Below are 115,343 nucleotides of genomic sequence, written 5' to 3'. Positions count from 1 at the left end.
GTTCGCACCGACAGGTTACCGGCGGTCCCCTGGTTGATGCCACTCGAGTTCATCCGGCAGCAGATGTCCACCATCTCCCGGCGCAGCGACAGATTGTCGACCTTCATCATCGATATGTCCTTTCAAAATCACGATTGAAGCCAGTGTTGTGCCCGGTACCGGCGCGCGCCCGCCATTGCGACGCATAGACGGCAACCGTTGGCCAGAGGTGTTGAATGTCGCCAGGATCGGCAAGCGAGAGCGGCGAGGATTCCCGGCGCCTTCCCTCGCTTGCCAGCAACGCAGCGCCGGAGGCGACGCCATAGGCGTCGAGATTGAAGCGGACCCGCCGGCTCGGCATCAGCGCCGCGACGAGGCGGGCATAAAGCGGATCGCGCAGAAAGCTGCCGTCGAGTACGACCAGCTGCCCGGGCCCCAGCGCCTCGATGCATTCGGCCGTCAGCAATGCGCAATAGAGGAGCGCCAGCGCCTTCCTTTCGATCGGCGTTTCCGGTGGCGGCCCGCTGATGCGCCCGCGCCCGGCACTCTCGGGAAAGAGGCCATCGTCGTTACCGAAAGAGGGGAGCGCCATGGTGCGCTTGGCGATCAGGCTGAGCACGACGTCGTCAGGCACTGGCGCCTCGGGCAGCTCACGCCCGGCGACATGCGAAAACTCTCGGCCGCCCATGGTGAGAACACCGCCGAGCGGCCGACCGAAAACGTCGCTGTTGAGCGTCATGCCACGATGCTCGTCGAGCCGGTCGAGCGCCGTGCGACCACTGAAGCCAACGATCCAGGTCCCGGTGGAAACAACGATGAAATCGCTGAGGCCAGCCGCTTGGTAGCGATAGTGGTTGAGGCTGCTGTCGTGGCCACCCGACAACACGCTGAGGCCATCCGGCACACCGAAGCGGCGGACAAGCTCCGGTCGCACCTTGCCAAGGACCTGCCAGGCATCGGCGAAATCCGGCATCAGCCGCCGCCAGCCGCGCGCGGCGACAATTGGGGCGAAGCAACGGTTCGCGACATTCCAGAGATGGGACTGTGCCCCGAGCAGGCTCGCTTCGGATACGGCAACGCCGGACAGGCGCCACGCCCAGTATTGCGGCAGGCCGAGATACCAGCGCGCGCCATTAACCGCTTCCGGCGCGTGCTCCTGCATCCAGTAGAGTTGACGTGCCTGGTGGGTGGCGCTGTGCATCATTGCGCTGCCCCGGTCGAAGAAGGAGCCTGCGAGCGGCGCGTAGCCGAGCCGGATCTGCTCCGGCAACGGCTGCTCGTAGTCGATCATCGGCAACGCCACTCCGGAGGCGAGATCCGGATCATCGCCGACGAGCACGCCGCCGGAACCATGTCCGGCGGCGACGAAAGTCTGCAGCGGGTGGCGCCGGCCAAGCTCGGCAAGACTGGAGAAGACCCATTCGCCGAGCGCGTCGAGATCGTGGTGGCGCCAGGGTGGCCCCGGCAGCACCGGATTGGCAATACTGAGCGTTTCCAGGACGACACCGTCCGCCGTCACCGCATTCAGCTTGACATTGGTCTTGCCGACATCGAGCACGGCGACCGTGCCGGCTTTCCCGTCCGCTGCGACTGCCATGAGGCGACCCTCCCGTCGTGATCCAAGAGGCGCTGTACGCGCGCCCGCCTAGATCAATCCGTATTGCTTCGCCTTGTTCCTGAGGAACGGCAGACCGTTGCCCATGACCTCCTCCTCGTCCTTGGCGACCGGCCTCCAGACGGCAAGGCCATAGGCGACTTCCGGCGGCATGTTGATGAAGCTCTCCATCGCGAGCCCCCCCTTGAAGCCAATCGCCGCGAGCGTCGCAAAGATTTCGTCCCAGGCGCAGTTGCCGTAGCCGGGCGTGCCGCGGTCGCTTTCGGACAGGTGGATGTACTTGATGAAGTCGCGGGCATCGAGGATGCCGGTGCCGATGCCCTTTTCCTCGATGTTCATGTGGTAGGTGTCGAGATGGACGAAGACGTTGTCGGCTCCGACCCGCTTGATCATGTCGACCGCCTGCCAGCCGGTGTTGATCAGGTGGTTCTCGTAGCGGTTGACGGCTTCGACCCCAAGTTCGATGCCACGGGTCTTTGCATGCTTGGCGGCCGCCTGTAGCACGCGAGCAATGTTGTCATACTCGGCCTCGGTCGGCGGCACGCCGGTGCGTTCGCCGATGCCGCCATAGATGACGCCGGAAAGCGCTTCGCCGCCGAGATCGGCCGTCTTGTCGATCGCCACCTTCAGGTGCTCGATCGCCGCATCCGGCCGAACGGACGCCCAGGCGCGCTCCGGCAGGCCCAGCGAGCAGACGGCGCGCAGCTTGTTCTTCTCAAGCAGCGCCTTGGTATGGTCGGTGTCGACCGCCGGCGGGTTGAGCATCGGGATCTCGATGAAATCGACGCCGTACTTCACCGCCGCTGCAACGGCGCGCTCGGCGCCTGGGCGATCCCAATTCATGGTCCACATGCTCGTATGGACGCCAAAACCCTGCATGGTCATGTTTCCTTTCTGACAAATGAAATCTTGAACTTGGTGGCGATGAACCGCAGCACCATGACGCCGGCAAGCAGCAGCCCCCAGACGGCGGTCGCCAGATGCTGGTTGGCGCCGACGAGGTTGAGGCCGGAGGAAAGCAGTTGGAGTACGACCAGCGCGACGAAGACGGGAATGACCCGGCCGAAGCCGCCGAACGGGTTGACGCCGCCGAGGAAACAGGCGAGCACCGTGATCAGCAGGTAGCTTTCGCCGTGGCCGATGCGCACCGAGTTGAATCGGGCCAGCATGATGATGCCGGCAATGGCGCACATCGCACCCGACAGCGCATAGACGAGCACGATCACCTTGCGGGTGTTGATGCCGGAATAGCGCGTCGCCTCGAGGTTGGAACCGATCATGTAGGTGTTGAAGCCGAGCTTGGTGCGCGATAGCAGCACGTGCCAGGCGAGCACGCAGACGATGAAGACGACGAGCGGGATCGGCACGCCGAGAAGCGAGCCGTGACCGAGGGGACCGAGGAAGGCCGGGAAACCCGAGACATCGCCGCCGCGCGTCAGGAATTCGCCGAGGCCGCGCAGGAAGATCATCATCGACAGTGAGACGAGGATCGGGTGGGCGCGGGTAAAGGCGATCACCAGCCCCATGATCACGCCGCTCGACGCCCCGACGAGAATGGCGAGAACCGAGCCGAGGAGGAAAGCGCCAGGCCCGGCATCGACACCGCCATTGGCCTGCAGCACCCAGGCAAGCGTCAAACCGGCGATGTTGGCCGTGAACGTGATCGCGAGATTGAGGCCGCCCGTCAGGATCGGCAGCAGCATGGCAAGCGTCAGCAGCCCGAGTTCCGGCAGCTGGAAGGCGACCGAGCCGAAGGTGGCGGCACTCAGGAACTGTGGCGCGGCAATGCCGAAGACCAGCACCACGGCGAGGAAAGCCAGTCCTGGCCCGGCCATCTCCGGCCCGAGCACAGTCTTTGCGCGTTCGATCATCGCGTTCATCGTCCGGACCCTTTCTGGCTGGTGAAGGGCAGCAATTTTTCGATGCCGGTGTTGGAGAGCGTGATCGCGATGAGGATGATGGCGCCGATGATCATCTTGAAGGCAAAGGGCGAAACCCCCATCAGGTTGAGGCCGTTCTGGGTGATGGAGATCAAGAGCACCCCGAGCACGCAACCGAACACCGATCCCTTGCCGCCGCCAAGCCGCGCGCCGCCAAGCACGACGGCCGCGAGCACGTCGAGTTCGCGGCCATAGAGCGCATTCGGCACCACTTCCTGCGCATAGTGCGCCTGAATGAGCCCGCCGATCCCGGCCATCAGGCCGAGCCAACCGAAGGCGATGAACTGCATGGCGCCGATGTTGATGCCGAAACGGCGGGCCCCTTCCGGGTTGTCGCCGAAGGCATAGAGCTGGCGACCCGTGGTCGTGCGGGTGATCAGCACCCACGTGGCGATGACGCAGATCACCATCACCAGCACCGGCAGCGTGATCTCAATCCAGGTTCCATCGGCCATCTCGTGCTCGAACAGGATGACGCGGTCGGTCAGCCAGTCCGGCAGGTCGTAGATCGACACGCCCTTGGTGAAGAACATCAGCAGGCCGAAGTAGATGTTGAAGGTTGAGATCGTCGCGACGATCGAGATCACCCGGAAGCGGTGGATCAGGAAGGCGTTGACGGCACCGAGCAGGATGCCGATCGACCCGGCGATCAATAGCCCCGAGATCCACCCACCTCCGCCGATCCAGCCGAGGACGATGGCCGTGCCATATTGAACAACGGACGCGGCGACGGCGAAGGAAATGTCGATCCCGCCGGCGATCAGCACCACCAGCAAACCGACGGCAAAGATGATGTTGACCGAGCTGATGTTGAGCAGGTCGAAAGCGTTGCTGATCGAGAAGAAATTGGCCGTCGAGACAGAAAGGACGGCACTGATCACGACGATGACGGCGAGCAGCGACACTTCGGTCGCGTGGGTGCGCACGAAGCTACGCATAGACGGCTCCTTCGATCTCTGAGAGCGAGGCCGAGCGCGGATCGTAGCTGCCGACGATGCGGCCCTGCGCCATGTGCAGCACGCGGTCGGCGTTGAAATAGACCTCGGGCACCTCGTCGGAGATCAGGATGATCGAAAGCCCGCTTTCGGCCAGTCGAGCGACGATGTCGAAGATGCCGGCGCGCGCGCCGACATCGACGCCGACAGTCGGGGCGTCGAGGATCAAAAGCTTCGGATCGGTCGCCAGCCACTTGGCGATCGCCACACGCTGCTGGTTGCCGCCCGAAAGCGTCGAGATCGCATCGTGCTGCAGGCCGATCTTGACGCCGAGATCGGCAATCCAGCGGGAAACGAGGTTGCGTTTGCGGTCTTCCGACAAGAGGCCACCAGCGAGGATCTTGTCGAGCGAACCAATGACCAGATTGTCTGCGATCGATTGCGGCTGGATGAGACCGAGCGACAGCCGGTCCTCCGAGAGATAGGCGACACCTGCCTCGATCGCGTCGCGATTGGAGGAGAAGCGAACGTCCCTGCCTTCAAGCGCAATGGTGCCGGATGCAGGCTTCAGCATGCCGAACAGCGTCAGCGCCAGTTCGGTGCGCCCCGCACCGAGCAGCCCGGTGATCCCGAGCGTCTCGCCTCGGCGGACAGTCAGCGAAATCTCCTCGAACTGGCCGGGGCGAGACAAGCCCTTCACATCGAGCACGACGGGCTGCCCGTCACGGGACTTGGCGCGCACCTGCTGGTCGAAGGTCTTGCCCGTCATCAGTTCGGTGATGCGCGATTGTGTCATGCCGGCGGCGGGATAGACGCCGACCAGCGCGCCGTCCCGCAAGACCGTGATGCGGCTTGAAATCTCCAGCACCTCCGCAAGCCGGTGGCTGACGAAGACGACGGCGACGCCGGAAGCAGAGAGGCCGCGGACGATATCGAGCAGATGGTCGGTTTCCGACTGCGTCAGCGATGCGGTCGGCTCATCCATGAAGACGAGCCGTGCCTCGCCGACGAGCGCCCGTGCGATCGCCACGATCTGCCGCTGGGCAATGGCATATTCTTTCAGCGGCAGGTCGACATCGAGCGTCACACCGAGGCGGGCGAGCGCATCCTCCGCGATCTTGCGCATGCGGCTGTAATCGACGAGCTTCGGCCAGCGGCCGAGCACTGTCTGAAAGGCAATGTTTTCGGCAACGCTCATCTCTGGGAAAAGCGCCAGGTCCTGCCAGATCACCTGGATGCCGCGGTCCTGCGCCGTCACCGGCGACATGTGCGAATAGGTTTCGCCATCAAATTCGATCGAGGCGCCGTCGGCGGGGCGGTAAACGCCGGTGATGATCTTGATCAACGTGCTCTTGCCGCAGCCGTTTTCGCCAGCAAGGCAATGGACCTCGCCCGGGCGAACGTCGAAGCTCACATTCTTGAGCGCCCTGACGCCACCGAAAGTCATGTTGATGTCGCGCAGGGACAGAAGCGGCTTTTCGCCTCCTCCCGCGGTCGCAAGCTGATGCATGAATCTGCGCCTTAGATCGTCAAGTCTGAGAGGGATGCGGCCGGAAGACCGCAAACAGTTTTCCTCATCCCGCTCCAATGTTGAGGGGACTTGCCAGGCCGGCCGGAGCCGGCCCAGCAGCCGGGAGAACCCGATTGCATGCGCCCTTCGACCGATACCGATCCCGGGCACAATGCATGCAGAAGATCAAACTCTGTTCGTCACCCGCGCGCCGGATCCGGCGCACGGGCCTTGCCATTAGAGCCCCATGGCCGCGAGGTCGGCGACCGTATCCTTGTTGATTGGCACCAACTGGTCGACGATGATGTTGCGGTTCTCGAAGTCGGGCTTGACCTTGCCGAGACCTTCGATCTCGTCGCCGTCCTTGACCTCCTCGCCCTTCATCAGCTTGTCCGCAAGCGTCACGAAGACTTCACCGGCCTGTTTCGGATTCCACATGAAGCCGCCGGAAATCGCGTCGGATTTCACCAGCTTCTGGCCCTGTCCCGGAGAGAAGGGACCAAGCACGAAGATCTCGCCGACCTTGCGGCGCTCTTCGACGGCGCGGCCGGCACCGATCGGGCCCTGACTGCCGAAGGCAAGGAAGCCTTTCAGGTTCGGATGGGCGGAGATCAGGTCGAGCGCTGTCGAGCGGCTCTTGTCGACGTCTTCGGCCACGCCGTAGCGATCGCCGACCAGCGTCATGTCCGGATAGTTCTTCTTGATGTATTCGATCGCCGCATCGGCCCAGGCGTTGTGCAGTGGCACCGTGAGCGAGCCGACGAAGACGGCATATTCGCCCTTTCCGCCCATCTTCTCGGCAAGCAGCTTGCCGTGCGCCTCACCGAAGCCGGTCGAGGATGCGAGCTCGAAGTCCCAGTCGGCGCCCTTCTGGCTCGGCGATTCATGGGTGATGACGATGATGCCCTTTTCCTTGGCCTTGGTGAGCACCGGCTCGAGCACCTTGGCGTCGTTCGGAACGACGCCGATCACCTTCACCCCTTGCGCGATGAGGTCTTCGATCGCACGCACCTGCAGCGCCGGGTCGGCGCTGGTCGGGCCGACCATGAAGGCGTCGATGCCGAGCTTCTGGCCGCGCTCCTTGATGCCCGCTTCCATGGCGTTGAACCACGGAATGCCGCCGATCTTGACGACGACGCCGACCTTGCCGGCATCCTGTGCAAAGACGGCTGCGGAACTGGCAAGCGCCAGCGATGTCGCCAGGGCGGCGACGAGAATTTTCCTGATCATGTCTCTCCTCCACTCGTTCCCGCCAAGGGAACGCGCCCGGTCGCTAAGCAAGCGCCGGCCTCCAGTTTCCAACCATCACTGGCGAAGCTGTGCTCGCCTCCCTGATCGCCGCCTCCTCAGACGACACCGTCGAATTTGCACAATCGATATTTCTTGTTTGCACAATCGATGGTGCAAGAACTATTGTGCAGACTTAATCTTTCGTCAAGGGGAAATCGGCACTAAAACGATCAGGGGAGACAGCGATGGCCAACAGCGGCAAAAAGAAAGCAACGATCTACGACCTGTCGGTGTTGTCGGGCAGTTCGCCCTCAACCGTAAGTGCCGTCTTGAACGGCACCTGGCAGAAGCGCCGGATCAAGGAAAGCACGGCGGAACTGATCCGCAGTCTCGCCGAGACGCATCAGTACACCGCCAACCGCCAGGCGCGGGGCTTGCGCAGTTCGCGCTCCGGCCTGATCGGCCTGCTCTTGCCGATCCACGACAACCGCTACTTCTCGTCGATGGCCCAGACCTTCGAGGCGCATGTCCGAAGCAAGGGCCAGTGCCCGATCGTCGTCAGTGCCAGCCGCGATCCGGAAGAGGAGCGCAAGACCGCCGAAACGCTGATCTCTTACTCGATCGACGAGCTTTTCATCTGCGGTGCCACCGATCCGGATGGCGTGCACGAGGTCTGCGAGGCCGCCGGTCTCAAGCACATCAACATCGACCTGCCCGGCACCAAGGTGCCATCGGTCATCAGCGACAACTACGAGGGCGGCCGGATGCTGACGGAAGCGATCGTCCGCCATTTCCAGCCTACGACACCCCTTGCACCGGACGAACTCTATCTCTTCGGCGGCCGTAACGATCACGCCAGCCGCGAACGTATCCGCGGCTTTCGCGCCGTGAAGCGCGAACTTCTCGGGCAAGATCCGGATGAGTGCATCCAACCGACCGGCTATGCGCCGAACAACGCCCGGCTCGCCTTCGAAGCGTTCTACGAGAAGCACGGCAGGCTGCCGCGCGGCCTTTTCGTCAACTCGTCGATCAACTTCGAGGGCCTGCTGCGCTTCATGGCCGGCCACCCGCATGAGAATTTCGCCGACCTCGTCGTCGGCTGCTACGACTACGACCCGTTTGCGTCCTTCCTGCCCTTCCCGGTCATCATGATCCGCCAGGACGTCGAGGGCATGATCACCAAGGCCTTCGAGGTCATCGAGGAAGCCCGACCCCAGCCGCGAATCCACCTCATCCAGCCCGAACTGGTGCAACCGCGAACGGCGCTGACCGGCCCGCTCGACGCGCTCAAGGACATCGAATAGACCTCCTGACCAGCGTTTCCTCGGTCAACTGCGCCTACGAACAAAAAAATCAACTGTACAGTTCACAAATTTCCACGTATTCATTGGTAATGGATACGGTGGACAGAAAAATCGTCGAAATTCTCGCCGAGGACGCGAGGCGGTCGCTGACTGACATCGGCGCTGCGGTTGAGCTTTCGCCCTCCGCCGTCAACGAACGCATCCGTCGGCTCGTCGCCAATGGCGTGATCCGAAATTTCACCGTCGAGGTCGATCACTGCGCACTCGGCCTCGACGTGCTCGCCTTTGTCTGGGTCGGCCTGGCACCGGACGCAGACGAGGCAGCCTTCCGGACCTTCATGGCAGGCCACCCGGCGGTCGCCGAATGCCACCATGTCACGGGCGCCTGGTCCTATTGCGTCAAGGTCCGGATGCCCTCGCTCGGCGACCTCGAACCGTTCCTTGCCGAGTTGAAGCAACGGCGGTTCCTGGCGCGAAGCGAAACGGTCATCGCGCTGTCGAGTGTCCGGGAAAGCCTGGCGACGATCGCGCCGCGCGCCTGACAGACACGCAAACTGCTGCAACATTTTTGATTTGCCGGGCATGCACCGTCCTTGAAGCGGACGGGTGGAACCATGCCGCGGCTGGAGCCCTATGCCTATGTCTACGTTACTGTTTGGAAAAAGCCTGCTCGTCGGCCTCGCGGTCGCGGCCCCGCTCGGGCCCATCGGAGCACTCTGCATCAACCGTACGCTTGCGCGCGGCTTCTGGGCGGGCGTCGCCGGCGGGCTGGGTACAGCTGCCGCCGACGCCACCTATGCAGCGCTCGCGGCGATCGGATTTGCTGCCTTTGCCGCGGTGCTTTCAATGATCACAATCCCGCTTGGCATCGCCGGCGGACTGTTCATGATCTGGCTCGGCTGGAGCGGATTGCGACCGAAACCAGTGACGGCGGCCGCCGACGTCGGCAGCCGCGATCTCGTTCGCACGACCGTCGCCACGTTTCTCCTGACGATGACCAGCCCGGCGACGATCCTCTCCTTTGCCGCGATCTTCGCCGGCCTCGGCCTTGCCGAAGCGGGCGACGCGTCAAGCGCAGCCATCGTTGTCATGGGTGTATTTCTGGGTTCGCTCGGCTGGTGGTTTTTCTTGAGCGGCGGCGTGGCTATTGCCCGGACCCGTCTTCCGGACAGCTTCGTCGTCTGGGTGTCGCGGCTGTCGGGCCTGGTCCTGATTGCGTTCGGGATAATCGCCATCGGTGCTGCGGCCAAAGCACTGCTCTAAAACTGTTGGCGCAGCCTATCGGGCTGCGCCACCCACTCACTGGGGAACTGCGCTTTCCGTCATCAGGTCCCGGGCTTTGTCGCTTCCACGTGCCACCACTTGGGTCGCGCCGAGCGGTAGCTGTGTGCGGTGGGAATGAGATCGACCGAACTCGTCTTGTCGAAAACACCGAGCAGCAACGCGACCACCGGCGCATCGTCGATCGCTCCAAGGCTGCTGCCGCAGACGGAGCAGAAGGCACGGCTGGAGTAATCCGAGGACCGATAGACAGACGGCGCGCCTCCCGGCCCCGTCCAGGTGATGGCTTCCTTCGGGAATTCCACCCAGGCGACGGTCAGCGCGCCTGAATGGCGCTGGCACATCTTGCACGAACATGTATGCGGCTTGCCCGCCTCAGCCCTTGCCTCGAAGCGGACAGAGCCGCAAAGGCATCCGCCGGTGAAAAGCGGCCTCTTCTTGCCCGTGGCCACGCGCGCCATGTTCCGGTCTCCAGCAGTTGTCTCGATTCGGATCTACACCACCCTATGTTGCGCACCGGATCATTGGAAGCGAGCCCGACCTGCGCGTGACAATTCGCCCGGCTCAGTAGAACCAGGCGCCGATGTCTCGAAACGCCCGCTTGCTTTGTTCGCGCCTGTTGCCGTCGCGGACGGCCTTGCCATCGACCAACGGGAGGCTGAAGCCGAACGGATCTGATGGAAGGCCGCCACGGTCGCGCCAGTAAGCATCGAGATCGGCCATCATCATCTTTCGCCGCTTGAGGCGGCGGCGGTTGATAACATGTCTTTCGTTCGAAACGGCTTGGAGAAAGGAAGCCAGCCCCTCGGAGACCAGGCCGTGGAGGACGAGCAGCGCTGCGTCCTTCGGGCGCAGCCCGCCAAGATCGCGCGTCGCCGTGATCAGCGCGCGTTTTGCTCGCTCGCCCTTCGGCCCTTGCATACCGCCGATCGCAAGGCTGTAGCTCCCCTCGTCACCGCGCACGAATATGAAGCCGACAGTGCAAAGCGCATAGCCGTCGCTTTGGCGGCGAAGGCGGATCGCAAAGGCGCCCTCGTGACGGGCGCCGCAATGGTCGGCCAGTTGCAGCTGGATGCGATAGTTCTCGCTGCGGCCGGAAACCGTCCCCATCTCCAGGGTGCCGCCACGCCACAGGCCCATCAATGAGCGCCGCGACAGAACCTCGCTCGCGACGTCGAAATGATCGAGCAGCAGACCCAGCCGCTTGGCAGAAGAGGCGCCATGCAGGAAGAAGGTCGGGATCGACTTGCGCACGAGATCGTCATGCGGCAGCCCCAGGCGGTATCGTTCGCCGAATTCGCCGAGAAAGGTGACCCAGCGGGCCGTGAGAACGGGATGGCAGGCAAATCGCATCGAAAAGACAACGGCGCGTTTCAGGCTGACCCTCAGGCCAAGCTTCAAAACCTGCGACAGGACGTTCGCTCTTGGCCGCGAGAGATCGCCGGAGAGCAGTCCGGAGGCCGACTGTCGTTGCGAGGGGCCTGGCCTGCCGCCTTCGCCGGGCGACCGCAGATCCGTACCGTATTCCTGCCGGAATTCCAGGGGCGAGAATTCCAGGGACTTGAGTTCCATGGACTTGAGTTCCAGGGAGAGGGGGTCCAGGGGCATGGGTGCAATCCTTGAAGGCGAACGCTGACCGGGGAATCCGGCAAGCCCGGATGTGCCCGGGCACTGTCAAGGAATTGCGGAGAAGCAATCGGTAAATGAGCGTCAGGATCGCCAGGGCCGAATGGACACCGGAGCGGGTCTTGTCCGCCCTCGTCTTCAGACAGGATACAGCGCCGCGCGCTCAACGCCTCCCGCCTTCGCGGAGTCCGCACAAAGACGAAAGATGCTTTGATAGCATTACGTTGCGGCGGCCATCGCGCCTTCACTGCAAGAGCGCTGAGCGCTCAGGTGGCACTCTCGCGCGGCAGGACGATGGTGATCACTGCGCCGCCGCCGGCGCGCGCGGCGAATTCCAGCCGGCCGCCATGCGCCTTGGCGATCGCCTGGACGACGGAGAGGCCGAGCCCGGTTCCGCCCGTTGCGCGCGACCGCGAGGCATCGCCGCGCCAGAACAGATCGATCGAATGGGTCGAGACATCCTCCGGAAGCCCCGGGCCGCGATCGAGCAGCCGGATGAAGCCCTCATCAGCGCCTCGCCGTCCGGTCTCGCAGCGCAGCACTCCGCCGCTCGCCGCGTAGCGGGTGGCGTTCTCGACCAGAGCCAAAAGCGCCTGGCGCAAGCGCTGCGAATCGCCGGAGACACGGACCGGTTCGAGCGCCAGCTCCACCGACATGCCCGCCGTTTCGAGCAGCGTGCGCGACGCCCCCAGGACCTGGGTCGCTTCCACGGCAAGATCGACGCTCTGGCGCTGCGTGACCAGCTTCTGGCCCGCGGCAAGCGACAGGGTTCGCAGGTCCTCGACCAGCGCGGACAAGCCTTCGACTTGCAGCAACAATTGCCGGACCCGCTCCTGTTCCAGGGGAAAGACTCCGTCGGCCATGCCCTGCAGGTTGCCCTGAAGGATCGTCAGCGGCGTTCGCAGTTCATGCGCCACGGCCATCGTATTGAACCGCAGACGGCTCTCCATGTTTTCGAGTTCGGCCGCCAATTCGTCGAAGGTTTTCACCAGCGTTGCCACCTCCCTGGCTCCCTTGCGGATCGACCCGACTCGCACCGCGAAATCGCCGGCCCGCAGATTCTGGGTCGCCTGGGCCAGCGCTTCGAGCGGACGGCTGATCTTACGCGACAGCCAGTAGCCGACGAGGCCGCAGAAGGTCACGGCCGTTGCGCCGAAGCCGAGGATGATCTTGTCCACCTCCCAGTTCGCCCACTCCTCGAGTTCGGGCATGCTCGCCAGCAGTTTCTGCAGCGATTCCTGGCTCGGCAGCTTGCCGGAATTGAAGTCGGTGTAGGCCTGGGCCGCCTCCGGCGGCATTCGCTCCAGCAATCTCGCTTCCAGTCGAGGCTCCATGTAGTCGACGCCGGCGTAGATGATGAACACGCTGATGATGAGCAGCACGACAGTCACCAGAGCGGTGAGAATACCGAGTGGAAGGCGGGAAAGGCTGATCCTCATCTCGGCTCCACGAAACGGTAACCGACGCCGCGCACCGCGCTGAAGAAGCCGCTGGCACCGAGATCCTCGAGCTTGCGCCGGAGATTTGCGACGTGGGTATCGACCGTGCGGGCAAGCGCATCGCTGTCCGGCAGGCAGGCATCAAGAATGTCGGCGCGGTCGAAGGCGTGCGTCGGGCGACGGATCATGTGGGCAAGGATACGAAATTCGCTGAGCGTCAGCGGCACCGACTGACGGCGGCCGGCCTTTTCGACAAATGCGACATGGGCGTCGAGGTCGACCTCGACATTCTCGAAGCGAAGCACGGTCGCTCCGGCGCCATTTCTGGTGCGGCGCAGCACCGCGTTGACGCGTGCCACCACTTCCTGCGGATTGAACGGCTTGACCACGTAGTCATCGGCTCCAAGCCTGAGGCCGGTCAACCGGTCGAGATCCTCGGCCAGTGCCGTCACCATGATGACCGGCGTATTGCCCTCCCGGCGAAGGCGCGCCAGCACTTCAAAGCCATCGAGTTTCGGCATGCGAACGTCGAGCAGCACAAGATCCGGAGACAGCACCGCGTGGTGGGTCAGCGCCGTTTCGCCATCGGCGGCGCGCACGGTCCTGAAGCCGTCACGCACGAGATAGGCATCAAGGATCTGCGCAATCTCCGGCTCGTCCTCCGCCAAAAGGATGAGGCCCTTGTCGACCATAACGAACTCCTGACCCGATGGTGTGATGGGCAGCTTATGGGACGAAAAGGTGAGGCTTGCAATTCATCCGGCCAACGCCATCGTCGCCTTGGGCGCCCTCCGGATGGAGCCCTCGGCAAATCTCCGCTGTTTCTTGACAATCGGCGCTGGCGGCCATGTCGCACGCCAGATGGAACGTTACCCTGCCACCGGCGCACCATGCCGATGCGTGAGGCTGCCCATCAAGCCCTCCCCATTCCTCCATTCAGCCTTGACAGGGCAAAGCAAGTGTCCGGCCCGCACATTTCGACAACCTGCGAGCAACCGGCATGTCCAGCCTCATCCATTCCCCCGCACCGTCTCCGGGCAGCGTCCGCTGGTGGCGGGCCAGCCCGCGTCTCTGGCCCCGACAAGCCCAGGCGGTTACAGCCCATCAGCCGATCGCCGTTGCCGGTGCCCTGACCATTTTCTCGGCTTTCCTCTTTATGGCCTTTCCCGGCATCGATCTCGCCGTTTCACGCTGGGCCACCTCCGCGAGCGGCGACTTCCCGCTCTCCAGAGAACCCATGCTGGTTGCGCTGCGCGACTTCAACCGTGTGCTGCCGTATTTCATCCTGCCTTGTGTCCTGGCGCTGTTCATAGTGCAGGTGACCAAGCCGAAACCATGGCTCTTGCGACCACACAAAGCGCTGTTTTTCCTTATCTTTTATGCCGTTGGTCCCGGGCTGCTGATCCAGGCGCTGAAACGGCTGGTGGGCCGCGCACGCCCCTATGACATCACCGATTTCGGCGGCAGCCTGCCGTTTACACCCGCCTGGCAGGTTTCCAGCGCCTGCACGCGCAGCTGTTCCTTCGCGTCGGGTGAATCGGCAACGGCGATCGCTCTGGTGGCGCTCGCGCTCTTGCTGCCCGTCCGCTGGCGCCGCTTGGCGATCATCGCGCTCCTTTTGCCGATCCTTGCCTTCTCGCTCAATCGGATCGTGTTTTGGCGCGCATTTCCTCTCCGATGTCGTGCTCGCCTGGCTCTTGATGTTGTGGTTGATGGCGTGGCTCTGGGCGGTTTTCTGCGACAATGGCGAACGCATCGATGCCGCCGTGCTGCGGTTCGCGCAGCGGCGCCACTCTGTTTCAGCCCGGAAATGCCAACTCGACGGTCGTTCCCTTTCCCGGTTGCGAGATGATGCGGGCGTCGCCACCGCTCTGTCGGACGAAGCCGTAGACGACCGCCAGGCCAAGACCGGCGCCGCCTTCCTCGTCACGCGTGGTGAAATAGGGCTCGAACGCCTTGTCCACCGCTTCCGCAGACATGCCGATGCCGTCGTCGGTCACCGAGACGACAACACCGCCCTCGTTGCCGATGGCGCAGACCAGAATTGTCCCGCCGAACGGCAACGCGGCAGCGGCGTTTAGGCAAAGATTGAGGATCGCCTGCTCGAACAGGGCGGCGTCGAGATGCACGCTCGGCAGGTCGTCGGCGATCTCGAAGACCAGACGGCACTTCTCGCCAACCGCGATCTCCAGCACATCCGCCATGCCGCGCAGCACGCCGCCGATCTCAAGCGCGCCCGGCTGGATCGGGTGCTGGCTGCCGACGGACAGCATGCTCGAGGCGAGCGAGCGCCCGCGGTCGGCCGCCTTGCGAATGCGGGCGATGTGCCGCTTCTGCCGATCGTTGAAACCGGTCTCGCGCTCCAAGAGCCCGAGACTGCCGGTGATGATGCCGATCATGTTGCCGACCTCGTGGCTCACCTGATGCGTCATGCGCATGATGCCGTCGAGGCGCTGCGCCTTGGCGGCCTCGGCTTCCTGTCGGTCGATATCGGTCACGTCCCGGGTCAGTAGCACGATACCGCGATCCGGCTGCCGCGACAGCGAGACCTCCGTGACGCGGCCCGCCCCGGAGCGATGACGCAGAACAAGCCGGTCGTCGAGCGCGCCGGTATCGCCATCGGCAGGCAGCAGCGCCGGATCAATCTCCGGTATCGGGCTGACGAATTTGCGCAGCGGCAGCTTCCTTGCCGATCCCGGCCACCCGACGAGTTCGATGACGCGTCGGTTCATCGTGATCGGTCGGCCGCCGGGATCAAACAGGGCGATGCCCTCGTTCATGTTGCGGAATGTCGAGCGGATGGTGCGCGCAGCCGCCTCCGCCGTGCGCCTCAGTCTCGAGACGCGCTCGACACTCTCCCGAAATGCCCGGAAAGCCTCAAGCAGCCGGACGAGTTCCGTTTCGTTCCCGTTATAGGTCGGCGCGTCAACCTCCCGCCGCCCTTCAGCAAGAGCGTTCATCCCGTTGGAGAGCGACACGATACCGCGTGAAACGCGCATGACCGAGCGAATGGAAAAGACCGCCATGACGAGTACCAGCAGCGCGGCAACGGCGACGATGACCAGCAGACGGCTCAAGGCGTCGGACGTCGAAGCGAGATCGTCATTCAGGCCACGGGCAACGGCCTCGCTCTGCGTTTCCGTCGCATGCGAAAGATCACGCGAGACGGTATGCAACTGCGCAACGGCCGTACGGATGGCAAACATTTCCAGCAGATAATGTGTCTGGGCCTCGAAAACACGTTCGTAGGGCGCAAGTCCGGCGGTCGATACCCGTACGTCAGGGGCTGCATGCTCCAGCCGTGGCGTCGTCTCAGCGACGTAGCGCCGACGCAGTTCGCCGAGCTGGAACAGGCTGTCGGAATTGGATGCCGACTGCACGATGGCATTGAGGCTGCGGCGGAACTCGGCGTCGGCTATGCTGCTGCCGGTCGCGATCTCGCCGAGTGCGGCTGCGGCCGCGGCCTTGTGTTGCTGGGCAGCCTCAGCGTCGCCCGCAAGCGACATCGTCTGCGTTCGGATCGCCTCCAGCAGTTCGACGATATGGGCGTTGGCAAAACCCTTGACCGCGGCCTTTCCGGTTTCCGGCTGCATCGCGCGCAGCAATGCATCGACCTGCGCGACCACGGAACGGCTCTCGCTCGAAACCCGGTAGGGTGACGTCGCATTCATCAGGAACGGCGCACTGGAGACGAGATCGGAAACCTGGCGTGAGACGAGCGAGGCCTTGGCAAGGCTGGAAAACGCCTGCAGGCCGTATGCCGCCATTTCATCGCGCGCCCGCTGCAGACCGAACACGGCAACCGTTGCCAGGCTGAAGACGAGAACGCAGATGAAAACGATCGCGAAGGGCAATCGAAAGGCGATCGAGGAGAGGAACGGGCGATTGATCACGGCTTGAGCTCGCCGTCATCGGTGTCGAGCACGTAGCCCTTGCCGCGCCGGGTCTTGATGTGGCGCGGCAGGTCGGGATTGCGTTCGATCTTGCGCCGGAGCCTCAGCACCAGGACGTCGACGTTGCGGTCGATGTAGCGGTCGCTCTCGGCCCCGAGGCGGTCGAGAATATGCGCGCGACCGACCGGCATGTTCGGCGTTTCCGCAAGAATTTCGAGGAGGGCGAACTCCGCGCTGGTCAGGGACTTCGTCGGGTCAGCCAAGCATACGGCGCGGCGGCTCCTGAGATCAATCGACCAGTCGCCAAGCTTTAGCGATGCGGGCTCCGGCTCACGCTCGGCCTCCCGCTCCGGTTTCAACGACGGGTAGGTCCGACGCAGCACGGCCTTGATCCGGGCCGTCAGCTCGATCGGCTCGAACGGCTTGACGACATAGTCGTCCGCTGCGGTTTCCAGTCCGAGCACGCGGTCGGCGGCACTACCCGCCGCCGTCACCATGACTATACCGATATTGGTCCTTGCCCGAAGCCGCTGCGCAAACGTGCGGCCAGACGTGCCCGGCAGGTTATGGTCGACAAGCACCAGATGCACCGGCTCGCGCGCGAGCACGCCGGCCGCCGCCTCCGCCGATGACGCCGTCAACGGCATCCACCCTTCCGCTTCCACCAGGTCGGAGACGAGCTCCGCCATGTCCGGATCGTCCTCGACGATCAGAATTTTAATCCTCTCACTCAGCATGCACGTCCTCCCGCAGCCATCATAGGCGGGGCTGTCACAATGTTCAAAGCGGCTCGCGTTATGTGCGCTGTCATATTTGTAATCTTTGTAACTTTGATCGGACGGCAGCGCTCGGGAATGTAAAAACGGTAACCATTCTACGGATTGCGACGATCCGCGAATGTGACATTCTGAATGCGGAGATTGGGGCGGAAGCGCTCCAAAGGGGAGGACATCGTGAGAGGCATCACCACGATCAGTGCGGGCGTGGCCCTGTGGCTATGCACCGCCACGCCAGGCATGACAGCGCCGGCGCTGACCGTCTTGTGCGGCGTCGATGAAGCGTGGTGCGCGGCGATGAAGGCGGCGTTCGAGGCCAAATCCGGGCTCGAAATTGCGATCACCCGCAAGAGCAATGGCGACATCCTGACCCAGATACGTGCCGAAAAGAGTACGCCGACCGTCGACGTCTGGTGGGGTGGCACCGGCGACACCCACCTGCAGGCAGGCTCCGAAGACCTGCTCGAACTCTATAGGCCGGCGCATGAGCGCGACATGCTGCCTTGGGCACAGAACTTCTTTGCGATTTCCGGGGGGCGTTCCGCGGGCATCTATGCCGGCGCGCTTGGCTTTGCCTACAACACCGAACTGCTCGCCAAACTGAAGCTGCCGGCACCAACCTGCTGGAAGGATCTCGCTGACAGCGCCTATCGCGGCCGCATCCGCAGCGGCAACCCGAATTCGTCCGGGACCGCCTTCACCGCGCTTGCGACCCTGGTCCAGCTCTTCGGCGAGGACGAGGCCTTCCGCTTCATGGCGGGGCTCAACCGCAACATCGACGAGTATACGACGGCGGGCTCGGCACCCGTCAAAGCGGCGGCACGCGGCGAAACGCTGATCGGCATCTCCTTCATGCATGACGCCGTCACGCAGAAACAGGCAGGCTTCCCGCTCGTCATCGTCGCGCCCTGTGAGGGCACTGGCTACGAAATCGGCGCCGTCAGCATCGTCAAGGGCGCGCGCCACCTGAAGGCAGCCAAGAGCTTCGTCGATTTCGCCTTGAGCCCGGAAGGCCAGGGAACGGGTGCCGCATCCGGCCAGAACCAGGTGCCGTCCAACGCGCGGTCCAACCTGCCGCTCGGCGCGCCCGATATCTCGATGATCAAGATGGTGGATTTTGACTTCGCCACCTTCGGCTCGCCAGAAGAACGAAGTCGCCTGCTTGAAAGGTTCGATGCGGAGATCACCGCAACGAACTGATCGCCTGACGTAAATTAGAGCAGGCTTGGGACGGATACGCGTACGCTCCCCGGCCAGCTCCAACAAAACCGAAAACTCAAATTCGTGAACGTGCAGCCCGGTGGGCGGCCCGAATGGCCGCGCCGTGTCCCGTTCGCGCCGATTTCAACAGGCAACAGGAGGATGCCCAAATGAAAACGAAGACCCTTTCCCTCATGCTTTTTGCCGGAACAGCGCTTTCGGCCCTACCCGCCGAGGCTGCCGGCAGCCTCAATCTCATCTGCTCGGCAGACGTGGTGATCTGCGAGCAGATGACTGGCGACTTCCAGAAGGAGACCGGCATCAAGGTCAACATGGTGCGCCTGTCCTCGGGCGAAACCTATGCCAAGATCCGCGCCGAGGCACGCAACCCGAAGACGGACCTCTGGTGGGCCGGCACCGGCGATCCGCATCTGCAGGCCGCCTCGGACGGCCTGACGCTCGAATACAAGTCGCCGATGCTCGATCAGTTGCAGGATTGGGCGAAGAAGCAGGCCGAAGGCTCGGGCTACCGCACGGTCGGCGTCTATGCCGGTGCGCTCGGCTGGGGCTACAACACCGAGATCTTCTCGAAGAAGGGCCTGAAGGAGCCGAAGTGCTGGGCCGACCTGCTCGACGCCTCGCTGAAGGGCGAGATCCAGATGGCCAACCCGAACTCGTCGGGCACCGCCTACACAGCACTCGCTTCGCTGGTGCAGATCATGGGCGAAGATCAGGCGTTCGATTATCTGAAAAAGCTCAACGGCAACATCGCGCAATACACCAAGTCGGGCTCTGCACCCGTAAAGGCGGCCGCCCGCGGCGAGACGGGTCTCGGCGTCGTCTTCATGCATGACGCGGTGGCGCAGACGGCGGAAGGCTTCCCGGTCAAGGCGATCGCGCCATGCGAAGGCACCGGCTACGAGATCGGCTCGATGTCGATCATCCGCGGCGCCAAGAACCTGGACAATGCCAAGGCCTGGTACGACTGGGCGCTGAAGCCGGAAGTGCAGTCGCGCATGAAGGACGCCAAGTCCTTCCAGCTGCCGTCCAACAAGTCGGCCGAAGTACCGAAGGAAGCGCCGCGGTTCGAGGACATCAAGCTGATTGACTACGATTTCGCCACCTTCGGCGACGCCGAGAAGCGCAAGTCGCTGCTTGAGCGCTGGGACCGCGAGGTTGGTGCGAGCGCCAACTGATAAGCATCGGAACGATGCCGGTCGGACCTAAGTTCGGCCGGCAAGACCCGGCGCTGACGCACGGTCCCCGTCTCCTGCCCTAGCCTGAGCGGCGCGGCGTTCCCTCACCTTTCATCTCAAATCACGCGAGGACCATCATGGAACATCGCAACCGCAGGCTCGACCTGACGCTCGGGCTCGGGCTGGCCGCTTTCTTGGCTGTCCCCTGGTATCGCATCGAAGGCGGCTTTTTCGGCCTTGGCTGGCTCGCCGGCTTCCCCTCCGACCCCGCCGTCGCCCCAGGCTTAGCGCAGATCTTTGCGCATGGCCGCCCCTGGCTTGGCCTGGCGCTACTGCTGCTCGCCGTCTCGGCGGCAGCACGTTTTATACGCGACCCGGATCGCCGCGGGATGGTGCTCGCCGTCGCCGGCGCTGCCGGCGTCCTGTTCCTTGCACTCCAAGGGCTTGCGATCGGTTTTTCAGGCTGGACCTGGGCGGTCAGCGAGACCCTGTTCGGTCCGCTTTCCGATGGTCAGCCATCAATGGGCGCCGGCGCGGTGCTCACCGCCCTCACCTTCGTGCTCCTGTTCGCCTTCGGGCTTGCCGAGCGCGGCGTGCTCAAGGGCGATGCCTTCATCGTCGCGGCGATTTCTCTGCTCGTCTGCCTCGTCATCGTCTTCGTCTTTTATCCGGTTGGCAGCATGTTTGCGGCCTCCGTCCAGGACTTCGACGGCTCGTTCAAGCCTGACGGCTTCATCCGCAACATCCAGGACGGCTCGATCTGGAGCTTGAGCTGCGTTGTCGGTGAAGGCCGATGCGGTGTCGCCTGGCGCACCCTGTGGCTGGCGCTGATGACGGCATCGGGCTCGACACTTCTCGGCCTTGCCTTCGCGCTTGTGGCCACCCGCACGCGCTTTCCCTTCAAGAAGGGCATGCGCCTTTTGACCGTGCTGCCGATCATCACGCCACCCTTCGTCATCGGCCTGGCGCTAACGCTGCTCTTCGGCCGCGCCGGCGTCATTACCGAGTTCCTTTCTAACGCCTTCGGGATTGAACCCGGCCGCTGGCTCTACGGCCTCACCGGCATCTGGATCGCTCAGGTTCTTTCCTTCACACCGATCTCTTTCCTCGTGCTGATCGGTGTCGTCGAGGGCGTCAGTCCGTCGATGGAAGAGGCGTCGCAGACGCTCAGAGCCAACCGCTGGCGCACCTTCTGGACCGTTTCGCTGCCGCTGATGAAGCCCGGTCTCGCCAACGCCTTCTTGATCGGCTTCATCGAAAGCATGGCCGATTTCGGCAATCCGCTGGTGCTCGGCGGCAGTCATGGCGTGCTTTCGACCGAGATCTTCTTTGCCGTCGTCGGCGCACAAAACGATCCGTCTCGGGCAGCGGTGCTCGCGATCATCCTGCTCTGCTTCACGCTCTCGGCCTTCCTTGCCCAGCGTTACTGGCTCGCCGGCAAGAACTACTCGACCGTCACTGGCAAGGGCGACTCTGGCGCCCACAGCGCGCTGCCACGCTCGGTGTCGATCGGCGTTCACGCCGTGGTTATCCCCTGGATGATCTTCACCGTCGTCGTCTACGGCATGATCCTCTTCGGCGGCTTCGTGAAGACCTGGGGCCTCGACCACTCGTTAACGCTCGACCACTACGCCAAGGCTTTCTCCATCTCGTTTGCCGATGGTGCGATCGCCTGGACCGGCGTTGCCTGGAACTCGTTCTGGACGACCATGGAGATCTCGCTGCTCGCTGCCCCGCTGACTGCCCTTGTCGGCCTGCTGACGGCCTATCTCATCGTGCGCCAGCGCTTTGCCGGCCGCGACGTCTTCGAGTTCGCGCTGATGTTGAGCTTTGCCATTCCCGGCACCGTCATCGGCATCAGCTACATCATCGCCTTCAACCTGCCGCCGCTTGAAATGACCGGTACGGCACTGATTCTGATTGCCTGCTTCGTCTTCCGCAACATGCCGGTCGGCGTGCGCGGCGGCATTGCCGCGATGAGCCAGCTCGACAAGAGCCTCGACGAGGCGTCCTTGACGCTTCGGGCAACCAGCTTCCGCACCTTGCGCAAGGTCATCCTGCCCTTGCTGCGGCCAGCGATCGTCGCCGCGCTCGTCTATTCCTTCGTCCGGGCGATCACCTCGATCAGCGCCGTCGTCTTCCTCGTCAGCGCCGAATACAACATGGCGACCGCCTATATCGTCGGCCTCGTCGAAAATGGCGAATTCGGCGTGGCGATCGCCTACTCCTCCGCCCTCATCCTGGTGATGATCACCGTCATCACCGGCCTGCAACTGCTCGTCGGCGAACGCCGCCTGAGGCGGGAGAACCGTGTCCTCGGTGCTGCTCCCTCCCGACCGACCGCCAACGCCCTTTCCCAGGAGAAAACCGCATGAGCACTCAAACCCACACCCCTCGAACGGGCTCTGTCGTTTTTCAGAACGTGCGCAAGCAGTTCGGCGCCTTCACCGCCATCCACGACCTGTCGCTGACCATCGAGCCGGGCACGCTCGTGACCCTGCTTGGTCCCTCCGGCTGCGGCAAGACGACGACGCTGCGCATGCTTGCCGGGCTCGAGCATCCGTCCGCCGGCAGGATCCTGATCGGCGGCAAGGACGTGACCATGCTGCCGGCCAACGAGCGCGACGTGTCAATGGTCTTCCAGTCCTATGCGCTGTTCCCGCACATGTCGGCACTCGACAACGTCGCCTATGGCCTGGAATCCTCCGGCATCAAGAAGAAGGAAGCACGCGAGCGCGCCGAAGATGGCTTGCAGCTTGTCGGCCTCGGCGGTCTCGGGCAACGTCTGCCCGCCGAACTATCGGGCGGCCAGCAGCAGCGTGTCGCCGTCGCCCGGGCGCTGGTTCTCGAACCGCAGGTCCTGCTGCTCGACGAGCCATTGTCCAACCTCGACGCAAGGCTGCGTCGCAAGGTCCGCACGGAAATCCGCGAGCTTCAGCAACGGCTCGGTTTTACCGCCGTCTACGTCACCCACGATCAGGACGAGGCGCTGGCCGTTTCCGACCGCATCATCGTCATGAAGGACGGCGTCATCGCCCAGGAAGGCGCACCGCGCGACCTCTATGAAACCCCTGCGTCAAGTTTCATTGCCGATTTCATGGGTGAAGCCAATGTGCTGCCTTGTGAGGTCACCGCGGCAGCTGCCGGTCTCGCGACGATCCGTGTCGGTGGCCTAGAACATCGCCTGCCGTCGCGCAGCACGCGGCCCGGCCCGGCAAAGCTCGCGGTGCGTCCCAACGCGGTGACGCTGACACCAGCCAGGGGCGCAGCACTTGCCGGCACGATCAGCAGCGCAGCCTATCTCGGCGGTCACGTCGAGTACGAAGTCGAGACTGCGACCGGCCTCCTCTTTGTTGTCGATCAGGCGGTCGAGGAAATGCTATCTCCGGCAACCGAAGTCGCCATCGGTTTCCGCAGCCGCGGCCTCGCTTTGATTGACGCCTGAATTTTCAATCTGGTTATAAAAGGACTATTGCATGACTATCGAGATTGCCGGCCTTGAGGCCCGGTTCGCGCTTGCCAAATCCATGGCCGAGGAGGCCGGCAAGGTCGCCTACGACTACTTCCTGAAGCGGGACACGCTGGTCATCGAAACCAAGCGCGACGCCCACGACGTCGTCTCGATTGCCGACCGCAATGTCGAGACGCTGATCCGCGAGAAGATCACGGCAGCCTTTCCTGATGACGGCGTGCTCGGCGAAGAGCATGGGCTCGCCAACGGCACCTCCGGCTTTACCTGGGTGCTCGACCCGATCGACGGCACCACGCCCTTCGTCAACGGCATGCCGAACTGGTGCGTCTCGATTGCCGTCGTTCACGCAGAAAAGCCGGTGATCGGCGTGATCCACGCGCCCTGCCACGGAGAAATCTACGCGGCCGCAACAGGCCTGGGCGCGACGCTGAACGGCAAGACGCTCCGTCTCGACGGCACGCGGACGATCCGCAACGCCGTCACCGGCCTTGGCGCCAACGATCAGGTGAAGCCCGGGGAAATGGGCGCAATCGTCGAGCGGCTGCTTGCGGCCGGCGGCAACTTCATGCGCAACGGCTCCGGCGCACTGATGATCGCCTATGTCGCGGCCGGCCGGCTCGTCGGCTACTATGAGCCCTATATGCATGCCTGGGATTGCCTCGGCGGCTATTGCCTGGTGACAGAAGCCGGCGGCTGGACACTGCCCTTCCCGACACGCGGCGAGGCGCTGACCCATTGGGCGCCGGTGCTGGCGGCGGCACCGGGCGCAATCGAAGACCTGCTCAAGGTCGCCAGGATCGAGAAGGCGGCCTGACCGCCTCTGGTTACGCTCAGCTCTGGCTGGTCGGCTTGTCGGGTTTGAAGCCCAACAGGCCGCCGAGTTCCATCGGGAACGGGAAGATGACGGTCGAGTTCTTCTCGCCTGCAATCACGTTCAGCGTGCTGAGGTAACGCAACTGCATCGCCTGGGGCTGCCGGGACAAAATCTCGGCGGCCTCGAGCAATTTGGCGGCCGCCTGCTGCTCGCCCTCCGCGTTGATCACCTTGGCGCGCCGCTCGCGCTCGGCTTCCGCCTGGCGGGCGATGGCGCGAACCATGCTCTCGTTGATGTCGACATGCTTGATCTCGACGGTCGCCACCTTGATGCCCCAGGCATCCGTCTGGCTGTCGAGGATCTTCTGGATATCCTCGTTCAAGCGGTCACGCTCCGCCAGCATCTCGTCGAGATCGTGTTTGCCGAGTACGGAGCGAAGCGTGGTCTGCGCCAGCTGGCTGGTCGCCATCATGAAATCCTCGACCTGGATGGTCGATTTCTCCGCATCGATGACACGGAAATAGATGACGGCGCTGACCCGTACCGAAACGTTGTCGTGGGAGATCACGTCCTGGCTCGGCACGTCCAACACCCGGGTTCTGAGGTCGACCCGCACCATCTGCTGCACATAGGGCACAAGCAGGATCAGCCCCGGCCCTTTGACGCCCGTGAACCGGCCAAGCGTAAAGACCACGCCACGCTCGTATTCGCGCAGGATCCGGATCGCATAGGCGATCACGAGAACGATGAGCACGAGCAATGCGGCGAAGGGAGCAAGGCTCCCGAACATGTCCATGGATCAATCCTCCGTTTCGACGGACGTTCTCGCCAAATCGAGGGCGCCCGGGCCTTCCTTCACGCTCCGCACCACGTCGAGTGTCAGTCCATTCCGCCCTATGACCTTCACGTCGTCGCCGGCAGATAGCGGCTCGCGACTGACGGCCTGCCAGCGCTCGCCATGGGCGATGACATAGCCTGCAGCCCCCACCCAGCTGTCGACCTTGCCGCCAATGCCGATCATCTGCTCGCTGCCCGTCACCACGGCATGCCGGCGTGAGCTGAAGGCAAGGCGCGCCACGAGCAGGCTGAAAGCGAGGCTGGCAAGGGCGAGGCCTGCCAGCACGGCCCAGGAGACCTGCAAACCAGGCGTTTCGGTATCGAAGAGGATCGCCGCGCCGAGCACGATCGCTATGCTGCCGCCGGCGCCAAGAACACCGAAAGACGGCGAATGCGCTTCGGCGACTATCAGGCCGATCCCAAGCAAGATCAGACCGATGCCGGCGAAACTCACCGGCAACAGTGCAAGCGCGTAGAGGCCAAGCAGAAGACTGATGCCGCCGATCGTGCCCGGCGCGACGGATCCCGGCGACAGGAACTCGAAGATCAAGCCGTAAATGCCGATCATCATCAGAATGACCGCGATGTTGGGATCGGTAATCACCGACAGCAGCCTTGTGCGCCAGTCGGGCACGAAATCCTCGACGCCGAGTCCGGTGGTGTCGAGCGCAACCGTGGCTTGCCCGATCCGGATCGAGCGGCCCTGCGCCTGCTTCAAGAGATCATCGATATTCGCGGCGGTGAAATCGACGACCTTTTCGCGCACCGCCGCGTCCGCCGAAAGGCTTGCGGCCTCGCGCACGGCCCGTTCGGCCCAATCCGCGTTGCGACCACGCAATTCCGCAAGGCCGCGGATATAGGCAACGGCATCGTTGACAAGCTTTGCCTCGGCGGCACTTTTTGGTTGAGCCTGTTTGCCGTCGGATTGTTCGCCGTCCTTGCCTTCTCCGAACATGTCGCCACCAATGGCGATCGGCGTCGCCGCGCCGAGATTGGTGCCCGGCGCCATGGCGGCGATGTGGCTGGCATAGAGGATATAGGTGCCGGCACTCGCCGCGCGCGCACCGCTCGGCGCGACGAAGCTCGCCACCGGAACCGGGGATGCCAGGATCGCGCGGATAATGTCGCGCATCGAGGTGTCGAGTCCACCGGGCGTATCCATTTTCAGAACGACCAACGGAAGCTGCCGCTTGCTCGCCATTTCCAGCCCACGCTGCACATATTCCGCCGTCGCCGGCCCGATGGCGCCGTCGACATGCAAAACCAATGCGACCCGGTCGTTTTCGGCCTGCGGTGAAGCTGGAAACGCAAAGAGTGAGATCAAAACAAGCAGCGGCGTGAGGTAACGCAACATCCGTCGTCAAAACCCGCATGCGCAACACCCTGAAAGAGGTGTTCGCATCAACATGATAGCACAACACAAGGTTAGGACGAAGCACCGCGCACCCACTGCCATCTGGTGTAATGACAGAGTGTGAAATCGGGGGTATCTGCTAGTGCGCGCTTCGGCAGTCACGCTTTCCCGCCGACGAGAGGCAGCGCCTCGAGCGCCGTGGCCACATATCGACAAGAACAGGATCTTCGGGTTTGGAGACGACCCTCTACCAGCCGATCAAGCACTTCCTCGAAGCCCGCGGCTACAACGTCAAGGGCGAGATCGGCGGCTGCGATATCGTCGCGCTCAGCGACGACGAACCGCCATTGGTCGTCATCTGCGAGCTCAAGCTCAGCTTCAATCTCGAACTGATCCTGCAGGCCGTCGACCGCGCCACGGCCGGCGACGAAGTGTGGATCGCCGCCCGCGTCTCGGCCAAGGGCAAGGGCCGCGAAAGCGATCGCCGGTTCCGCGACCTGTGCCGCCGGCTCGGATTTGGCATGCTGTCGGTCGCCGGCAACGGCACGGTCGACGTCATCCTTGCCGCTTCCGCCGTCATGCCACGCAAGAATACCAGGAAGCGGTCGCGCCTGATCAGCGAACATCGCCGCCGCAAGGGCGATCCGACGGCCGGCGGCGCCACGCGCGCACCGATCATGACCGCCTACCGGCAGCAGGCGCTCGCCTGTGCTGCCGCCCTGCAGACCGGCCTGCAACGTCCCAGGGACATTCGCGCACTGGCACCGGACGCAGCCAAGATCCTGCAGGGCAATGTCTATGGCTGGTTCGAAAGGGTCGACCGGGGCGTCTATGCGCTGACGGCCCAAGGGCTCGAGGCGCTTCATCGGTGGCCACCCGCCGAGGCCGGCGCACGGCAGAACGCCGAGGCGACCGAAACATGACGCCTTCAGGACAACTCCCGTGAACCCCGCCATTCGCCTCCTCTGTCTGTGCCTTGCCTGGCTGATGGTCGGCATCGGTGTTGTCGGCGCCTTCCTGCCGATCCTGCCGACGACACCGTTCCTGCTCCTGGCTGCCGGGCTTTTTGCCCGGGCGTCGCCGCGGCTTGAGCACTGGTTGCTCAATCACCCTCTCTTTGGCACCTCTCTCCGGCTTTGGCGTGAAAAGGGCGCAATTTCGACCCGTGCCAAGACCGGCGCAGTGAGCTTGATGGCCGCAAGCTTCGGCCTGTTCTGTTTCTTTGGAAATCCGGGCCTGCCGCTCGGCGCGATCGTCGCGACCGCGATGGCGCTGCCCGCCCTTTTCATCCTGACGCGGCCGGCCGAATAGACACTGCGGCCATTGGCCGGCAGAAGGGCTGTGACCACAATGAGGGTAAACTGAACTTTCTCCCTCAAGGTTTATTTCTTCGTTTTTCAGTATAATTGAATATTACTTAAGTCCGCCCCGCCGGACGGTCCATTTCAACACTTAGTATTTTTGTAAAATAAAATACGCGGCGAACATCACAAGAACAGAATTGTACAAAAAAGCAATCACCCCGCCGAAACAAGTGTACGGGGCGCGGAGCCGCCCGCAGCGCGCGAGACGTTACCTTTAGTGAGCCACCCTCCAAACTATTGTTGGAACGTTTCATCTCGTGAGGCCAATCGCGCAAAACGCAGGGGCCATGCCCCTTTCGGACGATTGCCGATTGACAAGACGAACCATATGGCTCCATCTATTTCATTACAAAGGCAGTTATTCCTTAATAAAGGAACATGCGGAGGAGCATATGCCTGACATGCTGGTGAGCTTGTATGCGCCGATCCTCGGTGAACTCAAGCGCAGAACCGAAACCGACACTGTGACAATCCGTCCCGCTCTGCCGCCGGAGATGGGTCTGGTCGTCGACTGGGTGCGGGAGAATTTCAGCGAGAACTGGGCTAGCGAAGTGACGGTTGCCTTCTCGCGTCGACCGGTCGCCTGTCTGATTGCCGTCGACGACGGCAAGCTCCTGGGCTTCGCCTGCTATGACACGACCGCACCAGGCTTCTTCGGCCCGACGGGTGTCGACAGCGCTTGCCGCGGAAGAGGGATTGGCGTCGCATTGCTCTCCGGCTGCCTCGACACCATGAAGACCCTTGGCCACGCCTATGCCTTCATCGGCGACGCCGGCCCGGTCGATTTCTACGCCACGACCGTTGGCGCCGTGCCGATCCTCGCCCCCGACAAGGGGATCTATCAGGGCATGCTGCGCCGCCCTTCCAAATAATTCGCATTATCGGAGCCTCCCAATGTCCTCGACACCCCTCGCCCTTTTTGTCGGCCTTCCGAACCCTACCCTTTCGGACGACGAGTTCGCGCTCTTTCGCGAGACCAATCCGCTCGGCCTCTTCGTCGGCCGCCGCAACCTGCGTGATCCCCACCAGGCAAAGGTCCTGATCGAGCGCTTCCGCGAAGCGGTCGGCCGTGACGACGCCCCCGTCTTCACCGACCAGGAAGGTGGCCGCGTCCAGCATCTCGACGCCGGCCCTTGGCCGCTGTTCCGCTCTTTCGGTGAGTTCGCCGAACTCGCCCGCCGCGATTTCGCCCTCGGCAAGAAGGCGCTTCGCCTTTCGAGCCAGGCCATGGGCACGATGATGACCGAACTTGGTCTCACGAGCGGCTGCTCGCCTGTGCTCGACCTCGTCTTTGCAACGACGAGCTCGGTCATCGGTGCCCGCTCCTTCGGCGCCGACCCGGATTTTATCGCCGCCCTTGGCCGCGAAGTGGTCGATGGCCTGCTCGAAGCCGGCAATATGCCGGTCATGAAGCACATTCCGGGCCATGGCCGCGCGACGCTCGATTCACACAAGGAACGGCCCGTCGTCGATGCCACGCGCGAGTTGCTGACCTCCACCGACTTCAAGCCCTTTGTGGCCCTTCGCGACACGCCCTGGGCCATGGTCGCCCATGTCGTCTACTCGGCCTTCGACAAGGACCTGCCGGCTTCGATCTCGCCAGTCATGCATGACGTCATCCGCAACAACATGGGTTACGACGGCGTGCTCGTCTCCGACTGCATCTTCATGGAATCGCTTCGCGGCACCCTGCCGGAACGCGTCCGCCAGGTGCTCGATGCCGGCTTCGACATTGCGCTCCACAGCCACGGCACGCTCGCCGAGAGCGAAGCTGCCGCCAAGGCGGCAAGCCCGCTGACCGCCGCGGCCCAGAAGCGCATCGCCGCCGGCAAGGAGCGCCTCGGCACGCTGAAGGTCGACGTCCGCCAAGCCCACGCCGAAGTCGAGGACATTTTCAACAGCGCCCTCGTCGCTTGATCCCGCACGAAATCCTTAAGATCAAAAAGGGGAACTACCGTGAAGAAATCCATTCTCGGCGCAGCCACCGCGCTTGCTCTTTTCGCCGGCCCGGCCGCAGCCCAGACGGTGCTGACGGCCAATATCGAGCCGGCAACCACCTGGGTGCGCAACTTCAACCCGTTCAACCAGACCTCGGCGCGCCAGAGCACGCTCGACTTCATCTATGAGCCGCTCGTCGTCTTCAACCGCTTCGACGGCAACAAGCCGGTTCTCCGGCTCGCCGAGAGCTTCAAACTCGCCGACGACCTGAAGTCGATCGAGTTCAAGCTTCGCCCGAACCTGAAGTGGTCGGACGGCAAGCCGTTGACCGCCACCGACGTCAAGTTCACCTACGACTACCTGAAGAAGTTCCCGGCGCTCGATTTCGTCAGCATCTGGACCTTCATCACCGGTGTCGAGGCTGTCGATGGACAGACGGTCCGCTTCACGCTTGCCAATCCGAGCTCGCTTGCCGCCGAACAGCTGGCGCAGATGCCGATCGTGCCCGAGCACGTCTGGAAGGACATTGCCGAGCCGGTGACCTTCGCCAACGAGACACCCGTCGGCAGCGGCCCGCTCACCGAAATCCCGCGTTTCACCGGCCAGACCTACGACCAGTGCCGCAACCCGCATTACTGGGATGCCGCGACCCTCAAGATCGACTGCGTGCGCTTCCCGCAGCTCGCAGACAACAACCAGATCCTGACCGCGACCGCGTCGGGCACGCTCGACTGGGGCGTCTCCTTCATCCCGGATATCGAGAACGTCTACGTCGCCAAGGACCCGGAGCATTTTCACTTTTGGTACTCGCCAAGCAGCATGGTCGCCTTCCTGTTCAACCAGGAAACCGCCAATGAAAACAACCGCAAGGCCTTCAACGATGTGAAGTTCCGCCGTGCGGCCTCGATGGCGCTCGACCGCGGCACCATGGTCGACGTCGCCGGCTACGGTTACCCGACGCTCAACGAAGACCCGGCAGGCATGGGCGAGCTCTACAAAAGCTGGGCCGATCCGTCGGTTGCCACCGACTTCGGCAAGTACGGCAAGTACGATGCCGATGCCGCCAAGGCGCTGCTCGATGAGGCAGGTTACGCCGACAAGGACGGCGACGGCTTCCGCGACAATCCGGATGGCAGCAAGATTTCCTTCTCGATCATCGTCCCGAGCTCCTGGACCGACTGGATCGACACAGTGACGATCGCCGTCGAGGGCCTGCAGGCCGTCGGCCTCGACGCAAAGATCGAGACCCCGGAAGAGGCTGTCTGGACCGGCAACCTGATCAACGGCACCTTCGACGCGGCGATCAACAGCCTGCCGGCCTCTGCCTCGCCCTACTACCCCTACAAGCGCGCCTTCAGCTCGAGCGACAAGGGCAAGACCCGCTTCACCTCGCAGCGCTGGTTCAACCCGGATGTCGAGGCCCTGCTGACCGAGTTCACCCAGACGGCGGACCCGGCCAAGCAGAAGGAAGCGATGAACAAGGCGCAGCGCATCGTCGCCGAGAACCTGCCCATGATGCCGGTGTTCAACAACCCGAACTGGTACCAGTACAACACCAAGCGCTTCAAGGGCTGGGCAACGGCGGAAAACCCCTTCGTCAATCCGTCAATCACCCGCAACAACCCGGCGCGTCTCTTGCACCTCTTGGCGCTTGAACCGGTGAAGTAACCCGATCGCAGATACGGCGTTCTTTCGGACGACGTCCGAGAGGGCGCCGCATTCTCGATCACTGGCAGGCGACCTTCGGCTGCCGCGCGACCGTCATGGCTCTTGCCCAGCCGAACGGTCCGACAAGAAGACAGCCCTGCCGCCTGACGCCTCCCGCGGCGGCCGCAGTCGATGGAGTTCCCGATGGCCTTTCTGCTACGCCGCCTGTGCTTCTACCTGGCGGCCTTCGTCGCAGCCGCGACGATCAACTTCTTCCTGCCGCGGCTGATGCCCGGCGACCCGGTGCAGATCATGTTTTCGAGCGCCGGCGCCGAACTGCCGCCCGAAAGCCTGCAGGCCCTGAAACTTACCTTCGGCTTCGTCGACGGCCCGCTCTGGCAGCAGTACCTCACCTATCTCGGCAGCATCTTCAGCGGCGACCTCGGCCGTTCGATCAAGTATTTCCCGCTGCCTGTGACGACCGTGCTCGGCAATGCGCTGATCTGGACCGTCGGTCTGATGGGCACGGCGACGCTGGTCAGCTTCGCGCTCGGCACGTTCCTTGGCATTCTCGCGGCCTGGCGGCGCGGAAGCCTGTTCGACGTCATCGTCTCCGTCGGCGCGATCTTCGCGACCTCGGTTCCTGCCGTCGTCACCTCGCTGATCGTCGTCTTCACCTTCGGCTTCACGCTCGGCTGGTTCCCGACCGGCTACGCCGCCGACCCGGCGCTCGATCCGGCCTTCTCGCTCGAATATCTGGGCAGCGTCGCCTATCACGGCATACTGCCTATGCTGACGCTCTGCGCGGTTCTGACCGGCGGCTTTGCCGTGACCATGCGCAACAACATGATCAACCTGCTCGGCGAAGACTATATCGTCATGGCCCGCGCCAAGGGCCTTTCCGACACCCGCGTCATGCTCTGGTATGCGGCCCGCAACGCGCTGCTGCCGACGGTTTCGAGCCTCGCCATCGCCATCGGCACGGTGCTCGGCGGCTCGCTGGTGACCGAGGTGGTGTTCAACTATCCGGGCCTCGGCAACATCCTCTACCAGGCGATCCTCGCCCGCGATTACCCCGTCATCCAGGGACAGCTCTTGATCATGACCGCCACCATGCTCATCGCCAACTTCATCGTCGATGTCAGCTACGTGCTACTCGACCCGCGACTGAAGAGGGCGTGACATGAAGAAATCCTCCTTCCCGCTCATCCGCAATCGCAAGGCCATGGTCGGCGCACTGATCGTCGCCTTCATCTTGGCTGTGGCGATCGCCGCACCGCTGTTGACGTCCTATGACCCTAGCGCCCGCGTCGGCCGACCGCACCAGGCGCCGTCCTGGGAACACTGGCTCGGCACCACCCGCATCGGCCAGGACGTCTTTGCCCGCCTCCTTTATGGCGCCCGCACCTCGCTTGCGGTCGGCTTCGGTGCCGGCCTTTTGATCACCGCCGTCGGCACGGCACTCGGCATCATCGCCGGCTATCGCGGCGGCAAGGTGGACGAGGTCATCAGCTTCTTCACCAACATGGTGCTGGTCGTGCCGAACCTGCCGTTGCTCTTGGTGCTTGCCGCCTTTATCGGCCAGGCGAGCCCGTGGGTCATCGCGCTCATCCTCGGCTGCACCTCCTGGGCCTGGGGGGCGCGCGTCACCCGCGCCGAGACGCTCTCGGTCAAGCAGAAGGACTATGTGAAATCCGCCGAAATGATGGGCGAGCCGCGCTGGCGGATCATGACCTTCGAGATCTTCCCCAACCTGATCTCGATCGTCGGCATCAACTTCATCGGCAGCGTGATCTTCGCGATCATCACCCAGGCAACGCTGGAGTTCCTCGGCCTCGGCGATCCCAAGGTCGTGTCCTGGGGCACCATGCTCTATGGCGCGCAGAAGGCCTCTGCTCTTTCGGTCGGCGCCTGGTGGGACATCCTGACGCCCTGCTTTGCGCTCGCCTTCCTCGGCATCGGCCTGTCGCTGCTCAACTTCGCCGTCGACGAGATCGCCAATCCGCGGCTTCGCACCGGCAACCGGCTCGGCCGCTGGTCTGCCCTTATCCGTTCCGGGGAGGGCCGCCTGTGACCGCACCTCTGCTTTCTGTCAGAAATCTGACCATCGACTATATCGGCGAAGCCGACGACTTCCGCGCCGTCGACAATGTCAGCTTCGACGTTGCCCCCGGTGAAGTCTTCGGCCTTGCCGGCGAAAGCGGCTGCGGCAAGAGCACGATCGCCTTCGCCATCAGCCGGCTGCACAAGCCGCCGGCACTGATCCGCAAGGAGAGCGCCATACTGCTCGACGGCCGCAACGTGCTCGATCTCGACCAGAAGGGCCTTGCCGATTTCCGCTGGCGCGAAGTGGCGATGGTGTTCCAGAGCGCGATGAACTCGCTGAACCCGGTGCTCCGCATCGAGCAGCAGTTCTACGACGTGTTGAAGACGCACAAGGGAATGAGCCGGGCCGCTGCGCGTGACCGCACGGCCGAGATGCTCAAGCTCGTCGACATCGCGCCGGACCGCATGCGCGACTATCCGCACCAGTTCTCCGGCGGCATGCGCCAGCGCATCGTCATTGCCATCTGCCTGGCGCTCGACCCGCGCCTGATCGTCATGGACGAGCCGACTACGGCGCTCGATGTCGTCGTCCAGCGCGAAATCCTGCAGCGGATCAACGAGCTCCGGCGCAAGCTCGGTTTCGCCGTGCTCTTCATCACCCACGATCTCGGGCTGATGGTGCAGTTCTGCGACCGCATCGGCATCATGCTCGGCGGCAAGCTGGTCGAACAGGGCACCGCCGACGCCATCTACCGGACACCAGAGCACGACTATACGAAAAAGCTCTGGGCCTCCTTCCCCTCGCTGCACGGAGGCGTCCTTCGATGACCGGCACATCCGCACCCATTTTGACCTTGGACAAGGTCAGCAAGACCTTCGGCAACGGACCGGGCGCCGTGCGCGCGGCGCGCGCCATATCCTTCTCGCTCCATGCCGGTCGTGCACTGGCCGTCGTCGGCGAATCCGGCAGCGGCAAGACCACCTGCGCCCGCATCGCCATGCGCGAGTATGAGCCGAGCGAAGGGCGTCTTTTGTTCAAGGGCAACCCCGTCGACAATGCGGGAGCCAAGGAGATCGCCGACTATCGCCGCTCGGTGCAGATGATCTTCCAGGATCCGTTTGCCTCGCTCAATCCGGCGCACACGATCGCCTACCACCTGAAGCGCCCGTTGATGCTGCATCGCCCGGAGCTCAAGGGCGGCGCCATCACCGAGGAGATCAAGGCGCTGCTCAGGCAAGTGAAGCTCGATCCGGATATCGTTGCGCCCAGATATCCGCACGAGCTGTCGGGCGGCCAGCGCCAGCGCGTCAACATCGCCCGGGCATTGGCAGCCAAACCCGAGGTCATCGTCGCAGACGAACCAACCTCGATGCTCGACGTCTCCGTGCGGCTCGGCGTCCTCAATCTGCTCAGCGAAATGAAGCGGGAGATGAACCTCGGCCTGCTCTACATCACCCACGACATCGCGACTGCCCGCTATGTCGCCGAGGACATCGCGGTGATGTATGCCGGCCAGATCGTCGAATGGGGCAGTACCGGCAAGGTCATCGACAACCCGGCTCATCCCTACACCAAGCTGCTGCTTTCGGCCGTGCCCGATCCGGATATCCGCTTCGACGATCCGAACGCGCAGGTGAGCTCGGCGGAAGCCGACGAGACACGTCGCCGCTCCGCCGCGGATCAGGTAACGATCCGCGAGGTCGAAGCCGACCATTTCGTCCGCGCGGCCTGAGCCGTCCTTCCGATCGGATCAAACAAAAAACGCCCCGCGAACCGCAGGGCGTTTTTTGTTGGGCGCGAAAAGCGCAACCCCGTCGATTTGGCCCGGCGCCCTCGTAAACGCCGGGCCATAAAATCAGGCGGCTTCGCGCTTTTCGACGTCGGTCGGAACGGTTGCGATCGTCTTCAGGATCTGCGAAGCGATCTGGTAGGGGTCGCCCTTGGAGTTCGGGCGGCGATCTTCCAGGTAGCCCTTGTAGTCGTTGTTGACGAAGCTGTGCGGAACGCGGATCGACGCACCGCGGTCGGCAACACCGTAGCTGAACTGGTGGATCGAGGCGGTCTCATGCTTGCCGGTCAGGCGCATGTGGTTGTCGGGGCCGTAGACGGCGATGTGATCGGCACGGGCTTCGGCAAACGCTGCCATCAGCTCTTCGAAGTATTCCTTGCCGCCGACTTCGCGCATGTAGGCGGTCGAGAAGTTGGCATGCATGCCAGAGCCGTTCCAGTCGGTGTCGCCGAGCGGCTTGCAATGGTATTCGACGTCGATGCCGTACTTTTCGGTCAGGCGCTGCAGCAGGTAGCGGGCGAGCCAGATTTCGTCGGCGGCCTTGCGCGACCCCTTGCCGAACACCTGGAATTCCCACTGGCCCTTGGCGACTTCGGCGTTGATGCCTTCATGGTTGATGCCGGCAGCAAGGCAGATGTCGAGGTGCTCTTCGACGATCTTGCGGGCAACATCGCCAACATTGCTGAAGCCGACGCCGCAATAGTAGGGGCCCTGCGGTGCGGGGTAGCCAGCATCCGGGAAACCGAGCGGGCGACCGTTCTGGTAGAAGAAATACTCCTGCTCGAAGCCGAACCAGGCGCCATCGTCATCAAGGATCGAAGCGCGGGTGTTCGACGGATGCGGCGTCTTGGCATCGGGCATCATGACTTCGCAGAGAACGAGGACGCCGTTCTTGCGCTCCGGATCCGGGTAAGCGGCAACCGGCTTCAGCACGCAGTCCGAGCTGCTGCCTTCGGCCTGCATCGTGGACGAGCCATCAAAGCCCCAGAACGGGAGCTGCTCGAGCGTCGGGAAAGCCTCGAATTCCTTGATCAGGGTCTTGCCACGCAGGTTCGGGGTGGGCTTGTAACCGTCGAGCCAGATGTATTCGAGCTTAAACTTTGTCATTTCGTTCTCTCATATGACGCCAGGAATGGCTTGGTTCCGAAGCGGCTGGGCAATCCAGATCAGTTTGCCCGACGACCGATGCACGTTAACAAGCATTAATCGTGCCAACTCGGATTCCACGCCGAAAATTCTACAAAAATTGCGATTGGCGGCACGGATGGCAGCAAGGAGGCGCTGCGGGCGCGCAAGGAACAAGCGAATTGCATAAAAAATAGGCGAACAAAGCCCGGCTTCGCAGCACCAGCAGCTCTACCCTCGATCGAGATCCAGCCGGTTCGGCCGATATTGGCGCTCCGACCTTCAAAGAAGCCGGAGATTGCCTCCAAAACGTGCATGGGCTTTCAAGCAAGACCGATGCGTTCGGTTTCAGCGCCCAGTCTCGCATTGCCGCATAACCGCCGGCAGAACCCTGAAGAGCCGTTCGTCATCACACTGCGAGACGTTGAAGCGCATGAAGCTGTTGGCGGTGCCGGCATGGCTGAAGACGTTGCCGGGCGCCAGCACGATCTCCTGCTGCAATGCCCTTTGCGCCATCTCGGCCGCATCAATGCGTGCCGGCAAGCTGCACCACAGGAACATGCCGGCCTGCGGCTCTATCCATGGCGCGATGCCGATGTCGGTGAGCCGCGCCGCCGTTTCAGCCATCGCCCGGCCCAGCCTTTGGCGAAGCGCTTCCATGTGTTTTCGGTAGCTGCCGTCCTTCAACATGGTGAAGACCAGTTCCGCCGCAAGGCTCGGCCCACCGAAGGTCGTGGCGATCTTCAGGTCGATGAGACCTTCTATCCAGTCCGTTGGAGCAGCAATGAAGCCGCAGCGCATCGATGCCGAAAGGGTTTTCGAGAAACTGCCGATCTGGACCACCCGATCGAGCCCATCGAAGGCCGCAAGCCGCGGCGCCGGCGCGTGCTCGAAATCGGCAAAAATGTCATCCTCGACGATCGTCAGACCCGCCTGCTCGGCGAGCTTCAGCAGGCGATGGGCGACGACCGGAGATAGGGTCGCGCCCGTCGGATTGTGGATCGCGGAGTTGGTGATGTAGAGGCGCGGGCGATGGGTCTCCAGCACCTCGGCAAACAGTGAAAGGTCAGGCCCAGTCGGCGTATAGGGCACGCTGACAACCTGGACCCGGTGCGCACGCAGCAAGGCATGGAAGTTGAAATAGCAGGGGTCGTCGACCACGACCGTGTCGCCAGGCTCGAGCAGGAAGCGGCAGAGCAGGTCGATTGCCTGCGTTCCCGATTCCGTCAGCAGGATCTGGTCGGGCGACGCCTCGACGCCATGGTCCCCGAGACGGCGCGCCAGAAGCTGGCGCAGGGGTCCATGGCCAAGCGGCGTACCATAGTCCGTCAGTCCGCTTGCCGTGATCCTTGCGGATGTCTTGAGCGCGCGCCGTAGCGCCGCCTCGGGCATCCAGCTCGGCGGCAGCCAGCCGCAGCCCGGCTTCAGCACCGTGTCGTCAGCCTCGAGCGCCTGGCGTGAGACCCAGAGCGGATCAACCGCCCGATCAAGTCGCGGGCCGATCTCGGCCAGCGACAAAGGTGCGAGCGGCGCCGAGACGAAGAACCCCGCGCCCGGACGCGAGCGGATAACGCCCTCGGCGACGAGCCGCTCATAGGCCTCGACAACGGTGGACTTCGAAACGTGCATGGTTTTGGCGAAGGCACGGATCGAGGGAAGTTTGGCGCCCGGCGTCAGAACGCGCCCGGCAATCCTTTGCCGGATCGTCGCCATCACCCCCTCAAGCCGCGTTTCGCTGCCGATCTCGATATCCGTCATCGCCATCTGTACCGCCCATCCATGCATTACAGTTTGGCGAAACTGTACTCTATTGTCTCTGGCGAAACCAGCCCGTTCGGCCGATACCGGCGCAAAAGGAGACGGCCATGGACAAGACGGCAGACGGTTGGGTGAGCGGTTTTCTCGGGGTGCTGATCTTCAGTGGATCGCTGCCCGCGACGCGGGTTGCGGTGATGGATTTCGATCCGGTGTTCCTGACGGTAGCGCGTGCGGCAATCGCCGGCCTGCTCGGGCTGTCGCTGCTTTTGATCTTCCGCCAGCCAAGGCCGACCGGTGCCCATCTCATATCCCTTGCGATCGTCGCCTTCGGCGTCGTTCTCGGCTTTCCGCTCCTGACGGCACTGGCGCTGAAACACGTGACGTCCGCGCATCTGATCGTCTTCGTCGGCCTGCTGCCGCTGGCGACTGCCATCTTCGGCGTGCTTCGCGCCGGTGAGCGCCCGCGCCCGGCCTTCTGGCTCTTTTCGTCGCTCGGAAGTGCTGCGGTCGTCGGCTTCGCGCTATTGCAGGGTTTCGCCGCCAATCCGGTCGGCGACCTGCTGATGCTCGCCGCCATCATCGTTTGCGGCCTCGGCTATGCCGAGGGCGCCAGTCTTTCCCGCAAACTTGGCGGCTGGCAGGTGATCTCGTGGGCGCTGGTGCTCTCCCTGCCATTCATGCTGGCGCTCGCCTTCCTCACCATGCCGGTCTCGTTTTCAAGCGTCGATCCCGCCGCCTGGACCGGCCTTGCCTATGTCTCCGTCTTCAGCATGCTGATCGGTTTCGTCTTCTGGTATCGCGGTCTGGCGCTCGGCGGCGTCGCCGGCGTCGGACAGTTGCAACTGCTGCAGCCTTTCTTCGGCCTCGCGCTCGCGGCGACGCTGCTAGGCGAACAGGTGAGCTGGAGCATGCTTGCGGCCACGGGCGCCATCGTGCTCTGCGTTGCCGGCGCGAAGAAATTCGCCAGACAAGATCCCAAGGGCGGCGCGGGACGTCCACGGTGAGCGACCCCTGCCGCGCCGTGCTACAGGCGATCGGGCCACAGGCGTCGCGCGGTGAAGTTTTTAGGATGGCTAAAATCAATTGACACGAAAACGGGCCGCACCCTAGCTTGAGGAGGGACAGGAAAGGGGCGGGCATTTGACGACGGAACGGGCCAGCGACGCGGCAACCGGTGGGGCGGATACATCACCCCTTGGTGACCGCTTGCGCCAACGCCGCAAGGCGTTGAAATTGACGCTGCAGGAGGTCGCCGATCGGGCAGGCTTTTCGGTCGGCTTCATCTCCCAGATCGAGCGCGGCATCACGGTACCATCGCTGACGTCGTTGATCGCCGTGTGCCGGATCCTGGAGGTCGAAGCCGGGTCTTTCCTCAATCCGCCCAAGGTCGCGACCCCCTTCACCCGCCGCGAACATCGCCCGGTCTATGGGCTCGGCGGCGGCGCGGGCAATGCCGTTTCCTACGAGCGGATTTCCGCTTCCTTTCCCGGCAACGTGCTTCGAAGCACCATCATCCATGAGCCGCCCGGCCACCGCAGCGAGCCGATGTCGCATGAAGGTGAAGAGATCTTCTTCATCCTCGAGGGGGAACTGACGCTCGAGGTGGACGGCGAGCGCATGGTCCTGGAAGCCGGCGATTCCGCCCACTTCCCATCCGCCCGCACCCATACGATGTGGAACCATACGAGCGGGCCGACCACAATCCTGCACACCTGTACCATGGACGTCTTCGGCGACGGCGAGCCTGACGGCAAGCCCGGCGACAGCCTCGCGGTGACGCGGGCCGACGGCCGGTTGGGTGCCAACGCCAAGAGTTAGCGACCAGGGCAGAGCCAGCCAATCCCGCTGCCGCGCCCCCTATGGCAACAGGACCATCGCGCCGGTCGTCTGCCTTCCTTCGAGACGCCGGTGCGCTTTGGCCGCGTCGGCAAGCGGCAGACGCGCATGAACGGGGATCTTGACTGCGCCGGTCTCAACGACATCGAAGAGATCCTTCGTCATGGCCAATACGTCCTCACGCCGCGCCAGATGTGTGGGCAGCAAGGGCCAGGTGGCGTAGAGCGCGCCTTTCATCGCAAGCGTCGTGATGTCGAATGGCGCGATTGGGCCGGAGGCAGCGCCGAAGCTGACAAAATGGCCAAAGGGGCGAAGGCTGTCGAGCGAGCCCTCGAACGTCGCCTGGCCGATGCCGTCATAGACGACGTCAACACCCTCGCCACCGGTGAATTCGCGCACGCGCACCGCAAAATTCTCCTTGGCGTAGTCGATGACGTGGTCAGCACCAGCGCTCCGCGCAAGTTCGGCCTTCTCCCGCGAACCGGCGGTACCGATCACCGTTGCGCCAAGGTTTTTTGCCCATTGCGTCAGGATCAGGCCGACACCGCCTGCCACCGCATGGACGAGGATCGTGTGTCCCGCCTCGACACGGAAGGTACGGCGCAGCAGATATTGCGCCGTCAGCCCCTTCAGCATCATCCCCGCGCCGGTCTCGAAATCGATATCATCAGGCAGGTGCACAAGCATATGGGCCGGCACGTTGTGTTCCTCAGCATAGGCCCCAAGCGCCTCCGCATAGGCCACCCGGTCACCGGGCTTGAACTCCTCGACATCGGGGCCAACGGCGACGACCTCGCCGGCCCCCTCCTTGCCGGGAATGAAAGGCAATTGCGGTGGCGGATAGGAACCGCGGCGCATGTAGACATCAACGAAGTTGACGCCGATCGCCCGGTTGCGCACGCGAACCTCTCCCAGGCCGGGTTCTCCGATCTCGACAGTTTCATAGGCGAGCACGTCCGGCCCGCCGTGCTGGTGCACGCGGATTGCTTTCATGGGTTTGTATCCTTGGATTTCGCGGCGGCTGGTGATGCGGCCATGAGGCCGCGGTCAGTCGACGGCCGAGCCAGACTTGCTTCTCATATCGACGGCGGCAGGCGCTCCTCTCTTGTCACATTAGAGAGATAGCGATGCTCGAGTTATCGTTGTAGACTGATATCGATAACAACAGAGTTCAATGATTGTGATATCTGATCAGATCGGCATTGATCTGCTGCGCACCTATGTCGCCGTCTGCCGGCAAGGCAGTCTGAACCGCGTCGCCACACAGACCGGCCGCACCCAATCGGCGCTGAGCATGCAGATGCGGCGTCTCGAGACCCTGCTCGGCCGGCAACTGTTCCAGCGCACCGGCCGCGGGGTGGTGCCGACGCCGGAAGGCGAGTTGTTTCTCGGCTACGCGACCCGGATGCTGGCGCTTGGCGACGAAGCGGCGGCAAGACTGCAGCAATCGAACCTAAGCGGTGGCGTGCGGGTCGGGCTTGCCGAGGAAGTGGCAACGACGGCCCTGCCCGAGGCTCTCGGGCGGCTGCGGCGCGGCTATTCCGAGATCCGGCTCGACGTCGTCGTCGATCAGTGCGTGGCGCTCGGAAAGGTCTGGCCGGAACGCGACCTCGACGTCATGATCGTGCCGACGTCCGTGGTCGCGGCTGATGCCGTGACCACCTGGAACGTCGAGCTGCAATGGGTTTGCGCCACGGACTACTGCCTCGACGAGACACGGCCGATCGATCTCGTCGCCTTTGCTGCCCCCTGCCTCTGGCGTAGGCGTATGATCGAAACGCTGGCAGACGAGGGACGCGAACACCGTGTCACCTTCACCAGCCAAAGCATCACGGCCCTGCAGGCGGCAATCGAAAACGGCCTCGGCATCGGGTTGCTGCCACCGGACGCAGTGCGTGCCGGCACGATGCGCGTGCTCGGCGCCGCCGCCGGCATGCCGAAGCCGCTTCCGGTTCAGTATGGGCTGTTTGCCAGGGACCGTCGGACACCCGTCGTCGACGCGGCAATCGGCGTGCTGCTGGAAGGTCTGCCAGCGGCGAAATCGATCTAGACGCAATTCCGGGCGGAAAACCGCTTCACACTTTTCCTGGAATTGCTCTATTCGCCCCAGGTCGTCTCAAGCACGCGGAGCCAGTTGCCGTGGCAGATCATGGCAAGTGCCTTTTCGTCGTAGCCGCGTGTGCGCAGCAGTTCGACGAGCAGAGGCAGGTCGGCCGCGCTGCGCATGGCCGCCGGGATCGTCGTGCCGTCGAAATCCGACCCGAGCGCCACGTGATCGATGCCGATCCGCTCGACGATATAGTCTATGTGATCGGCAAGCAGCGTGAGTGGCGTATCCGGGTTCTTGATGCCATCTGTGCGCAGGAACAGCACGCCGAAATTGATGCCGGCGAGGCCGCCGGTGTCGCGGATCGCATCGAGTTGGCGGTCGGTCAGATTGCGGCTGTGCGGGCAGAGCGCATGCACATTGGAATGGGAAGCCACCAGCGGCGCCTGCGACAAGGCCGCAATGTCCCAGAAGCCCTGCTCGTTCATGTGCGAGAGATCGAGCATGATCTTCAGCTCATTGCAGGCGCGCACCAGATCCTTGCCGGCTTCAGACAGGCCCGGTCCGATGTCCGGCGAGGAGGGAAAACGGAAGGGAACGCCGTAGGCAAAAATATTCGGTCGGCTCCAGACGGGGCCGAGCGTGCGCAGGCCCGCCGCGTGGAGCACATAAAGCGCGTCGAGATCTGCGCCGACAGCTTCGACGCCCTCGATGTGCAGCACCGAGGCAAAGGCTCCCCTGGCCATGGTTTCGCGGATATCGGCCGCACTGCGGCAGATCTTCAGCCGTCCCTCGGATCGCCGCTCGATCCGCATCAGCAGGCTGGCCATGCCGAGCGTGGCTTCAAGCGCGCTCTCCTGGTCCGGCGTCACAAAGTCACCGCTTCCGTCCTTGGCAAGCCCCGGCGAGGCCACGTAGACGGCGCAGAGGCCGCCAGCAAGGCCACCCCTTTCGGCCTTGTCCAGATCGATATGCCCGGTGGCGATACCGCCGAGGAAGCGGCGCTCCGCAGCACCGCCTGGCGAGCGCCAGAGCCGCGACAGCACGTCGTTATGTCCATCGAAGACCGGGATTTTCGTTTGCGTCGCCAATTCTGGACTGCCTTCTTGCCTGTTGTCCTGCGTGCGACTCGATACGTGTCGCGCGCGGACCATAGCCACTGGGCGCGCAGACCGCACCCCTTTTCGGTCGGATCTATCGGACAGTGGGTCCGCAGGGCAAATGCAAACCGCGCATGGCCTCTGCCGAAAACGGAATTGGCCACCACCGCCGCGGTTGTGCTTAGACCACCGCGCGAGGAGTACTTGCGCGAACGGAACGGAGAACGAGAATGACGGATCCGATATCGCTGGATTGGCCAGCCGCAGAAGCAACCGCACAACGCCATACCGTGCAGTGGGCAGCGCATGAGCCGGGCGGCGCGGTCATCGGCTTCGACGCCTCCGGCGCCCGCTTTACGCACGCCGCCGGCGTCGAGAGCCTTTCCACCCTCACTCCGTTTTCCGTCGACAGCGTCGTGCGTTATGCGTCTCTCACCAAGCATGTCTTTTCGGCGATGGCGCTGGCTCATGCAGACGCCATCGCGCTGGACGATCCGCTCGGCAAGCACCTTGCGGAACTGCGCGCACCGCTGGCCCAAGTGACCGTCGGTCAGGCGCTCGATATGACCGGCGGCCTGCCGGATACGCGTGAATGCCTGTCGCTGCTTGGCCTCTCCGTCTACACCGAGACCAAGGCAGGGCCGCTTCTCGACTATCTTTCCCGTCTCGAACGGCTGAACTTTGCCGCCGGCAGCGAGATCTCCTATTCCAACACCGGCTATCGCCTTGTCGAAGCAGCACTCGAGCGCAACGGCCTCCGTTTCGACGATTTTGTCCAACGCGAAATCGCGGGGCCTCTCGGCATCGCGCTGAAGGCGCCCGATGTCTGGAATGAACCGGTGAAGGGCCTTGTTCCAGGCTATTGGCATTCGGGCGAGAACTGGCAGTTGTCCGCCGCCGGCCTGCACATTTCCGCCTCCGGCAGCCTGGCCGGCAGTGCCCGGTCGCTCGCCACTTGGCTGCAGGCGCTGCTGGCTGGCGAGGGTCGCTTCGCCGGCCTTCTCGACAAGCTGCAGGCCACGCGCTTTCTCGCCGACGGGCGGCCGACCGGCTACGGGCTCGGCTTGCGTAAATCCTGGCTCGGCGCGCGCGAATTCGTCGGCCACGGCGGCTCGCACCCCGGTTACAAGACCTACTTCCTGCTGGATCCGGAGACGCGGGCGGGCTTCGTCGTCGTTTCCAATCGCGAGGACACCAACGGCTACAAGATTGCGCTCGAAAGCATGGCGGCGCTCACCGGTCTTCCCTTGCCTGTCCCGGCACCCGAACTCACTGATGGTCTCTACGTGACCGAAAGCGGCCCCTGGTGGATCGAGATCAAGGGCAGCACCTGCACCTATCTCGAAGCCGACGAGACGCTCTATGACGATGGCGAAGGCTGGGTCTCGTCCCGCTCCGCCTCGTCACCGGTACGACTTCGCCGCGACGGCGCCGCCCTTGTCGGCGAAGTCGGCCAGGCGACCAGGCGCTTCGTCCCGGCAAGGAGCGGGGAACCCGTACCGTCATCGCTGTCGGGTGTCTGGCGCTCGGACGAAGGTGCGGAACTCACGATCGACGACGGCATGGTCTTCATGGGTATCGGCCCGGTGCGCCAAGCGATGGATCTGACGGCACTCGGCAACGGGCGCTTCCTGTTCACGTTGAACGACGGTCCGTGGGTCAAACGCATCTGCCTGCACCTGCTGGGGCCTGATCACCTCGAACTGGTAACAAGTCGAGCCCGCATGATCGAATACCGCCGCCACGGCTGATTTTGCTTGATGCCATGGGGGCACTGCCTCAAAGAAGCCCGATCCCGCGTTGATGGCCGAGGGAAACCGGACTTCTGGAGTGCATGCCTTGGAAATCAAATGGCTTGAGGACTTTCTGGCGCTCGCCAACACGCTGAACTTCTCCAAGGCGGCGGACGAGCGCCATGTTACCCAATCGGCCTTCAGCCGCCGAATCCGGCAACTGGAGGCCTGGCTCGGCACGACACTGGTCGACCGGGCAACCTATCCGTCTCGCCTTACCGAGGCCGGTGCGAAGTTCGTGCCCGTGGCGCAGGCGACGCTGAAGCAGCTTTATCAGTCGCGCCGCGATCTGCAGGAGGAAGAAGGCGCCGACGCCCGCACGATCCGGCTGACGGCGCTGCACACGCTGTCCTTCACCTTCTTTCCCGGCTGGATAACCCGCGTCAATGCCAAGGCTGGCCCGCTCTTCTCCCGGCTTCGGCCGGACTCCGGCAGCATGGACGAAACCCTCGATTCACTCGTCGACGGCGAGTGCGACTTCCTGCTCACCTATGCCCATACGCAAGTTCCCCACCTGCTCGATCCGCGAGCGTTCGAACATCGCGTACTCGGGCACGAACGTATTGTCCCGGTCACGGCAGCGGATGAGACAGGCGCGCCGTTGCACCAGCTTGAAGGCGGCGCAAAGCCCTTCCCGCACTTGAGTTACGAGAAATCATCGTTCTTCGGGCTGCTCCTGCACGAGTTGATCGCTTCCGACCTGCCACCTTCGCAACGCGTGCACGAGGGCAGCATGTCCGTCGGGCTGAGGGCCATGGCCGAGGCCGGCTGGGGTATTGCCTGGGTGCCCGAAAGCCTGATGACAGCCGAGCTCGAAAAGGGCTCCCTGGCCCGAGCCGCCGATCCGCGCTGGGACGTCAGCGTCGAAATCCGGCTTTATCGCGCCAGGGAGAACCGCCGCCCGGTCGTTGGACGCGTCTGGCAGAGCCTGGACGCCGCCTAAGCGACAGCGACGACATCTAGATCGCCGTTCGCCGCGCGTTCTCGAGATAGAGTTCCCGCAGGCGTTTGACGATCGGCCCCGGCACGCCTGATCCGACCGGGTTGCCGTCGATGCGGGTGATCGGAGCGACGAAGTTCGAGGCACTGGTCAGGCAGGCTTCACGGGCATTCAGCGCCTCTTCGAGCGTGAAGGCCCTCTCTTCGAGCGTCAGTCCCTGTTCGGCTGCCAAGGCCAGGGCGGCGAGCCGCGTGCAGCCCGGCAAGGTCTGTTGGCTGTTGCCGCGCGTGACGATGCGGTTGTCCGCGGTGATGATGTATGCGGTCGACGACGCCCCCTCCGTGACGAAACCATCCTCGATCATCCAGGCCTCATCGCAGCCTTCAGCTTTGGCGATGCGCTTGGCGATCACCTGCGGCAGCAGGCACACGCTCTTGATGTCACGCCGCGCCCAGCGTTGATCAGGAACGGACTTGATCGAAAGCCCCTTCTCGGCCGCAGCGACATTCACCAGCGTCTTTTCCTGGGTGAAAAGCAGCAGCGTCGGCTGGAGGTCCGCCGAAAACAGGAAATTCCGGTCTTCCGCCCCGCGGGTGAGTTGCAGATAGACGACGCCTTCGACAAGGCCGTTCTCCTCAATCAGCCGTTTTTCGATGGCGACGATCTCCTCAGTCGTAACCGGCAACGGCACGTCGATTTCACGCGCCGAACGCTCCAGCCGCGCCATGTGCGGGGGACTGTCGATCAGCTTGCCATCGAGCACGGCGGTCACTTCATAAATGCCATCGCCGAAGAGAAAGCCGCGGTCGAAGATCGAGAGGCGCGCCTCGTTCTCCGGCAAAAACTGCCCGTTGAGATAGACGGTGCGAAGGGGTGCTTGCGACATGGAGGCTCCGGAAGGGTTGAGCATTGGGCGCGGATTGCCGACGGGACGCCGCAATCCGCGAATACGGGTTCACTTTTCAGAAAGGGCGCGAAGCCGTTCAAGCGAGATCGCATCGATCCGGCTGGGCTTGCCGCTCGCGGCATTGTGGCCGCTCGTCGTCTGCGCCATTGTCATCGAATTGAGGATCGCCTCTTCCGTGGCTTCGATTGTGGCCTCGAACAGCGGCGACATCAGGTCATTGGGTAGATCAGGATAGTCGGCGATCGTCGCGCGCCGTGCCTTCGTGCGCCGGACGGAAGCCGCTGTCGAGAACGCAAGCGCATAGTCGCCGGAGCCGTTGCTGAGTGCCGCACCCGTGCGCGCCAGGCCGCCGAAAGCGCGCTCGGCAAGGCGCTTCAGGTTGCGCGCCGAGAGCGGCGCGTCGGTTGCAACGATGATGACGATCGAGCCGTCCCGGTCGTGCGCAGCCGGCGCCTCGTAGGCGTGACCGCAGACAGAGAGGTGGCCGCCATAATTGGACTGAACAAGCACCCCAAGGGTGAAGTTCTCTCCAGCCGTCTTGACGCAGCGCGAGCTCGTGCCGATGCCACCCTTGAGACCGAAGGCCACGGTACCTGTTCCTGCACCGACCGCCCCCTCCTCGACAGGGCCACGCTCGGCAGTGGCTAGCGCGAGACTGATTTCGTCGATCGTCGGTCGGCCGGCGCGGATATCGTTGAGACGGGAATCGTTGGTCTCGCCCACGACCGCGTTCAGCGACACCACCTTCTCGTTGCCCGGCCGAGACAAAGTCCAACGGATCACCGCCTCGATGGCGCGGCCCGTCGCCAGCGTGTTGGTGAGGACGACAGGTGTTTCGATTTCGCCGAGCTCTTCGATCTGCGTGGAGCCTGCGAACTTGCCGAAACCGTTGAGCACGGCGAGCGCCGCCGGCACCTTGTCCTGAAAAAGGTTGCCGCCATGCGGCAGGATGGCAGTCGCGCCGGTGCGGATGCGATCTCCTTCAACGACGGTCGCGTGACCGACCATGATGCCTTCGACGTCAGTGATCGCATTCAAGGGGCCAGTTTCATAGGCGCCCGGCTGAAAGCCCAGATCCCGAAGTCGCAAGCGTTTGTCCTCTGTCATGGCGCTCCCTTCCCTGCCGCTCCGCCCGTCCATGCGGTCGCGCACAGCCATTTCGTCGCGGACCCTATCCTTACCGAGGGCAAAACGGCATCGCAAAAATGGAATAGTTTCATGAGAAGCCTGCAACTGGCGGGCCAGCTTGGCTCGACGGCGCGAGACCACGGTGCCAGGGCCGAATTCACCGCAAAGCTCTAAGACGCGAGCCCCCAGCAGATCACGACGCCAGTTGATCGGAGGTCGACATCAGGCTGCGGGAATGGCTCGGCGGCGCGCCCATGATCTTGCGGAAGGCGCGGCTGAAGGAGGCTTCCGAATCGTAGCCGAGACGGTTGGCGACATGGGCGACACGCTTGCCCTCGCGCAGCCATTGATGCGCCTGGTGCATGCGCATCCGCGCGACGTAGCGGGCCGGCGTCTCGCCGACCGTATCGGCGAAACGTTGGGCGAAGCCCGAGCGCGACGCGCCCATGAGCTTTGCCAGTTCCGGCACCGTCCAGTCCTTCGTCGGATCAAGGTGAATGGCGGCAAGAACGCGGCCGACTTCGGGATGCCGGACCGCGGCCAGCCAACCCGTCGCAGTACCGCAGCCATGCTCCACCCAGGCGCGGATGATCGTCGCGGTCAAGACGTCTGCGAGCCGCGCCAGGATACCGCCCGAACCAACCCGCTGCATCGCCGCCTCGCGCGTCATGGTATCGAGAAGCGACGGGATCGACGGCTCGCTCGATGCCAGATCACTGGTGCGCATGACCGAGGGCATCAGTTGCAGCAAAGGATGCAGCCGGTCGACGTTGAACTGCATCACTGCAAAAAACAGAAGGTTCTGGCTGTCCGAGTTCGGGCATTGCACATCGACGATGCCGTCGCAAAGCTGCCGCTTCGGCAGATCGCGGATCGAGATGGCCGGCAGCCCCGGCTTGCTGGCAAGCACATGCGCATCACCACGAGGAAACAGCACGGCGTCTCCGGGCCTCAGTTCCATCCATGCACCATCCGGTGTCTGAAGGTGGGCCGAACCCGCAGCAAGAAAGTGAAATCGAGCCGGTTCCTCGGTCGGATAGGAGGTTGCCCATGGCGCGCAGGGTTGGCAACGCCCATATTCAACGCCGTCGAGCCTCAGACCGCGCAGGATCTCGGTAAGTGCATCGCTCATCTCGCATTCCATCATTGGACAATCGGCACAGTGTTTTGGATTTTCTAGCATAGAAACTCCAAGTCGCCATGCATATTTTCGTCATCACCTGCAATGGAGATGAAAGTCATGGATGGAATTGTCGCCAAGCCCACGGGACAGGCGGATGAACGGGACAAGCCGCTATGGGCGGCCGTCGTTTCGCTGTCGCTCGGGGTTTTCGGCCTGGTTACGGCAGAGTTCTTGCCGGCAAGCCTTCTGACGCCGATGTCCGCCGACCTCGGCGTGACGGTTGGCGCCGCCGGCCAGTCCGTCACCACCACGGCGGTCGTCGCGGCCATCGCCGGCCCGGCAATCGTCGTCTACACCGGCCGCTTCGACCGGCGCACCGTGCTTCTGACGCTGACGGCCCTTCTGGTCATTTCGAGCCTGATCGCCGGCTTTGCGACCAGCCTGCCGATGCTGCTTGCTGCACGTTTCCTGCTCGGTATCGGGCTCGGCGGTTTCTGGGCATTGTCACTGGCGCTTGCCATGCGGCTTGTTCCCGGCCGGCTGATGCCGCGGGCGATGGCGATCATCATGTCGGGTGTATCGATCGCAACGGTCTGTGCGGCGCCGGTCGGCGCCTGGATCGGTGCGACGCTCGGCTGGCGCTATGCCTTCCTGCTGGCCGCGGCCGTCGGCATCGTCACCTTCGTCGTCCAGGCGCTGACGGTACCGCGCCTTCCGCCTGTCGGATCAACCGGCCTCGACACGATCCTCAACGTGTTGAAGCGCCCCGCAATCCGTCTCGGCCTTGCAACGATCCTCTTGGTCGTCACCGGGCATTTCGCCGGCTTCACCTATGTTCGCCCGTTCCTTGAACAGGTGCCGCAGTTCGGCGTCGAAGCGATCACCGCCATCCTGCTCGCCTTCGGCATCGGCGGTTTCTTCGGCAACATTGCCGGCGGCTTCCTGGCCGAGCGCAGCACCCGGCTGTCGATGATGTCGGCAGCAGCCGGCGTTGCCGTCACGACCCTGACACTGGCGCTTGCCGGCGCACTGCCGGCCGTCGCCATCGTTGCCACGGCTGCCTGGGGCTTTGCCTTCGGTGCGCTGCCGGTCAGCGTCCAGTCGTTCCTGAGCCGGGCTGCCGGCGACGAGGCCGAAGGTGCCGGAGCCGCCACGCTGACGACCTTCCAGATCGCCATCTCCACCGGTGCGATCCTCGGTGGTCTTCTCGTCGAACTTCAGGGCCCCGCCGGTGTCTTCCTCTTCGCAGCAGTCGCAGCGATGCTCGGCACCTCGCTGGTGTCCGTCTACCGCGAACGGACGCTGCAGGCCGCCGAGTAACGGGCCAAGATCAGTGCGGGAGGCAACTCGCATCTGCGCCTGCCGGGCCTCAAGGGGTCTGGCAGGCAAACGACTATCAGCAGCGCAGCGGCCGGTGACGTCTGGCAACAAGCGCTGCAAAGAGGTGGGTTGTGATTACGGCATGAGGCTCAGGAGAAGATCCTGACCGCCCTTCATGTCCCAAGGGTCAATTCCCCGGCAGCCGCCGCTGCCTCCAGGCAGCTTTCGGCACTTGCCCACCGATAGCGATGCTGAAGGAGGTCACCTCGGTCGCATCTTCGTTGACGACGCATTTGAAGTCGACGTCGTACCAATTCGCTTTGTTCTGATAGGCGCCGCCGCTGGCGTCCATTCGGTTTTTCGTGATGAAGCCGCCCTTCGGCCCGAAGGGCACCAGTCCTTCGGGCGGGGTATCCGGCCGTTGACTGCGGATCTGTTCCAGCGCTTCCAGATTGCACAGCTGTAGAATCCGCTTCTTGACCGGTAGATTGATCAAGGCCTGTTTTACCCGCGGATCGGCAATCGATTTTGCAGAGTACAATTCTTTTGCTTCGGTTAGCTTGCTGGGAACAGGCTTGAGTTCGACCTTTGCCGCAGCATCGGCCGGTTTCGCGCGTACGTCTTCCTGTTCCGACTTGACCTTCTGCTCTTTGGCCTCAGGCATTTCTTTTGGCTCACGGCTGGCCTCTGTCACAGTCGCCGCAGCCTTTTCATCCGCTTTCTGTGTGGCGTTGTCAGGTGACTTCGCGGGCACGGCAAGTGTCGACAGGGGTTTCGGTTCCTTGGTCGGCTCTTTTTTCTCGATCGGAGGCACCTTCGCCGGCTCGTCCACCGGCTTTTCCTTGCTCTCCACGGCCTTTGCCGGCTCGGAGGTCTCTGTCTTTTGCGCAGTTTCGCGCGCAGCCGGCGGAAGCTCGGCCTCCTTGTTGTCCTGTTTGGTCTTGGCCATGGCCGAAGCGAAGGACTGAGGCGGTTGCTGCGCCGGCTTGGGTTCCGGCTTCGGGTCTGCCTTCGGCTGCGGCTTGGGTTTGGGCTGCGGCTTTGGCTGCTCGGTCTTCTTCTCCTCGCCCTTCTTCGGCGCGGGCTTTTTCTCTTCAGCCTCCTTCGGTTCCGCCTTTTTCTCTTCCTTTACCTCAGGAGGCGGAACGAGCTCGACGTTGACCGTCTGCTCCTTCGGCGGCGTCGGCAGTTCCAGCGGCAGGTCGAACAACAGGAAGACGGCAACGACGAGGTGCAGGCCCACCGAAATCGGCGCGCCCCAACCTACTTTTTCCCGCCATTTTCCTGCGAAGAGCTGCATCACCAACGAGATAAACCAATCGACGGGCGGAACCTAGGTACTTCCGCCAATGTCAACAAGAGGCACAGCCCTGGGGTACTGCTGACGGTCGACGCTGCACCTTTGCTGCCGATCGGCGGCTGCATGAGCGCCCACGTTGAGCGCGACGCGGCTCGCGACCAGCCGATTGCTCCCTTGTTCAAAATGTTCCCGGCAAAAACGAGGCGGCGAAATCTGTTTCGTCACTCGCGCCAATTTCGCACAAACATGCCTATTATCCGCGCCGGATTGCAGGTGATTCCGGCGGGCCAGAAGGAGGCGGCGCTGTCTGTTGGCTTGAGCCAGATCCAGATGCTCAGGCTGGTGGTACTGCCGCAGGCCTTAAGGGCCGTTATCCCGGCGATCGTCAACCTGTCGATCGGAATTGTACTCAACACCTCGCTGCTTGCCGTCATCGGCTTCTACGACCTGCTGAATGCCGCCAAGACGTCGGCCACCGATCCCAACTGGCTTGGCTTCTACAGCGAGGCCTACATCTTCGCTGCCCTGGTCTATTTCGCGATCTGCTTTACCGGCTCGCGCTACAGCCTGTGGCTGGAGCGCAAGCTCAATGGCGCCGGTCATCGCTAAGCCTGTGCGCAACGGGGTTGCACGCCGCGCGCTGCCGGGCCAAGAGTGCGGCAACGTGAAAACTGTGACCGGGCAAGCGCATGGGACAAAAGAACATCGCCGTCATCGGCGGCGGGCCAAGCGGGCTCATGGCCTCTGAGGTTTTGTCGGAACGCGGCCACGCCGTCACCGTCTATGACAGCATGCCGACGGTGGCGCGCAAGTTCCTGCTTGCCGGAAAATCCGGCCTCAACATCACGCACTCCGAAGACTATGCTGCCTTTGCCACACGCTTCGGCAGCGCCTCGCCAAGATTGCGCGCAGCGCTTGACGCCTTCACGCCCGGCGATGTCAGGCGATGGGCGGCGGAGCTCGGCACCGAAACCTTCATTGGCTCCTCGGGGCGCGTCTTTCCCGAGGCGATGAAAGCGTCACCCCTGTTGCGTGCATGGCTGAAATCCCTGGAAGGCCGCGGCGTTCAGATCCTGACGCGGCACCGCTGGATCGGGTTTGACGGCGACAGGCTCGTCTTCGACACACCGGATGGCACAAAACATGTCAGTGCCGACGCCACCTTGCTCGCACTCGGCGGCGCAAGCTACCCGCGCCTCGGGTCGGACGCCTTGTGGCTTCCTTGGCTGAAGGAGAAAGGCCTCGCCATCTCGGCCTTCCAGCCCGCCAATTGCGGCTTCGACGTCGACTGGAGCGAGATTTTCCGCGACCGTTTCGCCGGCGCCGCGCTGAAGGGCGTCACCGCCACATCCGGCGCCGGGACCATTCCAGGCGAGTTCGTCATATCCAGGCAGGGCATCGAAGGCAGCCTTGTCTATGCCCATGCGGCGGTACTCCGAGACCGTCTTTGGAGCGGCAAGAAGGCAGACTTGGTGATTGACCTCGCGCCCGGGCGGTATGCCGCCAGGCTGACGAAAGACCTTGGCCGCTTCGACAGCAAGACCAGCTTTTCCAATCGGCTGCGCAAGGGCGCCGGTCTTGAGGGTGTGAAGGCGGCGCTGTTGCGCGAACTGGTGCCCGAAGCTGCCGGAATGAGCCCACCGGATCTCGCAGCCCTGATCAAGACCCTGCCGATACCGCTGTTGCGCCCTCGCCCGATCGCCGAGGCCATCTCGTCCGCTGGCGGAGTAACCTGGGACGCGATCGACGACGATTACATGCTGAAGGCCCTGCCCGGCACCTTCGTCGCCGGTGAGATGATCGATTGGGAGGCGCCGACCGGCGGCTATCTCTTGACCGCCTGCTTTGCCACGGGCCGTGCCGCCGCGCGCGGCATCGATCGCTGGCTTTCCCAGCCGGCATAAATCTTCGCCGCGCCCAACGGACGCGGCGAAGAAAGCTTCAGCGGCACGATAGGCCGATGACTTACTGGTCGTTCAGCACCAGTCCCTTGGTCAGTTCCAGTGCCTGGCGCTCGAAGAGACCGCGGTAGATGCCGCCGTCGAGGCGGATCAGCGCGTCGTGCGTGCCCTCCTCGGCGATCCGCCCGTGATCGAAGACGAGCAACCGGTCGAGCGCCCTGACCGTCGACAGGCGGTGGGCGATCACCAGTGTCGTTCGCCCGAGCATCAGCCGCTCCATCGCCTGCTGGATCAAGACCTCCGATTCTGAATCGAGGCTCGATGTCGCCTCGTCGAGGATCAGGATCGGTGCATCCGCCAGGAAGGCGCGCGCAATGGCGATACGCTGACGCTCGCCGCCCGAGAGCTTGACGCCACGTTCACCCACCAGCGTGCCGTAGCCTTTCGGCAGCGACGTTATGAAGTCGTGGGCGCTTGCAAGCTTCGCCGCCTTCTCGATCTCGCTCTGCGTCGCTTCCGGCCGCGCATAGGCGATGTTCTCCGCCAACGAGCGATGGAACAGGATCGGCTCCTGCTGGACGATCGCGATCTGCTGGCGCAGCGACGTCTGCGCCACAGAGGAAATGTCCTGGCCATCGATCCGGATCTCGCCCGATTTCAGGTCGTGCAGGCGCTGGATCAGCTTGACGAAGGTCGTCTTGCCCGAACCGGAGTGCCCGACGAGACCGACACGCTCGCCCTCCCGGATCGTCACCGAGAACCGGTCATAGAGCGGCTTGCGGTGCGCACCGTAGTGGAAGGTCACATCCCTGAATTCGATGCGGCCATCGGTGATCCGGATCGGCTTGGCGCCCGCCTTGTCCTCGATGCCGAGCGACTGACCATGAATGTCGACAAGCTCTTCCATGTCGTTGATCGAGCGCTGCAGGTTGCGGATGTGCTGTCCGACTTCACGCAGGTACCCCTGCAGGATGAAGAACGAGGTGAGCACGAAGGTGATGTCACCCGCCGTCGCCTGCCCGCGCGACCACAACAGCAGCGCAAAGCCGATCACCGCTGCGCGCAGGACAAGTAGCATTGCGCCCTGCGTCGTGCCGTTGGTCGTTCCTCGGATCCAGGTGCGGCGCGTGCGATCCCGCCACTTGGCAAGGACCTTGGCAAGGCGCGCATCCTCCCGGCTCTCCGCGCCGAAGCCCTTGACGACGATGTTGCAGCTCACCGCATCGGCGAGCGCACCGCCGAGCTTGGTGTCCCAGCGGTTGGCAAGGCTCGCCATTGGTGCGACATAACCGAGCGAAAGCGCGATCGTCACCACGATGAAGACGACCGAACCGATACCGATGATGACACCCATCATCGGCCAGTAGAGCGCCATCAGCACGGTGGAGCCGACGAGCATCACGACGGATGGGAACAGCGCCACGAGCAGCGTGTCGTTCAGAAGATCGAGCGCCCACATGCCGCGCGTCACCTTGCGGACCGTCGAGCCGGCAAAGCTGTTGGCGTGCCAGTCGGTCGAGAAGCGCTGGATGCGATAGAAAGCGGCGGACGCGATGTCGGCCATCATCTTGAGGGTCAAATCAGTGACCCCCAGGAAGGTGAAATGCCTGAGGATAATCGCGCCGAGCGAGAGCGCCATCAGCATCCAGAAGGCAGCAAGCGCCGCATCCCAGGCAAGCTGATCGGCCGCCGCGCCGGAAACGACGGCGTCGACCAGCCGGCCGGAATAGAGCGGCGTCAGGACGTCGGCGAGCGTCGACAAAAGCACCATCGCGAGAATGACGCTGATGCGCAGCGGCTGCCGCTTCCAATGAACCCAAGTGAAACCAAGAACGCTGCGGAACGCACCGCCGCGCAGGTCGAAACGTGTAAAAGCCATAATATTTGCCCGACGCGCGTGCATCGGCCTCAAAACGAATTCAGAACGGAATATGCCGAAAAAAGGAACCCAGCTTCCGATGCGGCATCATGGGTTTGGCAGCATCCTCCAGGGAGGACGGGCCAAGGTCAGCGAGACGAAGTCCGACCTGGAAAAGACGGAAAGGCGAAAGTGCCCTTCTGCGTCCAGCTCAGAACTGTACGCCGCCCCGTAGGGAGAAAGAAAAAGCTGGCATCTTTTGAAACCTCCCTGATTGGTTGCCGGAAGACGACCTATAGGCGAATCGCGCGCAACCGCCAAGTGCAGAAATCTTGCCATGGCGCCAATCGTCGCGGCTGCGGCCTGTTTGCAACAGTCGCGCAAGCCACAAACATCGTACCGGGGGACTTGAAACCGCAAGCGATACACCACACATAGGCCTCAACGGATTGCCCGTGGAGCCCGAAGATTACCGAAGGCTCCGGGCACGGCTCGCGCGAAAACGCTGACCACGGATGTACTGGCAGTGTGACGCAGCGAACGAGAAAAGGTCGGCATTGCCGGCCTTTTTTGTTTTTCACCACAGCTTCGGCCTGATCGCGCGCCGGAGCGTCGGCCTACCAGCGGACAGCCCAGCGGGCTCCGAGCCCCCCGAGCAGCGTCAGGCCGAAGATCGCGATCGTGTACCAGGTCGCAACAAACAGCGGCGAGTCGTCGGGGCAGTGGGCCGCATAGAAGGTTGCAGCGACGCCGCCGGCGGCAAGTCCTGCCAGAGCGCCTGACAGCATCGGGCGCGATGGAGCCCCATGGCGCAAGGCGAGCAGGAAAAGCGCAAGCGGCGCCAGGCCAATCAGAGGAATGAAGGTCAGGCAAAGCAGGCTGTTCGTCCCTATGAGCCTTGCACCCCAGGCGTCGGAAGGCAGGACGATAAGCTCCAGCACAACGCCGGCGACCAGCAGCAACGGCGCAATGCAGAGATAAGGCAGCAGCCGGCGCAACTCGGCTTCCGGCCAGGCGGCGACGCGCAGGGCCGCAGAGGCCGCCGCCGCCAAAGCAACGGTGACAACGAACTTGAACAGGAAGCGCACCGTCTCGACCGCGCTTGCGATGTCCGGCCGCGGTCCGAGCATGATGAAGAAGACGAGCCCGGCGAGCACGAGTGCCCCGGCTGCAGCCCCCTTCCAGGCAGCACTCATCGATAAGCCGGGTCGCCGGTTGTCTGCAGCAAGGGCCTTGATCAGGTCGTTCGTATCCATCTTCAGTCTCGTCCAAACCGGCGGGCGATTGCCGCAAGGCCGCGATGTAGCGCCACGCGGACCGCCGTCTCGTTCATATCCAGTCTCTTTGCCGTCTCGGCCACCGAGCAGCCATCGATCGAGATCGCGTTGACGACCGACCGCTGGCCGGGCGCCAGCCCCTCCAGCGCCCGGCCGATCTCCCAGTCCCGGACCTTTTCGGTTTCAGCGCTTGCGAGCGTCTCTTCATAGTCCTCGATGCCGACCGTCGGCCGGCGGGCCTGCCGACGGACCGCGTCGACGAATTTGTGCCTGGCGATCGCGTGGAGCCAGGGGATTACAGGCGCATCGTCCCGCCAGGTGTGGCGCTTGACGTGCACCGCCAAGAGCGCCTCCTGCACGATGTCTTCCGCATCGACGCCGCCGCCGGCGGTCCATCGCCGCGCCCAGCCGCGGATAGCGAGCGCTGCCTCGCGCAGGAAATCGCCATAGGCCTTTTCGTCACCGGCCACGGCGCCGCGCAGGAGGCTTGCGAGATGTTCGTCGTCCGCGCCGCTCACCCGCGCCCTTCCTCCCCATTCGCCGATTCCCAAGCGTTTGTTACACGCTCATTTCAAAATTCGCACGGCCTGTCTTCTCAAGCCGGCTGACATGATCGTGACTGCTCGCGAAGACATCACGAAAGCGTGTTGCCAACGTTATGTAACGCTGTCCGCCTCCGCGACGAAAGACCCGATGTGCATCCGAAATGGACGCACGGGAACAGTTCAACACGGAGATACAATGATGTCCATGAAGTCCACGATCAGCAGCGCAATGCTGGCAAGCGCAGTCGCTGCCGCCCTGTCGTCGCTCGCCGTTGCGGGCCCGCTCACCGAAGCACAGGTCAAAAGCGCTATGGATGCGGGCAAGGAGAAATGCTTCGGCGTCGCCCTCAAGGGCCAGAACGATTGCGCCGCCGGCCCAGGCACTACGTGCCAGGCGACGTCCACGGTCGACTATCAGGGCAATGCCTGGAAGTTCGTCGACGGCGGCACCTGCACCACGATGAAGCTGCCCGACGGCCGCATGGGCTCGCCGGAGCCGCTCTCCCGCGACATGCCGTCCTAAGCCAGAAGAGACGGAACGGGGTGCAGGGCAAACGCTCCCCGTTCCGCAAAGACGTCGCACGAACGGTGGCGGACCAAGGGCTGTTCGCCACCGAACACCGCACGAACGGAAACGGGATTGGCGATGAGCACTTCAACAAGATACGACGACCGGCTTGCAGTGGTGAGCCCGCGCCTGCCGGAACATGAAATCGCCGGGCTGGCCGGCACCAGCTTCAAGCACCAGCATCTGCAGGCGATCCTTGGCGACGACGCGTCCGGCGGCTTCTTCGAGGTGCATGCGGAAAACTATATGGGCGCCGGTGGCCCGCCGCATGCAGCCCTTGCCCGGATCCGTGAGGACTTCCCGGTCTCACTGCATGGCGTGTGCATGTCGATCGGCGGACCGCAGGCACTCGACAAGACACATCTTGCCCGGTTCAAGGCTCTCGTTGACCGCTACGAGCCGGCGCTCGTCTCCGAGCATCTTGCCTGGTCGACGCACGAAACCACCTATTACAACGACCTCCTGCCGCTGCCCTATACCGAGGCAACAGTCGTGCGCGTCGCCGAGCATATCGATGAGGTCCAGGAGACGATCGGCCGCCGGCTGCTCATCGAAAACCCCTCGACCTACGTCACTTTCACCCAATCGACGATGAGCGAAACGGCGTTCATGCGTGAACTGGTGAAGCGCACCGGCTGCGGACTGCTGCTCGACATCAACAACGTCTTCGTCTCGGCCACCAACCAGGGTTACTCCGCGCTCGCCTACCTCAGTGATTTTCCGGTGGAGCATGTCGGCGAAATCCACCTTGCCGGGCATGCGGAGCAGGAGGACGACGAGGGCGAACTGCTCCTAATCGACAGCCATGACGGACCGGTCGCCGACGCGGTCTGGAAACTCTACGAGCTGGTCATTGGCCGCACAGGCCCGATCCCGACGCTGATCGAATGGGACAGCGCTATCCCGGACTGGCCGGTATTGAAGCGCGAGGCCATGGCCGCGCAAGTGATCCTCGACCGCCATGCGCGAACAACGACACGGGAGACGATCCGTGCAAGCGCCTGACAGGATGCCGGCCACGACGAACGACGCCGTCGGTAGCTACGCCGCCGGTTTCGTGCCGCCGCTTCTCGATCCGGAACGCTCGACGCCTTCGCTCGTCTGCGGCCCCAACGGCAAGGCGACCGTGAAGCGCTTCAACGTCTACCGCAACAACGTCACCGTCAGCCTGATCGAGGCGCTGGCGGCGACGTTTCCGGCAACGATGCGCATCACCGGCGAACCCTTCTTTCGCGCGATGGCGCGCTTTCACGTGCGTGAAACGCCGCCTACCTCGCCGCTGCTCTTCGAATACGGCCAGGACTTTCCCGCCTTCATCGCGCGCTACGAATACGCTCGATCCATGCCCTGGCTTGCCGATGTGGCGCGGATCGAACGCGCCTGGCTCGACGCCTACCACGCCTTGGATGCAGTGCCCCTGACACCCGAGGCCCTCGCCGCCTTTCCGCCGGATCGGCTCGGCGGTGCCGTTTTCGAAAGGCATCCGGCCGCGCGCATTGTTCGTTCCGCCTTTCCGGCCGTGACGATCTTTGCCGCCAACCGGGCAAGCGACCCGGTCGGGCCCATCGAAACGTCGGCGCCGGAAAGTGCGCTGATCACCCGGCCTGAACTGGACGTGGCCGTCCGCCACCTCACGCCGGGTGCCGAAATCCTGCTGTCTCTGCTCCTGGCGGGCGTGCCTCTCGCCCCAGCAGCAACGCAGGCCGCAAGACGTGACCCGATGCTCGACCTCGCCGCCATCATCGCGATGGCGCTCGACGCCGGCGCCTTCTCTTCCCTTCATCACGGAGAATGAAACCATGATGTCCGCATCCAGCTCCCACAATACCATCGGCTCCGCCGACCTCTCCCATTGGGTCCGCCGCGCGAACCGGGCTGTCGGCGTGCTTTCGCCTTTATGGCTCGCCCAGCTCGTCCTGCGCTTCGGGCTGGCCGTGCCGTTCTTCCGGTCGGGCATGAGCAAATGGGACGGCTTCCTGCAGTTGAACGACGTGGCGGTCCTGCTCTTCAGCTCGGAGTTCAAGCTGCATCTGCCGGGCGGCCCTTACCCCTACCCGGCGCCGGAGATCATGGCCTTTGCCGCCGGTTCGGCGGAGATCCTTCTGCCGATCCTCCTGGTCCTCGGCCTCGCAACACGCTTTGCCGCGCTCGGTCTCCTGGTGATGACGATCGTCGTGCAATTGACCGTGCCGGACGGCTGGCCGATCCACATCACCTGGGCGGCGATGGCGCTCGGCATCATGGCTTCGGGCCCCGGCAAGCTGTCGCTGGACCGACTGCTCTGCGCCTGGCACGGCGGCCCGCAAAAGAGCTGAAACAAACCCGGCGCCCCTGGCTTCCTGAGGGCGCCGGCAACTTCAGTTCGGTCGCAGCCGGGTTTTTTTCAGCTGACGACAGCTTCGGCAGCGGCGTGCGAGACTATCGCGCGCCGCTTTTGCCGTATCGGAGTTTCGTAGACAATAAATCTATTATAGACATGTGCGTCTTGAAATGATCTAAGGCTAACCATCATCGAGAGGAAAGCCGTGAACCCCGAACTCCGCCCGCATGTGCTTGTCTGCGACGCGATCGCCTTGTTGTTCCAGCCCTATGCCGAAGTGGTTCTGCACGATCTCGCAACCGAAACCGTCGTCCATATCGCCGGCAACTTCTCGAAGCGGGAGATCGGCGAACCTTCGCTGCTCAACGAAATCGGCTTCAAGGAAGCCGACGGGGTCATCGGTCCCTACGAAAAGGTCAATTGGGACGGCCGTTCGATCAAAGCGATCAGCGCCGTGCTGCGCGACACGACCGGCAAGGCAATCGGCGTGCTCTGTATCAACGCCGATGTCTCCGACTTTCACGCAGCACTGAGGACCCTCAACGCGCTCGTCCGCGTGCCCTCAAGCGGCGACAAGCCGGAAAGCCTGTTCAAGGAAGATTGGCACGAACGGGTCAACGAATATGTGCAGCAATGGACGACGGCCCGCGGATTGACGATCTCGACCCTGAGCCGGACCGACAAGCAGGCACTGGTGATCGCTCTTTCCGCAAACGGCGCCTTCGGCGGCAAGAACGCCGCCGCCTACATTTCCCGCATCCTCGGCATGGGCCGGGCGACCGTCTACAAATATCTGAGCCAGGGGAGCGCGCCATGATCGTCATCGACCGTGAAAAGCTCGCACCCCTCCCCCTGCTCACGCTTGCCGCACCCGCAATCCGGGACGCCTACATTGCCATGACTGACGGTCGCGCCAATCTGCCACCCGTTGGCTACCTCGCGCTTGCTGGTCGCAATGCCGATTGCCACGTCAAATATGGCTATATCGAAGGCGATCCGATCTTCGTCGTGAAGATCGCTTCCGGCTTCTACGACAACCCAGCCAAGGGCTTGCCATCCAGCAACGGCATGATGGTCGCGATCTCCGCCGAAACCGGAGACGTTACAGCCGTGCTCGACGACAAAGGGTTGCTGACCGATCTGCGCACCGGCATCGGCTGTGCCATCGCAACCATGGCCTTGTGGCGCAGCGACGCTCGAAGCATCGGGATCGTCGGCACGGGCACCCAGGCGCGCATTCAGATCCGGGCGCTTTCGGCGCTTTCTGATCGGCCGTTGGAGTTCATGGTCTGGGGACGCTCGCCGGAAAAGACTGCCGCCGTGCTTGCCGATGTCGCGGACCTCGGTCTTTCGATCGAGGCAACCACCGATCTTGCAGGGCTGTGTCGCCATTCCGACGCAATCGTAACGACGACGCCGTCGAAGGAGCCGCTGATCCGCTCGGAGTGGATTGCGCCCGGCACCCACATCACCGCCATGGGCGCGGATGCGCCCGGTAAACAGGAGCTCGAAGTCGCCCTCGTTGCGCGTGCAGACCGGCTGGTCGTCGACCTTGCAGGGCAATGTCTCGACCACGGCGAGTTTTCTGCCGCAGCCCAAGCCAGACTTATCGATGAAGAACGTTGCGTCGCGCTCGGCGCCGTTCTTTCCGGCGCGACCGAGGGCCGACGCTCCAACCGCGACATCACGATCGCCGACCTCACGGGGATCGCCACGCAGGACATCGCCATCGCCCGGACCGCGCTTGAGGCGCTCGGCCTGCTTTGAGGAAGGAACACAACCATGAACCACGACGTCCTCCAAACGGCCGCGCAGTCCGTCCGGGCGCATCAGCGTATCCGCCCGTTCATCTATGAAACGCCGCTCATCCCTTCGCGCGCCATCGGGCGGCAGACATCGTCGACCGTTCTGTTCAAGGCCGAGAACCTGCAACTGACCGGCTCCTTCAAGATCCGGGGTGCAGCGAGCAAGATGACGTCACTGCCACGCGATCAGCGGGTCATCACCGCCTCCTCCGGCAATCACGGCATCGGCGCTGCCCATGCGGCAAGCGCGATCGGCCAAAAGCTGACGGTCGTGCTGCCAGAGATCGTCAAGGCGGCCAAGCTCGACTGCATCCGCAGCTATGGCGTCAACGTCATTCTGCACGGCGCGGAAACAGGGCTTGCCGAACAGCATGCGCAGCGCCTCGCTTCAACAGAAAAGCTCGTCTATGTGTCGCCCTACAATGACCCTGACATCATCGCCGGACAGGGCACGATTGCGCTTGAACTGCTGAAACAGTCCGAACGTATCGACACCGTCTTCGTCGCGATGGGCGGCGGCGGGCTGATCAGCGGTATCGGCTCGGTGCTGAAGAGTTTCAGCCCACACACCCGTGTCGTCGGCGTCTCCGCCGCCAACTCCGCAGCGCTCGCCGCCTCCATGAACGCTGGCCGGGTGGTCGAAACACATCATCTCGACACGCTGGCCGAAGCGGTCGCCGGCGGCCTCGATGAGGACAGCCTGACGCTCGGACTGGCGATGGCCGTCATCGACGAGGTCGTAACCTGCACGGAAGCGGAAATCGAAGCGTCGATGCGAGACCTGCTCATTGAGGAGCATATACTCGTCGAAGGGGCTGCCGCACTGGCGCTTGCCGGCTTCCGAAAGGTGGCCGCGAACTGTGCCGGCCAGACCAACGTCGTTCTTCTTTGCGGCGGCAATGTCGATGGCGCCAGCGTGCTGCCTCACCTGCTTCGCTAGACGGCAACCGCGGTCAGAGACTGACCCGCTCGACATAGTAGCGCGGGATCTTCACCCGGTCCCGGTCGCGATAGAAGTCGATGCAGAAGTCGACGAAGGCCTTGAACCGTTTCGAGACGTGCCGGCGGCGCGAATAAATCAGATTGATCGCCGTCTGCGGCGAGCGCCAGCCGGCAAGAACCGGCTCCAAAAGACCCGCCTGCCGCTCGGTCTCGACGAAGAAATCCGGCAGGTAGGCGATGCCCTCGCCGGCAACGGCGAAGTACTTGATCGTCCAGTAGTCGTTGGTGGTGCAGGTCGCAGGCGGCAAGAGGTCCACTTCGTCTTCGCCGGCTTGCGTCAGATACCAGGATTGCAGCCGCGTCGGCTGGCGGAAGGCGAGACCGCGATGGCCTGTGAGGTCATCGGGCTTTTGCGGCTGACCGTGTCGGGCGATGTATTGCGGGCTCGCGAAAAGGCCGTAGGAGGAGACTGAAAGACGCCGGCTGATATAATCGACATCGGACGGCTCTCCCCAGTGGAAGATGCCGTCGAGCGCCTGTTCGGTGACGTCGGAAAAGGGTTGGCGCGAGGTGAGAAAGACGACGTCGAGGTTAACCTGCGGATACTGCTGGCGAAAGGCGTAGAGCAATTCGGACGTGATCGTCGTGCCGAACTCGCCGGTTGAGCCCACCCGCAGCGTGCCCGCCACCTCCTGCCGCATCTCCGCCATTGCGGTTGCCGCATCGTCACAGTTCGACTGGATGAGCCGCGCGTAGCGCAGGAACTCGGCGCCGGCATCGGTCACGTGCAGCTGGTGTCCTTCACGCACGAAGAGCTCGATGCCGAACTCGTCCTCCAATTGCCGGATCTTGTGGCTGAGCGTCGATTTCGGCAGCCGATGCCGACGCGACGCCGCTGAAATTGAACGGGAATCGGCGACTTTCACGAAGCAGTCGATAAGGGAGAGGTCCATATTTCGTCCAAAATCTTGCACGATATGTTCATAGATTAGCCTGTTTCGGCCCATTGTGTAAACGGGCGGGAATTGGGAATATTCACTGGAGCTAAGGGAGAAGAGGTTCCAGTGAGCGATATCAGAAACTTCATTCGCGCAGCGTCCGGCACCGGCGGCAAGGCAACGATGGCGATCCGCGGCGGCCGCCTGGTCAATGTCGTGTCGGAAGAGATCTACCAGGCCGATGTCGCCATCTATGGCGAGCGCATCATCGCCGTCGGCGATATCGCCGACTACATCGGCCCTCAGACCAAGATCGTCGATGCCACCGGCAAGTACCTCGCACCCGGCATGATCGACGGTCACCTGCATGTCGAATGCTCGAAGATGTCGCTGACGAGCTTCGCCAAGGCTGTCGTTCCGCTCGGTACCACCTCGATCGTCACTGGCCTCGACCAGATCATCGTCGTCGGTGGTCCCGACGCCGCGCGCGAATTCCTTGACGAGGCAAAGCAGACGCCGCTGAAAGTCTTCTGGGGCGCGCCCTGCAAGACGCCCTACACCATGCCGCGCTCGACCGTCGGCCACTATTTCAGCCCGGCCGACCACCAGGCAACCCACCATTGGCCGGAATGCGTCGGCATCTGGGAGACGGTACGCGAATTCATCCAGGAAGAGGACGCCGACGTTCTGGCGGCGCTGGAACTCGCCGAAAAGAGCCGGCTGCCGGTGCTCGGCTGCTGCCCGATGACCCGTGGGGCGCGCCTCAACGGCTACCAGCAGTCGGGCGTGCGCGCCGATCATGAAAGCTACACGCCGGAAGAAATGCTCGAAAAGCTGCGCGCCGGCATGCATGTCGTGGTGCGCGAATCCTCGATCTCGCACTTCCTTTCCGACAACCTGCGCATTGTCACGGAGATGGGCGTCAAGGCCCTGCGCCGCATCAGCTTCTGCACCGACGACGTGGTGGCGAGCGACATCCTCAAGCGCGGCCATCTCGACAACATGGTGCGCATGGCGATCGCCATGGGCATTTCGCCGATGGCGGCGATCCAGATGGCAACGATCAACGGCGCCGATGCGCTGCGCATCGACGACAAGGTAGGTTCGATCTCGCCAGGCCGCGCCGCCGACATCCTGCTCGTCGACGACCTCAGGAATTTCAACATCGAGACCGTGGTCGCCAAGGGCGAAGTGGTTGCCCGCAATGGCAAGATGGCGATCGAGCTGACACCACCGGAACGCAGTGTGGCCCTCCTCAATTCGGTCAAGGTGGCGCCGCTGCAACCAGGCGACCTGAAGGTCGCCTATGACGGCGCCGGCGAGACGGCGCAAGCGATGGCGATTGCCGTGACGCCGGAAAAGATCTTCGTGCGCACCCGCCGCGACGTGACGCTTAGCGTCAGGCAAGGCCAGGTGCTCGCCGATCCTGCCAGGGATGTGCAGTACGTCACCGTCGTCGAGCGCTACGGCAAGACCCGCAACCGCCCGGTCGCCTTCGCCTCCGGTTTCGGCCTCAAGGAAGGCGCAATCGCCAGCTCCACGGCGCCCGATGACAACAACATCATCTGCATCGGCGCTGATCTTGAGGACATGCGGATCGCGATCAACCACCTGATTGCCAACAATGGCGGCCAGGTCGTGGTCCGGAACGGCAAGGTCGAAGCCTTCCTGCATCTGCCGATCGGCGGCATCGTCTCTGACATCGAGCCCGCCGAAATGGCCGCACTCGAGGATCAGCTCGACGATGCGGCCCGCGCGCTCGGATGCCCGCTGCCCTGGCCCTTCATGTACATGTTCGTGCTGCAGATCACGGCCATCCCGGAATACGCAATCACCGACCTCGGCGTCGTCGATTGCGTGGGCTTGAAGGTGATCTCGCCGTTTTCGCCCGCAGGCGGAAACGAGCGCGCCGAAGCTGCAGAGTAATGCCCAAAGAGGGGGCCGGTCATGCCGGCCCCCTCGATCGTTTCAAAAAAGGGGAACAAAATGAACATTCAGAACAAGACCGTGGAGGCGGCGCCTGGCCCAGGGGGATCCTGGCTCCACGCCCTTCTCGACCGCTACTTCCAGATTTCGCGTTACGGCTCGACCGTTCGCACGGAGATCCTCGCGGGTCTCACGACCTTTCTCGCCGCCTCCTACGTCATCGTCGTCAATCCCTCAATCCTCTCACATGCCGGCATTCCGTTTTCGGCGGGTGTGACGGCAACGGTGCTCGTCAGCTTCATCGGCAGTTGCGCCATGGGGCTTTATGCGCGCAGCCCCATCCTGGTGGCGCCCGGCATGGGCATCAACGCGCTCTTTGCCTATACGATGGTGGTCGGTGCCAAGGTGCCGCTCGAAGTCGCGCTCGGCTGCGTCTTCTGGGCCGGCGTGCTCTTCACCGTCATGGCCTTCTTCAACCTGCGCCAATCGATCATCGAGGCGATCCCGGTTGACCTGCGCTACGGCATTGCCTGCGGCATCGGCCTCTTCATCGCGCTGATCGGGCTCGAAAACGCCAAGTTCATCGTCGCCAATCCTGACACGATCGTCGGCCTGACGCAGTTCAACCCTGTCACCCTCACCTTCATCGCCGGCTTCATCGTGACGGTCGCTCTCGTGGTGCGGCGCGTGCCCGGCGCGATGATGGCCGGCATGATCCTGACGACGATCCTTGCGATCCCGATCGGCCGCTGGTGGGGCGACGGCAGCGCCTTCTCGCCTGAGACGCCCGACGTGCACACGCTCGTCAACTGGAGCGGCTTTACCGCCGCACCGGATTTCAGCTTCGTCGGCCAGATCGATCTCCTGGGCGCGCTGAACCTGATCTACCTGCCCTTCATCTTCGTTTTCCTGTTCACCAATTTCATCGAGGCGCTCTCGACCTTCCTCGGCCTTGCGGAAGCGGCCGACCTCAAGGACGAGACCGGCATGCCGCGCAACATCCGTCAGTCCATGCACGTCGATGCGGTCGCAGCCCTGATCTCCGCTCCGCTCGGCACCAGCCCGGCGACGGTCTATCTCGAATCCGGCGCCGGCATCCAGCAGGGCGGCCGCACCGGCCTCGTCGCGCTCGTCGCCGGCGTGCTGTTCCTGCCCTTCCTGTTCCTGTCGCCGCTGCTGTCGCTGGTGCCGGCGGTTGCCACCGCACCGGTGCTGATCCTCACCGGCCTCTTCATGTCCGAGCCGATCAGCAACATCCGCTGGAGCGCGCTCGACGAAGCGATCCCGGCCTTCCTCGCGATCGTGTTGATCCCGCTCACCTTCTCGATCACGCTTGGCCTGTCGCTTTCGATCATCGCCTATGTGCTGATCAAGCTGGTCTGCGGCCGCGCCCGCGATGTAAGACCGGTCATGTGGTTCGTCGCACTGCTTGCCGCAGCGCTCGTCGCGCAGACCCAGTAGCAGACCCAGTAACCGCCAGAAATCCTTCGGCGCCCTCAAGGCAAGGGCGCCGACACCGCCCATTCGAAGGAAACAACCATGCTTCAATCCTGGTCGAGAACCGCACCTGAACTGGTCGACGTCGCCATGGGCCGCAAGCCCGCCGATCTCGTGATCCGCAACGGCAAATGGGTCAACGTCTATTCCGGCGAGATCATCCCGGGCACCGACATTGCCGTCAAAGCCGGTCGCTTCGCCTATGTCGGCCCGGACGCGAGCCACACGATCAGCGCCGACACCAAGGTCGTCGATGCCGACGGCCGTTATCTCGTGCCCGGCCTCTGCGACGCGCACATGCATGTCGAAAGCGGTCTCGTCACCGTCACCGAATTTACCCGCGCCGTCATCCCGCACGGCACGACCACCATGTTCATCGACCCGCACGAAATCGCCAATGTGCTCGGCCTTGATGGCGTGCGGCTGATGAACGAGGAAGCCCAAAGCCTGCCGATCAACGTGCTCGTCCAGGTGCCGAGCTGCGTGCCAAGCGCGCCGGGGCTTGAAACGGCCGGCGCCGAGCTTTCGGCTGGCGACGTCGCCGAGGCGCTCAGCTGGCCGAACGTCATCGGCCTTGGCGAGATGATGAATTTTCCGGGCGTTGCCGGCAACGACCCGAAAATGATGGCCGAGATTGCCGCGACCCAGGACGCGAGACTGACGGTCGGCGGACACTACGCCTCGCCGCATCTCGGCCGCGAATTCCACGCTTATGCCGCCGGTGGCCCGGCTGACGACCACGAAGGCACGACGGCAGAAGACGCGATCGCCCGCGTCCGCCAGGGTATGCGCGCCATGTTGCGGCTCGGCTCGGCCTGGTTCGACGTGGCGGCACAGGTCAAGGCGATCACCGAATCCGGCCTCGATCCGCGCAACTTCCTGCTTTGCACCGACGACAGCCATTCCGGCACGCTGGTTCACGACGGCCATATGAACCGCGTGGTGCGCCACGCCATTGCGCAAGGGCTGAAGCCCGTCACTGCGATCCAGATGGCCACACTCAACACCGCCCAGCATTTCGGTCTCGAGCGCGAGCTCGGCTCCATCGCGCCCGGCCGCCGCGCCGATCTGATCATCACATCCGATCTCGCGGCCTTGCCGATCGAGATGGTCTTTGCCCGTGGCGAACTGATGGCCGAAAGCGGTGCGCTGGTGCGCGATATCCCGGCTTACGTCTACCCGGAAAGCGCCCGTAACACGGTCCATCTCGGCCGGGTCCTTGCAGGCGGAGACTTCGACATCCCGTCGAATGCCCGGGCGACGCGGGCACGCGTCAACGTCATCGGCGTCGTCGAGAACCAGGCGCCGACACGCGCGCTCGAGGCCGAGGTGGCGATCGAGAACGGGCTCGTGCAGATGGATCGCGCCAACGACATCTGCCAGATCGCGCTCGTCGAACGCCACCGTGGCACCGGCGACGTCGTCAATGCCTTCGTTTCCGGTTTCGGCTACGACAGCGATTGCGCCATCGCCAGCACCGTTGCCCATGACAGCCACCACATGATCGTCGTTGGCACCAGCAAGGCTGACATGGCGAAGGCCGCCAACCGGCTGCAGGAGGTCGGCGGCGGCATCGTCGTTTTCAAGGAAGGCCGCGAACTGGCGCTCGTCGAGCTTCCCGTGGCTGGCCTGATGTCGGATCAGCGCGCGGAAGTGGTCGCCGAGAAGGCGGCGGCGATCGTCGAGGCGATGCGCGCCTGCGGTTGCCGGCTCAACAACGCCTATATGCAGCATTCGCTGCTGGCGCTCGTCGTCATCCCGGAGCTTCGGATCTCCGACAAGGGCCTGATCGACGTGCGCACCTTCCAGAAGACCGACGTGGTGCTCGCGACGCGATGAACAGGATCGCGAATCGGCCGCCCGCAACCGGCGGCCGGTTTGCCGTATCGCACCGCAACCCAGACCATACCTCGGGCCGCCTCTGGAGGCGAAGCTGTCACGCGATCCCCCGAAAACTTCTTTTATGGTTAATCAAACCTTGCGCGGGACAGATCCGTCCGATGGGCGGCCCGAACGGCCGCCACGCTGCCTGTAACAGAGGTCGATCAGGTCGCCTGACCTGTGGGAAACATGTTCAGCAATGGCACCCCGTTGCCGAAGTGCCACGCCACACCCGCCACGAAAAGGCGCCAAATTGCATGCAATGATGGTAAATGATAAAACAACGAGCTCATATACAACCGTGTGGGGCAACCGGTATCAAATCTGCCCGCCATTCTCATGAGAGAGGTTTCCACAGGCAATTTGCAGCGCTCGGCAACGGCATTGACCCGGACGCGTCGCGCGGTAGCTTTGGAGAAGGACGGGTCAAGCCGGGATGCCGTTGGAGCGGACGATCGGGTTCCCGGGCGAGTATGAAACGGAAAGGGAAAGGCGCGTATGCCGGACACTGATGCAACCTTGTCTGCTTCAGCTTCAGTGCAAGATCCGATCGCGGCCAATGCCGACGAAATCCTTTCGTTCTATGATGAGGCATTTCACCTGACGGGCGCGTCGCCCGCGCTTCAGGAGACCTATGAGGTCGGGACCCTCGTCGACGCTACCTTGTGGCACCTTTACCCGGAACTGCTGGCTCCCGCCTCCAAGACGACCGTCGAGTCGGTGATTGCCAACGGCGTTCCGCGCAGCGTCGAGATTGTCGATGCCTCGACCAAGTCGCGGCGCACGCTTCTCGTCTTCCGCGCCCTGCGCGGCATTGGCGTCCTGGAAACCGGTGGTCGTTCGACACGCCGCGAAATCGGCAGCCATGGCGAAAGCGAACGCGCCCTGCTTTTGCACCAGGCGACCCACGACGTGCTGACGGGCCTGCCCAACCGCCGGCAGTTCAGCGACGACCTGCAAAACACTCTGCCAACGCCCAGCGAGAAGAAGCTGGCGCTGATGCAGATCGACCTCGACGACTTCAAGCCGGTCAACGACACGCTCGGTCACGGCGCCGGCGACGCCGTTCTCAAAATGGCGGCCGAGCGGATCCGCGGTGCGCTGCGCGATGGCGAGGTGGCTTACCGCCTGGCCGGCGACGAATTCGCCGTGATCCAGCGCCACAGCGATCAGCCGTCGGATGCCGAGTACCTCGCCGAAGCCTTGGTGGAAGCCTTCAAGGAACCCTTTACGATCGACGGCATCACCGTTTTCGTCGGCGCCAGTATCGGGATCGCGATCGCACCGAATGACGGCAACGAGATCGAGCAATTGATGAAGGCGGCAGACATCGCACTTTATGCCGCCAAGAAGGACGGCAGAGGCCGGGCGAAGACCTTCAGCCGCTCGATGCTGATCGTGCTGGAACAGCGCGAAATGCTGCGCCGCAGCCTGCGCACCGCGCTGCAGGACAACCAGTTCACCATCGAATACCAGCCGCTGGTCGAACCGCCATTTTCGATCGTCGGCTTTGAGGCACTGGTGCGCTGGCACCATCCGCTGGTGGGTGTCATCCCCCCCAACGTCTTCATTCCGATGGCCGAGGCCGATGGCCTGATGAACGATATCGGCCAATGGGTCCTGGAAGAGGCCTGCCGTCAGGCAGCGACCTGGCCGTCGCACTTCACCGTCGCCGTCAATCTGTCGCCGGCGGAGTTTCTGAGGGAAGGACTGACCGACCGGATTGCGCAGGCGCTCGACATGGCTGGCCTGAGGGCCGACCGGCTGGAGCTGGAAGTCACCGAATCAGTGCTGCTTGAACGCACGACCAACAATCTCGACACGCTGAACACACTCAACGTGCTCGGCATCCAGATCTCGCTCGACGATTTCGGCACCTTCTATTCGTCGCTCAGCTACCTCAAGAACTTCCCCTTCGATACGATCAAGATCGACCGCTACTTCATCAAGGATCTGGAGAGCGACGAAAAGAGCCAGACGATCGTCCGGTCGATCATCGGCCTTGCCCATGGTCTCGGCATGCGCGTGACCGCCGAGGGCGTCGAGGCGATCGGGCAGGCCGTCTGGCTTCGAAAAGAGGGTTGCGACCGTCTGCAGGGTTATTTCCTGGGTATGCCCATGCCGGCGGACGCGATCGGCGCCTATCTTCGCCGCTCATCGGCAATGGCGACGCTGTAGACCTCCGCATCTGTGCGTTGCGCCCGATATGGCGCGAGGCAAAACCTGGGTTGTCTTCATGCAAGATCCCGGGGTTGCGTGGTTAGAAATCATTATAGAAAGTGGCGTATGGCCGTGGCAGAGTTCGAGGTGCGGAGGACATTGCTGCATGGGTGCTAGTGTCAATAAGAGCACGGAAACGGCTTTCGAGCCGCTGCTTCAGTTCGATATGGAGATGGAAGATTTCCTTTCGGACTGGCACCATTGCGATCATGTCTCGAGCTACCTCGCCCGGATGATCAGCCACAACAGAACCGATCCGGTACGGCATTCCAACGTCTTTTCCTCCGCCCTCAACGAGCTTCTGGAGGTTTCGTTTCGCGGCGGCACCACCGACGGCAAGATCGGCCTGTCGATCTATCGCCAGGGCGCCACGGAGCGAGTTCAGCTCAGCTTTCCATGCCCGCCGGGTCAGGCGCGATTCTATCGCGAGGCGGTCTCGAAAACCCGCGAGAGCGATGCCCAGGCCCGCTATCTCGACGCCATTTCCAACGACCTTGCCCCCAGCCGGGAATCGGTGCTTCTGGACCTGGCGGTCAACTATGACGCCCGCCTCCGGCTTGACGAGGATGCGGCTCCGGCCATCACCCTGATCGTGGATCTTCCTCTTGAAGGAATGGTGAGTTGATGGCGGCGAGCCTTCCTCAGCGTTTCAAGGTCGACTTCGATCCGAACAGCCAGATCTTCTCGCTTGCCGGAACGATCCGGCCGCGTTCGATCGATGAAATCGCCGACAGTATCCATGCGCTGAGGGATGCGATCGATGCGGTGCGCGGTGTTCTCTATATCGATGTGAAGCGCCTCATCCAGATGAACAACACGGCCTTCCAGGCCTTCATCCGGGTCGCCCTCGACGCCTGCCGGGAGCGGTCGGACCTGCGCCTGATCGTCGTCACGTCAAGCGTCGTCAGCTGGACGACGCGCATGTTCCGGCACCTGAGCACGATCGAGCCGCAGATCTCCGTCGAGGTCTATGATTCGATGTTCTATCCCGGCCAGGACTACTTCGAGGATACGAGCTTCATTCCAATCCTGCGCGCGCAGACGAAATTGACCTGGCGTCACGAGCGCACCATCCTGCCGCGCCACGGCATGCGGCCCGGCATCGCCGTGGCCGACATCTGCTGCGGAATTGGCGATTTCGCCGTGCTCGCGCAGAAGGAGTTCCAGCCGTCGCGGATCGTCGCCCTCGACCACTCCAAGCCGAGCCTCGCCTATGCCCGTAAGGTGGCCGCCGAGTTCGGCGTGACGGGTATCGAATACACCTACGGCGACGCGTCGGAGATGCTGCTCGAGGACAACCAGTTCGACTTCGTGAGCTGCCGCCACTCGCTGCAGGTCTTCAATCAGCCGGAGCTTCTTCTCAAGGAACTCTATCGGATCGTGAAGCCGGGCGGCCGCGTCTACATCACCAACGAGAAGAACTCGCACTGCCTCGGCGAGCCGCGGGCGCAAAGCATCCAATGGACCTATAATGAGCTCGCTCGGCTTTTGAGCAATTTCGAGATAGATGTGGAGTTCGGGCCGAAGAGCCGGCGCTATCTTGCCGACACGGGCTTCGACGACATCCTGGTCGAATCCTTCATGGTCACCAATCTGGATGGTGACCCACAGGATTTCGCCGATATGATCGCCGGCTGGGAGAAGATGTTTGCGGACATGGCGGTGAGACACGGCGAAGCACCCGAATTCATCGAGCGGTTCCGCCAGGGCTTCCGGGATCACATCTTTGCTGCCCTGCATCCGAAGGGCTATGCGGGCTGGCCGATCTGGGCAGCGTCCGGGCGCAAACCACTATGAGCGCAAGCAATATCCAACGTCCCTGGTTTGGTTTGAGATCCTTTCGCGCCAAGTTCGTGCTGGTGGTCGGCAGCGCCGTGCTCTTCGACCTCCTGCTAACAGGCGGCCTGGCGCTCTGGAACGTTCAAAGACTGTCGCGCGACGCGACGACGGAGGTCGGACAGGGCCTGCAAAACGCTAACGAAGATTACATGCTCACCTACGCGGAATCGACGGCCGCGCGGGTTAATCTTCTGCTCGGCCAGGTTCATGCCGACGTCGCCACGCTCGCGGGCGTAATCCAGGCGCAGATCGACCGCCCCGTGCGCCGCTCCGATGTCGGCGAGGCACTTGCGCGGCACGCACCGGAGTCCGTTACCGTCACTTACGATGCCAAAGGTGGGTGGGCACAGAACCTTCCGGGACCGCTCTCGAGCGTGAGCGTCTGGAGTTATCTCCTTGGCCCCGACCACCGGCCACTGCCCGAGGTGCAGGCCGATATCGAGAACAGCGCCGTTCTCGATCTGGTTGCGCCCGCCCTGCTTGCGCACGGCCGCTCCAAGCTGCAGATGTACTACGTCGGACCAAAAGAACGGCCGATCTTGCGGATGGCGCCCTATGCGGATCAGGCGCAGACGTTCGACCGTCTCTACCCCGGCCACAACGAAGCCAACTTCTGGAACTTCTTCTTCCCTGGTCTTTACGAGTCCTGGGAGGAATGGGCGAAGCAACCGAGCCTCAGGCCCGTTGCAGCCGATACCACGCAAACAGCACCTTACACCGATGCCGCCTCGGGCAAACTGATCGTCAGTTTCTTCCAGCCGCTCTGGACGCCCGACCGCAAAGGTGTCGCCGGAGCGACCGGAACCGATATCACGCTCGACCAACTGGCCGAGGTTGTCGAAAGCGTCAAGGTCGGCGACAGCGGCTTCGGATTTCTGGTGATGTCCGACGGCAACGTGCTTGCCATCAATCCGGTCGGCGAAAAGGTGATCGGCCTGCGGCGGTCCAGCGACACGGGTGGACAAGGCGTCACCGGGTTGGAGCGCTCACTGCGCCGCAGCGCGCAGCCCGCGATCGCAGAGCTGCCGCTTGGGAGCGATGGCGCCATTCAGCGGGTGCTGCTCGATGAAGCCGGTGAGAAGGTCCCGTATCTCATTCTCCTGAAGCAGCTCGAGCCAGAGAACCTCTGGGTGTCCGGCCCGGTGCGCCGCGAGACCATGTCGATCGGCATCGTCGTGCCGGAACGGGAAATCTATGCCTCGCTGTTTGCGGCACAGGCGAGTATCTCTGAAGCGACGAACCGCATCCTCATCTATCAGATCCTGGCCCTGCTCGCTTCGCTGTTGTTCGTCACGCTCGCCGTGTTCGGCATCTCCAAGCGGGTTACCCGCGGCATCAGCGCGCTTGCCGGAGCGGCAACCAGCATCGAAGCAAAGGACTACTCCGTCCGTGTGCCCATCACGACGCGCGACGAAGTCGGTGAAGCCGCTATCGCGTTCAACCGAATGGCTGAGGAGATCAGCTACCACACCGAGAACCTCGAAAGCCTGGTGACCGAACGCACCAAGCAGCTCGAGGACGCCAACCATCAGATTTCGACGCTGAATACCCAACTGCGCAGCGAGAACCTGCGCCTTGGCGCCGAACTCGCCGTCGCAAAGCAGATCCAGATGATGGTGCTGCCGAAGGCCGGCGAGCTCGCGGAAATCGCCGATCTCGAAATCGCCGCCTATATGCGGCCGGCCGACGAGGTGGGCGGCGACTACTACGATGTCCTGCGCGACGGCGAGCGGCTAAAGATCGGCATTGGCGACGTGACCGGTCATGGCCTTGAAAGCGGCGTGCTGATGCTGATGGTGCAGTCGGTCGCAAGGGCCCTGCAGGAAGCCGGTGACATGGGCCCGGAGCAGTTCCTCAACCGCCTCAACCGCGCCATCTACAAGAACATCGTGCGCACCAACACCGACAAGCATCTGTCGTTGGCCTTCCTCGACTACGACGCTGGCCGCCTGACACTGTCGGGGCAGCACGAGGAACTGATCGTGGTGCGCAAGGGTGCGCAAATCGAGCGGATCGACACGCTCGACCTCGGCCTGCCGATTGGCCTGGAATCGGACATTTCGCGCTTTGTTGCCACCCGCGAGATCTCGTTCGGCCGCGGCGACATGATCGTCCTGCATACGGACGGCGTAACCGAGGCCGCGAACGCCAAGGGCGAACTGTTTGGCATCGAGCGACTGTGCGAGAGCGCCGGAAAGTTTTACGGACAGAGCGCCGAGGACGTCAAATCGGGTATCATCGACGACCTGATGGCGCATATCGGCAAGCAGAAGATATATGACGACATCACGCTCGTCGTCATGAGACACAGGTGATCAGATGACCACGCTCTACGGACTGGCGGACCTGACGATCGGCGCCCACCAGAGAATGACGCGGCTGCGGCTCTATGATGGGCCGCTCGATCTCGGCTGGAAACATTGCGCCATGGCGTCCGATTTCGTCGCCGAACTCGCAGCATTGCGCTACCGCGCGTCGCGCAACACCTACCGCGAGGTTCGGCACAATATCGGCTACCTGACCAACGAACTGGTCGAGAACGCGGTGAAATTCCGCGCCTCCGGCGCCGTTATGGTCGAAGCCACGCTCGAAGCCAACAGCTTCCGCACGAAGGTCTCCAACGTCATCGACAACGAAGCGGCGGCGCGTTTCCAGGACCTGCTGTCCGAAATCGCCGACGGCGACCCTGGCGACCTGCTCATCGAGCGCATCGAGGCCAATGCAATCGGGCTCGGCAAGAGCGGCTCGGGGCTTGGTCTTTTGACGCTGATGAGCGATTATGGCGTTCGTTTCGCTTGGGTTTTCGGCGCCCAGGGAGACGGCGGCGAAACCTCTCTGGAGACCTATGCCTCCATTGCAGTCCCAGACCTCTCGAACTGATGAGCCTATGAAGATGGAAAACAAGGACGAAGAAGAGTATCGCGTTTGGTCCGAGGGCAACGATATTCATTTCGAAGGCACCATGCGGCTGCCGGGCACGGAAGCCTACGCGCCGATCTTCTCGACCGTCATGGGCGTTCTCGTCACCGAGCCTGAACATGTGACGATCGACCTGACAGAATTGCAGTTCCTGAATTCGTCCGGGATCAACCTGCTTGCCAAGCTGACGATCGAGGCGCGCAAGCGCCCCAATGTCCAGTTGACAGTGCGCGGCACCTCCGAAATCCCGTGGCAGTCGAAGTCGCTGCCGAACCTGAAGAAGCTTCATCCCGGCCTCGATCTCAGGCTCAACTGAGACCTGTCGGGTTGGATCTGGGCCGGTCGCCACGACCGGCCCCTCGGCATCGATGATGCCGCCCGCCTTGGCAGCATCGCCGGCGCAACAAACCAAGACACGATAGACCTGCCCCGTTGACAGGGCTCGCGCCCGAGCAACGCCAGATCCGCCTTGCCAGAATGGGGAGCGACGAGAGTTTTCGTTGACACCCGCGCCATGTCACTCTATTGATCAAATCATCTGATGACTTGGTGATATAGCCATGCAACCGATCCATCGCACCAATCTTGCCGACAGCGCGGCCGAAAGCCTGCGCGCTGAAATCCTCAGTGGCCGCTGGGCAATCGGCGAACGTATTCCCAACGAAACGGCCCTCACCGAATTGCTTGCGGTCAGCCGCGGCACCGTGCGCGAAGCCGTGCGCGTCCTGGTCTCGAAGGGCCTGCTCGATGCCCGCCAGGGCTCGGGCACCTATGTGCGCTCGACGGTCGATGCTTCGGGTGCACTCGACCGGGTCAAGCGCACGGGCCTGCGTGACCAGTGGGAGGCGCGCGCAGCGCTCGATGTTGAAGCCGCGCGTCTGGCCGCCTTGCGCCACACGCCTGGTGACCTCGAACGCATGCTGAACCTCTTGAGCGCCCGCGGGACGGTTGCCGAAGGCGGACGCGACGCCTTCGGTCGGCGCGACATGGCCTTCCATCGCTCGATCGTCGAAGCCTCGGGCAACCGCGCCATCGTCGAGCTCTATGATTTCTTCACCTCGGCCATCCTTGAGACCATCCACTCGACGCTCAATGGCGACCTGCCGGAACCGGACGATCGGGCGCATAGGGCGATCGTCGAGGCGATCGCGACCGGCGATCCGGACCAGGCTGCCGCCTCGGTCCGGGCGTTCATGGCTCCTGTACTCACTGAACTTGAACGGCTGCTTTCGCAATGAACCAAACGTTTCGTGAACCCCGCAAGGCCGAGGTGGCAGAGCACCTAGAGCTCGACGACCAGCTCATCGATGCCGAGGCCGACAGCCTGCCGGTACCGCAACCGCCGGTCTTGAGCCGCAGCAGTCGCATTCTACTGGGTGCCAGCCTCGTGCTGATCGCCTTCAACCTGCGACCGTTGTTTTCGAGCCTGTCGGTTTTGTTGCCCGAAGTGATGCAGGCGACCGGCCTTTCGACCGCCAGCGCCAGCGTGCTGACCACGTTGCCGGTGCTTTGCCTCGGGGTCTTCGCGCCGCTGGCACCAAAGCTCGCCCAGCGCTTCGGCGCCGAGCGCACGCTTCTTGGGGTCTTGCTGCTGCTGACGCTCGGCACGGGCCTGCGCGGTGTCCAATCGGTGCCGCTGCTCTTCGTCGCCACCTTTGCCGCCGGTGCGGCGATCGCCATCGGCAACGTCCTCCTGCCCGGCCTCGTCAAGCGTGACTTCGCCGACCGGGCTGCGATGATGACCGGGCTCTACACCATGGCGCTCTGTGCCGGTGCCGCAAGTGCCGCCGGCCTGACGCTGTCGATCGAGCATCGCGTCACGGGATCCTGGTCTGGCGCACTTGCCGCCTGGGCGGTGCCGGCGTTGATCGTGCTGATGATCTGGGCACCGCAGGCGCTGCGCGGCAAGGCTCAGGCGCGCCACAGCGGCTTCCGCGTCGTCGGCCTCTGGCGCGATCGGCTGGCCTGGCAGGTGACGCTGTTCATGGGGTTGCAATCGGCACTCGCCTATTGCGTCTTCGGCTGGATGGCGCCGATCCTGCGCGAACGCGGGCTTGACGCGGCAACGGCCGGAGGCGTCGTTTCGATCTCGATCATGATGCAGGTGGTCACCTGCCTTCTCATTCCGTCCTTCGCCGTAAGGCGGCGGGACCAGCGCGCGGTCTGCGTGGCGCTGGTCACGGCCGCCGTCACCGCTCTCATCGGCATCCTCTTCGCGCCGCTTTCCACGGTCCTTTTGTGGGCCGTGTTGCAGGGGATCGGACAAGGCGGGCTGATTGCGGCGGCGATGACGCTGATCGTGCTGCGCTCACCCGACTCCCATGTCGCAGCGCATCTCTCGGGCATGGCCCAGGGCGTGGGCTACGTGCTTGCCGCCATCGGCCCGCTGCTCGTCGGCTTCATTCGCAGCTGGACCGGCAGCTTTGCCGCAAGCGCCATCCTCTTTCTGGCGCTGGGCATCGGTGTCGCGATCATGGGGTTCGGCGCCGGCCGGGCATTGCATGTCGGCGCGCGAACCGTCAGGATCGACGACGATCGCTGAACCGATCGGACCATCTGGACAATAGCAAGGATGAAGAGGGCTTCGCCTTTACTACGAAGCCCCTTGTCTCATCGACGGACCTCCGCCCGATGCATCAAGCCGCCGCAACGGCCGGCTGATAACGTGGAGCGGGCCGGAACATCAGCGCGATCAGGAACGCGCCGAGGCCGATCCCCCAGGAGCCGACATAAAGCCAGGTGTAACTGGCGAGCGCATCATAGATCAGGCCGCCGGCCAGAGGGCCTGTCGCCATGCCGAGGCTGCCGGCCATGGCCGTGCCACCGATGACGGTGCCCATCAGCCGCAAGGGAAAGTTCTCGCGGGCAAGCACGGCATAAAGCGGCATGACGCCGGCGTAGATGAAGCCGAAGAGCGCAGCGACCGCATAGAACGAGCCGAGCCCCTGGGCAAAGACATAGGCAAGCGCCCCGAAGGCCTGCGCCAGCAGACCCACGACCAGCACTCGCTTGGCTCCGAAACGATCGCCGAGAAGGCCGAAAACGACGCGGCCACCCATACCGGCAAGCCCCTCGACGCTGTAGATCGACACCGCCGCCATCATTGGAATGCCGCAAGTCACTGCGTAGCTGACCGTGTGGAAGATCGGTCCCGAATGGGTGGCGCAGCAGAAGAAGTTCGTGAGCATCAGGATGATGAACAACGGGGATTTCAGCACCTGGCCGGTCGTCATCGTCTCCTGTGACGCGTCGTCGCCGGTGACCGCTTGCGCGCCCTCGGCAAGCGCTGGCGCCTGACGGATCAGAAGTGCGGCCGGGATCATCACCACCGCGACGAGCACCGCGATGATCTGCAGCGCCGTCCGCCAATCATAGGCCGACACCAGCCACGCGGCGAAGGGCGACATCGTCATCGGCGCCATGCCCATGCCCGCCGAGACCAGCGAGACGGCGAGGCTCCTGTGGGTGTCGAACCAGCCGGTAACGCAGGCCATCATCGGCGCGAAGATCGCCGCCGTCGCACCGCCGACGAGCAAGCCGAAGATCACCTGAAAGGCGACGAGGGACGTCGTCCAGCTGGCGGCCGCCAGGCTCGCGGCCAAGAGCACCGAGCCGATGAGAACGATCGGCCGCGCGCCCCAGCGGTCCGACAGGCTTCCCCAGGCGATGCTGGCAAAGGCCATGGCCAGGAAGCCGATGGTCATGGCACTGGAAATGCCGGTGACCGACCAGCCGGTGTCGCGTGAGATCGGCAACAGGAAGACCGGAAGCGAAAACATGGCGCCAATCGCAAGGCAGCCAAGCAGGCCACCAGCGGCCACGATCACCCAACGGTAACGAGAATTGGTCATTGCCACCTCCTTGGGGCGTGCAGGCAACTGCCGGCAACGCCGATAACGTCCAGACTGACCGCGCCCGATCCACCGTTGCCATCAACCATCGCCGAACCCTCGGTCGCGTCGAGCAATGGTCGGCACGGAGACCATCCTCATCGCAACAGACGGAAACACTGGGCATGCCGCCTGCGCTTGAAAGACGTCGGCAGCCCATCAGGTCCGACATTCCATCGCAAAGAATTTCACTATTGCCGGAGATTGGTTGCAGACAGGGGCGTGGTGCCCCTCCGCCGGACGCGCGAAGCCACTTGATTATGCATCTCTAAGCCCCCCTTCTTTCATCGGTGCATCTGGAGGAATAGTTAGAGGCCGCAACACGTCTGGGGGAGTGACAAGTTTGACGGGATTTCGATGGACTCGTTGATCACGGCGGCAGCCCATGCGCTGGCAACGGGCGACCCGCTCGGCGCCCTGAAGCGGATCGCCCTTCGCGACGACCCGCCGGCGCTGGCATTGCGCGGCATCGCGATGGCGCAACTTGGCGATCTCGATCGTGCCAAGGCGCTCCTGAAGAGTGCTGCGCGCGGTTTCGGCCCGCGGGAGGCCGTGGCCCGGGCGCGGTGCATCGTCGCCGAGGCCGAAATCGCCATCGTCTCGCGTGACCTCTCCTGGCCGATGAAGGCGCTCGAGGCGGCCCGCGCGACCCTCGAAGTCCACGGCGACCACGTCAACGCCGCCCATGCCCGCAATCTCGGCGCCCGACGGCTGCTGCTTCTCGGCCGCCTCGACGACACGGAACAGATGCTTGCCGGTGTCGACCCGACGAAGCTATCTCCGCCGGCAAGAATCGCGCACGAGCTTGTGGTTGCCGGCATTGCCGTAAGGCGGTTGCAGACGGATGCTGCGGCCAGGGCTTTTGCGCAAGCCACCGAGACTGCCCGGATGACCAGTATTTCGGTGCTAATCAGCGAGGTCGAGACTGCCACGCAGGTGCTGAAGACGCCGGCTGCCCGCCTGGTGACCGATGGCGGCGGACGCTTGATCAAGCTTGGCGAAGTCGAAGCCGTGTTCGCCTCCCGCGCCTTCGTCGTCGACGCCTGCCGCAACCGCGTGAAGCAGGGCTCGGAGGCAGTCTCGCTCGCAACGCGGCCGGTGCTCTTCGCGCTGGCGCGAGCGCTTGGCGAGGCATGGCCCGCCGGCGTCTCACGCGGCGCACTGCTGGCATCGGCTTTCGGAGCAAGACATGCCGACGAATCCCATCGCGCAAGGCTGCGGGTGGAGATCGGCCGGTTGCGTCAGGCGCTTCGCGACATGGCGGCGATCAAGGCGACCACGGACGGTTTCAGGCTTGTGCCACACGGCCCCGACAAGGTCGTTGTCCTCGCTCCGCCGGTCGACGAACGACACGCGGCGATGCTGGCGCTCCTTGCCGACGGCGAGGCCTGGTCTAGTTCTGCACTGTCGATTGCCCTTGGCGTCAGTGCCCGCACGGTTCAGCGGGCGCTCGAAGAGCTGAGCACGGAAGGCAAGGTCCTGCCTGTCGGCCACGGGCGGGCGCGCCGCTGGATGGTTCCGCCGGTTCCGGCATTCCCGACAGTCTTGTTACTCCCCGGCCCGTTGCCAAGCGACTAGGATGAATAACATGAAACGATCCGAAGCCGAAATCCTGCGCGAATATGGCCCCTTCCCCGGCGCCACCCACATCCACGGCGTCACCTTCGACGGCCGGAACGTCTGGTTTGCCGCCGGCGACAAGCTTCAAGCCTTCGATCCTGAAAGCGGTGAACCGCTGCGCGCGATCGATGTCGTCGCGCATGCCGGAACCGCCTTCGACGGCAAGCATCTGTTCCAGATTGCCGAGGATCGCATCCTGAAGATCGATCCGGGTACCGGCGAGGTCCTGGCAACCATACCAGCACCCGGCGACGGCGGCGATTCCGGCCTCACCTGGGCCGAGGGCTCGCTCTGGGTCGGCCAGTATCGCGGCCGACGGATCCACCGGATCGACCCCGAAACGGGAACGATCCTGCGCACCATCGAATCCAAGCGTCTCGTTACCGGCGTCACCTGGATCGATGGTGAACTCTGGCACGGCACATGGGAAGGTGACGAGAGCGACGTGAGGCGCATCGATCCCGAAACGGGCTCGGTGCTGGAAACGCTGACGATGCCGCCCGGAACCGTTGTCTCCGGCCTGGAGTCCGATGGCGGCGACCGCTTCTTCTGCGGCGGCGGACAAAGCGGCAGGATACGTGCCGTCCGCCGGCCCAGACACGATCGCTAGTCTCCAATCACAGCGCGCCTGCTTGGCTGCTTGAAGGCGGCATGGAGCTTGGCGGCCAATGCCACCAGTGCCAGCGCCGGGCCGAGCAGGCTGACGCCGAGCCAGGAGCCGTAGCTCCAGGCGGCAAAGGACAAAGCCGAGCCAGCCGCTCCACCAAGAAACATGCTGGTCATGAAGACCGTGTTGATGCGGCTGCGTGCTGCGGGCTCGAGCGCATAAATGATGTGCTGGTTGGCAACCAGTGCGACCTGAATGCCGATATCGAGGATGACCACACCGATTACCAGCCCGGCGATCGAGCCCCACATTCCCAGGATGACCCAGGCGGCGAGTGTCAGCGCCGCCCCGAACCAGACAACGGACGGGGCTCCGCGCCGATCCGCTGCCCGTCCAGCAAGCGGTGCGGCAAACACGCCGATCGCCCCGATGACACCGAAGAGACCGGCCGCATCGGCGCCAAGATTGAAGCGCGGCGTTGCAAGGTAAAGCGCCAGCACCGTCCAGAAAGCGGTAAAGGACGCAAACAGCACCGCCTGGACCAGCGCGGCGAGGCGCAGATCCGGCTCGCGCCGCCACAGCGTGGCAAGCGACGCCAGCACGGAGCCGTAGGGCAACTGCAACGTCGGCCGCAGATCCGGCAAGGTCAACCGCATCAGGGCCAAGCCGACAAGCGCAAGCGGGACGCTTGCCCAGAACATGGCACGCCAGCCCATGTGGGCGCCGACGAAGCCCGAAACGGTTCGGCTGAGCAGGATGCCCGTCAGGACCCCCGCCATGACCGTGCCGATCGCCGCCCCGCGGTTCTTGGGCGTGGCGAGCGTCGCCGCGATGGGCACGATCTGCTGCGCAACAGTGGCACTCGCGCCGAGCAAGACGGATGCAGCGATCAGCAGCGAAGGCGTCGGAGCCAGTGCCGCAACCGAGGCGGCGGCGGCAATGGCGATGAACTGGGCGGCGATTAGCCGTCGGCGCCGAACGATGTCGCCAAGCGGCAGCAACAGAAGCAGGCCAACCGCGTAGCCAAGCTGTGTCGCCGTCGCCAACAGTCCGATTGCCGGCTGGCCCGGAAATTCCGCCTCGATCAACTTCAGCAATGGCTGATTGTAGTAGATGTTTGCTACAGCAATGCCGCTGGCCGCCGCCATCGCATAGAGGCTGGCGCGGCCTAGAGCGGAATGCTCGGTATCATGGATGTTCATCTCGATTGCCCTTCTCGCTTGGGGGATGGGTTAGATCTATTTCTTTATCGATTATCGCTGTAGTGTCAGCGCCGTTTATTCCAGAATATCGGAAATCGTTACAATGAACCTCGACGAGGTCCTCGTTTTCACATCGGCGGCCAGTGGCGGCAGCCTTTCAGAAGCAGCGCGGCGGCTTGGCATCAGCCCCATGGTGGCAACCAGGCGGCTCGCTTCGCTTGAGCAGGCTCTGGGTGTCCGGCTGATGCACCGCACGACCCGGTCGCTGTCGTTGACACCGGAGGGGGAAACCTTCCTGCCCTATGCCCGATCGCTCATCGAAACCGAGCAACAGGCCCGCACCTTGCTCAGCGGCGACGAACGGGGCGCCACAGGCCTTTTGCGCGTGTCCGCGCCGGTTGCCTTTTCGACCAGGGTGATAGCGCCGCTTGTCCCTCTACTGCTCGACGCCCATCCGCACTTGAGGATCTCGCTGGAGATGAGCGACACGATGCCGGACCTGGTTGCTACCGGATTGGATCTGGCGATCCGGATCGCCCGGTTGAAGGACAGCAACCTCATCGCCCGCAAACTGGCGGAAAATCGCCGCTCGCTCGTCGCCTCGCCGTCCTATATCGAAAAGCACGGTTGCCCGCACACAACCGGTGACCTCCTCCAGCATCAATGCCTGTCGCTGCACGGCGTCACCCATTGGACGTTCCTTGCCGCCGGTGTCGAACAGCATGTCCGCCTGCAAAGCCGTTTTTCCTCGACGAGCATCGAAGGCTGCCATGCAGCCTGCCTGGCAGGCGCCGGCATAACCCTGCTTTCGGACTGGAACATTGCCGACGATCTGGAATCGCGCCGCCTGATCCGCGTCCAGCTTGACGACGCCGAGCCGGAGACGTTGGCGATCTGGGCAATCTACCCGACGACAAGGCTCGTTGCGCCAAAGGTTCGCGTTTTCATCGACAGGCTGATGGGATCGCTTGAGGAAGCAAGAAAGAGCGGCCGTTGAACGGCAAGCCCGCACGCCGCTTGTCACGGCTCTAAAACTACAGCGCCGCGCGCCGGGAGAGGCGCAAAGGCGCTGTAGCCAGGAATGCTGCATGTTCTCGCCGTCAGATGGGCGACGATTGGACAAACATGCAGTAGCGGTTATCCCGGCACGGTCCGCGGTACCGAGATGTCGCGGACCGTGCCAGTTCTTTAGGCCTTAATGAAGGCAAGCAGGTCGGGATTGATTACCTCGGCATGGGTCGTGAGCATGCCGTGTGGATAACCTTCATAGACTTTGAGCGTCCCGTTCTTCAAAAGCTTGACGGCAAGCCGTGCGCTGTCGTCGATCGGCACGATCTGGTCATCGTCGCCATGCATCACCAGCGTCGGCACGTCGATCTTCTTGAGGTCCTCGGTAAAGTCGGTCTCGGAGAAGGCCTTGATGCCCTCATAGTGCGCCTTTGCGCTGCCCATCATGCCTTGACGCCACCAGTTCTGGATGACGCCCTCCGATACCTGGGCGCCCGGACGGTTGAAGCCATAGAACGGTCCGGCCGGAACGTCACGGAAGAACTGGGCGCGGTTGGCAGCAAGAGCCGAACGGAAGCCATCGAAGACCTCGATCGGCAGACCGCCCGGATTGTTCTCGGTCTTGACCATGATTGGCGGCACGGCGCCGACCATGATCAGCTTGGCAACGCGTCCGGCGCCATGGCGCGCCACATAGGCCGCCGCTTCGCCGCCGCCGGTGGAGTGGCCGATATGGATCGCGTCGCTCAGTTCGAGCTTGAGCGTAAGCGCCGCGACGTCCTTTGCATAATGGGCGATATCGTGACCTTCGCTCACCTGTGTCGAGCGCCCGTGGCCGCGGCGATCGTGGGCGATGACGCGGTAGCCCTTGTTGACGAAGAAGAGCATCTGCGCATCCCAGTCGTCCGACGAAAGCGGCCAGCCGTGGTGGAAGACGATCGGCTGACCCGAGCCCCAATCCTTGTAGAAAATCTCGACACCGTCTTCAGTCTTGATGAAATTCTCGGTCATGGGAACGGTTCCTTTGTTTTGGTTTAAGGAGGTTGTTTCGGCGGCGAAGACGGATGGAACCGCCACCGCCAGCGAAATGGAGGCCCCCGCAAGCAGCGTCTGCCGGCGGGACAAGGGGAAAGAACTATCGGTCACAGCCACTCCTAGGCTCTGTAAGCGCTCGATATGTTACGGCACCACGACACCCGCCGGGCGCCGGTACCGGGCTACCCCAGCTTCAACCGAGGTGAGGACGGTTGATCGCAAGCAGGTGATGCACGACCGGTCCCGCAGGCCCTTTGTGAAAGCGGCGCACATCCGCCTGGACATCGGCATCGGCCTTCGAGACGCGTTTGTGCTGGCGCAGATGCTCGGCCCAGGACTCGACCATGAACCACTCGACCATCCGGCCGGGGTCCGCGGAGTCTTCGGTCACGCCCCAACCATAGGCACCATCGCGGCGCCGCTCGTGCGACAGGCGGGCGAGCGCTTTCAGGAAATCGGAACGGTCAGCCTTGTCTACCATGTATTCGATCAGTACGAGCACGGGGCCGCGATCATGCTCGACCGGCTCGCTGGTGAGCGGCTCAGGCCAATGATTGGACGGCACGAGGTCCGCCTCGCCCTTCGGCAGTTTCATCGCATGGAAAACGAGCCCGACGCAGGCAAGGCCGACAGCCGCCACGGCAAGCGTGAACGGCACGCCGATCGCCTCGGCGACGGCGCCCCAGGCGAGGCTGCCGCCGGTCATGGCGCCGTTGAAGACGGTGAGATAGACGGCGAGCGTGCGCCCCCTCACCCAGTTCGGGAGGATCGCCTGCGCCGTGCTGTTCAGCGTCGTGAGGGCCATGATCCAGGCGGCACCGCACACGAGCAGCGCCACAATCGCCACCCACTGCGCCGGCGCGAAAGAAAGAACCCCCATGACGGCGGCGGTGAGGAGCGCGGATAACAGCAGCAAGCCGTCCGCATCCATCCGCGCGCGCAGCCGCGGCATCACCAACGCACCGCCGATCGCGCCGGCGCCGACAGCGCCAAGCAGGACGCCATAGAAGCTGGCTCCACCGCCCAGAAGCTGGCGGGCGACGAGCGGCAGCAGCGCCCAGATCGCACTCGAAAAGGCAAAGAAGACCGCCGCACGCAAGAGCACCACGTGCAATTCGCGGCTGGCGCGGGCATAGCGCAATCCGGCCCGGAAGGCGCCGAGGAAGCGTTCGGCGAGCGCATCGTCCTCCGGCACTGCGCGCCGCCACCAGACGAGGGCTGCGATCACGAAGATGTAGCTGATGACATCGACACCGTAGGTGACGGCCGCGCCGAACCAGGCAAGCAGCAAGCCGCCGAGCGCCGGGCCGATCGCGCGCGAGATGTTGATGCCGAGCGAGTTCAGCGCCACCGCGCCCTTGACGTCCTGCCGCGACACGAGTTCGGGCACGATCGCCTGCCAGGTCGGAGCAACGAGCGCTGCGCCAATACCGCCGACGAAGGTGAGCGCAATCAACGACGTTACCGATTGCAGGCCCGTGGCGGAGAGGAACAGCAAGCAGAGGCTTGCCGAGGCGAGCAGGAACTGGACGACGATCAGAAACTTGCGCCGGTCGAGGATATCGGAGAGCACGCCCGCCGGAATGGCGAGCAAGAAGATCGGCAGGGTCGCCGCCGCCTGAACCATCGACACGGCGGCCGGCGTTGCCGAAAGATCGGTGACGAGCCAAGAACTGGCGACGTCGCGAATGAAACTGCCGGTGTTGCCGATGATCGTCGCCACCCAGAGCACCGCGAAGACCTTCTGGCGGAGCGGTGCAAAGGTGCCGCTATTGGCTGCGGGTGCGGTCATTGAGCGCGCCTCCCCGCCGACGCGCGTTCGCGCAGATCGTACCAGGCGACAAGCACGAAGGCGCCGACAAGACCAATGTGTTCGAAGAAGCCGTTCATCGCCATCGCACGCTCCATGCCCGGCGGCAGTTCCCAAAAGCGAAATGCGAGGAAGGTAGCGGCAAGCGTGAAGGCGGCAAGGGCTGCTGCGGCTGCCCATCGGTAGATGCCGGCAAGAATGAGCGCCGACATCGAAAGCTCGAAAACGATGACGCCGACAGCAAAGAACGGTGCCGGACGCAGGCCGAAATGCTCCATCTCGGCCAGAGCCCCCGGAAAGTCGAAGATCTTGACGAGCGGTCCCTGAACATAGGCCGAGCACAGCGCCAGCAGACCAAGAAACACGATGGGCCCGCCGGCAAGCCCCGGTCGAATGCGCGCAGTGAGGTGGTTCTCGAGGGACGACAGGCTTAGCATTTCGGCTCCTTCACCGGTTCTTCAAATTATCGCGAGGCAGACCGGCCCGCATCGAGCCGTTTGGCGTGCGACGTGGGCATGGCGGTCGGGGATACCCCCTTGTAGTAGGTGCCATGCTTCGCGATCGGGTGGTTCACGACAACCTTCGCCCACGGATAGTGCGCGCCAGTCCCCGGCGGCGACAGATCATCGCCGCGGGGGACCGATGCATTGATCAGGATCGTGGCCGCCGCCATCATGGTGGTCCAACTGATGGTCTTCATCTCATGGCTCCTGCCGGATGCTTGGCTGACGCGGGGCTCCTGTTTGTCACACCGCCCAGCAGGAACAACCGAGCGCGCCGAAGAAGCCCTTGAGATCGGCGATCGGCAGCTTCGAGGTCCAGGCGCCGGCATGGTCGTGACCATGCACACCGCAATTGCTGGCGCAGCCGCAGGAGGTGATCGCGGTCCGTCTGAGAGAGTTCTTGCCGGCACCGGCAGGTTCGCCCCAGGCGGCATAGCCGCCGAAGGTCCTGACCGGCGACCAGTCGGGCATGGCCGGCGAAACCGGGTTTTCGTCATGAGCTGCGAAGTCGCCCGTCGCATAGACGATCTTGCCGCCGACCATCGTCAGCTCCGAGGTCAGGAACGAGATCTCATCCTCGGCGCAAGCGAAGTAGTCCCTGTTCGGCACGATCAGGTCGGCGAACTGCCCCTTCTCGATCCGGCCCTTCTTGCCCTCTTCATTGGAGAACCACTGCACCTTCTCGGTCCACATCCGAAGCGCCGTCTCGCGATCGAGACAATTGGCGCGTGGATAGAGCTGCAGGCCGCCGACGGTCTTGCCGGTCACCATCCACGACAGGGAGACCCAGGGGTTATAGGAAGCGACGCGGGTCGCATCGGTTCCGGCCGACACGTTGACGCCCTTCTCCAGCATGCGCTTGATCGGCGGTGTCGCTTCGGCGACGCCGTTGCCGTAGCGCTCGACGAAATATTCGCCCTGGTAGGCCATGCGGTGCTGGGTGGCGATGCCACCGCCAAGGGCTGCGATCCGGTCGATCGAGCGGTCGGAGATCGTCTCGGCATGGTCGAAGAACCAGTTCAGGCCTTCGAGCGGGATGTCCTTGTTGACCTTCTCGAACACGTCGAGCGCGCGGCTGATGGTCTCGTCATAGGTGGCGTGCAGCCGCCATGGCCAGCGGTTCTCCGCCAGCACCCGCACGACTTCCTCCAGTTCGCCTTCCATCTCCGGCGCCATCTCAGGCCGCGGCTGACGGAAGTCTTCGAAGTCGGCGGCCGAAAACACCAGCATCTCGCCGGCACCGTTGTGGCGGAAGTAATCGTTGCCCTGTTTGTATTTGACCGAGGAGGTCCAGTTGAGGAAGTCCTGTTTCTCTTCCTTCGGCTTCTGGGTGAAGAGATTGTAGGCAAGGCGAACGGTCAGCTGATTGTCGTCCGAGAGCTTCTGGATGACGGCGTAATCATCCGGATAGTTCTGGAAGCCGCCGCCGGCATCGATGACGCTGGTGACGCCGAGCCGGTTGAGCTCGCGCATGAAGTGGCGGGTCGAGTTGACCTGGTAGTCGAAGGGAAGCTTCGGCCCCTTGGCAAGGGTCGAATAGAGGATGCCGGCATTGGGCTTGGCGAGCAGCAGCCCGGTCGGGTTGCCGCTGGCGTCGCGGGTGATCTCGCCGCCCGGCGGGTTCGGCGTGTCCCTGGTGTAGCCGACGGCGCGAAGGGCAGCACCGTTCAGCAGCGCGCGGTCATAGAGATGCAAGAGGAACACCGGGGTATCGGGGGCAATCGCATTGATCTCGTCGATCGTCGGCAATCGCTTTTCGGCAAACTGGTGCTCGGTGAAACCGCCGACGACCCGCACCCATTGCGGCGCAGGCGTGATCGCGACCTGTCGCTTCAGCATATCCATCGCGTCGGCGAGCGAGCGCACGCCATCCCAGCGCAGTTCCATGTTGAAGTTCAGGCCACCGCGCACGACGTGGGTGTGGTTGTCATTCAAGCCCGGCAAGACGCGCTTGCCCTTGAGGTCGATGACCCTGGTGCCCGGTCCGGCGAGCGCCATGATCGTCCTGTCGTCGCCGACTGCCTGGATCACCCCGTCCGCAACAGCAATGGCGGTCGCTGCCGGTTTGGCGCGGTCAAGCGTGGTGACAAGGCCGTTGTGCAGGATCAGGTCAGGGGTCATCGAAGTGTCTCCAGTCGATTGGGCGCCGGCGGTCCGTGCCGATGGGAAAAGGGCGGGCAAGGCGAGCGAGGACGCAGCGCCAAGGAAGGTACGTCGCGTCGGCATCATCCGGCCCTTTCATCATTGGCGATCTCGTCCACCGCCTTGGCGGCCGCGGCCTGCGCGCCACTCGGCAGATGGCCGAACACATGCGGCATGCACTGGCGGTTGAACCAGCTGACATTGATCGGCTCGCCCGAGAAGACGCGCTTGACGAGCGGCACCGACTGTTCGCCGATGAGGATGCCGAGCAGTCCGACGAGCGCGATTACCGGCGGCGCCGGCGAGCGCACGTTCAAGAGCGAATAGATGACGCCGACGAGAAGGCCGGCTCCAAGCGAGAGAAGATACATCTTCATCGCCAACTCCCTTGCGGATGACATGGTCGCCCCGGCCGCGTTTGGCGCGGCCCGAGCGTTTGGCTCAATCAAGCGCCCTGCGCCGTTGCGGCTTTGAACGAACGCCACGGCGCTGGAGCGATGCCGCCTCTTGTCAGTGGCCTTCGGAGGCGCCGAACATCGACTTGGCGTAGATGATGCCAAGGCCATAGGCGCCGCCGAACTTCTTGGCGATGCCGGTGGTCATGTCGTAGGTCTCGGTGCGGGCCCAGTCACGCTGCAGTTCGAGCATGTACTGCAGCGAGGTCATCGGCCGGACACCGGCCTGGGCCATGCGGTCCATCGCCCGCTCATGCGCCTCGTCGGAGACGTCGCCACAGGCATCGGCAATGACATAGACCTCAAAGCCCTGGTCGAGCGCCGAGAGCGTCGGGCCGACGATGCACACCGAGGTCCACAGCCCGCACATGACCAGGCGCTTCTTGCCGATGCGGTTGACCTCTTCGATGACGGCGGCGTCTTCCCAGGTGTTCATCGAGGTGCGGTCGAGAAGCTTCTGGCCAGGGAAGGCCTCGGTGATCTCGGAGAACATCGGGCCGGAGAAGGTCTTTTCGGCAACCGTCGTCAGAATGGTGGAGACGCCGAAGCCGGCGGCCGCATGGGCGACCAGTGCCGCATTGTTGCGCAGGAGAACCGCATCGATCGACTTCGTCGCAAACGACATCTGCGACTGGAAGTCGATCATGATCAGGGTGTGGTCCTTCGGCGATACAAGCAGCTTGCCGGGGGTCGCTGTCGCAGACATGGTGGTGACCTCTTTCTGTTGAAACTGAACTCCGATTGGAGAGGTTCAACTATGCCTTTGACCGCAGCCGCGTTCTTGTCGCCAAAGACGGATTTTTGAAAATTTCGCTCGCCTTGCCGCAAAACGCGCCACCGCCGCCGACCCGAAGCGCTTTGGGTCGATCTAAGACTGCCGGCTGCGCCGCCACACGCGCGGCGTGGCACCCACGGCCTGCACGAAGGCGCGGGTAAAGTGGCTCTGGTCCGAAAATCCGCAGGCGGTGGCGATTTCGCTCAGCGGTGTGGGAGTAGACTGCAGCAACTGCTTGGCGTTCTCGATCCTCTGCTGCAGCAGCCAACGATAAGGCGTGCTGCCCATCGTGTCGCGGAAGGCGCGCAGGAACGTCGCCTGCGACAGATTGCAGGCCGCGGCGAGTTCCTCGACGGTAAGCTCGCCATCCAGGCGCCCCAGCACGAGATCGCGGATCCTTGCCTGGCAGCGCGCCGACAGCCGTCGGCCTCCGGCCGCACTTTCGCCGCGGCCATTGCCGTACTGGCGCACCATATGCACGCCGATCGCCACCGAAAGCTGATCGACAAACAGCGCGCTTCGGTCGGCGCGGCCATCGACCGAGGCAAACAGCGCGCCGAGCATGCCGGCGAGCACCGGATCGGGCGCCCCGGCGACCGAGCGTAGCTCACTGACACCGGCAAGATTTGCCGCATCGGCGATGCGCTCGAGCGCGCCGTGACCGATTTCGAGCAAGGTGAAGTCGAAGGATCCCTTCAGATCAGCCCTGTAGTCGTCGGCAAAGTTGCGCACGTAGATCGCGTTCTGGTCGAACTCCTGGAGCGCCGAGTGATGTTCGTGAAAGACGCGACGGCTGTGGCCGCCGGCGAGCGAAAGGCCGATCAGGTAGCCGCGACCGTTGGCGGGCGTGCTGACCCTGCCGGGCGGCCCGGATGCCGACCGCTTGCGATAGAAGACCATGTCGCGGCCCTCGATCATCCTGTTATCATCGAGCCGGTCAAGCGAACACCCAAGACTGTCGCGTGGCCGGGTTCCGGCCGTTGCCGCGCAGGCGTCTGTCATCGTCTTCGCTCCTTGGTTCTACGACTACCAGGCATCTGCAGGCGCGGAAGGCGCCGACAATAAACGCCAGCGACCGACAAGTCACCGGTCAGGCGAAATGCCTCCTCACCATCCAGCGCAGGCGCGGCATGCTGCTAAGGGAGTGCCTTATGATCGCCTCGACCGCCAGCGCTTTCTTGCACGATTTTCATGTGTTTTGAACAATATGCGTGAGGGCGCGCCCTCTTTGAAGTTATACTTCAAGATGATCGACAACGCCGCCAAACGCCCGGCTCTTCTTCCTGAATCGGGCCGGTGTCTCACGCGTCTGGCTGGTGAAGACGCGGGTCATGTGGCTCTGGTCGGCAAAACCGCACTGGATCGCGATCTCCGCAAGAGGGGTATCCTGCAGCAGGCATTCCTTCACCCGCGCGATACGATACTCGCTCAACCACCGGGAAGGTGTGCGCCCGAAGCTTTCCTTGAACGCCTTGTTGAAGTAGCTGCGGGACAGTTCGCACTGGCTCGCGAGATCGCCGATCGAGAACGGTTTGTTGAAATGCGCGACCAGAAACTCCGTTGCCAACCTTTCCTGCCAGGGTGCCAGCGTCCCCTTCTTGTCGACCGGGAAGTGCAATCCGCCATAGGTCTGGCTGAGATGAGCGAGAGCCGCAAGATTGATCTGCTCGACGAAAAGCGCATTGGCCTGATCAGGCTCCTCGAGCGACGGAAGCAGCGCCTGGGCGAGGCCGAACATGACCGGATCAACCCGTCCCTGCACCTGTGTGAGCGACACATACTCACCGCGCCCTGCCCTTTCGGTGAAGGACCGCATGCAGGCGAACGGAATATGAAAACGGACATTGTCGAAGGGGGAGAGGTGGTGACATTGCCATTGATCGCGAAGATCGGTGATCGCGAGCGACGCCTTGGAGTGCCCACCGTCATAGACGAGTTCGCCGCGCCGCCACAGCCGATGCGATCTGAAATCGCGCAGTTGGACAATGACGCTGAAAGCGTCAGCAATCGGGATCGCCGGCGCCCGTTGCAGGTCGAAGCGGTCGGAAGACGTTCTCGTGACCGTGATTTCCCCGGCGCTGATCGACTTGATCAGCGGGCGCGGCATCCGGTCATCGACATTCGGTCCTTCGTGCAAGGCCATCGGTCAGAACCTCCCGCATTTCAGCTCGACTGCCCGTGTCAGCGGTCCGGCGGATGCTACAACGATTAACGCCCTCGACCTAGGGGCAAATCCCTGCGGGCTGGCAGAGGTCTGCGGATTGACAAGCCGTCTCCTCATTGCAACCAACGCGCACGCCAGGCCGCTGGCGTGACGCCCGTCACGTCGCGAAACACTTCGATGAAGTGCGCCTCGTCGACAAAACCGCATCGCGCCGCGATCGCGGCCAGCGAGCCGCCGAGCTCGATCAGGTAGCGCTTGGCGCGCCCGATCCTGTAGCGCAGCAACCATTGCTCCGGCGTCTGCCCCGTGGCGGACAAGAACCGCTTGACGAAGTCGCTCTCCTGCAGGCTCACGACTGCAGCAGTTGCCGCCAGCGAAAAGTCCTCGGCCCAATGGTCGATCAGATGGTCCTTGGCCGCCTTTTCCTGCCAAATGGACAAGGCCGGCGCATCGGTCCCTGCTATCCGCTCCGGATAGGAATGCAGGAGATGGGCACAGATGGCGACGGCAATATGCTGCAGCACCGGACCTGGATCATTGCCCGCATCACCGAAGAGCGGAAGCAGAGCGGAGGCAAGATTGTGCATGACGTCATCGATCTCGCCTCTACGGCAGCGAAGACCGGTGGCAGTCGGAGCTTGGGAAAACTCCGAAACTTCCCGAAACAACGCTCGCGGCAGATGGAAGGCGAGCGAATCGAGATCGCTGACAAGCCGGACGCTCGCGCCCTGCACCAGATCGACAAGGCATATCGACCCTTGGCGATAGTGCTGGATTGCGGCATTGCTGCCGTCGGCCTGGACATCGCAGTGCATGACGTCGTTGAAGTAGAACATCAGGAAATAAGCATCGTCCGGTGGCAGCGACACCACGCGGCTGAGCTCGCCGCCGAGCCGGCATTGCAGACGCGTCACCGAAAACCGGGCGTCGCGAACGGGGCGCGCGACGAGGACGGGAGCACACGGCTCGCCAAAACAGGCTCCAACACCACTTGGCTCTGTCATTGTCTATCCACCCTCGCCTCCCAGGCGATGGAGTTCGTTGCTCGCGTCGAGCCCATGCACGGTGACCGCGCAGGCGCAGACGCTCATTTGGGTGCAGTTGTTCATTGCCCGGCAAACATGCGGCGAGCCGGCGTCATTTTCTTGTATGCTTTGCTCAAATTTAGCCGCAAACACTTCTGGTCTGGTTGAAGCTCAGTGAAACCGCACCCAGAAATTCCCGGTTTCAGCGACCGTAGCTGGCGGATCCCGCTGATCGCTACCGAGCCGGTCGAACACTTCGCGGCAAGTCGAACTCGTCACGGCAAAGCGCGCCGACGTGCGAGCCCTCGACAACCGTGGCGGACATGAATTGGATCTGAGGATTTGAAGGCGCCAGGGCTCTTCAGGAACCCACAGCCTTGGAAAAGGAGGGTCGCGTCCCGTGACGCGGCCCTCTTCTAATTATTCTTACTGGGCCGAGGCCTCGATATCGACCTTGTCGATGAGAAGCGCGGGATCCTCGGCCGCCCCGATCAGTTCGAGCGCGCCAACGCCAGCCGGTTCCTTGGACTTGACCGTCAAGGTGAAGGTGCCCGGCTTGCTGATGAACTGCGTCAGCGCGCTTGCCGCTTCCTGCAGCTTCGGCTGCGTGGCTGCAAGATGCTGCACGCCTGCACTCGTCATCAGCACGAGCAGACCGCGAACGCTGTCCTCGGTCATGTGGTTGTCCTCGGCATAGAGCTTGATGCCCTTGGCCATGATGCCATTGTCTTCAAGCTTGAGCTTGGCCTCGCGGGCCGTGAGACCGAAGAGCGCGACCTGCGCGGCGGTCATGTCGCCGGAGAAAAAATCCTTGCTCGCGCCGCCCATCAGGCCGGAGAACGAAAGGCTGCCCATATCCTTGCCGCTCACGGATATGTCCTTGATGACAAGATTTTCGTTCGGCTCATCCCAGGAAAGCTCGACATTCGAGGAGAAGACCAGCTTCTCGAAGCCGAGCTTGCGAAGCGTTGCGAAACCTTCATCCGGCGTCTCGGCCGGAACCGGCACGCTGAGGTCCCGGTAGGAGATGCGCACGTCCGTCGGGATGCCGTTGCGCGGCTTGGTCAGGGCCAGTTCGTAGTTGTCGAGCGTGAACCGGACACGTTCCGGCACAGACGGCACGGCGGTATCTTCGGCCGGCGCTTCCGCCAGCGGATCGTCTTGAACCTCCGCGTCGTTCGTCGCGTCGGAATCGGTGGCCGTGTCGGCTTCCGGTTCGACGCCTGCCGACGGATCAGCTTCATCCGTGCTGACGCTTGGTTCTTCCTCGCCGATAACACTGTCCGAAGCCGTCGCTGGATCGGTGCCAGGCATATCCACGTCCAGTCCGGCGATCCGGATCGTGCCGAACTCCGGCATCAGCGTCGTGAGCGGGAAGGTATCGAACTCCTCCTCCTTCAGCCCCGCCAGTTTGGTCAGCGCCTCCAGGGTCGGCGCCCAGGAGAAGCCCTTGATGCTCGCCTCGGTGAATTTGGCGTAATCCGTGCCCTCGCCCATCGAAAAGCCGAGCATGGCGCCATCAAAGCTGCGTCCATCGATCTGGGCCGTCATCTTGTCGACAGCGAGCTTGACCATCTTGGCCCCGTCGTCGCCGCTCTTTTCGGGAACTTCCATCTTGAGCCCGAGCAACTCGAGGTCGCCCGTACCGAGCATGTCGGCGATGGAAAGAATGCGCTTGAAGAACGCCTGTCGTTCGGCCGGCGGCAACGCCTCGGGATCCGTCACTGCCTGGAGCTTCTCGAACGTTTCAAGCAGTGGCTCTGCCGGCATGCGGACGCTGAAACCCTTGCTGCGCACTTCGTCATAGCCGAAGCGTGCCTTGCCGTCGGAGAAGGCGAGGTTCTTTACCGAGATCGGGCCATAGAGCGGCTTGGCCTCCTTGTCATCGGGGCCGGCCTTTTCTGTATAGATCCGCGCCAGATAGGCCGCGTCGAAGCTCTCGCCGGCAATGGCACCGATCGAGCCATTCATCTGCTCGCGTTTCGTTGCGCCTTCGCCATCGGGGACGTCCATGGAAAACGCGAAGCTGGCACCGGTCGCCGAATAGCGGGCGACCCGTCCGCCTGCGATATCCTCAAGAGCGAGATCCTTGTAGACCGTCTTCTGTTCGGTGCCGGCAACAACCTGACTGATTGTCGCCTCGGGCGCCGAGATGCGCTTTGCGGCAAAGCGCTCGATGCGCTTCAGCGTCGTCAGTTCACCCTGGTCGCCCGCCTTGGCCTGCGCGGCAGCGAAGAAGTCCGGCTCCTCGATCACCGCATGCGGTACGGAGAACTTGCCTGCCGCCACATCGAGTTCCAGGCCGCTGATATCGAGTTTGCCGCTCAGGAAAAACACCTTGGGACGGCCATCGATGGCCGCGGCCTTCAGGTTGGCGCCATCGGCGAAAGGCAGCGTCACGTCGCGCAGGTGAATGCGCCCGAGCAAGTCCGCTTCGACGGAGCCTGCCTTGCCGCCACGCTCGGCAATATACGTCTTAACCGCCCTTTCGAGCATGAACTTGCCACCGGCCACACCGGTCGCAGCGATCGCGATCACCGCGACCGCTGCCCAAAGCGCCTTGCGACCGCCCTTGCCGGCTCCCGTTTGTGTCTCAGCCACGATGTCAGTCCTTTCACCGCTAAAAAATGGAAAGCGAATCCTGGCGTGTGACTAAACAGCCAATGGGCTCTTCGCAAGTTTCACGGGAGTGCTGTGCACCAATTTTCCTCCATGGGCTGCATGAGCGAATTTGTGGGAGGCACGTCACGAAAGCTGCACGAACCGCTGCCAGCATCACGTCAACTCAGCAAACGGCGCGTATTAGCAATAGGATTGCCTTATCGCATCCATCAGGAAATCCAACTTAAATTAATGAAACCGTTTTGCTAGAGTCCCCCGCGGCAAAGAGGAGAGACAGCCAGTGGCAAGACCGCATAGCGGCACGACACCCACCAAAGGCACCGGGACCGCCGGTGCCGGGGCCCGGCGGAACGCCGGCCAGTGGCCACCGCATTTTCTCTGACCGCACAATTCGCATCATCGTAAAGGGAGATAAAAATGGACGCGAAAGCCGACAAAGCGGGCAAATGTCCCGTCATGCACGGAGCACAGACCAGTGCACAATCCGCCGGCACATCGAACCGTGACTGGTGGCCGAACCAGCTCAACCTGAAGATCCTGCATCAGAATTCTTCGCTGTCCGATCCGATGGGCGAGACGTTCAACTATGCCGAGGAATTCGGCAAGCTCGACCTTCAGGCACTGAAGAACGACCTTCACGCGCTGATGACCGATTCGCAGGACTGGTGGCCGGCCGACTTCGGTCACTACGGCCCGCTCTTCATCCGCATGGCCTGGCACAGCGCCGGCACCTACCGCACCGGCGACGGCCGCGGCGGCGCCGGAGCCGGACAGCAGCGCTTCGCGCCGCTCAACAGCTGGCCGGACAATGTCAATCTCGATAAGGCGCGCCGGCTCTTGTGGCCGATCAAGCAGAAATACGGCAACAGCATTTCCTGGGCCGACCTGATGATCCTCACCGGCAACGTCGCGCTCGAATCGATGGGCTTCAAGACGTTCGGCTTTGCCGGCGGCCGTCCGGATGTCTGGGAGCCCGAGGAAGACATCTACTGGGGCACGGAAAAGACCTGGCTCGATGACAAGCGCTATTCCGGAGACCGGGACCTCGAAAACCCGCTCGCAGCCGTGCAGATGGGCCTGATCTACGTGAACCCGGAAGGCCCGAACGGCAATCCGGATCCGCTCGCAGCCGCACGCGACATTCGCGAGACCTTCGCCCGCATGGCCATGAACGACGAGGAAACCGTGGCGCTGATCGCCGGCGGCCACACCTTCGGCAAGACCCATGGTGCCGGCGACGCGTCCAATGTCGGCCGCGAGCCGGAAGCGGCCGGCATCGAGGAGCAGGGCCTTGGCTGGGCAAGCACCTACGGCAGCGGCCGCGGTGGCGACACCATCAGCAGCGGCCTGGAAGTCACCTGGACGACAACGCCGACCAAGTGGAGCAACAACTTCTTCTGGAACCTGTTCGGCTACGAATGGGAACTGACGAAGAGCCCGGCCGGTGCGCACCAGTGGACGCCGAAGCACGGCATGGGTGCCGGCACCGTGCCGGATGCCCATGACAAGTCCAAGCGTCATGCGCCGTCGATGCTGACCACCGACCTCGCGCTGCGCGCCGATCCGGCCTACGAGAAGATCGCAAGGCACTTCTACGAGAACCCGGACGCTTTCGCCGACGCCTTTGCCCGTGCCTGGTACAAGCTGACCCACCGCGACATGGGTCCGCGCGCCCGCTACCTCGGCCCGGAGGTCCCGGCCGAAGACCTGATCTGGCAGGACCCGGTTCCGGCCGTCGACCACCCGCTGATCGACGCGGCAGACATCTCGGGCCTCAAGGCAAAGATTCTCGCCTCCGGTCTGTCGGTCTCCGAGCTGGTGTCGACCGCCTGGGCGTCTGCCTCCACCTTCCGCGGCTCGGACAAGCGCGGCGGCGCCAACGGTGCCCGCATCCGTCTTGCGCCCCAGAAGGATTGGGAGGTCAACCAGCCGGCGCAACTGGCGAAGGTCCTGGATACGCTCGAGGGCATCCAGCGCGCTTTCAACGACGCGCAGACCGGCGGCAAGAAAGTGTCGCTTGCCGACCTGATCGTACTGGGTGGTGCAGCGGCAATCGAAAAGGCCGCGCGGGCTGCCGGCAACGATGTGGAGGTCCCCTTCGCGCCGGGCCGCACGGACGCGACGCAGGACCAGACCGACGTCGAGTCCTTCGCCGTGCTCGAGCCGATCGCGGACGGCTTCCGCAACTACCAGAAGGCTCCGTACGCTGTGTCGCCGGAAGAGCTGCTGATCGACAAGGCGCAACTGCTGACGCTGACCGCTCCGGAAATGACCGTGCTTGTCGGCGGCCTGCGTGTACTTGGCGCCAACCACGGCGGGACGAAGCACGGGGTCTTCACCGATCGCACCGAGGCCCTCAGCAACGACTTCTTCGTCAACCTGCTCGACATGGGCACGGCTTGGAAGGCAACCTCCGAGGCCAAGGACGTCTTTGAAGGAACCAACCGCAAGACCGGCGACGCCAAGTCGACGGCCACCCGCATCGACCTCGTCTTCGGCTCTAACTCGCAGCTCCGGGCAATCGCCGAAGTTTATGGCCAGGCGGATTCGAAGAAGAAGTTCGTGCACGACTTCGTGGCAGCCTGGAACAAGGTGATGAACGCCGACCGCTTCGATCTCGTCTGATCGGTCGGTATGAACGACGAAAACAGAAAGAGGCCCCGGTCTAGCGCCGGGGCCTCTTTGTTTTTTGGCGGACCATCGTTTCTTAGACCAGCATCCTGTCGCGTGACTTGAGGTTGCAAATTCCGCAACGGGATTGTGACAATCATCCACACGTTAAACGGTTCCGGCCAAGTGGTAGCGAGCGCAAATTGTCGACCGCGGCCCGCTTCAACGTCACCGCGCCTGGATAACGCCTTGCCGCGCAACCCTTTGCTTTTGTGACAAAGTTCCTTTCTGACCGCCGCGCCCTCGCCCCGTCGGGAACGAAATCTTATCAATCATTGGTTGCGTGACTTGACGATGGGAACGTGTTCTGATTTCAACCTTCCAAGGCCGCCGACCGTGGTGCGCTGACATGAATTCCAGCTGTTTCGTTCAGGGGGAACGTTGCATGCATCGTTCAAGACTTCTCGCCGCCTCGTTTTCATCAACGCTTCTAGTCGCAGTCAGCCTGATCGCGCCGTCCACCTTCGCCCAGCAGGCACCGGCGGTGGTCATCGCGCCGGCCACGATCATGGACCTACGCGAAAGCGTTGATCTGACCGGCAAGGTAACCGCCATCCAGAAAGTCGACATCCGGGCACGCGTCTCCGGCTTCCTCGAGGCGGTGAACTTCACCGAAGGACAGAAGATTACCGCCGGGACGCAGCTCTACCAGGTTGAGGATGGCGCCTACCGCGCCGCCGTCCAGGAGATCGAGGGACAGATCGAGGCGGCCGAAGCCGCCAAGCAACTCGCCGTGCTCGAGCGCGATCGTGCCGATCAGCTGCTCACCACCAAGACCATCTCCCAGGCCAAGGTGGATGAGGCCAATGCGGAGGTCCAGAAGGCCGACGGTGACCTCGTGCGCCTCAAGGGCAGCAAGGACAATGCCGACCTCAATCTCTCCTATACGAAGATTACGGCACCCTTCGACGGCATCGTCGGCCTGACCGCTGCCGATGTCGGCGCCCTCGTCGGCCCGGATAGCGGCCCTCTCGTGACGCTCACCCGTCTCGACCCGATCTACGTGCAGTTCCCGGTCGCCACCGCGCTCTACCTCACCTATCGCGAGCGCGTGTTGAAGGGCGAGATCAGCGGCGGCGCCAATGTCGGGCTCGGGCTGCCAAACGGAACGGAGTACAAGCAGAAGGGCACCATCAACTTCATCGCCAGCAATGTCTCGCAAGGGACAGACACGGTGATCGTGCGCGCCGAATTCCCCAACCCGGACAACATCCTGCTCGACGGCGCCCTGGTGCGCGTCATGCTCGAACAATCGGACAAACAGGATGTGCTCGCCGTGCCGCAGCAGGCGATCCAACGTGACCAGCAGGGCGCCTTCGTCCTGGTGGTCGACGCCAGTTCCAAGGTGGAGCTTCGCCGCGTCGATGTGGCGCGCAGCGCCCGCGGCCAGGCCGTGATCAGCAAGGGCCTCAAGGAAGGCGAAAACGTCATCACCGAGGGAGCCGGCAAGGTCCGCCCGGGCATCACCGTCGATGCCGCCACGGCAGCAGGTGGCTAAGCCATGATTTCAAAGATCTTTATCGATCGGCCGCGCTTCGCCACGGTCATTTCCATCGTGTTGACGCTGGCAGGCCTGCTGGCGCTCACGCGCCTGCCGATCGCGCAGTTTCCCGACATCGTGCCGCCGCAGGTCAGCGTCACGGCAAGCTATCCCGGCGCCGGTGCCGACGTGGTCGAAACCACCGTCGCCCAACCGATCGAGAGCAAGGTCGTCGGCGTCGACGACATGCTCTACATGAAATCGACCAGCGGCGCCGACGGTTCCTATACGCTGACCGTCACTTTCGCCGTCGGCACCGACCCTGACATCGCTACCGTCAACGTGCAGAACCGCGTGTCGCTTGCCGAGGCCGGCTTGCCGTCGGAGGTCAAGCAGAGCGGCGTCAGCGTGCGCAAGAAGTCGTCTGCGCTGATGCAGGTGATCACCATCTACGGCGCCGACGAAAAGCAGGGGTTCGACGACCTGTTCCTGTCGAACTACGCCACGATCAACGTGCTCGACACGATCAAGCGCGTACCCGGTGTGGGCGACGCACAGCTGTTCGGCGCCCAGGATTACTCGATGCGTGTCGTCCTCGACATCGATCGGATGACCAGCCTCGACCTGACGCCGAACGATGTGATCAACGCGCTGAAGGCACAGAACGTCCAGGCCGCCATCGGCCGTATCGGCGCCCAGCCGATGACCGACGATCCGCTGTTCCAGTTGAACCTGCAGACGCAAGGGCGTCTCACCGATCCCAAGCAGTTCGAGGACGTGGTGCTGCGCGCCCGGCCCGACGGCTCCTATGTGCGCATCCGCGATGTCGCCCGCGTCGAACTCGGCGCCGCCAGTTCGGATTCCAGCGCCCGCTTCAACGGCAAGCCGGTTGCCATGATCGGCACCTATCAGGCACCGGGCGCCAATGCGCTGGCGGCTGCCGAAGGCGTGCAGCAGGCGATGGAGCGGCTGTCGAAGGCCTTTCCGCCCGGCCTTACCTATTCGATCTCCTATGATACGTCGCAGTTCGTGGAAGCGAGCGTCGACAACGTCGAGGAAACGCTGTTCGAGGCCTTTATCCTCGTTATCATCGTCGTTTTCCTCTTCCTCGGAAATTGGCGGGCGACACTCATCCCGCTCGTCGCCGTACCGGTAGCACTCATCGGCACGTTCGCGGTTCTGCTCGCCATGGGCTTCTCGCTCAACACCGTATCGCTGCTTGCCATGGTTCTGGCAATCGGCATCGTCGTCGACGACGCGATCGTGGTGGTCGAGAACGTCGAGCGGGTGATGGAGGAAAATCCGGGGCTGTCGGCAGCCGAAGCAGCCCGACGCGCCATGGGCGAAATTACCGGCGCCATCGTCGCCATCACGCTCGTGCTTTTGTCGGTCTTCGTTCCCGTCGCCTTCATCCCGGGCCTCAGCGGTCAGTTGTTCCAGCAGTTTGCTGTCGCGGTATCCGTCTCGATGGTGATTTCAGCGATCAACGCGCTGACGCTGAGCCCGGCGCTCTGCGCGGTGCTGTTGAAGCCGCATCACGGGCCGAAGCGCGGTATCCTTGGCTATATCTCGCGCACTATTGACAAGGGCCGTGACGGCTACGCCTTTGTCGCCGGCCATATTGCCCGGCGCGCGATCATCGGCCTTGCGCTGCTGGCGGTCGCCTTCGTGTCGGCGGGTTTCCTCTTCCGGGTCGTTCCGACCGGCTTCCTGCCGGCGGAAGACCAGGGCGCCTACTTCACCGAAATCCGCCTTCCGGAAGGTGCCTCCTACAACCGCACCGACGCTGTCGTGAAGCAAGTGGAAACGATGCTTGGCGGCATCGAGGGCGTGGCCAACGTGATCACCGTCACAGGCTACTCCTTCCTCGACGGCCTCTCCAAGTCCAACTCGGCCTTTGCCGTCGTGACCATGAAGCCCTTCGCTGAGCGCCTGAGCGACGCTGCGGGCGTCGAAGCGGCGATCCGGACGACCATGGCCAAGGGCCAGGCAATCCGCGGCGCGCAGATCTTCGCCTTCAACCTGCCGCCGATCATGGGCCTCGGCACCGGTTCCGGCTTCGAGTACCAGCTGCTCGACCTGCAGGGTCGCTCGGTCACCGACCTTGCCGCAACCGCCGGCGGCCTGATCATTGCCGCCAACCAGAACCCGGCGCTGGGTCCGACCTTCACCACCTATTCGGCAAGTTCGCCGCAGCTCTATCTCGACATCGACCGCGACCGCCTGCAATCGCTCGGCGTCTCGGTCAGCGACCTGTTCACGACGCTGCAGGGCACGCTCGGCAGCTACTACGTCAACGACTTCAACCTGTTCGGCCGCACCTGGAAGGTGACGATGCAGGCCGCGCAGGCTGACCGAAACGCCGTCGACGACATCCAGCGGCTACACGTTCGCAACTCGAGCGGCGAGATGGTGCCGGTGGCCTCTGTCGCCAAGGTCGACTACATCGTCGGTCCGCAATCGATCGTGCGCTACAACAACTATCGTTCGATCACGCTGAACGGCCAGCCCTCCGCCGGACACTCCTCCGGTGAGGCACTGGCAGCAATGGAGGCGCTTTCGGCCTCGACGCTGCCGCCGGGTTACGGCTACGAGTGGACGGGAACGGCGCTTCAAGAACTGGAAGCCGCAGGCAAGACGACCGCCATCCTGGCGATGGCGGTGCTCTTTGCCTACCTCTTCCTGGTGGCACTCTATGAGAGCTGGACTATTCCCGTACCGGTGCTGCTGTCGGTCGCCTTCGGCGTCTCCGGCGCGCTGCTGTCGGTGCTTGTCGCCGGGCTCTCCTTCGACATCTACGCCCAGATCGGCCTCGTCGTCCTGATCGCGCTTGCCTCGAAGAACGCGATCCTTATCGTCGAATTCGCCAAGGCGCACCGAGAGGCAGGTGCCCCGATCGTCGAAGCGGCGATCGAGGGCGCACGTGCCCGTTTCCGCGCGGTCATGATGACAAGCTTTGCCTTCATCGTCGGCCTGGTGCCGCTGGTGATTGCCAAGGGTGCGGGCGAGCTCAGCCGCCGCGCGGTCGGCACCGGCGTTGCCGGTGGCATGCTTGCCGCCGCACTCGTCGGCATCTTCGTCATCCCGGCGCTCTATGTCGCGTTCCAGTGGCTGCGCGAGCGAGGTCACAAGATCGTTGGCATTTCCAAGCATCCGGCGGCCGAAGGCGGTGAAAGCGAGGCGGCAAAAGCCGAAAAGGCGCAGACACCGGTCAGCCACGGCTAGGTGCGATTGGCGGCGGGGGCAACGCGGCCCCCGCTTGCTAGAGACTGATGCCGTGTTCGGCGAAATAGGCCTCCAGCCCTTCGCCCGTCTGCTCGCCAGCCGCGAGCGCCACGTAGCTGTCCGGCCGCATGAGATAGACCGCATCGTTCTCAAGTCCGGCCGTCGCGTACGCCTCAACCCATGGAAACACGTGGCATGGCAACCCGCGCGTCAGACACCACCGCCTCAAGTCGTCGCTGGCTGTGCCGTAGACATGGACCTGCCAGGCAATCGCCGAGAGCGATGCGTGATTGTCGAGCCCGCCCTCGGAGACCCAGGGCAGCCGGTCTCCGCCATGCACCCTTCCCGCATCACCGCGGCTCAGCGGTCCGCCGCGATAGTTGAGCTGCGTCTGCGACACGATCCTGAACAGGAATTCGCGCACGCTGCCGATACGATAGGCAAAGGTCGCGATCGTCGGCGCGATCCACAGGCGGGCGAAATCGACAAGGCGCCCCTCCGTCGTGACGAAGGTAAACAGTCGATCGGTGGTTTCGACGAGCTGGTGCGCGAAGGCGATCCGCTCGTCCTCATAGCTGTCGAGCAGCCGGTCTGGCGCGCGCCCCTTCAGCACTGCCGCCAGCTTCCAGGCAAGATTGATAGCGTCGCCAATGCCGGTGTTCATGCCCTGGCCGCCAACCGGACTGTGCACATGCGCAGCATCTCCCAACAGGAACACGCGCCCCTGCCTGTAGCGATCAGCCACCCGATGGTGGACGCGATAGGTGGAGAACCAGTTCACCTTGTCGATGCTGAACCCCAGGCCTTCGATGGCGCGATGGCTGACGTCCTCGAAGGTAAGCCGCTCCGCATCCTCGCGCTCGTCCCGCACGACCCCGATCAGACGGCCCTGCCCCTTGTTGCCATAGGCAAGCAGGGCGACGAAGTCGCTGCTTTCGAGCGAAACATGCGCTTGCCCATTGGCGGCAGAGCCGCTTGCCTCCACGTCGGCGACATAGAAGGTCTGGTTGTAGGTTCCGCCTGAAAAGCCGATGGCGAGCTTATGGCGGACCGGCGAGCGGGCGCCGTCACAGCCGGCAAGGTATTGCGCAGCACACAGCTCTTCGCTGCCGTCAGGTCGTCTGAGATGCGCGGTGACGCCGCCGTTGGCGTCCTCAAGATCGACAAGCTCGGTGCGTCTTTCGACGACGACGCCCATGGCCTCCAGCCGCGCCGCCAAAAACCGCTCGTGATGGTCCTGCGGATAGACAAGCACAAACGGAAAGGGCGTCAATGCCTCTCCGGTTGGGGCGAAATCGATGTGCGCCCGCACCTTGCCTCTCGCCCACAGATTGATCGCCGGATTGCGGTGCCCGGCTTCGACCACGGGCGCCGCCAGGTCGAGCTGGCGGTAGAGTTCAAGCGTGCGGGCATGCACCACCATCGCCCGCGAAGTGGAACCTGGGCCAACGTTGCGGTCGATGATACGAACACGCACGCCCTGGGCAACGAGCCACAGCGCCAGCACCAATCCTGTCGGCCCGGCCCCAACGATGAGGACGTCGTGTTCCGTCATCCTGTTCTCCGGTTGGTTCGCGGGCGGGTTCCCTGAAATAGGCAAGAAACGGCGCCCTCTGCTTTGCACCGCGGCCGCAAGCTAATCGCAGATTGCAGCGGTTGCCAAGCACGCGCGCGTGCGCGCAGGAGATGATGGCCGGGACGGCCGGCCTCAGGTTCGGCTCGACATTGCGAGATTGGCGATCAGCCGCTCCTGGCCCACCCGGATCACATGTTCCATGGCGCTTCGCGCGCCGTCCTCGTTGCGAAGCCGGATCTGTTCGACGATGCGGATGTGGGCGACCGCGACGCGATCGATTTCGGCGTCGTCCGCTGCCTGGTTGCTGAGACGGAAGACCCCCATCAGTGCCGCCTCGATCAGGCTGCCCACCGTCTGCATGAACGGATTGAGCGAGGCCTCGAGAAGCCGCAGGTGGAATTCGAGGTCGGCGAGTGCAAGCGACTGCGGGCTGTGACCTGCGTCGCCCATGGCAACGGCAAGCCGCATCATCTGGGCGATATCGGCATCCGCCGCCCGCCGCGCGGCAAGGCCCGCCGCATAGGGCTCGAGCGCCAGCCGAACCTCGCTCACATGGCGCAGGAACACTTCATCGACGCCGGCGCTGAAATGCCAGGCGAGCACGTCACCGTCGAAAAGGTTCCAGTTGGCCTGCGGCATCACCCGGGTACCGATACGCGCCCGGGCGACCACCAGCCCCTTGGCCGCCAGCGTCTTCATCGCTTCGCGCAGAACCGTGCGGGAGACATTGAAGCGGGCTGCGAGCTCCGCATCACCCGGCAGCGTGTCTCCGGCGGAAAACTCGCCACCGACGATCGCCTGCCCAAGCTCCTCGACAACGAGCCTATGGCTTGTCCTTTTGCGCGGGTTGGGGACGGAACGCCACATCGCCGGATCCTCAGCGTCTCACGCCCGCTGCTGACGATGATGCGAGACGTAGATGATGCCCTTCTGCAGGAGAATGAAGGCAAAGAGCAGCAGCCCGATCAGGATCTTCGTCCACCAGCTCGACAGCGATCCGTCGAAGGTGATGTAGGTCTGGATCAGGCCCTGGATGAAGATCCCGAAAAGCGTGCCGGCAACGAAACCGGCGCCGCCGGTCAAGAGCGTCCCGCCGATGACGACCGCGGTGATCGCGTCGAGTTCGACACCGACAGCCGCAAGCGAATAGCCAGCCGAGGTGTAGAGCGAGAAGACGATGCCCGACAGGCCGGCAAGCAGTCCCGAAAGGGCATAGATCCTGATCGTCGTTGCGGCGACCGGCACGCCCATCAGCCGTGCCGTCGCAGTTCCTCCGCCGAGCGCATAGACGTTGGTGCCAAAGCGGGTTCGGTGCGCGATCAGGATGCCGATGGCAAAGACGAGTAGCATCAGACCGCCGATCAGCGTGATCCGCCCGCCGCCGGGCAGCTTGAAGTACAGCCCCTTCAAGGTTGCGTAGAAGGGATGCTTGATCGGTATGGAATCGATCGACAGCACGAAGGCCATGCCGCGCGCCAGAAACATGCCGGCAAGCGTGACGATGAAGGGCGGCATCTCCAGATAGTGGATGATCGCCCCCATCGCTGCGCCGAAGAGTGTCGCAATGCCGAGAACCGTCACGAAGGCGACGAGCGGATGCAGGCTTGTGTGCTCCAGCACCACGGCCAGGAAAACACCGGTGAAAGCGATCACCGAGCCGATCGATAGATCGATGCCGCCCGACAGGATGACGAAGGTCATTCCGACGGCCGCAATGCCGAGAAAGGCGTTGTCGGTCAAAAGATTGCCGATCACCCGGGTGGAGAGCATGTTCGGATACTGGGCGGCGCAGAGCGCGTAGCCGAGCAGGAAGATCAGGATTGTCGCCGTCAGCGGAAGGTATTTCTGTTTCATTTCGCGGCCCGCTCCGTCGTTTTGTTCGCGCCACGCGCCGGCATGAGGAAGGCAAAGGCGGCGCGGCATCGCGGCGATTGCAGCACCAGGATGAAGACGATGATCGCCGCCTTGATGATCAAGTTGTACTCGGGCGGAAAGCCCGAAAGCAGGATACCGGTGTTGATCGCCTGGATGATGATTGCGCCGAGCACTGACGCGGCGATGCTGAAGCGGCCTCCGAGCAGCGACGTGCCGCCGACCACGACCGCAAGGATGGCGTCAAGCTCCAGCCAAAGCCCGGCATTGTTAGCGTCCGCGCCGCGGATATCGGCCGCTGCGATGATGCCGGCAATGGCGGCACAGACGCCGGAAAGCACGTAAGCTGCGATGAGCAGAACCGGCGTCAGCACGCCGGAGAGCGTGCTTGCCTGACGATTGACGCCGATCGCCTCGATCAGCATGCCAAGTGCGGTGCGCCGGACGAGCACGGCAACGAGCGCCCCGAAGACAAGCCAGATCACCACCGGCATCGGCAGGCCAGCGAAGGAGCCGCTGCCGATGAAGATCAGGCCGGGGTGGTTGAAGGTCAGGATGGCGCCTTCGGTGATGAGCTGGGCAATGCCGCGCCCGGCGACCATCAGCACCAGCGTCGCGATGATCGGCTGAATGTCGAGAACCGCGACCAGCACGCCGTTCCACAATCCGCAGAGCGCACCGACGGCAAGCGTGATCAACAGCGTTTCGGCCAGCGAATGGCCCGACGTTATCGCCGATGCGGCAGTAGCGCCGCAGATTGCCATCACGGCACCGACGGAAAGATCGATGCCCTTGGTGGCGATGACGACCGTCATGCCGATCGCCAGCAGCACCACAGGCGCGCCGCGGTTGAGGATATCGACGAGGCTGCCATAAAGGCGGCCGTTCTGGATCTCCAGGTGGAAAAAGCCCGGAAACACCAGCGAAACCGCAGCGACAATGACTGCGAGCGCGATCAGTTGGGGCAGAAGCCGGTTCACATAGAGCCTTATGGTCGCGGTCACGACGGCCTCCGTTCATTGGTGGCGGCGATCGCTTCAACGATCTGATGGGCGGTAATGCGCTGGCCGTCGAGCTCGGCCACATGGGCCCGGTCGCGCAGCACGACAATGCGCGTGCTGTAGGCGACCAACTCCTCGATCTCCGACGAGACCACCAGCAGCGACATGCCTTTCTCGCGCAGGCTTTCGATAAGCTTGACGATCTCGGCATGGGCGCCGACGTCGATACCGCGTGTCGGCTCGTCCAGGATCAAGAACTCGGGCTCGGTCGCCAGCCAGCGGGCGAGGATTGCCTTCTGCTGGTTGCCGCCGGAAAGCAGTTTGATCGGCTTTTCCCGGTCGGCGGTGCGGATGTCGAGCATGCGGATGTAGTGGTCGGCCAGCCGGTTTTGTTCGGCGCGCGCGATCGGGCGGGTCCAGCCCCGGCGCGCCTGCAACGCCAATACGATGTTCTCGCGCACCGAGAGATCGCCGACGATGCCTGATGTCTTGCGATCTTCAGGGCAGAATCCGAACTTGTGATGAATGGCGGCGCGTGGCGAGGAAAGATCGACCGCGCGGTCGTCAATCTCAGCAGTGCCACTATCGGCGCGATAGACGCCGAACAGCAGTTCCGCGGTTTCCGTGCGGCCCGAGCCGAGCAGGCCTGCCATGCCGACGACTTCCCCGGCCCGCACATCGAGATTGAACGGGTCGATCCGGCCCTTGCGGCCGTAGTTGCGGAAGCGGTAGCGCAGCGCTCCTTCGGCTGTCTCCGCGCGGGTCGAGTGGATTTCCGCAGCAAGCTCGCGACCGATCATCATCGTGATCAGCTCGCGCCGGTCGAGATCGGCGGTCTCGCGCGTGCCGACGAGCTGACCGTTCCTGAGGATGGTGATGCGGTCCGAAATCTCATAGACCTGCTCGAGGAAATGGGTGACGAAGATGATGCCGAGGCCGCGCGCCTTCAAACGCCTGACGATGCGAAAGAGCATTGCCACCTCGTGCGCATCAAGGCTTGCGGTCGGCTCGTCAAGGATCAACACCTTGCCTGAAAGATCGACGGCGCGCGCGATGGCGATGACCTGCTGGATCGCCACCGGATAACTTGCGAGATCGCGGGTGACATCCAGATCGAGTTCATAGTCTGCCAGCAGATCACGCGCTCGCCGGTTCATGGCGCGCACGTCAATCATGCCGAAGCGCCGAGGCTGGCGCCCGAGAAAGAGATTCTCGGCGACCGTCAGGTTCGGCAGAAGATTGACCTCCTGATAGACGGTGCCGATGCCGAGCCTCTGGGCGTCGAACGTATCACGAGGATCAACCTGCGCGCCGTCGAGCATGATCGTGCCGCCATCGCGGCGGTAGGCGCCGGTCAGGCACTTGATCAGGGTCGACTTGCCGGCACCGTTTTCACCGAGCAGCGCATGCACCTCGCCGCGGCGCAGATGAAAGTCGACCTTGTCGAGCGCCTTCGTTCCGGGAAATCCCTTCTCGACCCGAACTGCCGAGAGAATGTAGTCACTGGTCTGCATCGATGCCGTCCCGCCATGCTGCCACCGAGAGCGCGGTGAGAAAGGCGCGGCATTGCGATCCGCTCCGGCTCACCGTGATCAGCCGGCCGAAGCACAAGCCCGTGTCGCGCTGAGGGCACAGACAGGTTTGTCTCCGGCCGGAGAGGAGCCGCCCGAAGGGGCGGCAGTCCGCTGCCTGCGCGCCGCAACGCAGGCAGAATGCGGCTTAGTAGCCGAGGCCCTTCTTTTCCTCGTAGACCTTCAACGGTTCGTCGGCCTGGGTGTAGAGCTTCGATTCCGTCTGGATCCACTTCGGCGGTGCCGTGCCATCCTTCAGGAAGGTGGCAAGCGCGTCGAAGGCGGGGCCGGCCATGTTCGGCGTCAGCTCGACCGTGGCATTGGCCTCACCGGCTGCCATCGCCTGGAAGATGTCGGGAACAGCGTCGATCGAGACGACGAGGATGTCCTTGCCCGGCTTCAGCCCGGCTTCCTTGATTGCCTGGATGGCGCCGACCGCCATATCGTCGTTGTGGGCATAGAGCGCGCAGATGTTCTTGCCGCCATCCTCGGCCTTCAGGAAGCTTTCCATTACTTCCTTGCCCTTTGTCCGGGTGAAGTCACCGGTCTGGCTGCGGACGATCTTCAGGTTGTCATGCCCGGAAAGCGCCTGTTCAAAGCCCTTCTTGCGGTCGATTGCCGGCGACGAGCCGGTGGTGCCTTGAAGCTCGACGACGTTGCAGGGCTTGCCGGCCGAAGCGTCAACGAGCCACTTGCCGGCCACGCTGCCCTCGTGCACGAGGTCGGAGGTAACCGCCGTCAGATAGAGATCATCGGAAGCATCGACCGTGCGATCGAGCAGGATGACCGGGATTTCCGCATCCTTTGCTTCCTGCAGCACTTCATCCCAGCCGGTGGCGACGACAGGGGCAAGGAGGATGGCGTTCACGCCCTGGGCGATGAAGGAGCGGACTGCCTTGATCTGGTTTTCCTGCTTCTGCTGTGCGTCGGCGAATTTGAGGTCAATGCCGCGTTCTTCGGCCTGCTGCTTGGTCAGCGTCGTCTCGGCGGCGCGCCAGCCGGACTCCGAGCCGATCTGCGAAAAGCCGACGACGAGTTCCGCGGCCGAAGCGCTGCCGAACGTGCAGGCAGCAAGGATCGTTGCACTCGCAAGTGCCTTGGCGATTTTCATGATTTCCTCCCAAAGAAAGCTGCCTCCACGCAGCCATCAAGAAAAAATCATATAATATTACTTTTGTAAACCAGCAGTTTTAGCCTTGATCGCGAAAGAGCCACGATAGGCGAAAGGCCCGTCAGGAATTGACGGGCCTCGGAAGAAGAAGGTTCCGCTGAGATCGAGCGGCTGCTGCGATCGCTCGCCTATGGCCGCGCCAGCAACGTGCCGGCCGCGCTCGCGATCATGACGAGGACCACCCCGAAAACCTGGTTGAGGCTGAGTGTCTGCCCGAGGATGATGAGGCCGGCTCCGGCGCCCATCGCCGGTTCCAGGCTCATCAGGATGCCGAACACCGATGGCTGCAGGCGGCGGAGTGCCATGAACTCGAGAGCATAGGGCAGGAGCGGCACGAGGACGGCGAGCCCCGCCGTCACCAGGAGCATGTGGAAGGAGAAGCCGGACTGGACCTGATGGAACCCGAATGGCGTGGCAATGAGGGCGGCAAAGAGCAGAGACACCGCGAGCCCCTCCAACCCCTTGAAGCGTTGGCCGGCATGTCTCATCAACACGATGTAGCCGCCCCAGCCGATAGCCGCGCCGAAAGCGAAAAGCAGCCCGCGCGTATCTGCAACCCAGGTGGTGCCATCCCAGGAGAGGCACAGCACACCCACCGCCGCGATCGCCGGGAAAAGCAACCGCCAACCCCGTCCTCCGAGGACCGCAGCGACCGTCAGAGGGCCGAAAAACTCGATCGCCACGGCAAGGCCAAGCGGGATCCGTTCGATCGCCGCGAAAAAGCAGAGCGTCATCATCGCCATCGTCGCGCCGAGCGAAAGCGCAGAGAACCACTGTGACCGCGTGTAACTGAGGAACGGCGGTCGGACGAGGAGCATCAGGAATGCCGCCGCCCAGCAAAGCCGCAGCCAAGTGGCGCCGAAGGCTCCGACTTCCGCCATTGCTGGCTTCGAGAGTGCCGCACCAAATTGCACGCTCGTCATGGAGAGCAGGCAGAAGGCGATGGCAAGCGTAACGCGGCCAGACGATCCGTCCACCGCCGCCGCGTCACCCCACGCGCTGTCTGCCGTCGTTTCCGTTTCCGCCATGTCCGTTCTCCCTTTGGCTTGAACAGACATAACAATCCCGGCACAATAATGAACGCTAATAATTGTGATGCCTTCATAAAGGATCGTTATATGCATGACCTGGATATCGGCCTGCTGCGCGCCTTCGTCGTGACCGCCGAATGCGGCAGCGTCAGTGGCGCTGCCCAACGGCTTGCGCGCACCCAGGCGGCCGTCAGCATGCAGTTGCGTCGGCTCGAGGATGATCTTGGCGCTAGGCTTTTGAACCGCAGCACCAAAGGCATGGACCTGACAGAGGCCGGTCACGTGCTGCTTCCCTATGCCCAGAAGATGCTGGGCTTGAGCGCCGGCGCGCGGCGGGCTCTCGCCGGTCAGGCAGTAGAGGGCCCGATCCGCTTCGGCATGATCGAAGACATCGCCGTGGGCTCGCTGCCGAAGGCGCTGCAACGTTTTGCCGAATGCCATCCTGGCATCGCGCTCGAACTTACCGTCACCGAAAGCACCGTGCTGTCGGAGAAATTGTCGCTCGGCCAACTCGACGTCGCCATCGGCGACCCGGCTCTGATCCACGGACGGCCGCTGCTGACCTGGCGCCTGCCTCTTCGCTGGGTCGCCGCGCGCGGCTTCGTGCTGCCGGACGAAGGCCCTCTGCCGCTCGTCACCTTCGACGGTGTGTGCACCTGGCGCCAGAAGATGATCGAGGTGCTTGCCAGCGGCGACCGCCCCTGGCGAACCGTGCTGACGAGCGCCAGCCTTGCTTCGATCCAGTCGATGATCGAAGCCGGTCTCGGCATTGCCGTTCTCTTGGATCTCAACATCCGCCCGAACACGATGCGGACGCTTGGCATTCAGGATGGGCTGCCGCCCGCGCCGGTGATCGAGCTCGGCCTCTTTACGGCCGACCGTGAGGGCCTATCATCCCGGCCGGTGTCGGCGCTCTGGGAATACCTCGCAGACGAACTCAAGGCCGAGGCCGTCGATAGCGGCCGATCCGCGGCTTGAACCCGACCATCCGCTTCCTGTCGGCGTCTGCCAACGAATTGCACGTCCAGCGATTGAAAAATTCAAGGCAAAATTTTACTAAATAAAGATTGCACCGCGCCCAAATCGGGGCGGGGCGGCACGCAGGACGTTGAACATGGTCACAATCAAGGAAATCGCCTCGGCTGTCGGGGTCTCGTCGGCAACCGTGTCGCGGGTACTGAATTACGATCCGACGCTGTCGATCTCCACGAAGAAACGCCAGGCGATCATCGAGACGGCCGAGGCGCTGAATTATGCGACGCCCCGCAACCGCGGTCGCGGCGCCGGCCCCCTGCAGGGCCTGAAGTTCGCCCTTGTCCACTTCCTGCAGCCGGCCCAGGAACTGATCGACCCCTATTATGTCGGCGTGCGCCTCGGCATCGAAAACCGCTGTCAAGCGCTGAAGATCGAGGTGGTCAAAGTCTTCCACAACGGCAACCTGCCGGAGGCTGGGATCCTGCAGGGCGCCAATGGCGTCGTCGCCGTCGGCCACCACTATGGCGAGGAGGTTCATTGGCTGCGTCGCCACAGCCGTCATCTGGTGTTCGCGGATTTTGCCCCGGATGACGACATCGACGACAGCGTGATGAGTGACGTCTCCGTGGCGATGAACCGTTTGCTGCAAGGGGTTTACGACAGGGGCTACCGCCGCATCGGCTTCCTTGGCTGGATCGATGCCTTCCGCGACAAGGACGATATTCATTCCGAGCGCCGCTGCCGCGCCTTCATCCGCTTCATGACCAAGGCCGGGCTCTTTGATCCGGAACTCTGCATGGTCGAGAAGTTGACGCCCGACAGCGGCTACACGCTGGCAAAAGCCATGCTGTCGAAGCCAAACCCGCCCGAGATCCTGGTCACCTGCAACGACAACATGGCGATCGGTGCCTACAGGGCCATTCACGAGATGGGTTTGAGAATCCCCGAGGATGTTGCCGTCGCAAGCTTCAACGACATTCCCGTCGCCCAGTTTCTCGGTCCACCTCTTTCCACCGTCAAGATACCGGCCGAGGTAATTGGTGAGACCGCCGTCGACCTGCTGGTCGAGCGTCTCTCAGGGCGCGATGTGGCCAAGAAGGTGCTGCTTGGAACCGAGATCATCTGGCGCGGCAGCACGGCTGCCGAGAGGGCAAATCTCCAGCAGTGAAAAACCTGTAGTAAAAATTTACTGAAATATTGCCTTCTCCAGATTTTTGCGAAATACTCCCGGCCGAGACGAAGAGGAACGTCTCGGGGAACGGATTCCAGGGAGGAACCAATGAACGTGCGTAACTATCTGCCGCGTTTCGCCGGCATCGCGCTTGCAGGCGCAAGCCTCATGGCCGTCACGGCGGCTGAGGCCAAGGAAATCACCGTCTGGTGCTGGGATCCGAACTTCAACGTTGCAATCATGAAGGAAGCCGGCGCGCGCTATACGAAGACGCACCCGGATGTCACCTTCAACATCGTCGACTTCGCCAAGGCCGACGTCGAGCAGAAGCTGCAGACCGGCCTCTCCTCCGGCACGGCCGATGCACTGCCCGACATTGTGTTGATCGAAGATTACGGCGCACAGAAATACCTCCAGTCCTTCCCGGGCGCCTTTGCGCCGCTTTCCGGCACCGTCGATTATTCCGGCTTTGCTCCCTACAAGGTCGAGCTGATGACGCTGGAAGGGCAGGTCTATGGCATGCCGTTCGATTCCGGCGTCACCGGCCTCTATTATCGCAAGGACTATCTGGAGCAGGCCGGCTTCAAGCCCGAGGACATGCAGGGCATCACCTGGGACCGGTTCATCGAGATCGGCCGCCAAGTGGAGGCCAAGACCGGCAAGAAGATGATGGGCATTGACCCGACCGATGCCGGGCTCGTCCGCATCATCATGCAATCGGCCGGACAATGGTACTTCGACGA

General features: G+C 63.4%; 101 protein-coding genes (2 of these 101 only partly in view). 54 read left to right on the top strand and 47 right to left on the bottom strand.

All coding sequences use genetic code 11. From position 1 onward, the window contains the following. The 7 genes from MKZ91_RS11295 to MKZ91_RS11265 all read right to left on the bottom strand — a co-directional run. On the bottom strand, positions 1-110 hold the 5' portion of the coding sequence (locus MKZ91_RS11295; RefSeq protein ID WP_336170970.1) for a class II aldolase/adducin family protein. Its footprint begins 586 nt before the window's first position; only the first 110 of its 696 coding nucleotides appear in the window; it begins with the start codon at positions 108-110; the stop codon falls past the left edge of the window. After that, positions 107-1,576: an FGGY family carbohydrate kinase gene (locus MKZ91_RS11290; protein ID WP_336170969.1), complete on the bottom strand. Its 1,470-nt coding sequence runs from the start codon at positions 1,574-1,576 to the stop codon at positions 107-109. The genes MKZ91_RS11295 and MKZ91_RS11290 overlap by 4 nt, the downstream gene beginning before the upstream one ends. Positions 1,577-1,624: 48 nt before the next feature. Next, a complete protein-coding gene (locus MKZ91_RS11285) occupies positions 1,625-2,473 on the bottom strand; it encodes a sugar phosphate isomerase/epimerase family protein (RefSeq protein WP_336170968.1) in 849 nt (282 codons plus the stop codon). 2 nt (positions 2,474-2,475) lie between these two features. Continuing rightward, on the bottom strand, positions 2,476-3,474 hold the full coding sequence (locus MKZ91_RS11280) for an ABC transporter permease (RefSeq protein WP_336170967.1): 999 nt from the start codon (positions 3,472-3,474) through the stop codon (positions 2,476-2,478). Next, on the bottom strand, positions 3,471-4,472 hold the full coding sequence (locus MKZ91_RS11275) for an ABC transporter permease (protein ID WP_336170966.1): 1,002 nt from the start codon (positions 4,470-4,472) through the stop codon (positions 3,471-3,473). Before MKZ91_RS11275 ends, MKZ91_RS11280 begins: the two co-directional genes overlap by 4 nt. Continuing rightward, positions 4,465-5,979 (bottom strand): sugar ABC transporter ATP-binding protein, encoded by a 1,515-nt coding sequence (locus MKZ91_RS11270; RefSeq protein WP_336170965.1) that lies wholly within the window; start codon positions 5,977-5,979, stop codon positions 4,465-4,467. Before MKZ91_RS11270 ends, MKZ91_RS11275 begins: the two co-directional genes overlap by 8 nt. A 237-nt stretch (positions 5,980-6,216) precedes the next feature. Continuing rightward, a complete protein-coding gene (locus MKZ91_RS11265; protein ID WP_336170964.1) occupies positions 6,217-7,209 on the bottom strand; it encodes an autoinducer 2 ABC transporter substrate-binding protein in 993 nt (330 codons plus the stop codon). 245 nt (positions 7,210-7,454) lie between these two features. On the opposite strand from MKZ91_RS11265, the gene MKZ91_RS11260 reads away from it, so the two are divergent. The 3 genes from MKZ91_RS11260 to MKZ91_RS11250 all read left to right on the top strand — a co-directional run bounded on the left by MKZ91_RS11260 (position 7,455) and on the right by MKZ91_RS11250 (position 9,776). After that, complete coding sequence (locus tag MKZ91_RS11260; protein ID WP_336170963.1) at positions 7,455-8,513, top strand: LacI family DNA-binding transcriptional regulator; 1,059 nt, start codon at positions 7,455-7,457, stop codon at positions 8,511-8,513. Positions 8,514-8,602: 89 nt separating this feature from the next. Continuing rightward, on the top strand, positions 8,603-9,055 hold the full coding sequence (locus MKZ91_RS11255) for an Lrp/AsnC family transcriptional regulator (RefSeq protein ID WP_336170962.1): 453 nt from the start codon (positions 8,603-8,605) through the stop codon (positions 9,053-9,055). A gap of 97 nt (positions 9,056-9,152) precedes the next feature. After that, the gene (locus MKZ91_RS11250; protein ID WP_336170961.1) at positions 9,153-9,776 is read left to right on the top strand and encodes a LysE family translocator; all 624 of its coding nucleotides are present in this window, start codon (positions 9,153-9,155) and stop codon (positions 9,774-9,776) included. 62 nt (positions 9,777-9,838) lie between these two features. On the opposite strand, the gene MKZ91_RS11245 is transcribed toward MKZ91_RS11250, so the two are convergent. The 4 genes from MKZ91_RS11245 to MKZ91_RS11230 all read right to left on the bottom strand — a co-directional run bounded on the left by MKZ91_RS11245 (position 9,839) and on the right by MKZ91_RS11230 (position 13,551). Next, the gene (locus tag MKZ91_RS11245) at positions 9,839-10,255 is read right to left on the bottom strand and encodes a GFA family protein (RefSeq protein WP_336170960.1); all 417 of its coding nucleotides are present in this window, start codon (positions 10,253-10,255) and stop codon (positions 9,839-9,841) included. 103 nt (positions 10,256-10,358) lie between these two features. Continuing rightward, a complete protein-coding gene (locus MKZ91_RS11240) occupies positions 10,359-11,402 on the bottom strand; it encodes a DUF535 family protein (protein WP_336170959.1) in 1,044 nt (347 codons plus the stop codon). Positions 11,403-11,686: 284 nt separating this feature from the next. Beyond that, on the bottom strand, positions 11,687-12,802 hold the full coding sequence (locus MKZ91_RS11235; protein ID WP_336170958.1) for an ATP-binding protein: 1,116 nt from the start codon (positions 12,800-12,802) through the stop codon (positions 11,687-11,689). A 53-nt stretch (positions 12,803-12,855) separates the two neighbouring features. Continuing rightward, on the bottom strand, positions 12,856-13,551 hold the full coding sequence (locus MKZ91_RS11230; protein ID WP_336170957.1) for a response regulator: 696 nt from the start codon (positions 13,549-13,551) through the stop codon (positions 12,856-12,858). A 308-nt stretch (positions 13,552-13,859) separates the two neighbouring features. On the opposite strand from MKZ91_RS11230, the gene MKZ91_RS11225 reads away from it, so the two are divergent. Beyond that, complete coding sequence (locus MKZ91_RS11225) at positions 13,860-14,711, top strand: phosphatase PAP2 family protein (RefSeq protein ID WP_336170956.1); 852 nt, start codon at positions 13,860-13,862, stop codon at positions 14,709-14,711. On the opposite strand, the gene MKZ91_RS11220 is transcribed toward MKZ91_RS11225, so the two are convergent. Together MKZ91_RS11220 and MKZ91_RS11215 are read right to left on the bottom strand one after the other, a co-directional pair. Then, positions 14,659-16,752, bottom strand: a complete 2,094-nt coding sequence (locus tag MKZ91_RS11220; protein WP_336170955.1) for a two-component system sensor histidine kinase NtrB — start codon at positions 16,750-16,752, stop codon at positions 14,659-14,661. The genes MKZ91_RS11225 and MKZ91_RS11220 overlap by 53 nt on opposite strands. Beyond that, positions 16,749-17,489 (bottom strand): response regulator transcription factor, encoded by a 741-nt coding sequence (locus MKZ91_RS11215; RefSeq protein ID WP_336170954.1) that lies wholly within the window; start codon positions 17,487-17,489, stop codon positions 16,749-16,751. Before MKZ91_RS11215 ends, MKZ91_RS11220 begins: the two co-directional genes overlap by 4 nt. Positions 17,490-17,735: 246 nt before the next feature. On the opposite strand from MKZ91_RS11215, the gene MKZ91_RS11210 reads away from it, so the two are divergent. From MKZ91_RS11210 to MKZ91_RS11190, 5 genes are all read left to right on the top strand, one after another. Beyond that, entirely contained in the window at positions 17,736-18,728 is a 993-nt protein-coding gene (locus MKZ91_RS11210) for an ABC transporter substrate-binding protein (RefSeq protein WP_442892253.1), read from the top strand. Positions 18,729-18,898: 170 nt separating this feature from the next. Further along, entirely contained in the window at positions 18,899-19,924 is a 1,026-nt protein-coding gene (locus tag MKZ91_RS11205) for an ABC transporter substrate-binding protein (RefSeq protein ID WP_336170952.1), read from the top strand. 137 nt (positions 19,925-20,061) lie between these two features. Further along, positions 20,062-22,299 carry an ABC transporter permease gene (locus MKZ91_RS11200; protein ID WP_336170951.1) on the top strand — a complete coding sequence of 746 codons (2,238 nt, stop codon included), beginning with the start codon at positions 20,062-20,064 and terminating at the stop codon, positions 22,297-22,299. After that, positions 22,296-23,369 carry an ABC transporter ATP-binding protein gene (locus MKZ91_RS11195; protein ID WP_336170950.1) on the top strand — a complete coding sequence of 358 codons (1,074 nt, stop codon included), beginning with the start codon at positions 22,296-22,298 and terminating at the stop codon, positions 23,367-23,369. Before MKZ91_RS11200 ends, MKZ91_RS11195 begins: the two co-directional genes overlap by 4 nt. A gap of 31 nt (positions 23,370-23,400) precedes the next feature. Further along, positions 23,401-24,210 carry an inositol monophosphatase family protein gene (locus MKZ91_RS11190; protein ID WP_336170949.1) on the top strand — a complete coding sequence of 270 codons (810 nt, stop codon included), beginning with the start codon at positions 23,401-23,403 and terminating at the stop codon, positions 24,208-24,210. A gap of 16 nt (positions 24,211-24,226) precedes the next feature. On the opposite strand, the gene MKZ91_RS11185 is transcribed toward MKZ91_RS11190, so the two are convergent. Further along, on the bottom strand, positions 24,227-25,006 hold the full coding sequence (locus MKZ91_RS11185) for a slipin family protein (protein WP_336170947.1): 780 nt from the start codon (positions 25,004-25,006) through the stop codon (positions 24,227-24,229). 3 nt (positions 25,007-25,009) lie between these two features. Continuing rightward, on the bottom strand, positions 25,010-26,401 hold the full coding sequence (locus tag MKZ91_RS11180; RefSeq protein ID WP_336170946.1) for an NfeD family protein: 1,392 nt from the start codon (positions 26,399-26,401) through the stop codon (positions 25,010-25,012). 233 nt (positions 26,402-26,634) lie between these two features. On the opposite strand from MKZ91_RS11180, the gene MKZ91_RS11175 reads away from it, so the two are divergent. The 9 genes from MKZ91_RS11175 (at position 26,635) to MKZ91_RS11135 (ending at position 35,129) form a co-directional block, all read left to right on the top strand. Then, the gene (locus tag MKZ91_RS11175; RefSeq protein WP_336170945.1) at positions 26,635-27,324 is read left to right on the top strand and encodes a DUF2161 domain-containing phosphodiesterase; all 690 of its coding nucleotides are present in this window, start codon (positions 26,635-26,637) and stop codon (positions 27,322-27,324) included. 31 nt (positions 27,325-27,355) lie between these two features. Continuing rightward, positions 27,356-27,712 carry a YbaN family protein gene (locus MKZ91_RS11170; RefSeq protein ID WP_336170998.1) on the top strand — a complete coding sequence of 119 codons (357 nt, stop codon included), beginning with the start codon at positions 27,356-27,358 and terminating at the stop codon, positions 27,710-27,712. 445 nt (positions 27,713-28,157) lie between these two features. Then, complete coding sequence (locus MKZ91_RS11165; RefSeq protein ID WP_336170944.1) at positions 28,158-28,637, top strand: GNAT family N-acetyltransferase; 480 nt, start codon at positions 28,158-28,160, stop codon at positions 28,635-28,637. A 22-nt stretch (positions 28,638-28,659) separates the two neighbouring features. Beyond that, positions 28,660-29,682: a glycoside hydrolase family 3 N-terminal domain-containing protein gene (locus MKZ91_RS11160; protein WP_336170942.1), complete on the top strand. Its 1,023-nt coding sequence runs from the start codon at positions 28,660-28,662 to the stop codon at positions 29,680-29,682. Between the two features lie 39 nt (positions 29,683-29,721). Then, positions 29,722-31,371: an ABC transporter substrate-binding protein gene (locus MKZ91_RS11155; RefSeq protein ID WP_336170941.1), complete on the top strand. Its 1,650-nt coding sequence runs from the start codon at positions 29,722-29,724 to the stop codon at positions 31,369-31,371. A gap of 183 nt (positions 31,372-31,554) precedes the next feature. Beyond that, on the top strand, positions 31,555-32,532 hold the full coding sequence (locus tag MKZ91_RS11150) for an ABC transporter permease (RefSeq protein ID WP_336170940.1): 978 nt from the start codon (positions 31,555-31,557) through the stop codon (positions 32,530-32,532). A 1-nt stretch (position 32,533) separates the two neighbouring features. Further along, positions 32,534-33,424: an ABC transporter permease gene (locus MKZ91_RS11145; RefSeq protein ID WP_336170939.1), complete on the top strand. Its 891-nt coding sequence runs from the start codon at positions 32,534-32,536 to the stop codon at positions 33,422-33,424. Beyond that, a complete protein-coding gene (locus MKZ91_RS11140) occupies positions 33,421-34,224 on the top strand; it encodes an ABC transporter ATP-binding protein (RefSeq protein ID WP_336170937.1) in 804 nt (267 codons plus the stop codon). Before MKZ91_RS11145 ends, MKZ91_RS11140 begins: the two co-directional genes overlap by 4 nt. Continuing rightward, positions 34,221-35,129, top strand: coding sequence for an ABC transporter ATP-binding protein (locus MKZ91_RS11135; RefSeq protein ID WP_336170936.1), 909 nt, complete (start codon positions 34,221-34,223; stop codon positions 35,127-35,129). Before MKZ91_RS11140 ends, MKZ91_RS11135 begins: the two co-directional genes overlap by 4 nt. 123 nt (positions 35,130-35,252) lie before the next feature. Here the strand turns inward: MKZ91_RS11135 and MKZ91_RS11130 are convergent, their stop codons facing one another. Then, positions 35,253-36,293 carry a glutamine synthetase beta-grasp domain-containing protein gene (locus tag MKZ91_RS11130; RefSeq protein ID WP_336170934.1) on the bottom strand — a complete coding sequence of 347 codons (1,041 nt, stop codon included), beginning with the start codon at positions 36,291-36,293 and terminating at the stop codon, positions 35,253-35,255. Between the two features lie 366 nt (positions 36,294-36,659). Next, the gene (locus MKZ91_RS11125) at positions 36,660-38,075 is read right to left on the bottom strand and encodes an aminotransferase-like domain-containing protein (protein ID WP_442892248.1); all 1,416 of its coding nucleotides are present in this window, start codon (positions 38,073-38,075) and stop codon (positions 36,660-36,662) included. Positions 38,076-38,176: 101 nt separating this feature from the next. On the opposite strand from MKZ91_RS11125, the gene MKZ91_RS11120 reads away from it, so the two are divergent. Together MKZ91_RS11120 and MKZ91_RS11115 are read left to right on the top strand one after the other, a co-directional pair. Continuing rightward, a complete protein-coding gene (locus tag MKZ91_RS11120) occupies positions 38,177-39,073 on the top strand; it encodes a DMT family transporter (protein ID WP_336170932.1) in 897 nt (298 codons plus the stop codon). Between the two features lie 136 nt (positions 39,074-39,209). After that, positions 39,210-39,887: a helix-turn-helix domain-containing protein gene (locus MKZ91_RS11115; protein WP_336170931.1), complete on the top strand. Its 678-nt coding sequence runs from the start codon at positions 39,210-39,212 to the stop codon at positions 39,885-39,887. Between the two features lie 39 nt (positions 39,888-39,926). Here MKZ91_RS11115 and MKZ91_RS11110 read toward each other — a convergent pair whose 3' ends face one another. Further along, positions 39,927-40,898: a quinone oxidoreductase family protein gene (locus MKZ91_RS11110; RefSeq protein ID WP_336170930.1), complete on the bottom strand. Its 972-nt coding sequence runs from the start codon at positions 40,896-40,898 to the stop codon at positions 39,927-39,929. Between the two features lie 181 nt (positions 40,899-41,079). Here MKZ91_RS11110 and MKZ91_RS11105 point away from each other — a divergent pair, with 181 nt between their 5' ends. Then, the gene (locus tag MKZ91_RS11105; RefSeq protein WP_336170929.1) at positions 41,080-41,955 is read left to right on the top strand and encodes a LysR substrate-binding domain-containing protein; all 876 of its coding nucleotides are present in this window, start codon (positions 41,080-41,082) and stop codon (positions 41,953-41,955) included. Between the two features lie 47 nt (positions 41,956-42,002). On the opposite strand, the gene MKZ91_RS11100 is transcribed toward MKZ91_RS11105, so the two are convergent. Next, positions 42,003-43,043, bottom strand: a complete 1,041-nt coding sequence (locus MKZ91_RS11100) for a dipeptidase (protein ID WP_336170928.1) — start codon at positions 43,041-43,043, stop codon at positions 42,003-42,005. Between the two features lie 239 nt (positions 43,044-43,282). Between MKZ91_RS11100 and MKZ91_RS11095 the strand changes: the two genes are divergently transcribed. Then, positions 43,283-44,803 (top strand): serine hydrolase domain-containing protein, encoded by a 1,521-nt coding sequence (locus MKZ91_RS11095; RefSeq protein ID WP_336170927.1) that lies wholly within the window; start codon positions 43,283-43,285, stop codon positions 44,801-44,803. An 88-nt stretch (positions 44,804-44,891) separates the two neighbouring features. Continuing rightward, entirely contained in the window at positions 44,892-45,788 is an 897-nt protein-coding gene (locus tag MKZ91_RS11090; RefSeq protein ID WP_336170926.1) for a LysR family transcriptional regulator, read from the top strand. 16 nt (positions 45,789-45,804) lie between these two features. On the opposite strand, the gene MKZ91_RS11085 is transcribed toward MKZ91_RS11090, so the two are convergent. The 3 genes from MKZ91_RS11085 to MKZ91_RS11075 all read right to left on the bottom strand — a co-directional run bounded on the left by MKZ91_RS11085 (position 45,805) and on the right by MKZ91_RS11075 (position 48,952). Then, positions 45,805-46,695: a D-amino-acid transaminase gene (locus MKZ91_RS11085; RefSeq protein WP_442892247.1), complete on the bottom strand. Its 891-nt coding sequence runs from the start codon at positions 46,693-46,695 to the stop codon at positions 45,805-45,807. Positions 46,696-46,740: 45 nt separating this feature from the next. Next, positions 46,741-47,799, bottom strand: coding sequence for a DmpA family aminopeptidase (locus MKZ91_RS11080; protein WP_336170924.1), 1,059 nt, complete (start codon positions 47,797-47,799; stop codon positions 46,741-46,743). 214 nt (positions 47,800-48,013) lie between these two features. Then, entirely contained in the window at positions 48,014-48,952 is a 939-nt protein-coding gene (locus MKZ91_RS11075; RefSeq protein ID WP_336170923.1) for an AraC family transcriptional regulator, read from the bottom strand. A gap of 108 nt (positions 48,953-49,060) precedes the next feature. Here MKZ91_RS11075 and MKZ91_RS11070 point away from each other — a divergent pair, with 108 nt between their 5' ends. Beyond that, positions 49,061-50,263 carry an MFS transporter gene (locus MKZ91_RS11070; RefSeq protein ID WP_336170922.1) on the top strand — a complete coding sequence of 401 codons (1,203 nt, stop codon included), beginning with the start codon at positions 49,061-49,063 and terminating at the stop codon, positions 50,261-50,263. A 187-nt stretch (positions 50,264-50,450) separates the two neighbouring features. Here MKZ91_RS11070 and MKZ91_RS11065 read toward each other — a convergent pair whose 3' ends face one another. After that, positions 50,451-51,563 (bottom strand): DUF930 domain-containing protein, encoded by a 1,113-nt coding sequence (locus tag MKZ91_RS11065; RefSeq protein WP_336170996.1) that lies wholly within the window; start codon positions 51,561-51,563, stop codon positions 50,451-50,453. A gap of 102 nt (positions 51,564-51,665) precedes the next feature. On the opposite strand from MKZ91_RS11065, the gene MKZ91_RS11060 reads away from it, so the two are divergent. Further along, the gene (locus tag MKZ91_RS11060) at positions 51,666-52,172 is read left to right on the top strand and encodes an ABC transporter permease subunit (protein ID WP_336170921.1); all 507 of its coding nucleotides are present in this window, start codon (positions 51,666-51,668) and stop codon (positions 52,170-52,172) included. An 80-nt stretch (positions 52,173-52,252) separates the two neighbouring features. Further along, positions 52,253-53,467: a TIGR03862 family flavoprotein gene (locus MKZ91_RS11055; protein WP_336170920.1), complete on the top strand. Its 1,215-nt coding sequence runs from the start codon at positions 52,253-52,255 to the stop codon at positions 53,465-53,467. Positions 53,468-53,528: 61 nt separating this feature from the next. On the opposite strand, the gene MKZ91_RS11050 is transcribed toward MKZ91_RS11055, so the two are convergent. From MKZ91_RS11050 to MKZ91_RS11040, 3 genes are all read right to left on the bottom strand, one after another. Then, entirely contained in the window at positions 53,529-55,343 is a 1,815-nt protein-coding gene (locus MKZ91_RS11050) for an ABC transporter ATP-binding protein (RefSeq protein ID WP_336170919.1), read from the bottom strand. A 596-nt stretch (positions 55,344-55,939) separates the two neighbouring features. Then, positions 55,940-56,578, bottom strand: a complete 639-nt coding sequence (locus tag MKZ91_RS11045; protein ID WP_336170918.1) for an NrsF family protein — start codon at positions 56,576-56,578, stop codon at positions 55,940-55,942. A gap of 2 nt (positions 56,579-56,580) precedes the next feature. Next, the gene (locus tag MKZ91_RS11040) at positions 56,581-57,117 is read right to left on the bottom strand and encodes a sigma-70 family RNA polymerase sigma factor (RefSeq protein WP_336170916.1); all 537 of its coding nucleotides are present in this window, start codon (positions 57,115-57,117) and stop codon (positions 56,581-56,583) included. 226 nt (positions 57,118-57,343) lie between these two features. Between MKZ91_RS11040 and MKZ91_RS11035 the strand changes: the two genes are divergently transcribed. From MKZ91_RS11035 to MKZ91_RS11005, 7 genes are all read left to right on the top strand, one after another. Then, entirely contained in the window at positions 57,344-57,667 is a 324-nt protein-coding gene (locus MKZ91_RS11035; RefSeq protein WP_336170915.1) for a BufA1 family periplasmic bufferin-type metallophore, read from the top strand. A 123-nt stretch (positions 57,668-57,790) separates the two neighbouring features. Continuing rightward, complete coding sequence (gene bufB / locus MKZ91_RS11030) at positions 57,791-58,717, top strand: MNIO family bufferin maturase (RefSeq protein ID WP_336170914.1); 927 nt, start codon at positions 57,791-57,793, stop codon at positions 58,715-58,717. 4 nt (positions 58,718-58,721) lie between these two features. Then, positions 58,722-59,507 (top strand): DNA-binding domain-containing protein, encoded by a 786-nt coding sequence (locus MKZ91_RS11025; protein WP_336170995.1) that lies wholly within the window; start codon positions 58,722-58,724, stop codon positions 59,505-59,507. 7 nt (positions 59,508-59,514) lie between these two features. Then, positions 59,515-60,027, top strand: coding sequence for a DoxX family protein (locus tag MKZ91_RS11020; RefSeq protein ID WP_442892252.1), 513 nt, complete (start codon positions 59,515-59,517; stop codon positions 60,025-60,027). A gap of 210 nt (positions 60,028-60,237) precedes the next feature. Beyond that, positions 60,238-60,849: a helix-turn-helix transcriptional regulator gene (locus MKZ91_RS11015; RefSeq protein WP_336170912.1), complete on the top strand. Its 612-nt coding sequence runs from the start codon at positions 60,238-60,240 to the stop codon at positions 60,847-60,849. Next, positions 60,846-61,799: an ornithine cyclodeaminase family protein gene (locus MKZ91_RS11010; RefSeq protein ID WP_336170911.1), complete on the top strand. Its 954-nt coding sequence runs from the start codon at positions 60,846-60,848 to the stop codon at positions 61,797-61,799. Before MKZ91_RS11015 ends, MKZ91_RS11010 begins: the two co-directional genes overlap by 4 nt. Before the next feature lie 15 nt (positions 61,800-61,814). Continuing rightward, positions 61,815-62,777 carry a pyridoxal-phosphate dependent enzyme gene (locus tag MKZ91_RS11005; RefSeq protein ID WP_336170910.1) on the top strand — a complete coding sequence of 321 codons (963 nt, stop codon included), beginning with the start codon at positions 61,815-61,817 and terminating at the stop codon, positions 62,775-62,777. Positions 62,778-62,790: 13 nt separating this feature from the next. Here the strand turns inward: MKZ91_RS11005 and MKZ91_RS11000 are convergent, their stop codons facing one another. Further along, a complete protein-coding gene (locus MKZ91_RS11000; protein WP_336170909.1) occupies positions 62,791-63,732 on the bottom strand; it encodes a LysR family transcriptional regulator in 942 nt (313 codons plus the stop codon). Between the two features lie 111 nt (positions 63,733-63,843). Between MKZ91_RS11000 and MKZ91_RS10995 the strand changes: the two genes are divergently transcribed. The 11 genes from MKZ91_RS10995 (at position 63,844) to MKZ91_RS10945 (ending at position 78,541) form a co-directional block, all read left to right on the top strand. After that, positions 63,844-65,643, top strand: a complete 1,800-nt coding sequence (locus tag MKZ91_RS10995; protein WP_336170907.1) for an adenine deaminase — start codon at positions 63,844-63,846, stop codon at positions 65,641-65,643. A gap of 60 nt (positions 65,644-65,703) precedes the next feature. Further along, a complete protein-coding gene (locus MKZ91_RS10990; RefSeq protein WP_336170905.1) occupies positions 65,704-67,104 on the top strand; it encodes an NCS2 family permease in 1,401 nt (466 codons plus the stop codon). 78 nt (positions 67,105-67,182) lie between these two features. Next, positions 67,183-68,979, top strand: a complete 1,797-nt coding sequence (gene ade, locus MKZ91_RS10985) for an adenine deaminase (RefSeq protein WP_336170904.1) — start codon at positions 67,183-67,185, stop codon at positions 68,977-68,979. 540 nt (positions 68,980-69,519) lie between these two features. Then, a complete protein-coding gene (locus MKZ91_RS10980) occupies positions 69,520-71,199 on the top strand; it encodes a putative bifunctional diguanylate cyclase/phosphodiesterase (protein ID WP_336170903.1) in 1,680 nt (559 codons plus the stop codon). Between the two features lie 148 nt (positions 71,200-71,347). After that, positions 71,348-71,866 carry a ubiquinone biosynthesis methyltransferase UbiE gene (locus MKZ91_RS10975; protein ID WP_336170902.1) on the top strand — a complete coding sequence of 173 codons (519 nt, stop codon included), beginning with the start codon at positions 71,348-71,350 and terminating at the stop codon, positions 71,864-71,866. Then, positions 71,866-73,038, top strand: a complete 1,173-nt coding sequence (locus MKZ91_RS10970; protein WP_336170900.1) for a class I SAM-dependent methyltransferase — start codon at positions 71,866-71,868, stop codon at positions 73,036-73,038. The genes MKZ91_RS10975 and MKZ91_RS10970 overlap by 1 nt, the downstream gene beginning before the upstream one ends. Further along, complete coding sequence (locus MKZ91_RS10965) at positions 73,035-75,395, top strand: SpoIIE family protein phosphatase (protein ID WP_336170898.1); 2,361 nt, start codon at positions 73,035-73,037, stop codon at positions 75,393-75,395. Before MKZ91_RS10970 ends, MKZ91_RS10965 begins: the two co-directional genes overlap by 4 nt. A 4-nt stretch (positions 75,396-75,399) precedes the next feature. Next, complete coding sequence (locus tag MKZ91_RS10960) at positions 75,400-75,960, top strand: slr1658 superfamily regulator (RefSeq protein WP_336170896.1); 561 nt, start codon at positions 75,400-75,402, stop codon at positions 75,958-75,960. A 13-nt stretch (positions 75,961-75,973) separates the two neighbouring features. After that, positions 75,974-76,315: a slr1659 superfamily regulator gene (locus MKZ91_RS10955; RefSeq protein WP_336170894.1), complete on the top strand. Its 342-nt coding sequence runs from the start codon at positions 75,974-75,976 to the stop codon at positions 76,313-76,315. A gap of 244 nt (positions 76,316-76,559) precedes the next feature. Then, complete coding sequence (locus MKZ91_RS10950; protein ID WP_336170892.1) at positions 76,560-77,237, top strand: FadR/GntR family transcriptional regulator; 678 nt, start codon at positions 76,560-76,562, stop codon at positions 77,235-77,237. Continuing rightward, positions 77,234-78,541 carry a CynX/NimT family MFS transporter gene (locus tag MKZ91_RS10945; RefSeq protein ID WP_336170891.1) on the top strand — a complete coding sequence of 436 codons (1,308 nt, stop codon included), beginning with the start codon at positions 77,234-77,236 and terminating at the stop codon, positions 78,539-78,541. Before MKZ91_RS10950 ends, MKZ91_RS10945 begins: the two co-directional genes overlap by 4 nt. Before the next feature lie 94 nt (positions 78,542-78,635). Here MKZ91_RS10945 and MKZ91_RS10940 read toward each other — a convergent pair whose 3' ends face one another. After that, positions 78,636-79,850 carry an MFS transporter gene (locus MKZ91_RS10940; protein ID WP_336170890.1) on the bottom strand — a complete coding sequence of 405 codons (1,215 nt, stop codon included), beginning with the start codon at positions 79,848-79,850 and terminating at the stop codon, positions 78,636-78,638. Positions 79,851-80,246: 396 nt separating this feature from the next. Between MKZ91_RS10940 and MKZ91_RS10935 the strand changes: the two genes are divergently transcribed. Both MKZ91_RS10935 and MKZ91_RS10930 read left to right on the top strand, forming a co-directional pair. Next, the gene (locus MKZ91_RS10935; RefSeq protein ID WP_336170889.1) at positions 80,247-81,467 is read left to right on the top strand and encodes an HTH domain-containing protein; all 1,221 of its coding nucleotides are present in this window, start codon (positions 80,247-80,249) and stop codon (positions 81,465-81,467) included. A 10-nt stretch (positions 81,468-81,477) separates the two neighbouring features. Continuing rightward, a complete protein-coding gene (locus tag MKZ91_RS10930) occupies positions 81,478-82,119 on the top strand; it encodes a Vgb family protein (protein WP_336170888.1) in 642 nt (213 codons plus the stop codon). Here the strand turns inward: MKZ91_RS10930 and MKZ91_RS10925 are convergent. After that, complete coding sequence (locus MKZ91_RS10925) at positions 82,116-83,318, bottom strand: MFS transporter (protein ID WP_336170887.1); 1,203 nt, start codon at positions 83,316-83,318, stop codon at positions 82,116-82,118. The two genes, MKZ91_RS10930 and MKZ91_RS10925, sit on opposite strands and share 4 nt — an antisense overlap. A gap of 103 nt (positions 83,319-83,421) precedes the next feature. Between MKZ91_RS10925 and MKZ91_RS10920 the strand changes: the two genes are divergently transcribed. Then, positions 83,422-84,315 (top strand): LysR family transcriptional regulator, encoded by an 894-nt coding sequence (locus MKZ91_RS10920; RefSeq protein WP_336170885.1) that lies wholly within the window; start codon positions 83,422-83,424, stop codon positions 84,313-84,315. 191 nt (positions 84,316-84,506) lie between these two features. Here MKZ91_RS10920 and MKZ91_RS10915 read toward each other — a convergent pair whose 3' ends face one another. From MKZ91_RS10915 to MKZ91_RS10870, 10 genes are all read right to left on the bottom strand, one after another. Continuing rightward, on the bottom strand, positions 84,507-85,337 hold the full coding sequence (locus MKZ91_RS10915) for an alpha/beta fold hydrolase (RefSeq protein WP_336170883.1): 831 nt from the start codon (positions 85,335-85,337) through the stop codon (positions 84,507-84,509). Between the two features lie 217 nt (positions 85,338-85,554). Continuing rightward, positions 85,555-87,153: an MFS transporter gene (locus MKZ91_RS10910; RefSeq protein WP_336170881.1), complete on the bottom strand. Its 1,599-nt coding sequence runs from the start codon at positions 87,151-87,153 to the stop codon at positions 85,555-85,557. Further along, positions 87,150-87,608 carry a DoxX family protein gene (locus MKZ91_RS10905; protein ID WP_336170879.1) on the bottom strand — a complete coding sequence of 153 codons (459 nt, stop codon included), beginning with the start codon at positions 87,606-87,608 and terminating at the stop codon, positions 87,150-87,152. The genes MKZ91_RS10910 and MKZ91_RS10905 overlap by 4 nt, the downstream gene beginning before the upstream one ends. Positions 87,609-87,634: 26 nt before the next feature. Next, the gene (locus MKZ91_RS10900; protein ID WP_336170877.1) at positions 87,635-87,871 is read right to left on the bottom strand and encodes a hypothetical protein; all 237 of its coding nucleotides are present in this window, start codon (positions 87,869-87,871) and stop codon (positions 87,635-87,637) included. A gap of 46 nt (positions 87,872-87,917) precedes the next feature. Beyond that, a complete protein-coding gene (locus MKZ91_RS10895) occupies positions 87,918-89,900 on the bottom strand; it encodes an amidohydrolase (protein ID WP_336170994.1) in 1,983 nt (660 codons plus the stop codon). Further along, positions 89,900-90,193, bottom strand: coding sequence for a XapX domain-containing protein (locus MKZ91_RS10890; RefSeq protein ID WP_336170875.1), 294 nt, complete (start codon positions 90,191-90,193; stop codon positions 89,900-89,902). Before MKZ91_RS10890 ends, MKZ91_RS10895 begins: the two co-directional genes overlap by 1 nt. A gap of 133 nt (positions 90,194-90,326) precedes the next feature. Further along, entirely contained in the window at positions 90,327-90,977 is a 651-nt protein-coding gene (locus MKZ91_RS10885) for a hydrolase (RefSeq protein ID WP_336170874.1), read from the bottom strand. Positions 90,978-91,139: 162 nt separating this feature from the next. Then, positions 91,140-92,048, bottom strand: coding sequence for an AraC family transcriptional regulator (locus MKZ91_RS10880; protein ID WP_336170872.1), 909 nt, complete (start codon positions 92,046-92,048; stop codon positions 91,140-91,142). A 232-nt stretch (positions 92,049-92,280) separates the two neighbouring features. Beyond that, positions 92,281-93,189, bottom strand: a complete 909-nt coding sequence (locus MKZ91_RS10875; RefSeq protein ID WP_336170871.1) for a helix-turn-helix domain-containing protein — start codon at positions 93,187-93,189, stop codon at positions 92,281-92,283. A gap of 134 nt (positions 93,190-93,323) precedes the next feature. Beyond that, on the bottom strand, positions 93,324-93,650 hold the full coding sequence (locus MKZ91_RS10870; RefSeq protein ID WP_336170870.1) for an AraC family transcriptional regulator: 327 nt from the start codon (positions 93,648-93,650) through the stop codon (positions 93,324-93,326). 48 nt (positions 93,651-93,698) lie between these two features. Here MKZ91_RS10870 and MKZ91_RS10865 point away from each other — a divergent pair, with 48 nt between their 5' ends. Further along, the gene (locus MKZ91_RS10865) at positions 93,699-94,403 is read left to right on the top strand and encodes a hypothetical protein (protein ID WP_336170868.1); all 705 of its coding nucleotides are present in this window, start codon (positions 93,699-93,701) and stop codon (positions 94,401-94,403) included. A 258-nt stretch (positions 94,404-94,661) separates the two neighbouring features. On the opposite strand, the gene MKZ91_RS10860 is transcribed toward MKZ91_RS10865, so the two are convergent. After that, entirely contained in the window at positions 94,662-96,836 is a 2,175-nt protein-coding gene (locus MKZ91_RS10860; RefSeq protein ID WP_336170866.1) for a hypothetical protein, read from the bottom strand. A 438-nt stretch (positions 96,837-97,274) separates the two neighbouring features. On the opposite strand from MKZ91_RS10860, the gene katG reads away from it, so the two are divergent. The 3 genes from katG (at position 97,275) to MKZ91_RS10845 (ending at position 104,232) form a co-directional block, all read left to right on the top strand. Then, on the top strand, positions 97,275-99,482 hold the full coding sequence (gene katG, locus MKZ91_RS10855) for a catalase/peroxidase HPI (RefSeq protein WP_336170864.1): 2,208 nt from the start codon (positions 97,275-97,277) through the stop codon (positions 99,480-99,482). Positions 99,483-99,912: 430 nt separating this feature from the next. Continuing rightward, the gene (locus tag MKZ91_RS10850; protein WP_336170862.1) at positions 99,913-101,025 is read left to right on the top strand and encodes an efflux RND transporter periplasmic adaptor subunit; all 1,113 of its coding nucleotides are present in this window, start codon (positions 99,913-99,915) and stop codon (positions 101,023-101,025) included. 3 nt (positions 101,026-101,028) lie between these two features. After that, on the top strand, positions 101,029-104,232 hold the full coding sequence (locus tag MKZ91_RS10845; RefSeq protein WP_336170860.1) for an efflux RND transporter permease subunit: 3,204 nt from the start codon (positions 101,029-101,031) through the stop codon (positions 104,230-104,232). A 37-nt stretch (positions 104,233-104,269) separates the two neighbouring features. On the opposite strand, the gene MKZ91_RS10840 is transcribed toward MKZ91_RS10845, so the two are convergent. The 7 genes from MKZ91_RS10840 to MKZ91_RS10810 form a co-directional block, all read right to left on the bottom strand. Further along, the gene (locus MKZ91_RS10840) at positions 104,270-105,787 is read right to left on the bottom strand and encodes an FAD-dependent monooxygenase (protein WP_336170858.1); all 1,518 of its coding nucleotides are present in this window, start codon (positions 105,785-105,787) and stop codon (positions 104,270-104,272) included. Positions 105,788-105,940: 153 nt separating this feature from the next. Continuing rightward, positions 105,941-106,675 carry a FadR/GntR family transcriptional regulator gene (locus MKZ91_RS10835; protein ID WP_336170856.1) on the bottom strand — a complete coding sequence of 245 codons (735 nt, stop codon included), beginning with the start codon at positions 106,673-106,675 and terminating at the stop codon, positions 105,941-105,943. 18 nt (positions 106,676-106,693) lie between these two features. Continuing rightward, positions 106,694-107,662, bottom strand: coding sequence for a galactofuranose ABC transporter, permease protein YjfF (gene yjfF, locus MKZ91_RS10830; protein ID WP_336170854.1), 969 nt, complete (start codon positions 107,660-107,662; stop codon positions 106,694-106,696). Beyond that, the gene (locus MKZ91_RS10825; protein WP_336170852.1) at positions 107,659-108,684 is read right to left on the bottom strand and encodes an ABC transporter permease; all 1,026 of its coding nucleotides are present in this window, start codon (positions 108,682-108,684) and stop codon (positions 107,659-107,661) included. Before MKZ91_RS10825 ends, yjfF begins: the two co-directional genes overlap by 4 nt. Beyond that, entirely contained in the window at positions 108,681-110,195 is a 1,515-nt protein-coding gene (gene ytfR / locus MKZ91_RS10820; RefSeq protein ID WP_336170850.1) for a galactofuranose ABC transporter, ATP-binding protein YtfR, read from the bottom strand. The genes MKZ91_RS10825 and ytfR overlap by 4 nt, the downstream gene beginning before the upstream one ends. Positions 110,196-110,400: 205 nt before the next feature. After that, positions 110,401-111,363, bottom strand: a complete 963-nt coding sequence (gene ytfQ, locus MKZ91_RS10815) for a galactofuranose ABC transporter, galactofuranose-binding protein YtfQ (RefSeq protein ID WP_336170848.1) — start codon at positions 111,361-111,363, stop codon at positions 110,401-110,403. Positions 111,364-111,551: 188 nt separating this feature from the next. Then, positions 111,552-112,451, bottom strand: coding sequence for an EamA family transporter (locus MKZ91_RS10810; protein WP_336170846.1), 900 nt, complete (start codon positions 112,449-112,451; stop codon positions 111,552-111,554). A gap of 90 nt (positions 112,452-112,541) precedes the next feature. Here MKZ91_RS10810 and MKZ91_RS10805 point away from each other — a divergent pair, with 90 nt between their 5' ends. The 3 genes from MKZ91_RS10805 to MKZ91_RS10795 form a co-directional block, all read left to right on the top strand. After that, positions 112,542-113,432: a LysR family transcriptional regulator gene (locus MKZ91_RS10805; RefSeq protein WP_336170844.1), complete on the top strand. Its 891-nt coding sequence runs from the start codon at positions 112,542-112,544 to the stop codon at positions 113,430-113,432. Between the two features lie 136 nt (positions 113,433-113,568). After that, entirely contained in the window at positions 113,569-114,597 is a 1,029-nt protein-coding gene (locus MKZ91_RS10800; protein WP_336170842.1) for a LacI family DNA-binding transcriptional regulator, read from the top strand. A gap of 111 nt (positions 114,598-114,708) precedes the next feature. Beyond that, positions 114,709-115,343 carry the 5' portion of an ABC transporter substrate-binding protein gene (locus tag MKZ91_RS10795; RefSeq protein ID WP_336170840.1) on the top strand. The gene runs 634 nt beyond the window's last position, so 635 of the gene's 1,269 nt are visible here — the first part of the coding sequence; its start codon is at positions 114,709-114,711; its stop codon lies off the right edge, out of view.

The sequence above is a fragment of the Ensifer sp. MJa1 genome, from assembly GCF_037026475.1.
Lineage (GTDB): Bacteria > Pseudomonadota > Alphaproteobacteria > Rhizobiales > Rhizobiaceae > Ensifer.
Note: the sequence above shows the minus strand (reverse complement) of the source record. Positions and strands in the feature narration are given on the sequence as shown.

Coding starts and splice junctions, on each gene's coding strand:
- MKZ91_RS11290 (WP_336170969.1), bottom strand. CDS start 1,576: ATGGCAGTCGCAGCGGACGGGAAAGCCGGCACGGTCGCCGTGCTCGAT.
- MKZ91_RS11285 (WP_336170968.1), bottom strand. CDS start 2,473: ATGCAGGGTTTTGGCGTCCATACGAGCATGTGGACCATGAATTGGGAT.
- MKZ91_RS11280 (WP_336170967.1), bottom strand. CDS start 3,474: ATGAACGCGATGATCGAACGCGCAAAGACTGTGCTCGGGCCGGAGATG.
- MKZ91_RS11275 (WP_336170966.1), bottom strand. CDS start 4,472: ATGCGTAGCTTCGTGCGCACCCACGCGACCGAAGTGTCGCTGCTCGCC.
- MKZ91_RS11270 (WP_336170965.1), bottom strand. CDS start 5,979: ATGCATCAGCTTGCGACCGCGGGAGGAGGCGAAAAGCCGCTTCTGTCC.
- MKZ91_RS11265 (WP_336170964.1), bottom strand. CDS start 7,209: ATGATCAGGAAAATTCTCGTCGCCGCCCTGGCGACATCGCTGGCGCTT.
- MKZ91_RS11260 (WP_336170963.1), top strand. CDS start 7,455: ATGGCCAACAGCGGCAAAAAGAAAGCAACGATCTACGACCTGTCGGTG.
- MKZ91_RS11255 (WP_336170962.1), top strand. CDS start 8,603: ATGGATACGGTGGACAGAAAAATCGTCGAAATTCTCGCCGAGGACGCG.
- MKZ91_RS11250 (WP_336170961.1), top strand. CDS start 9,153: ATGTCTACGTTACTGTTTGGAAAAAGCCTGCTCGTCGGCCTCGCGGTC.
- MKZ91_RS11245 (WP_336170960.1), bottom strand. CDS start 10,255: ATGGCGCGCGTGGCCACGGGCAAGAAGAGGCCGCTTTTCACCGGCGGA.
- MKZ91_RS11240 (WP_336170959.1), bottom strand. CDS start 11,402: ATGCCCCTGGACCCCCTCTCCCTGGAACTCAAGTCCATGGAACTCAAG.
- MKZ91_RS11230 (WP_336170957.1), bottom strand. CDS start 13,551: ATGGTCGACAAGGGCCTCATCCTTTTGGCGGAGGACGAGCCGGAGATT.
- MKZ91_RS11225 (WP_336170956.1), top strand. CDS start 13,860: ATGTCCAGCCTCATCCATTCCCCCGCACCGTCTCCGGGCAGCGTCCGC.
- MKZ91_RS11215 (WP_336170954.1), bottom strand. CDS start 17,489: ATGCTGAGTGAGAGGATTAAAATTCTGATCGTCGAGGACGATCCGGAC.
- MKZ91_RS11205 (WP_336170952.1), top strand. CDS start 18,899: ATGAAAACGAAGACCCTTTCCCTCATGCTTTTTGCCGGAACAGCGCTT.
- MKZ91_RS11200 (WP_336170951.1), top strand. CDS start 20,062: ATGGAACATCGCAACCGCAGGCTCGACCTGACGCTCGGGCTCGGGCTG.
- MKZ91_RS11195 (WP_336170950.1), top strand. CDS start 22,296: ATGAGCACTCAAACCCACACCCCTCGAACGGGCTCTGTCGTTTTTCAG.
- MKZ91_RS11190 (WP_336170949.1), top strand. CDS start 23,401: ATGACTATCGAGATTGCCGGCCTTGAGGCCCGGTTCGCGCTTGCCAAA.
- MKZ91_RS11185 (WP_336170947.1), bottom strand. CDS start 25,006: ATGGACATGTTCGGGAGCCTTGCTCCCTTCGCCGCATTGCTCGTGCTC.
- MKZ91_RS11180 (WP_336170946.1), bottom strand. CDS start 26,401: ATGTTGCGTTACCTCACGCCGCTGCTTGTTTTGATCTCACTCTTTGCG.
- MKZ91_RS11165 (WP_336170944.1), top strand. CDS start 28,158: ATGCCTGACATGCTGGTGAGCTTGTATGCGCCGATCCTCGGTGAACTC.
- MKZ91_RS11160 (WP_336170942.1), top strand. CDS start 28,660: ATGTCCTCGACACCCCTCGCCCTTTTTGTCGGCCTTCCGAACCCTACC.
- MKZ91_RS11150 (WP_336170940.1), top strand. CDS start 31,555: ATGGCCTTTCTGCTACGCCGCCTGTGCTTCTACCTGGCGGCCTTCGTC.
- MKZ91_RS11145 (WP_336170939.1), top strand. CDS start 32,534: ATGAAGAAATCCTCCTTCCCGCTCATCCGCAATCGCAAGGCCATGGTC.
- MKZ91_RS11135 (WP_336170936.1), top strand. CDS start 34,221: ATGACCGGCACATCCGCACCCATTTTGACCTTGGACAAGGTCAGCAAG.
- MKZ91_RS11130 (WP_336170934.1), bottom strand. CDS start 36,293: ATGACAAAGTTTAAGCTCGAATACATCTGGCTCGACGGTTACAAGCCC.
- MKZ91_RS11125 (WP_442892248.1), bottom strand. CDS start 38,075: ATGGCGATGACGGATATCGAGATCGGCAGCGAAACGCGGCTTGAGGGG.
- MKZ91_RS11120 (WP_336170932.1), top strand. CDS start 38,177: ATGGACAAGACGGCAGACGGTTGGGTGAGCGGTTTTCTCGGGGTGCTG.
- MKZ91_RS11110 (WP_336170930.1), bottom strand. CDS start 40,898: ATGAAAGCAATCCGCGTGCACCAGCACGGCGGGCCGGACGTGCTCGCC.
- MKZ91_RS11105 (WP_336170929.1), top strand. CDS start 41,080: ATGATTGTGATATCTGATCAGATCGGCATTGATCTGCTGCGCACCTAT.
- MKZ91_RS11095 (WP_336170927.1), top strand. CDS start 43,283: ATGACGGATCCGATATCGCTGGATTGGCCAGCCGCAGAAGCAACCGCA.
- MKZ91_RS11085 (WP_442892247.1), bottom strand. CDS start 46,695: ATGCTCAACCCTTCCGGAGCCTCCATGTCGCAAGCACCCCTTCGCACC.
- MKZ91_RS11080 (WP_336170924.1), bottom strand. CDS start 47,799: ATGACAGAGGACAAACGCTTGCGACTTCGGGATCTGGGCTTTCAGCCG.
- MKZ91_RS11075 (WP_336170923.1), bottom strand. CDS start 48,952: ATGAGCGATGCACTTACCGAGATCCTGCGCGGTCTGAGGCTCGACGGC.
- MKZ91_RS11070 (WP_336170922.1), top strand. CDS start 49,061: ATGGATGGAATTGTCGCCAAGCCCACGGGACAGGCGGATGAACGGGAC.
- MKZ91_RS11065 (WP_336170996.1), bottom strand. CDS start 51,563: ATGCAGCTCTTCGCAGGAAAATGGCGGGAAAAAGTAGGTTGGGGCGCG.
- MKZ91_RS11055 (WP_336170920.1), top strand. CDS start 52,253: ATGGGACAAAAGAACATCGCCGTCATCGGCGGCGGGCCAAGCGGGCTC.
- MKZ91_RS11050 (WP_336170919.1), bottom strand. CDS start 55,343: ATGGCTTTTACACGTTTCGACCTGCGCGGCGGTGCGTTCCGCAGCGTT.
- MKZ91_RS11045 (WP_336170918.1), bottom strand. CDS start 56,578: ATGGATACGAACGACCTGATCAAGGCCCTTGCTGCAGACAACCGGCGA.
- MKZ91_RS11035 (WP_336170915.1), top strand. CDS start 57,344: ATGTCCATGAAGTCCACGATCAGCAGCGCAATGCTGGCAAGCGCAGTC.
- bufB (WP_336170914.1), top strand. CDS start 57,791: ATGAGCACTTCAACAAGATACGACGACCGGCTTGCAGTGGTGAGCCCG.
- MKZ91_RS11025 (WP_336170995.1), top strand. CDS start 58,722: ATGCCGGCCACGACGAACGACGCCGTCGGTAGCTACGCCGCCGGTTTC.
- MKZ91_RS11020 (WP_442892252.1), top strand. CDS start 59,515: ATGTCCGCATCCAGCTCCCACAATACCATCGGCTCCGCCGACCTCTCC.
- MKZ91_RS11010 (WP_336170911.1), top strand. CDS start 60,846: ATGATCGTCATCGACCGTGAAAAGCTCGCACCCCTCCCCCTGCTCACG.
- MKZ91_RS11005 (WP_336170910.1), top strand. CDS start 61,815: ATGAACCACGACGTCCTCCAAACGGCCGCGCAGTCCGTCCGGGCGCAT.
- MKZ91_RS11000 (WP_336170909.1), bottom strand. CDS start 63,732: ATGGACCTCTCCCTTATCGACTGCTTCGTGAAAGTCGCCGATTCCCGT.
- MKZ91_RS10990 (WP_336170905.1), top strand. CDS start 65,704: ATGAACATTCAGAACAAGACCGTGGAGGCGGCGCCTGGCCCAGGGGGA.
- ade (WP_336170904.1), top strand. CDS start 67,183: ATGCTTCAATCCTGGTCGAGAACCGCACCTGAACTGGTCGACGTCGCC.
- MKZ91_RS10980 (WP_336170903.1), top strand. CDS start 69,520: ATGCCGGACACTGATGCAACCTTGTCTGCTTCAGCTTCAGTGCAAGAT.
- MKZ91_RS10975 (WP_336170902.1), top strand. CDS start 71,348: ATGGGTGCTAGTGTCAATAAGAGCACGGAAACGGCTTTCGAGCCGCTG.
- MKZ91_RS10970 (WP_336170900.1), top strand. CDS start 71,866: ATGGCGGCGAGCCTTCCTCAGCGTTTCAAGGTCGACTTCGATCCGAAC.
- MKZ91_RS10965 (WP_336170898.1), top strand. CDS start 73,035: ATGAGCGCAAGCAATATCCAACGTCCCTGGTTTGGTTTGAGATCCTTT.
- MKZ91_RS10960 (WP_336170896.1), top strand. CDS start 75,400: ATGACCACGCTCTACGGACTGGCGGACCTGACGATCGGCGCCCACCAG.
- MKZ91_RS10955 (WP_336170894.1), top strand. CDS start 75,974: ATGGAAAACAAGGACGAAGAAGAGTATCGCGTTTGGTCCGAGGGCAAC.
- MKZ91_RS10950 (WP_336170892.1), top strand. CDS start 76,560: ATGCAACCGATCCATCGCACCAATCTTGCCGACAGCGCGGCCGAAAGC.
- MKZ91_RS10945 (WP_336170891.1), top strand. CDS start 77,234: ATGAACCAAACGTTTCGTGAACCCCGCAAGGCCGAGGTGGCAGAGCAC.
- MKZ91_RS10940 (WP_336170890.1), bottom strand. CDS start 79,850: ATGACCAATTCTCGTTACCGTTGGGTGATCGTGGCCGCTGGTGGCCTG.
- MKZ91_RS10935 (WP_336170889.1), top strand. CDS start 80,247: ATGGACTCGTTGATCACGGCGGCAGCCCATGCGCTGGCAACGGGCGAC.
- MKZ91_RS10930 (WP_336170888.1), top strand. CDS start 81,478: ATGAAACGATCCGAAGCCGAAATCCTGCGCGAATATGGCCCCTTCCCC.
- MKZ91_RS10925 (WP_336170887.1), bottom strand. CDS start 83,318: ATGAACATCCATGATACCGAGCATTCCGCTCTAGGCCGCGCCAGCCTC.
- MKZ91_RS10920 (WP_336170885.1), top strand. CDS start 83,422: ATGAACCTCGACGAGGTCCTCGTTTTCACATCGGCGGCCAGTGGCGGC.
- MKZ91_RS10915 (WP_336170883.1), bottom strand. CDS start 85,337: ATGACCGAGAATTTCATCAAGACTGAAGACGGTGTCGAGATTTTCTAC.
- MKZ91_RS10910 (WP_336170881.1), bottom strand. CDS start 87,153: ATGACCGCACCCGCAGCCAATAGCGGCACCTTTGCACCGCTCCGCCAG.
- MKZ91_RS10905 (WP_336170879.1), bottom strand. CDS start 87,608: ATGCTAAGCCTGTCGTCCCTCGAGAACCACCTCACTGCGCGCATTCGA.
- MKZ91_RS10900 (WP_336170877.1), bottom strand. CDS start 87,871: ATGAAGACCATCAGTTGGACCACCATGATGGCGGCGGCCACGATCCTG.
- MKZ91_RS10895 (WP_336170994.1), bottom strand. CDS start 89,900: ATGCCGACGCGACGTACCTTCCTTGGCGCTGCGTCCTCGCTCGCCTTG.
- MKZ91_RS10890 (WP_336170875.1), bottom strand. CDS start 90,193: ATGAAGATGTATCTTCTCTCGCTTGGAGCCGGCCTTCTCGTCGGCGTC.
- MKZ91_RS10885 (WP_336170874.1), bottom strand. CDS start 90,977: ATGTCTGCGACAGCGACCCCCGGCAAGCTGCTTGTATCGCCGAAGGAC.
- MKZ91_RS10880 (WP_336170872.1), bottom strand. CDS start 92,048: ATGACAGACGCCTGCGCGGCAACGGCCGGAACCCGGCCACGCGACAGT.
- MKZ91_RS10875 (WP_336170871.1), bottom strand. CDS start 93,189: ATGGCCTTGCACGAAGGACCGAATGTCGATGACCGGATGCCGCGCCCG.
- MKZ91_RS10865 (WP_336170868.1), top strand. CDS start 93,699: ATGGGCACAGATGGCGACGGCAATATGCTGCAGCACCGGACCTGGATC.
- katG (WP_336170864.1), top strand. CDS start 97,275: ATGGACGCGAAAGCCGACAAAGCGGGCAAATGTCCCGTCATGCACGGA.
- MKZ91_RS10850 (WP_336170862.1), top strand. CDS start 99,913: ATGCATCGTTCAAGACTTCTCGCCGCCTCGTTTTCATCAACGCTTCTA.
- MKZ91_RS10845 (WP_336170860.1), top strand. CDS start 101,029: ATGATTTCAAAGATCTTTATCGATCGGCCGCGCTTCGCCACGGTCATT.
- MKZ91_RS10840 (WP_336170858.1), bottom strand. CDS start 105,787: ATGACGGAACACGACGTCCTCATCGTTGGGGCCGGGCCGACAGGATTG.
- MKZ91_RS10835 (WP_336170856.1), bottom strand. CDS start 106,675: ATGTGGCGTTCCGTCCCCAACCCGCGCAAAAGGACAAGCCATAGGCTC.
- yjfF (WP_336170854.1), bottom strand. CDS start 107,662: ATGAAACAGAAATACCTTCCGCTGACGGCGACAATCCTGATCTTCCTG.
- ytfR (WP_336170850.1), bottom strand. CDS start 110,195: ATGCAGACCAGTGACTACATTCTCTCGGCAGTTCGGGTCGAGAAGGGA.
- ytfQ (WP_336170848.1), bottom strand. CDS start 111,363: ATGAAAATCGCCAAGGCACTTGCGAGTGCAACGATCCTTGCTGCCTGC.
- MKZ91_RS10810 (WP_336170846.1), bottom strand. CDS start 112,451: ATGGCGGAAACGGAAACGACGGCAGACAGCGCGTGGGGTGACGCGGCG.
- MKZ91_RS10805 (WP_336170844.1), top strand. CDS start 112,542: ATGCATGACCTGGATATCGGCCTGCTGCGCGCCTTCGTCGTGACCGCC.
- MKZ91_RS10800 (WP_336170842.1), top strand. CDS start 113,569: ATGGTCACAATCAAGGAAATCGCCTCGGCTGTCGGGGTCTCGTCGGCA.